This is a genomic window from uncultured Roseobacter sp. (assembly GCF_947495275.1).
GTDB lineage: Bacteria > Pseudomonadota > Alphaproteobacteria > Rhodobacterales > Rhodobacteraceae > Roseobacter.
The window spans coordinates 1-112,248 of the sequence record NZ_CANLYL010000014.1 but is presented as its reverse complement, the minus strand read 5'-3'; the positions used below and the strand labels follow the sequence as shown (position 1 = coordinate 112,248).

The window sequence follows — 112,248 nt, the reverse complement described above, 5'->3', positions numbered from 1 at the left end:
TTGCAAAGGTGGGGCTGACCACCTTGATGGCCGCGTTTTTGGTGTTGTTTTCAGGTCGCGTACCGGCGCAGGATTTTTTTACACTCAAAGGTCATGGCGGACCGATCAAAGGCATCGCCGCCACGCCGGACGGCGCCATTCTGACGGCAAGTTTTGACAATTCCGTAGGGTATTGGCGGGGTGGAAGGCCTGTTTGGCTGGAGGGACATAGGGCTGCTGTCAACGCCGTTGTGGGTGTCAATGGAGGAGCTATCGTATCTGCTGGCGATGATTTCACAGTGCGCCTTTGGGACCCTCAAAAGAGAACAGATCGCAATTTGGGTCAGCATCAGGCGAAAATCATCCAACTTGCAGCATCGCCTGACCGGCGGCGTGTCGCTTCGGCCAGTTGGGATCGAACCATTCGCGTCTGGTCGCTGGACGATGAAGCCCTGCCGGTAGAGATCAGGGGGCACGCCAACATCGTCACGGATGTTGCTTTTTCTCCGGACGGCAAACGCATTTATAGCGCGTCGGCAGATGGGACGATACGTGTCTGGGACGCGATGACCGGCGCACCGATCAGCCGGTTGGTCAACCATGGTTTTGGCATTAATACCATCAGCATCAGCGCTGATGACACTTGGATCGCCTATGGTGCGGTGGACGGCACAACGCGCGTTGCCAGCTTGCCCGATGGGGGCCCGCTGCGGGATTTCACCGCAGACCGGCGTCCGATCCTGGCCATGGATTTTCACGCAGGTGCAGGCCGTATCGCCGTGGGTGATGCGCAGGGCTACATCATGCTGATCGATACGGAGAACTGGCGTATCTCCAACGATTTCCGCGCGACCTTGTCGGGGCCGATCTGGGCGCTGGCTTTTTCGCCGGATGGTCAGAACATCCACGCAGGCGGGTTGGATGACGCCATGTATAGCTGGCCCGTTGAGACCCTGGGCTCAGAACCGCAGATGGCCAACACGGATCGGAGCTTTTTGAAATCACCCGAAGAGATGTCCAACGGAGAGCGTCAGTTTCAACGTAAATGCTCCATCTGCCATGCGCTTGGGCCGGATGGTCAGCGGCGTGCCGGGCCGACACTGCACGGTCTGTTCGGACGGGCGGCGGGCAGTGTTGAGGGGTATATCTATTCCAGCACGCTGCGAAGCTCAGACATCATCTGGTCCGAAGGCACCATTGATCTTTTGTTCGATCTGGGGCCGGATCACTATATTCCGGGATCAAAAATGCCGATGCAGCGCATTACCAGGCCGCAGGACAGAAACGACCTGATTGCCTTTCTGAAGCAGAATACAACCGAGCCGTAACGGCTTAGGTGCTGCGTCCGTCAAACTGGCGCACGTCGATACCGGCCGTTTCCAATGCACTGCGCACCGATGCGGCAATCTGAACGGCTGTGGGCGTGTCTCCGTGCAGACAAATCGTGTCGATATCCGTTTCGATGCGTTTGCCCGTGTCGGTGATGATGGCCCCTGCCTGCACCATTTCCACCATACGTTTCCCGGCGATCTCCGGGTCATGGATCACAGCGCCCGGCAGGCTGCGGTCTACCAGCGTGGCATCATCATTATACGCCCGGTCGGCAAAAATCTCTCCGGCATAGGCACAGCCCAGAGCACGCACTGCAGCTTCTTGCGCTGTGGCGCAAAGCACCATGACAATCAGGTCAGGTGCGACTGATAGCGCGGCCTCATAAAGATCACGTGCAAGCTGCTCATCCTCCGAGGCCATATTCGCCAATGCACCGTGCATTTTGAGATGACGCACGGTTGCACCTTGCGATCTTGCCACGCCAATCGCCGCCGCAACCTGATACCGGATCGAATTTTGCAATGTGCCGCGCGGAATGCTCATACGCCTGCGTCCAAACCCCTGCAAATCGGCAAAGCCCGGGTGCGCGCCGATCCCCACACCGTTTTCTGAGGCCATTCGCATCGTTGCCACCATGACATCCGGATCGCCGGCATGCGCTCCGCAGGCGATATTGGCCGAAGTGACCGTCTTCAGCAGGGCCGCATCGTCCCCCATGGTCCAGGGGCCAAAGCTTTCGCCCATATCGGCGTTCAGATCTACGCGGGTCATTGTTGGTCTCCTTCAGGTCTCAAACGGGTCTGCATTGGCGGAAATCGCGCCGCCCACAAGCTGATAGCTCAAAAGATCCGCAATATCGTGTGGGTCGCGGATGAGAGGCTGGACGCGAGATCCAAGCGCCTTGATCTCGGCGCGCGCGCGGGTTTCGATGTCGATGGCCTCTTCATGCGAGATGAAGGTGAAGCGCAAGGGCGCACCTGCTGCGGCTTGTGCGACTTTGGGCAAATCCGAGGGGATGACGGTCCCGATACGAGGATAGCCCCCGGTGGTTTGGCTTTCGCACATCAGCACATAGGGCGCGCCGTCGCCCGCGACCTGAATATCCCCCGTCGTGATCACTTCGGAAACGATGCTGAGCCCGCCCTCCGCATAAAAGCCTTCCCCTGTGGCTTCCATGCGCACGCCCTGCCGGTTGCCGCGCGGGTCACGGCGGAATTCGGTTTCGGAAAAACGTTTGCGGGTTTCGGTGGAAAAATGGCAGGTCTGAAAGGATCTCACAACACGCAGCGCGCCGCCCTGAAGGCGATTTTCAGGCGTCAGGAAATACCCAGGCCGACCGGGGGCATTACTGGCCAGCGGCAAGCTGTCACCCGATTGGAGCAAACGGCCGATGCCTGCGTTCAGATGGCTGGCCCGTGCGCCCATCTGCGGCTCGGTTGCAAAACCATCCGCCACATGCAGATAGCCGTAGGTTCCGGCCTGCGCCCCCCCGATCACCAGCTTCGCGCCAGCAGGCAACACATGGCTGGCGTTCCAGATCAGCGGGGCCCCGTCCAGTGTTGCCGCCATACGCGCACCGGTCAGCGCGATCACAGTGTCTGTTGTTGCCTCGAAGGTGCCGCCCATACCCACCATCTCAAGGGCCGCGCATTCTGCCGTTTGCCCCACAAGCGCTGCCCCTTCATGCAGGGCCAGCCGGTCCGCCGCACCGCCGCGGGTCAACCCCGAGACCAGATAACCTTCCCGCCCCATGTCCTGAAGGCTGAGCGCGGGACCGGCGGACAGTATTTTCAGAACGGCACTCATGCGATGGCTTCCCGTTCCGCCCCGCCGTGGGGTGTTTCGCTGGACAAAATCCTGTCGTATTCGGCGCGTTTTATGGATGGGAATGTCAATTCATCGCCTGGAGACAGAGCGAAAGGTTGTGCCGCGTTCAACTGAAAATTGCGAAAGGCGGTTTGACCCACGTGACGCCAGCCCGTTGGTGTGGGCGCGGTGAAGATGATCAATTGCCGGATTGCCGCAACCAACGCGCCGGAAGGCACACTTTTGGTCAGGTCCTGCTGGCGCGGGATGTTCCAGACTTCTGGCAACTCACCCAGATAGGGTTGGCCCGGCGCAAACCCGAGGGTCAGAACGCGGACACGCGCCGCAGACAGTTGGCGAATGGCCTCCTCCGGGTCAAGCCCGGCGACCTCGGCGGCTTCTTCAAGTTGCGGGGCAAGATCGGTGCCATAGACCGTCGGCACATGCCAGAGCGTGCGCCCCTTGGGCAATGGGGCCGCATACCAGTCCCGCGTGATCAGAAGCGCGCGCAATCGTTCTTCGATCGCCGCGGCAGGCGTTATCACGAGATCAACCGCCAGAAAGACCGAGACCAGCGACATCATCGTCTCGGACACCTCTGGCCAGTCTTCCGCCTCGACCGCAGCGCGAAAAGCCAGTGCGGCACGATTGGCGGGCTCACTCATCGCCTCGGCGAAGCTCACGATGATGCCGGACAGGCCCACAGTGTCGATGCGGGGTAAATCGGTCATCTCAGGGCACCGGTCTGTAGAGCCATCGCAACAGGATAGGCGTGAGATACATCGGCAATTGCCAGCATCCGACAAAGACCATCAGCGGGGCCAGAACCTCCTGCGGCAGGGCGACAAGGAAAAGCGCGATGTTTCGGTTGCCCGCACCAATGGCCAGTGGTCCTGCCACATGCGCCAGTCTTGAGGCGCGCAACCCTTTGTAGGTAATCCATTGGGCCAGATAGCTGATCGCAAAAGCCAGCAGCGCCCAGAGGCCAACAGCGCCGGGATCGTTGCGCAGAGCCGGGTTCAGCGCGGCCATCAACCCGATCACAATGGCGGAAAATGCCAGAACAGACAGCCCATCGAGCGTTTTGATTTGTCCCACAGTCGGGTGTAGGAAGAGTATTTCCCGCAGCGCGAACCCCACTCCGGTCGAGACGGTGATCACCCCAAGCAGTTTGAGAGCAGACGCCACAACGAGCACCGGATCGCCAAGTTCCGGCATCAGTGCCATGACCGGCAGAACCGTGAGCGGGAAGGCAGCTGTCCCAAGCACGAGTATTTGCATCATGCGCCCGGCGTCCTGCCCCAGCAGAAGCGCGAGATTGGGCGCGCCGGAAATGGCAGGTGCTGCCGTGGCAAGAACCATCGCCATGGCTGCAGGGGACCCGGCGATGCCGAACAGCCAGCTCAGGCCCAGCAAGGCCAGGGGCAGCGCCAATTGTAAGGCCACCACCGATCCCAGCCCCCAGCGCAGGTCTGCCAAAGCCCCTATTGCGGCGCGATGTCCGATGCGCAGCGCCGTGATTGTCAGGAGCCCAGCAACCATCTGTGGCAGCCACGGTTGCATGGTCGCGGAGAGGCGTGGTAGCGCGAGACCTGCCACAAGACCCGCGATCAGACAGGCGCGCGCGTTGTCGGATATGAACCATAGCAGTCGTACCACTCCGTCTAGCTCGGGGTTTGTCGCAGGTTATCCGGCAGCCATGTCGCGATCTCGGGGAACCAGATCAGGACAAATACCATCAGAACCATGATGAGAAACATCGGCAAGGCAGCTTTGGTGATGTAACCCATTTCGTGATCGGTCATGCCCTGCAGCACAAAGAGGTTGAACCCGATGGGCGGGGTAATCTGGGCCATTTCGACCACAACGACCACAAAGATACCAAACCAGATGAGGTCAATGCCCGCTTCGCGCACCATCGGTTCGACAATTGCCATTGTCAGGACCACGGACGATATCCCATCGAGGAACATGCCCAGGACGATGTAGAAAACCAGCAGGGCCATCAGCAGTTGGAAACGTCCCAACTCCATCGCCGCGATCCCATCCGCCAGCGCACGCGGCAGGCCGGTGAACCCCATGGAGAGCTTCAGAAAGGCAGCACCCGCCAAGATCAGCGCGATCATGGCGGAGGTGCGCATGGCCCCCATCAGGCTGTCGCGGAAAGATGTCGGCGTGAGGGACCCCTGAAAGAGCGCAAGTGTCAGCGCACCGATGACCCCGATGGCCGCCGCCTCGGTGGCGGTTGCGTATCCCAGATACATCGACCCGATCACAACCGTGATCAGCGCGAAGACCGGCGCCAGAAATCGTGAATTGCGGAGTTTTTCGGCAAAGCTCATGCCGGTCTCGACGTTCGGATTCCATTCCTTGGAAGAGAACGACACGATTGCCACGTAGGCCATGAACATTCCTGCGAGGATCAACCCGGGAAAGACGCCTGCAAAGAAGAGCTTGGTAATGGATTCGTTGACTGTCACACCGTAGACGATCAGCGCCAGCGACGGCGGGATCATCAGGCCCAGCGTTGCCGCCCCGGCAAGCGTGCCAATTACCATGTTTTCAGGATAATTACGCGCGCGCAGTTCCGGAATGGACATCTTCCCGACCGTGGTCAGCGTGGCGGCGGATGAGCCCGAAACCGCAGCAAAGACTGTGCAGGCGACGATATTGGTGTGCACCAACCCGCCCGGTAACCGCGCCAGCCATGGCGAGAGACCCTTGAACATGTCTTCAGACAATCGCGTGCGATAGAGGATTTCCCCCATCCAGATAAAGAGCGGCAGGGCGGTCAGTGTCCAACTGCTCGACGAGGCCCAGATTGTGGTGATCATCGTGTCGCCCACCGGGCGGGTTGTGAAAAGTTCCATGCCGACCCAGGCGACCCCCATCAAGGCAAGGCCGACCCAGACACCAGTGCCCAGCAACAAGAAGAGAACGACGAGGAAAAGGATGATTGCGTAAAGTTCGGTCATCTGCTTATACCTCGTAGCTATCGTCGACGGTATCGCGGGTGATCCGGTGATCGCCCTTGAAAATGACGTGCAGCAGATTGTCGGTCAGCGCGATGGCCATCAGTCCGCCCCCGATGACCATGACCGATTGCGGAATCCACAGATGTATGGCGTCCTGGCCTTGGCTGACCTCTTTGAATTTCCACGACCAGTAGACGAACCAATAGGCGTAATAGGTGAAATACCATGCGACTGCCGCACCCAGTGCAAAGCACCAGATTTCCAGCAGGCGTTTAGCGCCCTTGGGCACGGAATTCAGCAAAATGGAAACGCGGATGTGCGCGCCCTTGTTCAAGGCGTTGGCAAAGGCGAGGAAACTGGCGGCCGCCATGGCGTAGCCCGCGTAATTCGGGGCGCCGGGGAAAATCTCTCCGGTCCAACGGGCCACCATCTGCGCGACGATCAATGCCAGTATGGCGATCAGGCATAAAGCCGCAGCAATACCTGCCAGCAGATACAGAAAATCAAGCGTCTTGCGGATCGCAGTCACGTCACCATCCCCACCCAATTGAGAGAAAGAAAAAGAGCGGCCCCGAGATCAGGGCCGCCCTAGCGCATTTACTGCGCCGCCTTGAATGCGTCGACGAGAGCTGCACCTTCGTCACCGGCAGCCTCTAGCCATTCGGCGGTCATGGTCGCGCCGATTTCACGCAGTTCGCCCATCAGGGCGTCACCGGCTGGCTGCACGGTCATGCCGCCTGCGGCCAAGCCGTCCATGGTGAATTGTGTATAGGCTTTGGAGGCTTCCAGCCCCCGAGCGGCGGCTTCGTCCGCACAGGCGCGAATGGCGGATTTATTGGCGTCCGACACATCTGCCCATACGTCCTGGTTCACCATCACGTAGTTGCGCGGCAACCAGGCATCGACCTCGTAGAAATGCGTGAGGCTTTCCCAGACCTTGCGGTCATAGCCCGTTGCCCCCGAAGACACCATGGATTCCGCCACACCAGTGGCAAAGGCCTGGCTGATCTCGGCCGCTTCAACCGTCACCGGCAACATGCCGGTCAGTTCGGCCAAGCGGCTGGTTGTGTTATTGTACGACCGGAACTTGACGCCTGCCATATCGGCCACGCTGTTCACTTCCTTTTTGAAGTAGAGGCCCTGAGGTGGCCACGGAACAGCGTAGAGCAGCTCAAGGTTCTGCTCGTCCAGGAGGGCTTCGATCTTCGGCTTGGCGGCTTTATAGAGTTTCTCGCTGTCGTCAAAAGAAGGTGCCAGGAACGGGATGCTGTCGAATCCGAAGACGGCGCTTTCGTTCTGGTGACCGGACAGCAGACGCTCGCCAATCTGAACCTGCCCTGTTTGGATCGCGCGTTTGATGTCCGCGCCCGCGAAAAGCGAGCCGCCCGCGTGCACTTCGATGGTGATCTCACCATTGGTGCCTGCACCCACACATTCGGCAAAGGCCACGCCGTTCTCAGAATGGAAGTTGGAGGCGGAATAGGCCATCGGCATATCCCATTTTTCGGCGGCGAAGCCTGACCCTGCCGTCAGTGCCAGCGTGGCAACGCCAGCCATGAATTTCTGTGTGCGTTTCATTAATCTCTCCGTTGGTTGGTTCTTGGTGTCGTCTTCGGGTCTTGTGCCCGTTTTTAATCTGCGCTGCTTTGAGAAGCGGTCTCGGGCGCAACAGCCCGTCGCGAATATTCGTCAGAATGATTCCCCAAGGTCAATACTGCCGATCTTTTACAACACGTCAACAAAATGTTGACAAATTATCATTATCAGGCACTCTGATCTCATGTCTGATGGATTTCTTGGCCCTGTTGTTTCCTCTGCTCACCTCGCAAGCGGCTCGTTTGCGGAGATTTCAGAGTTGGAATTTGGTCTGACCCTGGCGAATAACGCTTTCCAGCGCTGGATGGTGCGCGCCATTGCCATGGCCGGGTATCCTGAGCTTGGCGCGCTTGACGTGCTTGTGTTGCATTCCGTCTATCATCGGGAACGGCCCAAGAAACTGGCGGATATCTGTCTGGTGCTCAACGTTGAAGACACGCACACCGTCAACTACGCGATCAAGAAACTGATCAAGGCCGGTCTGGTAAAAGACGGACGCCAGGGCAAGGAAAAGACGGTTGTTGCCACCGACAAGGGTGCTGAGACCTGCGAACGCTATCGCGAGATTCGCGAAGGTCTGTTGTTGCGCGCGGTGGGGGAGCTTGGGCTCGAACCTGAGCAGGTGAGCCGGGCGGCGTCTTTGCTGCGGCTGATGTCGGGCCAATACGATCAGGCTGCCCGTGCTGCGACCACCTATTGAGGATCCCGCAGCCAACCATCCTCAAAGGCAATATGACTGACGCCGGCCAGTCGGATGATACGCGATAGCTCGGTCTCAAAGGCTGCTTGCCGCCCTTTTCCCCAACGTGTCTTGCGTTCCGGCCAAAGTGCGCGCACGCGCAACGTATCCTGATCGCGAAAGGCTTTCATATCCACGCGCCCGACAAGTCGGTCGCCCTCCATGATCGGAAACACATAGTAGCCGTAGCGGCGTTTGGCTTCCGGCACAAAAACTTCGATCCGGTAGGTGAACCCGAACAAGCGCTCTGCGCGATCCCTGTCGCGCAGCGCAGGATCGAACGGGCTCAATATCCGCAATCTGGTCGTGGGCGGGATGTCCAGTGCGGGATCTTGGGCGATGTCAGGTCGGGCAAAACTCATCCGTTGCGCCCCGTCTGCGCAAGTCAGGCAGATCGCTTGCAACCGACCTTGCGCCTTTTCAGCCGCGCACCAGGATTTCGCCTCCGCAATCGAGATATGATCCCAGAAATTCGCAATTTCAGTCGGGGTCGCAAATCCGAGCCGCGCGAGGGCCTCGGAACAACACCAGTCAATGGTTGCTGCAATCTGGTCGTCACTTTGCAACGGCTGACAAAGAGCGTTGTCGATCACCCGTTCCGTCAGATCATAGCGTTTGCGAAATCCGTCCCGCCCGACCACACACAGCGCGCCGCTGCGCCATAGGTACTCCAACGCGGTTTTCGATGGGTGCCAGTCCCACCACCCGCCTGATCCGCGTTTCTCCCCCTGGCCCACATCGGATGAACACAGCGGCCCCTCGTCACGGATTTGGTTCAGAACAGTCTGAAACTGCGCCTCAAACCCCTCTCTGCGACCATCACTCCAATGTTTGCGCAGCTTTTCTGCATCCCTCTGTCGACGCAATTGCCACCATTGATAAAAACCCATCGGAATGACGGCGGCATCATGGGTCCAGTGTTCAAATAGCGCCCGATCCCGTTCGTAGAGGTTTTTCAGAGCTTTGGGCCGATACCGGGGACGGCGTGAGAAAAGGATCAGATCATGCGCGCGGGCGACGGTGTTGATGCTGTCAAGCTGAACAAATCCAAGTCGCGTGATCAATTCCAGCAAGTCCGCGCCCTTCGCAGCACCTTGCGGTGGCTCACTCAAGGCATGCCGATCCAGAAACACCCGCCGGGCCTGCGCGTTGGTAAGCGTGAAAGGGGTCATCCGCGTTGGTAGCGGCGTAGCGTTTCCCCGTAGGCGATCTTGGGCGTCAGAGTAATCCGCTCGGGCGCACCGGGTTCTGCATCTTCGGGCAAAGCGTTGCGATCCAGTATGATCTTTGCAGCTGCCGCACCAATTTCCGCGCGACAAGCATCCATGGTGGCAAGTTGGCGGGGCAGGCCTTGCAGCAGTTCGACACCATTGAACCCTGCAAGCCCTATCTGACCGGGCACATCTATTCCCTGATCGAGCAGGTAGAGCAATCCGCCCGCGCCGATCATATCGTTGGAATAATAAAGAAAATCCAGATCGGGTGCACGTTCCAGCATGGTTTGGGTCATCTCACGACCCTTGGCAAGCGCTGAACCTCCGGAATAAAAGTCACGCGCTTCGATCTCGATCCCGGCTTTTGCGAGACCTTCCGTGAGACCTTCAAAACGTTTGCGCGCCCGATGATCAAGCGGCATCTTCGTGCCCATGAAACCAATACGCGTATATCCGGCCTTCAGGATCGCTGCCGCCATTTCTCTCCCTGCACGCCGGTGTGAAATCCCCACCATCGCGTCGACAGGGTTGCCGTCCGTATCCATAATCTCAACGACTGGGATGCCTGCGTTTTCCAGCATGGCCCGTGTCGGTTCGGAGTGTTCCAACCCAGCAATGATGACACCAGAGGGTCGCCAGGACAGCATTTCATAGAGGACGCGCTCTTCTTTTTCCGGCAGGTAATCCGTGACACCGACAACCGGCTGCAGCGGTGTGTCCTCAAATGCCTGGTTGATGCCTGTGAGGACTTCGGGGAAAACCATGTTGGACAGCGAGGGGATAATCACAGCAACCAGATTGACCCGCTGAGATGCCAAAGATCCTGCGATTTGATTGGGCACATATCCAAGCGTTTTGGCTGCCTCCAGCACCCGTTCTCGCGTTGCTGCGGACACATCTCCCCGATTGCGCAAAACCCTGCTGACGGTCATCTCAGAGACCCCGCAGGCTTCAGATACATCGCGGAGGGTCAAGGGTCGCTGCTTGGGTCTTGTCACAATGGATTTCCTGTTTTGTTACACCTTCGTAACGCAGGTGAGCCCTCCCTATCAAGCATGTGTCGTGGTGCGGTCTTTAATGCGATGACAAGCTGAGAAAGTTGTTCTAAACCGATCCAACGTGACCCCGTGGCTCAACTGGATAGAGCAGCCCCCTCCTAAGGGGCAGGTTGCAGGTTCGAATCCTGCCGGGGTCGCCAAAACCGCCTGAAAAATATGGCTTATTTGCAAGGGGTTCTGTCCGAGCCTGCAGAAACGCCCGTTTCGTTTTCCGCCGAATTCTCCGAAAACGAGCGAAATCTCGTACAAAACCTGTACAAACTTCGCACGTCTGTGCGGCTTTTGGGGCCATCCAATGAGCTGGCGTGTGGCGAATGTGTGTGCCGAGCGGAAGTTCGGAAGTGCGACGCGCAAGCAGATCATCATGTTCCTGGCGGACAAGGCGTCGGATGATGGGTCTGGCATTTGGTGTTCGAAAGGAACCATCCAGCGGCACACGGAGCTTGGGGAGACCACCGTCAAGCGGACGATCCGGGATTTCCTGAAGGAAGGCATCCTGGTCGAGACCGGCGCGCGGGGATGCAAGAATGGTTTCACGGTCGTTTACCGGATCGATCTGGCGCGGATTGAGGCTCTGGAACTGACCGCCGAGCCCGATATGGAGACGGGGGCCACAGTGGACCCCGTCCAGACTGGACCCGGAACGGGGGCCACAGTGGCCGGGGTACCGGGGCCACCACGGCCCCCAAACCATCCTAAAACCATCCATAAACCTCCTACGCGCGAGCGCGTTGTGGCGGAGGATGAAGAGGCTGAGAAGATATTGGCCTGCTATCCGCCCGACCGTTTGCGCGGGAAGGCTGAGTGTCTCGGGCGGATTAGGGACATCCTGGACACCGGGATAGAGGCTGAAGACCTGTTGCAGGCTGTGAAGACTTACGCGACGGAGAGCGCGGGCTTCACCCGGTCGAAGGTCTGTTTCTCTGACAACTGGTTCAAGTCTGGGAGGTGGCGCGGCTATGTCGAGCACATCGCCAAAGGCCGAGAAGAGACAAAGGCGAAAGAAGCCGAGATGCTGGCGGGCTTGGCGAACTGGGTGACAGACAAGCACCCTCTTTGCCGCCACATAACGCCCGGCCAGATCGATGCAATGCTGGCCGCTGAACTCGTCACAAAAGCCCAAATCCAGGCGGCGGGCCTCAGATCATGAGCGTGACTAATCCCACCGAAGCGCAAACAGCAAGGCGACCCATGTCATACGGCTGCGCCGATGACACGGGAACTTGCGAGGGGTGGCAAGCCTCCCCTTCGAACCCCACCGGCGCGGGCAAAGCCCCCGCCAAAGAGCCGCTGACCGAGACCTTCGTCTTTCGCTGCACCGCGTCCGAGAAGGCCCAGCTGCGCGCCAAGGCCGAGGCCGCGGGCCTGCCCGCTTCGACCCTTCTCCGCGAGGCGCTCGGTCTTACGAAGGCCCGTCGTCGCAAGCCCGTGCCGCGCGTCGATCCAGCGCTCGTGCTGGCCGTCGGGCGCATCGGCGGCAACCTCAACCAGATCGCGCGTTGGCTGAACCACGCCATGAAGGTCGAGCGCACCGACCTCGACACGCTGACCGTCGCGCGCCGCCTTGTGGTGATCGAACGCCAGCTCGCCGCGCTCCTCGATGAGGCGCGGCGATGCTGATCAAGTTCTTTCCCAACGGCAAAGGCGCGGGCGCGGGGCCGGTCGGCTACCTTGTGGCCGAGCGCGTGCTGGCCTATGACGGCAACCGCGACCTGATCCGAGATGCCGATGACCAGCCCGTGACCGTCACCCGTGACCCGCTGCCCGAGGTCTTGCGTGGCAACCCTGAGCGCATCGAGGCCCTGATCGACGCCAGCCGCCACCAATGGACCTACCGGGCGGGCGTGGTCAGCTTTGCGGACAACGACGACCCGACCGAGGATCAGCAGGCCGAGGTCATGGACCAGTTCGAGCGGCTGGCCTTCGCGGGGCTGGACCCCGAGCAATATGAGGTGCTCTGGGTCCGCCATCGCCACGAAGGCCGGGTCGAGCTTCATTTCTGCACGCCGCGCCTTGAGCTGACGACGGGCAAGAGCCTGAACATCGCGCCACCGGGCTACCAGGACGCTTATGACAGCCTGCGGGATGTAATGAACCAGCGCCACGGCTGGGCCGATCCGATGGGCGTGGACCGCGCGCAAGAGGTCCGCGACACCATCGAGGCCCCAACTCGCGGGCAAGGCCGCGACGAGCTGCACGTCTGGATACAGGATCAGATCGACATGAGCCTCATCACCGACCGCGCCACCATGATCGAAGCCCTCACCGACGCAGGCTTCGACCTGCCGCGTACCGGCAAGGCCTACATCACCGCCCGCGACCCCCAAACCGACGAACGCTGGCGGTTGAAAGGAGAGATTTTCCATGAAGACTGGCAAGCCGACCCGGCTGAGCGAGAAACTGAACGCAGAGCTCGACGAGATCAGGCAGGAACACGTCGCCTCGATCTCGTCCCAGCTCAAGAGCTTCAGGATCGATTTGAAGAACATTGTGGGCGCCGCGCAGCATACCATCGCGAGCGATACACGCCGCTTTCAGACCGAGACCGCGAGCTTGTTCGAGACGCGGCTGAGATCGATCCGCCTCTGGCTGACGATCTCGCCTTGGCTGATCGCGGCGATGGTGTTGACGGGGGTCGCCTCGATGATGGCCGCGAGCTTTTTCTGGACGGTGCATCTGACGCGCTCGGAGCTGACGGAGATGGGCCTGACACGGATCGAGCGACCCGAGGGGACGTGGCTGATCCTGGACCCGTCGAAGACGCGGCTCAGGACCTGCACGGTGGGCGACCGACACGTCACCTGCATACGGATCGAGGAGGACTAGATGACCCAACTGACAGCCTTGGAACGCGACTTGCTCGCCTGCGTCGAGCGGTTGGTGAAGGCCTCAGAAGCCTCCGCGAAGGATTTGACCGCCTTGGAAACACGCTCGACCGGCAGGATCGAGAAGGAACTGGCTGGCTTGAAAGACTGCGTGACCTTGCTCATTCGTTCACAAGCCGCATCCATGAAGGCCTTGAGCGGATTGCTGAACGACGAGGCGAGCTACAAGACGCTGGACGAGAGCTTGCAGCAGAGCTTGATCTTAGCGAAAGCCGCCGCAGAGAGATTGAGGGACAGCTAGACAGCCAGGAGGCCGATGCGGAACGGGGGTTGCGGCACTAGGTTATTGGCTTCCGGAATGTAGGGTTGTTTCGACATCTGCGGCACTATCTCAATGCCTGCTCAGATATACGAACCGAGCGCCAATCAAAAACATGTAGCGAAGTTAGCTTTTCTGGAGTTAACTTGCGGAGGATAAACCATCATGGTGTCAACAAAACGACTGATGCTGGGACCTCTCAAGCCCTTGGCAACCGGCTGTGAACAAGACTGATTTTTACAAGTGTGGAAAGAGACCTAAGTTTGGCGATACCAGTACAATTAGCCTTTCAGGGTGGAGGAGCGAGGCTTGCCCTGTTTTTGGGGGCAATAAAGGCAATCAACGATCTAGAGAAAAGGTCACTCATTCGAGTGACTCGGGTTTCGGGTGCTTCCGCGGGAGCCATAGCCGCAGTCCTCTTGGCTGGTCGCGCAAACATTGATGCTTTGATTCAGCATCATAAAGCTCTGGGACAAAGCGGCGATATCCTAAAGGCGTTTCCTGACGTCAGCAATCCGGGCCTACTCGAAAAGCTGTTCAACTTCGGAAAAGTAGCAGGCGCAAATCAAACACTCGGGGATGAATCAGCTTTTGCTAGAATTGTAGAGAGCTCGCTCAAGGTCGCTGGAATAACAGCTAAGAATATGGGTGAGCTGGAAATACCTTGCTTGATCAATTGCACTGACATTGTTGAGCACAGGACACTCGTTGCGGAGGATGGTCAACCAATTGTCCAATCGATTGTCGACTCTGCTGCACTGCCATTTCTCTTCCGCAATGGAGGGCAAAAAATTGACGGAGGCATCCTGAATAATTTGCCTGTCGAGCTACTGGCCCCGGAAGATGCGATCATGTCTGAATACGGTCGAATAGTCGGCGTCTCGTTCCAGCCTGAAAAATACTCGGCGCAAACGACCAATGCCACGCAGCTGGCTAAGCGCTTGCTAGAAACCGTTATAAATGACCGCGTCAAACGTTCGAAAGAAATTTTAGGGAAAAACAGGTTCCTTGAAATTGAAACGCAGTATGATGGGGTTGAGTTTTCGACTTTCAGTGTGGACGCATACGTAAAAGCTGTAAGCAGTGATACCGTTCTCAAGTTAGTAGAGGAGCAAACTAGGCGTTGGTTCGAGGATTTCGCTGCGGCAATGACCGAAGAAGACACTCCGGTAGACACCTCTGCTAGTTCAATTGACCACGCAGCGGGTGTAGTTGAAGAGCTGTCGCGTTTCGCTGACGCACTTCATCAAAAGAACAGATGTGATCTCGTATCTACAGTGTTTGAGGTCACAGCAAGAAGTATGTCTAAGTCGGGTACTGACCTAGACGAAGTTGTTTTTGTAGATGAGTTCCGGGTGGTTGATGACCCTGTGTACTCGGTGGTTGCGCGCATCAGTTTGAATGAAGGATCTGCACCTGATAACTACAAAGTCTCAGTTTTTGACGCGCACGGAGTCGAAATTCCAGCGAGCAAATTTCTGATTCCAGATGAGGCGCATGTGCACTACTGGGTACTCATTCTTCTTGAAAATCCGATAATTCCTGATGCAAGTGGAGCAGTTTTCACGCTGCGCAGCCAACAAACCGGCAAAAGGTTAATGGGACCGTTGCTTGACAGCGGCGCGGACTACTTGTCGCTCGGAGTAAATAAGAGTTCTTCAGCAGAGGCTGCCGAAATCCGACTATTTGTTCCCGACGATAGCAGCGTATCTGTTACCAACGGGACCTCTGAACTGCTTTCTTCACTCGGTGTACATTGCTCTGATGCTGAAGATATGAAGTTAGTCCCTGGTTACTTGGAGCCGCAAAACGCTAGGAACAGCGACCGGTGTCCGACAGGTTATAAAGCACTTGTTTGGAAAAGCGAAAACCTCGCAAAGGGTCAGTTGATCAGAGCCCTTTACCATACTAAAAGGCATACGCTAGAATGATGTCCAACTGGTACTCGGAAAGGACTAAAATGGTACATGGCGGCTCAAAAATCGTCTGAATTGGTTATCTGGGCGGAAGCGTCGACTTCAACTCTGATTGGTGCACTCTGCAAGTCCGAGTGTGGATGCGCATCCACTGCAGTATACTGTCAGCCCCGACCCAAACCTCCTCATCATGTGGTGCGGATTCCCTGGAAAACTGTCGCATCAAACCAATGGCATGCCTAAGCGACAACTAGTGGCTGAATAGCTGAAACGTCGATCTTTTTCGCTACATGTGCTATGTCATAGTTCGTCTGCAAGTTTACCCAGTAGGCCGGGGTCGTATTGAACACACGAGCAAGTCGCAGAGCTGTGTCAGGCGTGATCCCGGTCGTGCCCTTGATCAACCGCTCGATCCGCGTCCGAGGCACGCCAAGACGCCGCGCAAACGCTATGGCCCCCATCTCCAGGGGGTCGAGGTAAAGCTCCTTCAGGACTTCACCGGGGTGCATCGGGTCTTCAAGCAAGCTCATCAGCGTATCCTTTCAATGGTAGTCCACAATCTCGACATCGGTGGGGCCGGTTGGCGTCCAGACAAAGCAGATGCGCCATTGTCCATTGATCCGCACGGAGTGTTGACCGGCCCGATCCCCTTTCAGTTCTTCCAGATGGTTGCCAGGCGGGAAACGCAAATCCTCGACAACAACTGCGGCATCCAGCGCCGAAAGCATCGCCCGCGTGCGCTTAACCAAGTCACCCGGGAAGCCTTTGCCATACTTGCCGTTGACAGCGAGTTTGCCCCTGGTACTTTGGATCATCCCAGATATGTATCAATTAATGATACATGTGTCAATGTATGGTACATACTTCAATAAATGAACGTCTAGCAAAGTGACGCCACACCTAAGACAATGTTTCGCAGCATGCTTTCCTGCAAGGTTGAGGGCCAACCGTGCAAGGCAATTTTTCTTAAATGCGAATGCCTTAGCTGACTATCATGTCCTAAGCAGAGAGAAGCTTACCTCGTGTATACTCTCTAGAAGCTTCTGACTGACGCTCAACCATTCGCTCGAACTCTGCTCGTTCTTTGTCCAGATCACGGGGCAGGGCATCCTCATTTGGTTCATGTTGAGGTTGTTGCTGCTTTTCTTGATCCATCACTTCTGCTCCCTGTTGTGATTCTATTGTGAATCACTTTCAGTGATGGATCAATGCTTGCCTTGACGTTGGTTAAGGATCGACCGACACTCGTGCTCCGGTTGTCGAAGGAGTGCTGAATGAGTAACCGCGTTGAACTTGTTTTTGGGTTGGTTGGTCCAATCGGATGTCCAATTCATCAAGCGCGCGAAATTCTGTCTTCGACGATCAAGAAATTGGACTACACTCCAGTGACTGTGTCGCTCAGCGCAGAGATGGACAGGCTCTTGCAAGCGAAGGGAAGCGTAGTCGAGGGGGGCTCCGAGTCAGTACTTGAGGAAAAGATCCTCAAAGGAAACAAGCTTCGAGAAGCGTTCAATAACAACGGTGTCCTTGCGGCTGAGGCTATCAGACAGATCGTTGATTTTCGAAAGGGTTTTGCAAGAAACCAAGGAGAAACGGATGAGGAGAAAATAGACGAGCAAGCGCTCATCCCCCTCGACGAACATGCATTCATCATTGACCAACTAAAGCGACCGGAAGAAGTCGAACTGCTCATCAAGGTTTTTGGAAAACGCTTTGTTCAAGTTTCTGTCGTTACTTCGCTAGAGCAACGCAAACAGTCTTTGGTAGCTCGGCTGCGTAGTGAGCAGCATGGTTGGGACAACGCCCGCTGCGAAACCCATGCAGACAAGCTGATTGCAACTGATCAAAACGAACGAAGCGACAAGCGTGGGCAGCGAATCTCTAAGATTTTTCATCTAGGTGACGTATTTTTTGATGGCGCGTCCGAGGATTCCCTCGAAAGGTCCAGCCAGCGTTTTTTGAAAGCCTTCTTTGGGCGCAACAATGTCGCACCAACCCGTGATGAATTTGGTAGCTACATGGCTAAAGCTGCGTCGTTGAGATCGGTCGATCTTTCAAGACAAGTCGGAGCCGCAATCATGACGCCTGAGGGCGATTTGATCGCTGTCGGTTGCAACGAAGTCCCAAAATACGGAGGGGGAAACTACTGGGACGAAGATACGAACAAGAAGCGTGACATTGATCTTGGTGGCGAGGCAAATAAGAATGAAATCAATAGGATAATCTTTGATTTTCTGGGTGTTTTGGAAAAGCAAGGGCTTATTGTTGATGGCCATAATGTCGATAGTATCTTGCAGAATGATGGCCACCGAAAAGCGATAAAGGGCTCCTTAGTATTTGGTGTGACTGAATATGGTAGAATGGTTCACGCCGAGATGAATGCTCTGTCTGATGCAGCGCGCCTGGGCCGTTCGCTTAAAGGTGCATCCATTTTTGTGACAACTTATCCATGTCACAACTGTGCGAAACACCTGATTGCGGCTGGCATCGAGCGGATCGTCTTTGTTGAACCCTATCCTAAAAGCAAAACTGAAAGTCTGTTCCAAGACATCGTAGGCCCTGACGCAGCCGAAAGTGAAAAGGTCAGCATCGAACACTTTTTTGGAATATCGCCACGACGTTACCGCGATATCTTCGAAAAGGGCTCCAGACAAACGACAGAAGGTGAAGTTGTCGATTGGTATAACGGTGAACGAGCACCAAGGCTGGGTAGTATTGAGGTTGGGGCCCCGGCTCGTGTCATCTATGCAGTGCTCGAAAATCTCTATGGCTCAGATGCAAGAAGTTCCGCAGAGTAAGCCTACGCCTAGAAGATCAAGTCGCGGTCTATTCTAAAGTAGAAGCAACCTACTTGCTTGGTTTCTTGCGGACAGTGACGTTTACTTCGCGTGTCATCTTTACGCTCAACAAATCATTGCGTGAGTTTGGATCGCGCCGCGCATCCAGGGCGCTCCAAGCCGACGCTTTAATCTCACGTCGCTTGTATGAGCATGGGTTGTTCTTGATCCGCTTCATCGACTACCCCTCGCTCTTTAGAACGCCGCGAATTTTTGTTAGGGTCATTGTCGCTTTACAGTGAGCAGTTTTGCGGCGCGATTTCCCATTCTTTTTCGTTAAAAATTCAGTTGAACCATCCCCTCTTACTGTAAAACTCTTCACCGTTCCATTCTCGTGCCGTTTCCAATGCTTTTCGTCTCCAACGGCCTCATACACCCAGTCAAAGCAGCTATCGACCTTCGCAAGTTCGTTTGCGACTGCCAAGGCAGAAAGAAATCTGTCGTTTGGATCTGGCTTTAAGCACTGAATGACAACACTTTTCAGCCGGTTGGGTATATGTTCTGGGAACAGTGATCGGCTTGGATAGGTCCCCTTTTCAAGTGCTCCTACAAAAGCCTTTCGGTCGCCTCCAAACGCATCGAACTGCTCTCTGACAGAAGCTTCACCACAGCACATCCTGTAAAGCGTTAGGCCAAACTGATAAATGTCGTGCTGCAAGTTGAAAGGTGGTCCAATCACTCTTTCTGGCGGGGCTATAGGCATATAGAACTGGTCCTGCCAAGCCTCTCCGGCGTACATCTGTTTAGCAAGACCAAAATCCGAGATCAAAGCCTCGCCGCGTTCTGACAGTAGAATGTTGTCAGGTTTGATGTCGAAGTGGATCAAGCCTTTCGAGTGGATATTGTGTAGACCAGACAAAAGTTGGCACGATATTCTAACAATCTCTCGCACCGTAAGATTGCGAGATGCCATCAGCGATCCCAACGAACCGCCTTCATAGAATGGTAGCGCGATGTAGACGTATTCGTCATCTTCGCAGGAGTAGAGAACTGGAACGACGTTTTGATGCGCAGTCGCATACAACGCCTTAGCTTCATCGAAATATTCAGCGGCAGAATCCAGTTTTGCCTTTGCGATTCTCTTCATAACGATTTCAGCGCCTAGCTGGACATCTTCAACAACATACGTGGTTGAATTCTTACCCTCTTGGCCAATCTTGCGGATTTCGTGCCACTCAACCTCGGCTTTTTTGTGTGGCTTAAGCATTTTGTTCAGCTCCAAGTGCACACAGAACGGCTTCTCTTTCTTCTTTGGACATATTTTCCCAGTCATCGACATCGAAGGCGATGTCGCCATCAATCATCGGCTTCAGGTCTGTTCGAGTTCGGCCCAAACGCGATGCAATTGATGAGATATGACCAACATAGTAGCCTTTGAGCGGGCTACTCGCGAAGGCCTCGATAATCACTCCTTCAATCTGAAGCCTCTGGATGTTCATACGTTGTGAATTTGGTTCAGTGGCTCGGATGCCAGCCTGCTGGACATCATATTCACGGATTATGTCCAGAAAGTTACTCCGGACATACTTGAGCGCATCGGGTGTATCAAATGCCAATGGCACAACTATCTCATCAAGGTTCACGATGTTTCCGTCAGCCGTATCAACTACAGCGTAGACTACGCTGGAGGGTCGGGCCCGGATGCCGATTGTCATCATTTTAATTCACCCTTGCGCAGAACATAAAGTGAACATATGCGCTACTGCTCCAATTGGCAACCTAACCGTGTTCGTACTGTAATACAGTGAACACTGGTCTCTAACTTCACCCGCCAATCAGGCGAGCCAACCTGCGATCTGCAAAACGCAGGGTCAACACTGATCCAATTAGAACAGGCACAAGTAGACCGGCAGCGGCTGCTAGAAGAACGAAGGCTCCGGAAGCCAACGAAAATTCGTCAGTTTGAGCGAACAGATTTAGGCGCAGAAATCCGGCCAAGTACAACGCGCTGACTCCCAGAAGAGCGAGGTGAACGACCTCCAAAGGTTCGATCATATTGCGGCGCGCGCGTTCCAGTGCTGCGCGGCGAAGTTTCTTCCATTGGTCGCTTGGTTTTTGCATTTGCCTACTCCCTTACGAGTTCGATCCATGTGTGAACGTCATCATCCGTTACTTCCCGCCCCTCAACTTGTGACTGGTACCAGCGCGCGACGATTGCCCCGCGTTTTTCACTTTTGATCTTGATACCGGCACCCTCCAGGTACTGATCAAGTGACGTCTCGATCCTCTTCAAAGCCTCAAAATCGTGACCGACGCGGATCGACTGTGTGCCTAGCAGCAACCAGGCAACGTCGACTTCGTATCGACCGTGCATCTTGATCAGCGCTTCGATTGGGATGCCGCGCTTACCCTTCTCATAACTGTGATAAGCCCGATGTGAGACACCGATCGCTTCTGCCATCGCAGCCTGCGAAACGCCTATTTCGCTGCGTGAGATGGCCAGGCGCGCACCTACTTCCACGAACATATCAGCATCTTCTTGCACCATGACGACTTCCCAATTGACGAAAGCGCAATTTTGTATCAACATCGCACAAAATGACGCATATTTTCGTTTGAATCCATCTGAGCACGTCAGAAGGTACCAAACAAGCGATTCCATGCGTACGCACGATTCAACTCAAGCGGAAAAGGATGACTAATATGGCAGAGACCGACAAATCCGACAGCTCGCAAATCCTCGGCCTTGGAAAAAAGCCATCCGAATGGGTCGAGCTGATGGCAGATATGGGCATCGACATTTCAGAACGTACTTTGCGCGAGAGGGCAAACGAGACAGGCGCTTTTTACCGCCTAGGGCGCACGATGCTGATCACGCCCGCGCAGATAGATACGATTTTTGAAGGAGGCCAGGCATGCCGCTCCAAATCTACAAGCGGGGTCGCTTCTACTGGGCTAAGGGCTGGGTCGAATACAACGGCAGGCCAATTGCAGGCCCATACCGGCGAAGCACTAAGGCATCTACAGAAGCGGGCGCACGGGACTGGATAAACCGCGAGACCGAGCTTCAGATACGTCGCCATGTTGTTGGCGATGAACCGAGTAAGACGTTCTCGGACGCGATTATGCTCTACAACGCCTCCCCCAAGACGGCGAAGCAGTTGATCCCGATTGTTGAAGAGATTGGTGACATGCCTCTGGGTGCGATCTCTGGCGCGCTTTTGAAAGGTCTGGGGCCGAAACTGAAACCGAAAGCCTCCACCGATACGTGGTGGCGCGAGATCGTGACGCCTGCAAGTGCGGTGATCAACAACGCGCACGAGCTGGAAGGTACCCCTCTGATCCGTGTGAAGCCCTATGACAAGTTTGAGCGGATCGCTCAGGATAAGCGGCGTGGGAAGATCAGCCGCGTAGAACGCAAGCCTGCCGATAAAGAGTGGATTGAAGCCTTCTGCCGCGCCGCTGATCCTTACAACGCTGCGCTGGTGCGCTTCATGTTCGAGACGGCGGCGCGGATCGATCAGGCTGTCTCGATTGAGCCTGACGATCTGCGCCCCGCCGAGAACACGGTCAGGGTGAAGGCGCAGAAAGGTCATCCGGAAAGCTGGATCACGGTATCGCCTCAGATGATGGGCGAGCTGCTGGCATTGCCGCCAAAGCGTCCCAAGAACCGCAAGACCGGCAGGTTCATGAAACCGCGCGTGTTCGGTTATGGCAGCTCGACCGGTTACAATACGCGCTGGAAAACGATCTGTAAGAGCGCTGGCATCCCATACCTCTCGGCACACCCCGCAGGACGCCATGGCTTCTTCACTGAATTAGTCGTCCGTCAGGGAGTTGATCCTGTCACCGCCGCCAAGGCCGGGCGCTGGTCCGACCCCAATTTGCCGATGCGCATCTATGCCCATGCCGAGACGGATGAGGCCGATGTCAGGGCCCGTTTTCGTACAAACCATGTACAGGAAGACCCTGTACAAACAACCAAACAACAGAAATCAAAGAAGGAATAGCGCTATGAACAGTTCCCTCCTAAGGGGCAGGTTGCAGGTTCGAATCCTGCCGGGGTCGCCATCGTTTGCGAAGCAATAACAGCATTGGCAAATTGGCGACCTACAAACTCAAACGCCGAATTCCCCCTCCGATGTTGTCGCGGACGCGTGAGCTTTGTTGAAAGCTGCCATCCTTTTCGTTTCGGATACTCTGCTTATGTCGGAAGTGCAGGGCCAACATACCTGCAGCGTTGTTAGGAAAGGACTTTGTCATGAACAGTTTCACCAAGAAAGTCGCCCTCGCGGCCATAACAGTCACGATGTTCAGTATCGGTGCATTGCAGGCGAAAGCTGGAGATCATTATTCGATTGGAAAATATGCTCACGGCGGCATTGTCGTGAAACAGTTAAGCAGCAAGGGCTACATTCAGGGCTACACGCCTAAGCACGTGGAGAAACCGAAGGCCAAACATCGCGCTCACCGATCGCGCAAGTTTCACCGGAAGCACGTAAAACGTTTCAACCGGCACCATCGTCGGAGTAAATTCGGTCACGCGCGTTCTTTCCGGTACAAGTATCGGCATTGACAGCCATGGGTTGTCAAACGACCAAGTGCAAGCACCTCGGCCAGTCGCTGCAAATGAAACAATCCTGGCAACTGGAAACAGAGAACGTGAGCAGTTTACGAACCCGGCGGCTCGTCGACCCGGGACGAGTCAGAAAGGGTTTGTCGCGAAAGGGAGAAGCACGTTTCGCTTCATATCTGGAAATCTGGTCGGGCTGAGAGGATTCGAACCTCCGACCCCCTGCTCCCGAAGCAGGTGCGCTACCAGGCTGCGCCACAGCCCGACCGGTTCATTGGGCTTAGCGCTCTCGCAAGAATTTGGCAAGGCGGCCTATTTAGGGCGTTTGTCGCGGCGTAAAAACGGTGAAACCCGCGGCGTGGTCCCGGTTTCTGGACGTGATCGGGTTCGTAGAACGGGCTGTTCGGAACCCGGAGCCTTGCTTTCACGCAACACGATGAACAGGCCGCTGGCGATGATGATCGCGGAGCCAACGATCGTAGCAGTATCCGGCACCTCGCCAAAAAACAAAACGCCGTAAAAGCTGGCCCAGATGATCTGGGAATATTGCATTGGTGCCACAATTACGGCTTCACCTGTGTTGTAGGCTGCGATCAGGAAACGCCCGGCCGTCCAGGCCAGGAGCGCGATGACGCCCAACTTGCCCAGGTCGACAAGCGGGAGCGGTTGATAAACCAGTGGCAGAAGCGATGCCATGACCACGAAATTTGCCATCATCGGGTATAACATGATCACAACCGCGCGTTCTTCACGTCCGATTTTGCGCACGATGATAGATGCGATTGACCCACAGATCGCGGAAATCAAAGCCGCCAAATGGCCAAGTTCCAGATCAGCACTACCGGGTCTGAGAACGACCAGAACCCCGGTGAGACCAACGGCCACGGCGATCCAGCGTCGCAGCTTTACTTTTTCACCCAGGATCGGAATGGCGAGGATCGTGATGAGCAATGGCGAGGCAAACAAGATCGCATAAACCTGTGCCAAGGGTAGCACCGAAAACGCGTAAAATGCGCAGAAGCCGGTGATGACGGCGGCGATTGTTCGACCTGCCATCCACCACGGATGCTTGGGGATCAAGGTCCCTGGTGTCGCGTCGCGCAGCAGGTAAAGCATGGCAAGCGGAAAGCTGAACAGGACGCTGAAAAACACGATTTGAACGGGCGAATATGAACCGCCCAGAACTTTGATGATGACGTCATGGCTTGCAAAAATGCCAAAGGCCAAGAGAGCGAACAACGCGCCTTTTGTATTGGGGGTCATGTCAACCTCGCTTGGAATTTTTTGGTCCGTTAATTGCGTGCGATCCGAGCCTGAAATGCGTCGAATTCGCTTTGCACTACGCGGTAGTTCTGTTTTGTCATCTTTGGTGCTGAAAGAGCAGCGTAAAAACTCTGGGCACGGTCGTTTGTGCCATCTGTTGCCCAATCAAGCCGGGTACAGCCTTCACTGCGCGCCACGTCAATCAGCGCGGACAACAACGCTCTGCCAACGCCTTTTGATTGCGCATCGGGGGTAACAAAAAGCTCCTTCATCACCAGTGATATGCCCGCGCCAGCCGGGAAACTGAACCCCCAGGTGGCAAACCCCACGGCGGTTTCGCCATCAAAGGCCAGGTGGCAGGCCATGTGTCTTTGAGCGATCAGTAACGAGATGACACGCGCTTCCTGGCTCAAGGTTGCGGGCGAGATGGCATAGTGCTCCAGACACGCCCGGTAAAGGGTCAGGAATGCCTCGGCATCCCGCGCCTCAAACGACCGGACGGAGACGCTCACAAGCTGGCGTCAAGCGCATTCAAAATGGCGTCGCCCATATCCGTTGTGCTGATCGGTGTGCCGCCTTCCTCACCCATCAAATCTGCGGTGCGCGCGCCATCTGCCAGAACCTGTTCAATGGCGGCTTCAAGACGTGCGGCTTCATCGCCCTGATCGAAGGAATAACGCAACGCCATGGCAAAACTCAGAAAGCAGGCGATCGGGTTGGCCTTGCCTTGTCCCGCAATATCGGGTGCAGAGCCGTGCACGGGTTCGTAAAGCGCGCGCGGGCGTCCGGCGTCCGTCGGGGCACCAAGGCTCGCCGATGGCAGCATACCCAGCGAACCGGTCAGCATGGCCGCGCAGTCCGACAGGATGTCACCAAAAAGATTGTCCGTCAGGATCACGTCGAATTGCTTGGGCGCGCGTACGAGCTGCATGGCCCCATTGTCCGCATACATGTGCGAAAGGTCGATATCCGGGTAGTCCGCGTCGCGTACCTTCTGCACCACTTCACGCCACAGAATTCCGCTTTCCATGACATTGGCTTTTTCCATCGAACAAACCTTTTTGTTCCTGCGGCGGGCCAGTTCAAAGGCGGAGCGTGCGACGCGGTCAATCTCGCCTTCTGTATAGCGCTGGGTGTTAATGCCAACCCGTTCATTGCCTTCTTCGAAGATGCCGCGCGGCTCGCCAAAATAGACGCCCGAAGTCAGTTCGCGCACGATCATGATGTCGAGGCCTGCAACGATATCCTTCTTGAGCGAAGAGAAATCTGCAAGTGCGTCAAAGCATTGGGCAGGGCGCAGGTTTGAAAAGAGGTCCATTTCCTTGCGCAGACGCAACAGACCGCGTTCGGGTTTCACGCTGAAATCAAGATCGTCGTATTTCGGCCCGCCCACAGCGCCGAGCAGAACGGCATCCGCGGCCAGCGCTTTGGCCATGGTGTCATCGTGCAGGGGCGTGCCATGGGCGTCATAGGCCGCACCGCCGACCAAATCTTCGCTGACGTCAAATGCCAACCCGCGTTTGTCACCAAACCAGCCAATGACCCGCTTGACCTGTCCCATGACTTCCGGGCCGATGCCGTCGCCTGCGAGGATAAGAAGGGTGGGATTGGCCATGGTCATGTCTCCTGCAACTAAGTGTCGCGAGCGGCCTACCGCGCAGCCCGGGCAGGGTCAAGAAGCCGGATCGGAGAATGCAGCCACAGTTGCTAGTTCACCTGGCTTACCCTTGCTTGCTTAGGGGTCATCCCGGTCCAATTCTGAAAGGCGCGGTAGAATGAGTTCGGATCGCGGTAGGCCAGCAAATAGGAGATTTCTTCCACGCTCATCTCGCCTTGCGCGAGATAGGCTCTCGCCAGATCGGCGCGTGTCTTGTCCAGAACGCGGCGGTAGCTTTTGCCCTCTTCATGCAGGCGTCGTTGAAGGCTGCGCCGGCTCATGTTCAGACGTGAACAAACATCATCAGCCGAGGCGCGCCCGGTCGGCAGCAGATCCCGCAGTACGCCTTCGACCCGTTCGGTCGTTGTGGCGGGCGTGATGGTGCGGGCCAGCAGCCTTTGCAAGGTGGGTTCAAAGTCTTCCCAAAGTGCGTCGCTGGCAGAAATCAGGGGTAGTCCCGCATCTGGCGGACGCAGCACCAACTCGGTGTTCTGAGATACTTCGGGGGCTCTTCCGAAATAGTCCACGAGCCGGTCATGCAGGCGACCGGCGTCAGGGCCCTTGACCGAAACGGGTATGATATTCTCGGACGTGTAGACACGGGCAATCTCAATAAAATAGATCAGTTCAAAAAGCCGGAAGCTTTCAGGCATGAACAGGCTTGAATCTGACGGCTCGAAACTGATCGAAAACCCTTCTGCCACATCCTTCAGCACAAGTTTGATCGGTGCCACGAGCGGTTTGAAGAGGGCCAGTCGTTCCAGTCCTTCACGCAGCACCGGGCTGCTTGTGAATGCGATCATCGGTGAATTGCAGGGTCTGCTGGCGGCAATCTGCGCTAGGTGCAGCGGCATGTCATCGCGATTTGTTTCTGCTGCTAAGGCTTCCCAAAGTGCGAGGAAAATGCGCCCGTCGACGCCCGTATCTTCACCTTCAAGGTAGTCGCGTCGCAGGCCGACCCGGCGCAGGATGTTTTCCTCCGAAACGTCCAGCAACCGACACATCAATCGGGTTTGCTGCGCAGCTGGAAAGAGAGGTTTACGGCTCATTGGGCTATTTCTGAAGAGGGCATCGGCAAGCTATATGGTAAGCGCTCCATGAATATGCCACGCTGACAAAGGGGATTGGCGCAATTCGTTACCCAAATGGCGCGAAATGCAAGCCAATTGGTGAAGTGCCGGAGTCGCAATGACGGCTGTGATCTGGGCTTTCGGAGCTAGAAAATCATGCCAGGTGACCGAAAACGTATCGCTGTAGAGAGTTTCGGAGGTGTGGTGTTGATCCTCCTGATGCTGCCTTTCATTCAATATGCCTTGCTTGCGGGCGCAGAGGGTATGGCCGGAAGCGATCAGGCGGATAACCGGTTTTTTAGCGCAGATCACCGCATGAGCAATCTCGCGATCTTTGGCCATATGGTTTTGGGCGCGCTGTTGGCCGCGTTCATTCCGTTGCAATTGTTCTCGCGAAAACGCTGGCCATTGATGCATCGGTGGTTGGGGCGGGTATTGTGTTTCGCGGCGCTGCTGACTTCTGTCGGCGGCCTCGCCTTCATTGTGATCAGAGGCACCATTGGCGGAGTAGCGATGGATGTGGGTTTTGGCGTTTACGGCCTATTGCTTGCCTTATGCGCCGTGCAGGCGTTGCGCCATGCGCGTGCCGGGCGATACGGGGCTCATCGGCATTGGGCCCTTCGATTGTTTGTGCTTAGCCTGGGATCCTGGCTTTACCGTGTTCACTACGGTGTCTGGTATGCTTTGACGGGAGGCGCCGCCTCCACAGCGGCATTCGATGGTCCTTTTGATCTGGTTCAGAATGTCGCTTTTTATCTTCCTTATCTTATGGCCCTGGAAATCTGGTTGCGACGCCGTGGCCATCGCCCTTAGCGGGTCAGATCAACCCAGACCAATCGATGGCGGCTGGCAAGGGCGACTGTTTGACCAAAGGGTGAATTCGGATCAGGCCAAAGCACGCCCGCATCAAGCACGCGCCAATCCCGAGAGGGTAGAACATAGTCGACCCGTAGATTGCCGGGAATGGGGTCATCCCAGTCTACCGTGTCAAAAGGGTCGCCCGATACGAGGGCGCTTCCGTCGCTTTGGGGCCGGGGGTCCTGCAACCGGGCGTCGTTCAAAATTCCGCGAATGGCCTCTTTGCGGCCCTCTCCGTCACGACGATCCTGGTTGAAATCGCCCAATAGAATGAACTGTTCCTCAGGGGCGGGGCCAAAAATACCATCAAGATATTGCTGCCAAAAAACGATCTCATCGTGATTGCGTCTGCCGTTTCGATCCTCCGGTCCGTCGAATACCGGCGGGCTGGCGTGGAATGTCATCAGCGAAAGACGACCCGCTTCAGGCAAATCAATGGGGACAACCCAATGCGCGGTTGTGGGAAGCCTCTGGATGGCCTGTGCCGCCTCCGAAGGAAAGGGTCCGTCTTCGGTTTCGGGCAGCAGAGCGCCGGGCATGTCGCGCCACAAAAGTGCCGAGAAATCTTGAACCTCTTCGATCACGATCGGATGGCGAGAGAGGATCGCAATACCACCCTGGCCGGAGAATTGCCCGTAACCCTGCGCATCACGCGGCTCGCCGAGCCTGCCATTGCCGTCCATGTCCAGGCCAGTGGGCATGCCGGTGTTGGGGCGCTCTGCGAACCGATGAGGGTAGTCGATACCGCGCGCCGAAAGAGCTTCGACATAAGCCCCTAAGGCTGCACCCGTCAGATCATAGTCAAATCCTTGCAGAACCAGAATGTCGGCGTTTGCTTTCGCGATCACTTCAAGTGTTGCGTTGATCTGCGCGTCTTCGCCTCTCACGATGTCCCGCAGCAGCAGGCCGGGGCCTTTTCGCTGAAGCTCAGTGTTGTACGTCGCGACCCGCAGATTTTCAGCAAAGGCTGACGTGCCAAGCAGCGCAAGTGTTGCCGCGATCAGGCCGTCTGAAATTCGATATCTTCGGCAGCACTTTGATAGGCGCGTCGGCGCTTTTCCTGGATCATGCTGGCGATCCGGCTCAATGCAATGCCACGCATGATCATGCTGGCGGGAAGGAAAGCCCATGCGGTCATCGTCCAGATAAGCGTTTGCGGATCCTGTAGTGAAATCGGGTCTACCAGATCGGACGTGGCCTTGACCACTGCGGGAATGACAAAGGGAAGCAGAAATCCGAAGGCGATGTTGAACCGCGCGTCACGTTGCAATCGCTCCAGCACATCGCCACCCGTTGTCGGGTCAAACCGTGGAAGATTTACCCATACGTTGAAGGCGCCCTTTCGCACCGGCCATCCCCAAATCCGAACCGAGGCAACAAATGCTATCATTGCAATGAGGGAAATCAGATAGGATATGCCGGCGGCCGAACGGACCCGTCCGATAACCTCCGTGGAGGCGTCATAGGGGAGCATCAACACGATCAGCCGTACTGGCGAATAGGGAAAATCAATGGCGTTCCCGATGATTGTACCGACGGCCATGATGCCCTGACTGAGCGTTGTCGGTTCCGCCTTGCCTTGCGCGATTGCCGTGAGAAGGAAAACCGTGACGAACAGAGCCACGAAACGCATTCTGTTGAATGGCGCGGCGTCTCGGAATTCAACAATGCTTGGCGCATTGGAATTGTATTCAACGAAGGTAAGAAAAGCGGCCAGAAGCGCTATGAGCACCACAATCTGGGATTGGTCGGAGGCAACATCCGGTAATAGCAATGCCGGCATTGCGATCAGCAATGCGACCAGCAGTCCGCGCATAACCGCGCCTGACATTCGTACGATCATTCGTTTCTTCCCTTCAAACTGGCCAGGAGCGATACAGTGCCGCTGCCTTGTTCCAACTTGATGCCACGGGGGCGCGGCTGTGCCTCAATCCTGCCCCATTCGTGACATCATTCGTCATAGTCTCGCAAGTGTCGTGGTTAACAAAAGCGAATGCATTGGGCGTTTTGAGGGAACAGGTGGTGCCATCTTGCATCAATACTGTGGCAAAAAACTGGCACCACACAACATATAGTGGGCGCTGCTGAGGCGCCCACTACAAAGAAGTTATTTGTTTGTCATTGTCGCTGAAACGGCAACCTGCGGTTTCGAAGTATCAGACCCAAGGACGGGCCTGGGACGCCGATCTCTCGTAGGTATCGATCGCTGCTGCTTTCTCCATCGTCAGGCCGATGTCGTCCAAGCCATTCATAAGGCAGTGCTTTTTGAACGGGTCCACATCGAAACTGAAAACCTCTCCGTCCGATGTCGTGATCGTCTGGGCATCCAGGTCAACACTCATGCGCGCATTGGATCCCTTCTCGGCATCCTTCATCAGAATGTCCACCTGTTCCTGAGGCAGGGCGATCGGCAGAATGCCGTTCTTGAAGCAGTTGTTGAAGAAGATATCCGCGAATGACGGCGCAACCACACATCGGATGCCAAAGTCCTTGATAGCCCAAGGCGCATGTTCCCGGCTTGAACCGCAACCGAAGTTGTCGCCAGCCACGAGGATTTCCGCGTCCCGGTAGGCGTCTTTGTTGAGGATGAAATCGGGGATCTCCTTGCCGTCGTCATCATAACGCATCTCGTCAAAGAGGTTCACGCCAAGCCCTGACCGTTTGATCGTTTTCAGGAACTGCTTGGGGATGATCATATCGGTGTCGATATTGATCATGGGCATCGGTGCCGCGATCCCGGTGAGCGTCGTGAATTTATCCATTGGTCAAACCTCCGTTTTCGGCGGGCGACTTGCGTGCACACCCTGTACACCGCCCGTACACCAACCGGTGTACATCCGCAGTGTCGATGGCCGTCTGATGCATTATTTGGGGGGAAGTTGCAACGCCTGCCGCCGGATCAGAACATGTCGCTGAAAAAAAATTCGGCGGCACCAAAGCGCCGCCGAACAGAGTTTTAGAAGTGCAAAACCTTAGGCTGCTTTCTTGCGGCGGCGCATAACGCCGAAGCCCGCAAGAGCTGTGCCCATCAGCAACATGCCCGCTGGCAGCGGTACTTGTGAAACAGCTGTGAACGTAGCATAGAGCTGCGCTGGGTTGTTCGAGTTCTCCTGTGTCAGGAAGTCGGTCACGATTGTGGACCCACCATCTGTCGAGAAACCCAGAACCTGGAACACATAGTCCACGCCGCCGAGGCTGAACGCTTCCGCGCCTGCAGCTGAAGACACACTTACGATGTCGTCACAGATAGAGACGCTGCCTGGGCCACAAGGTGCAGAGTTGGTCGTTTCATCATGCGAAAAGGAAAATACGCTGCTGATGAGTGGACCGCCGCCGCCGATTTGAATGTCGACGTTCAGGTTGGCCGTATCAAGGGTCGTTCCTGTGATCGGAAAGTTCAGGTGGTTGAAGTTACCAACGACGAACTGCGTGTCCGCAGCAAGACCCAGGATAGGTGTCGGTGCGTCGGTGAAATCATACCCACTCTGGCTAGCTCCGGTGCCCCAACGCATGGATGATGTCGGATCACCGTTATTCACGGTAACACCACCAGGAACCACGTCGTTCCAAGATGAGTCGATTCCGGTGATATCGAGAGTTGCAGCTGTTGCACCAACTGCTGACATCGCGAGCGTGATTGCCGTTGCTGTCGTTATTGTTAGTTTTTTCATAAATTGTACCCCCTAGAAAGGTATGCGCCAAAAGCGCGACTTGAAAATAGAAGAGTTATAATAGCACTTTAAAAACTACACGCACTGAAATAACTCTCCAACGCGTTATGTGCCCGTTAACAAGCACACGAGAATGTTATTAACCAATTATTCACAATTTTGCAATTTTAAATCCGAGAAAAGTGAATTTGAGTTCGGATTCACATTGATAGGCTGCAAGGTCAATCCGGCATTCAATTTAAAGGCGAAACCCGTCCAGAGTTCCGCCTTTTATGAGTCGAATCGACGCCTATGACATCACGTCGCGCACGTCCGTGAGCTTGCCGGTAATTGCCGCTGCTGCCGCCATTGCGGGAGACATCAGGTGCGTGCGTCCGCCACGACCCTGACGCCCCTCGAAGTTGCGGTTCGACGTGGCCGCACAACGTTCGCCGGGCTGCAATTGATCGGGGTTCATGGCCAGGCACATGGAGCACCCCGCCAGACGCCATTCAAATCCGGCTTCCTTGAAGATGTCCGCCAGGCCCTCTTCTTCGGCCTGGGCGCGTACCAGGCCTGAACCGGGCACGACCATGGCGCGCAGCCCGTCTTTCTTTTTCTTGCCTTTCAGGATTTCAGCGGCAGCGCGCAAGTCTTCGATCCGACCATTGGTGCAGGAGCCAATGAAGACGGTATCGATTTCGACCTCGTTCAGGGGGGTGCCGGGCGTCAGGCCCATGTAATCGAGCGAGCGTTGGGCAGCCCCCACCTTGCCGCCTTCGAAATCCTCGGCCGCGGGCACGGTGGCGGTGATCGGCAGAACATCTTCGGGGGAGGTGCCCCAAGTCACAACCGGCGCGATGTCTTCGCCCTTGAGGGTGATCACCTTGTCCCAGGTGGCATCGTCATCAGAATAAAGTGTTTTCCACCAATCCATTGCGGCTTCCCACTGGGCACCTTTCGGCGCGTGGGGCCGGCCCTTGCAATATTCAAAGGTCTTTTCATCCGGCGCGATCAGACCGGCGCGCGCTCCGCCCTCAATCGCCATGTTGCAGACGGTCATGCGACCTTCCATCGACAGATCGCGGATCGCCTCGCCGCAATATTCGATCACATAGCCGGTGCCACCTGCAGTACCGGTGGCACCGATGACGGAAAGGGTGATGTCCTTGGCGGTGACGCCGGGGCGCAACTTGCCAGTGATCTCCACCTTCATGTTCTTGGATTTCTTCTGGATCAGCGTCTGGGTGGCCAGCACGTGTTCAACTTCGGATGTGCCGATCCCGTGGGCTAACGCGCCAAACGCGCCGTGGGTCGCGGTGTGGCTGTCGCCGCAGACGACGGTCATACCGGGCAGGGTCCAGCCCTGTTCGGGACCGACAATATGCACGATGCCCTGACGGACGTCAGAGACCGGATAATAGTGGATGCCGAAATCTTTGGCATTGGTATCGAGGGCGGCCACCTGGATCGCTGAATCTTCGGTCATGTTGGAGGGATCTTCGCGCCCCGGCGTTGTCGGCACGTTATGATCCGGCACAGCAATGGTTTTTTCGGGTGCGCGCACCTTGCGGCCTGTCATCCGCAGACCCTCGAAGGCCTGCGGGCTTGTCACCTCATGCACGAGGTGGCGGTCGATATAGAGCAGGCAGGTGCCATCGTCGGCTTCGTGGGCGACATGGGCATCCCAGATTTTGTCATAAAGCGTTTTGGGGGACATCGGTCCTCTCCCGTAATTTGGAATTGATCAGGTGGGCTGCTGTGCGTGGCTATAGTCGCGCAAGCACAGCACGCGTTGCCCCGAAGAAGCGTTCGCGCAGACGCGCGCGGTCATCCATATCAAAGACACGGTTCATGGCGTGGAGATACAATGCCATCGGCACTGCCGCAAGGGTTGTCGGTTAGGACGGTCTGTGCCAATTTCGACCAAAAGGAGCAGAAATGGAGGTAGAAGACGAAGCCTTTGCCGCGGCGATGATGTCCGTCGACGAAATCTGGTTCCTTTTCATCAGTTTTATTCAAAGCGTTCTGACCCCGGGATGGCGGCAGAATCAGGTTCTGATCGTGATCGGTCTAGCCGTGGCTTGTTACTGTCTGCATATCGTTTCCGGCAGAATGATCGAAAACCGGGTGCGCGCGCGGGAAGGCTGGTCCAAGTTACAGCTGCGGATGATCGTGCAGGTCAAACGCCGCATGGGGCTGATCTGGTTTGCCGTGCTTGCGGGCGGGCTGTATATGATCATGCAGCAGATCACCTGGCCGTCGCGCTCTTATTTCATTGGGCTTGCAGCGACATTGGCGGCGGCATGGACGGGGATCGGATACGCCACCCGGCTGGTCCGCAACCGCACAATGCGACGGTTGGTGACCTGGGCGTTATGGATCTACGTAACGCTCTATTTCGTTGGTGTGTCCGATGAAGTTAGCACATTCCTTGATGACCTGGCGCTGGAAGTAGGTGAATTCCGCTTCTCCGTCCTGATGCTGATCACTGCGGCTGTGGTCATTGGGGCGCTTTTCACCATGGCGCGTGTGGTCAGCGGGGTCACGGCGTCGCGCATTCGCAGCAACGAAGATATCAGCCCGTCGATGCAGGTGCTGACGGTCAAGGCGGTGCAGACAATCCTCTACGGCTGCGCCTTCTTTATCGGGATCAAGGCGGTTGGCATTGATCTCACCGGGCTTGCCGTTCTCTCCGGTGCGATTGGTGTCGGCCTTGGTTTCGGGCTTCAGAAGGTTGTCTCGAACCTGGTCTCCGGCGTGATCATCCTGCTCGACAAATCCATCAAGCCCGGCGACGTGATTTCACTGGGCGAGACCTTCGGATGGATCAACGCCTTGGGTGCGCGATACGTCAGCGTCGTTACCAGAGATGGGCGTGAGTATCTGATTCCAAACGAAGATCTGATCACCGGACAGGTGGTGAACTGGTCGCATTCAAACGATTTTGTGCGCCTCGACATCTTTTTCGGCACCTCCTACGGCTGTGATCCGCATCTTGTGCGGAAACTCGCGATCGAGGCGGCCACGGATGTGGACCGGGTTCTGTCACACCCCAAGCTGCCGGTTTGCCATATCGTCGGCTTTGGGGACAGTTCGGTTGATTACATCCTGCGGTTCTGGATCAAGGATCCGACCGGCGGGCTGACGAATATTCGTGGCAACGTTTATCTGGCTTTGTGGGACATTTTCAAAGAGCACGATATCTCCATTCCGTTCCCCCAGCGGGAAGTGCGGATGCTGGAAGATGCGGCAGACAGCGGTTTTCACGGGACGTCACGTTAACATATCCGCAACCGTCTTATTGAAAAGTCAAATGGGTATTGTTACCCTTAAACCACCCCAGCGCCGGGGGTCGGTCGGCGCGTTCAAAGGAGGACGATGTCCTGTCTATCCACGCTGACGCAGCGGATGCTGCTCAAATCGGGTCTGCGGTAATGCCTGCCGCATCCAACATTGCCACAAGCGAAAAGCTCCTGGCGACCATCCTTTCAACACTTCAAGACCTCAAAGCCGAAGATATCGTGCAACTTGATCTGCGCGGCAAAACGGAGATCGGCGACTATATGGTGATCTGTTCGGGGCGTTCTACCCGGCAGGTGGCTTCGATCTCTGAAAAGCTGGCGCAACAGGTCAAGGACGATTTCGGGCTTTCCGCGAAGATGGAAGGCAAGGACACCGGAGACTGGGTTCTGATCGATACAGGCGATGTGATCGTGCATGTGTTCCGCCCGGAAGTGCGCGAGTTCTATCAGCTTGAGAAGATGTGGCAGCCCATGGACGGACCGGAGTCTGCGGCCAACTGATCAATTTCCGTTGGTGGTAAGCTCATGCGTGTTCACATCGTTGCGGTTGGACGGCTGCGTGCCGGGCCGCAAAAACAGCTCATTGATGACTATCTGACGCGCCTCAATCGGACGGGCCGCAATCTTGGCCTTGGGCCCGCGCGGGTTGTGGAGGTTGATGACCGCAAAGCGTCGGGGATGGCTGCGGAGGCTGACCTTCTGCGTCGTGCCGTCCCTCAGGGTGCGGTGATGGTCGCACTAGATGAGCGTGGCCGCGTTGAATCTTCGCGAGAGTTTGCAGATCGTCTGGCAGGGTGGCGCGATGCAGGACGGGCGGATTTGGCGCTGATCATTGGTGGGGCCGACGGGATTGCCCCGGAATTGCGGGCCGAGACAGCGTTTCAGCTGTCATTTGGGAAAATGGTCTGGCCGCATATGCTGGTGCGGGTCATGCTGGCCGAACAGCTTTACCGCGCAGCCTCAATCCTGTCTGGTGCGCCTTATCATCGCGACTGAACGGGTTTGATTTCGGTCAAGGAGCGCCCGTTTTTGGTGCCCGCGATCCCGGTTCCGTTTCAGGTCTAGCGCAAAGTGACGATTGACGCCTTCTGGTTCCAGCCGCCCGGCAGTTCACGGGCCTGAACCTGCACTTGCGTCGTGCCCTCCGGAATCTTGATGCCTGACAGGGAGCGGGTGAAGGGTTGCTCTTCCACATGAGGATGCGCCAGTTCACGGATCGCCAGTTGATTGCCTTGCATATCGAGAACACGCCAGGCATCGGCGTAGTGGTCCCACCCGGTATCCGGATGAGAAATTGTCACGTCAAAGCGCCAACTGTCTCCTGTACGCTTTGCTTTGACATTTTCGATGCGTGGAGGTTCTGCCCAGGCCGGCAGGGCGAGGGCCACAAAAAGCAAAGTTAAAAATCTCATATCACAATACCATTCACACGATTTCGGCGAGTTTCCGCGTAACTTAATGGTTCAGGAGGATTTTGCGAGAGTGAGATGCAAATTCTCTGCGCCAAATGACCGTAACTGTGGTCAGGGATGCGAGTATGAGTGGAATTGACCCTGCAAGCCACGCGGCAGAGGCGAGTGCAAAGTAGATCGAGCGCAGCCCGCGATTAACACCTTTTGCAGCTGTAATATTGATATGAGCGGCCTGATCTGCGCGAATCTTGGCTTTGGGATGATCCGGATCGTTTGGCACCGCAGCCATCAGAACGGAGCAGTAGCCAAAGAGCCTGTTGGCCCAGACAAATTTCAAAAACGCATTTGTCAGGAAGACCGTCATGACGATGAGTTTGAGCTCCCAGACGATATCGGGGTGATCCATCAAGGTGATGTCCGCCGCCACGCCGGCCAACCGGTCGGCATTCCCGATCAACGCCAGCGCTCCGCCTATGGCAATGACGCAGGTCGAGGCAAAAAACGCCGTTCCCTGTCGAAGGTTTCCCAATATCTGGGCGTCAAAAATACGCGGATCCCGAGTAATCATCTCGCACATCCATTCCCGCCGATACTGCGCCATGATCATGGCGGTGGACAGGTGCTTCTTGGAGGGGTTTTCCACCCAGAAGCCAATGCCCGCCCAAAGGCCGAAGAGCAGCGCCACGGCAAAGAAATCCAGAGGTTCAAACAGGGAGATACGGTCGAGGAAGGTCATGTTCAGACGCATGGCAGGTCCGATAAGGCTTGCCAATGGTTGAAATTGGTAATATTATTTTACCAAATGGAGGGTTCCCTATGGAAATGCCGATTCCTGACGCTGATGTGCTGGCGCGCAAGGGGCGCGTTGTGTCCCGCTTGCAGGCTGTATTGCCGGACGGGGCGGTGATCCATGATCAGTCGGAAACCCGCGCCTATGAGTGCGATGCGCTGACCGCTTACAAATGCCCGCCGATGGTGGCCGTGCTGCCGTCGAGCACGCAGGAGGTCTCGGATGTGCTGCGGATTTGCCATGAAGAAGGCGTGCCCGTGGTGCCACGCGGTTCCGGCACATCGCTGGCGGGCGGTGCGCTGCCCACGGCGGATTGTGTGATCCTGGGCGTTGCGCGCATGAATGAAGTGCTGGATACCGATTACGAGAACCGCACGATCCGGGTACAGACGGGCCGCACAAACCTGAGCGTGACCGGGGCGGTCGAGGAAAACGGCTTTTTCTATGCGCCGGACCCCTCCAGCCAGTTGGCCTGTGCCATTGCGGGCAATATCGCCATGAATTCCGGCGGCGCGCATTGTCTGAAATACGGGGTGACCACCAACAACCTGATGGGCGTGACCATGGTCATGATGGATGGCGAAATCGTCGAGATTGGCGGGGCGTATATGGACAGTGCGGGCCTTGATCTGCTTGGTCTGATCTGCGGCTCGGAAGGGCAATTGGGTGTGGTGACAGAAGCGACGCTGCGCATTCTGCCGAAACCGGAAGGTGCGCGCCCGGTGCTGATGGGATTTGACGACAATGAAGTTGCCGGTGCCTGCGTCAGCGACATCATCAAGGCGGGCGTTTTGCCGGTGGCCATCGAATTCATGGACCGGCCCTGCATCGAAGCGACGGAGGCTTTTGCCAAGGCGGGCTATCCGATGTGCGAAGCGCTGCTGATCGTCGAGGTTGAAGGGTCGGATGCGGAGATTGACCACCAGCTTTCCCTGATCATGGAGATTGCGCGGCGGCATAATCCGGTCGAGTTGCGCGAGAGCAAATCGGCGGAGGAAAGTGCCGCCATCTGGCTGGGCCGGAAATCCGCGTTCGGCGCGATGGGACAGATCAACGACTATATGTGTCTGGACGGCACCATCCCGGTCAGTTCGCTGCCCTTTGTTCTGCGCCGGATCGGCGAGATGTCGGAGGAATTCGGCCTGAAGGTCGGCAATGTGTTCCACGCGGGCGACGGCAATATGCATCCGCTGATCCTCTTTGATGCCAACAAACCCGGCGATCTGGAACTCTGCGAGGCATTCGGCGCGGAAATCCTGAAGCTCTGCGTCGAGGCCGGGGGATGCCTGACCGGCGAGCATGGCGTGGGGATCGAAAAGCGGGATCTCATGAGCTACCAATATGCGCCGGACGATCTGGAAGCGCAGATGGCGGTGAAGGACGTTTTTGACCCGCAGTGGCTGCTGAACCCGGCCAAGGTTTTTCCGCTGTCGGCTTCCGAAACACGCCGCGCCGTTGCCATGGCCGCTGAATAGTGGCGGAACGCTGACGCCGCCCAGATTGACCAAGGGAACCCCATGACACCTGATACAGAAGCCGCGCTTGCCGAAGCGATCAAATCCGCCAGCGGACCTTTGGCCATTGAAGGCGGCGGAACGCGCGGTTTGCAGCCGAGGGGCGAGCGCTTGTCGGTTGCTGGCCTGACGGGCATATCGCTTTACGAGCCGGGCGCTTTGACCATCGTTGCGCAGGCGGGCACGCCGGTTACCGCGATCAATCAGGCGTTGGCGGCGGAAAACCAGCGTCTGGCCTTCGAGCCTATGGACCATCGCAAGCTGCTGAATACATCGGGGGAACCGACAATTGGCGGCATCGTTGCGGCGAATGTCAGTGGTCCGCGCCGCATTCAGGGCGGTGCTGCGCGCGACTATGCCTTGGGCGTTCGTTTCGTGGATGGCACCGGCGCTATCGTCAAAAACGGTGGGCGCGTCATGAAAAACGTGACCGGTTATGATCTTGTGAAACTGATGAGCGGGGCGCATGGCACGTTGGGAGTGTTGACAGAAGTGTCGCTGAAGGTTCTGCCGCGGCCTGAAACCCAGGCCACATTGATGATCCGCGGGCTCGATGATGCGCAGGCGGTCCGGGCGATGGCGGCAGCCATGGGCTCCCCTTTTGAAATCACCGGTGCCGCGCATTGCGCCAACATCATGGAAGGCGGCCCAGTGACCGTTCTGCGTGTGGAAGGTTTCGAGGCGTCTGTTTCTTACCGCATTGACAGGTTGAAGGACCTTCTGGCCGATTTTGATGCCGAAATGACCGTCGGCGATGCCAAAATGTCCGACTGGCTGTGGCAAAGCGTCCGGGATGTGGAGCTTTGGGCGGATGTGCCCGAAGACATCTGGCGCATTTCCTGCAAGCCAACGGACGCGCCTGCGCTGATGCGCCGGTCAGGGGCCGTGGCGTGGTATTTCGATTGGGGCGGCGGGCGTATCTGGATGCGCATGACGCAAGGCGCGGATTTGCGCGCGGCGCTGGGGGTTTTTGACGGTCATGCGACGCTGGTGCGGGCCGCGGCAGCTACGCGCGCGGCTTTGCCGGTTTTTCATCCGGAAGCCCCCGGTGTTGCAAGGCTCAGTGAAGGGTTGCGGGCGCGGTTTGATCCGCGCGGTATCCTGAACGCGGGACTTATGGGCCCTGTGGCCAGAGAGGTTGCCTGATGCAGACGACATTCAGCGAGGCGCAGCTCAAAGACCCGGGCATTCAGCGCAGCAATGAGATTCTGCGCTCCTGCGTGCATTGCGGGTTTTGCACCGCGACCTGCCCCACCTATCAGGTGTTGGGCGACGAGTTGGACAGCCCCCGGGGACGCATTTACCTGATCAAGGACATGCTGGAGAACGACCGCGACCCGGACGAAAAGACGGTCAAACACATCGACCGTTGCCTCAGTTGTCTGGCCTGCATGACGACCTGCCCGTCGGGCGTGCACTACATGCATCTGGTCGATCACGCGCGGGAGTATATCGAGCAGCGATACAAACGCCCCCTGACCGACCGGGCGCTGCGCTGGATACTGGCGCGCATTCTACCCTACCCGATGCGGTTCCGGCTGGCGCTGGCAGGGGCAAAACTCGGGCGACCCTTTGCCCGCTGGATGCCGGATGCGCGCCTGCGGGCGATGCTGGAGATGGCCCCCAAAACCATCCCGCCGGTCAGCCCCAACGATGATCCGCAAAGCTTTGCACCGCAAGGTGCCCGCAAAAAGCGGGTGGCGCTGATGACCGGATGCGCCCAGAAAGCGCTGAACACCGATATCAACGATGCCACGATCCGCCTGCTGACCCGTCTGGGCTGCGAAGTGGTTGTGGCCGAGGGCGCGGGCTGTTGTGGCGCGCTGACCCACCATATGGGCAAGACCTCCGAAAGCCATGCAACGGCGGCCCGGAACATTCGCGCCTGGGCGGCGGAAATGGACGGGGACGGGCTGGACGCCATCGTCATCAATACCAGCGGCTGTGGCACGACCGTCAAGGACTACGGCCATATGTTTCGCAATGAGGCGCTGGCAGAGGATGCCGCGCGCGTCTCCGCCATCGCGGTGGATGTCTCTGAAATCCTGATGACGCTTGATCTGCCGCCGAGTGAAGACCGCGAGGTGGTCGTGGCTTATCATGCCGCCTGTTCCCTGCAACATGGCCAGCAGATCAAAACCTTTCCAAAAGATCTTCTCAGGAAAGCGGGCTACACCGTTGTTGAACCCTCCGATCCGCATCTGTGTTGCGGATCAGCGGGAACATACAATCTGATGCAGCCGGAGATTTCCCAAAAACTGAAAGACCGCAAGGTGCGCAGCTTGCAGGACAAAAATCCTGATATCATCGCTGCTGGCAACATCGGATGCATGATGCAGATTGGCTCTGCGTCGAAAGTGCCGATCGTGCATACGGTTGAATTGCTGGACTGGGCAACCGGCGGGCCCAAACCGCCAGCGCTTGGCGAGAGGCCCCAGAGTCCTGCGCCCGTGCCCATGCTCCGTTAACGAATTGGCGACGGTCCGTTAACCAAAAAGTCGCCAATCGGGCGGGTTGCGCCCTATTTCTGCCGTATCTGATGCGTATTTCTGTTCGCATCAGATCGAAGGAATTTTTGAGTGCAAAAGTGGTTGGTATGGATTGGATTGGCGGTGCTGACGACGACCGGCGCCATTGCAGAGGATGCGCGTCTGAAATCGTTGGAAGACGGTATTGATGCGAGCCCCTGGGAGGCCGTGGGCCGTTTGGACATTGGCGGCAACGGATTTTGCACCGGTGCCCTTATCAGTCACGACCTTGTCCTGACCGCCGCGCATTGCCTTTTTGACAAGGCTTCCGGCCAGAGGATCAACCATGAAACCGTCGAATTTCTGGCAGGCTGGCGCAACGGGCGTGCCTCTGCCTACCGCCAGGTGCGCCGCGCCGTATTGCATCCGGAATACACCTACGACGAAGACGTGTCTTCATCGCGGGTCCGCAACGACATTGCACTGCTCGAATTGGCGCGGCCCATTCGGAACACAACGATTGAACCTTTTGATACCGCGTCAAGACCCCGCAAAGGGGACCGCGTCGGGGTAGTCAGCTATGCGCGGGACCGCTCTGAGGCACCATCCTTGCAGGAGGTCTGCACCGTGCTCGCGCGCCAGCAAGGTGTGCTTGTGACATCCTGCTCAGTTGATTTTGGATCGTCCGGCGCGCCAATTTTCACCTTCGACGATGGCAAGGCGCAGATCGTCTCGGTCGTTTCCGCAAAGGCGGAAATGAATGGTCAGAATGTATCGCTGGGGACGGCCCTGGGCGCGCCACTGGATTTTCTGCGCGCCGAATTGCTTGCCGGTAAGGGCGTTTACCAGGAAAGCGCACCCATTGCTGCGCGCATCGGCGTCGGAGAGGGGCGGTCCTCCTCCGGTGCCAAATTCGTAAAGCCGATGAACTGACCGATGTTTCGTTTCATTCTTGTTTTTCTCCTGCTGCTTCCTGCCGTTGCCGCCGCGCAGGCCCGAAACACCGCCCTTGATGGCCTGGAAGGCGAAAACGAAGCGCTGGTCTGGCAGGCTGTGGGGCGGCTTGACGCCGATAATGTGGGGTTTTGCACCGCCACGCTGATTGCGCCGGAGCTGGTGCTGACGGCAGCGCATTGTGTCTACTCTTCGCGAACTGGTGAGCTGCTCAAAGCGGAGGACCTGACTTTTCGGGCGGGTCTGCGCAATGGGGCCACGGCAGCGGAACGCAAGATCGCACAGATCGAAGCCCACCCCGGCTACAGCCCAAGGGGCGGCGTAAACCAGGACAACATTCGCCATGACGTGGCATTGCTGCGACTGGCGACACCGATCCCAACCCATGAACTCAACCCCTTCGTGCTTTATCAGGGGCGTTTCACCAAAGGTCCTGTCAGCGTGGTGTCCTACGGGCGTGGTCGGGCCGAATTGCCCTCGCGCCAGGCCGTTTGCCGGATGTTTGAACAATACCAGGGCGTTGTGCTGATGGATTGCGACGTCACTTTCGGGTCATCCGGCGCACCGGTCTTCAGTCATAAAAACGGGCGCGGGCAAATCATCTCCGTCATTTCAAGCGTTGGTCACTATGATGGCAAGAAAACCTCGTTCGGTATGGTTTTGCCGAAGCTTGTGGCTGATCTGAAACAGCAGATGCGGGCCAATGCGCAGAACCCGTTGGCAGGTGCCCGCCGGATCAGGATCAATAACGGAAGCTCCCGCAATACATCATCGGGCGGTGCGAAATTTGTTCGACCCGGAGGGTCTTGAAAGCAAAATTCGAACGCCCACATTAGCAGCGTCGGGGTGCCTATGAAGGGCCTTGGCAAAAGCAATGGCCGGATGCGTCCTTTGGGAGCAACCGGTGTTTAATCGCTCAAAAGAGGATGAAACTATGCGTACTTATGATTTTGCACCACTTTATCGCGCCACCGTCGGTTTTGATCAGATCGCTGATCTCATGGACCGCGTGCTGACAAGCGAAGGCGCCCAACCTTCCTACCCCCCTTACAACATCGAAAAGCTCGAAGATGACGCCTACCGGATTTCGATTGCGGTGGCTGGTTTTTCAGATGCCGACCTGTCTGTAGAGGTGCGTGAAAACGCGCTGATTGTCTCTGCCAAGAAAGCGGATGAAGATCAGGCGCGCAGCTACCTGCACCGCGGCATCGCGACCCGCGCGTTCGAGCGACGCTTCCATCTGGCGGACCACGTTGTTGTCACCGGGGCCACACATGTCGATGGCATGTTGAACATCGACCTGGTGCGCGAAGTGCCCGAAGCGCTCAAGCCCCGCCAGATTTCGATCTCTTCGACAAAACAGATCGAAAAGGATGTTGTTGACGCCAAATCGGTCAACTGATCCGCGCGTTTTCAAGTGATCCTGACGGGTTCGGACATGTTGTTCGGGCCCGTTTTTTCATCTGGAGCGTCGGGTTTTTTGTCGACAGTTGGCGCTATTGCAAGGCGTTTGGCAGGAAGAGTGCAATGCTCGGAAAGGCGATCAGCAGAAATGCCATGGCGAGCATGGTCAGGCAGTAGGGCAAAGCGCCCAGCATGACCTCATTCAGACTGCCCGAGCGCCGCGCGCCTTGCACCACATAGAGGTTCAGGCCAACCGGCGGCGTGATCAGCGCCATTTCGATCAGCACAATCATCAGGATGCCGAACCATATCACATCATAGCCCTGCGCCACCACCAGCGGCACGATGATTGGTATGGTGACAACCATCAGCGAGAGCGTTTCGATGAAAAACCCCAGAACGATGTAGAGCACCACAACCACCAGAATGGTTTTGAGTGGAGTCAGTCCGAGGCCGGTCATGAAGGCTGTCAGCTCGCGGCCCAACCCTGCCGAGGCCAGCGTGAAGTTCAGGAAGGAGGCGCCGATGACGATCAGCATGATCATGGAGGTGATTTTCACCGTGCCCGTCAGGCTTTGTGTAAGCATCGACCACGACACGCCGCCAAAGGCCAATGCGATCAGGAACGCGCCCGCGACACCAACCGCGGCAGCCTCTGTCGGCGTGGCCCAGCCCAGATAGATAGAGCCGACGATCAGCCCGAAAAGGATGAGGATCGGGATGAGATCAATGAGGGCGCGCAGCATCTTGGGGAAAGGGAAGGTGCGGCGGACCCCACCAAGATCAGGGCGGATTAGACAGATGATTGCGGTCACAGCCATGAAGGCAAATGCCAGGGCCACGCCGGGTATCAAACCGGCCAGAAAGAGCTGCGGGATCGAGGATTGCGTGAGAAATCCATAGACGATGAGGTTGATGGACGGGGGGATCATGATCCCCAGCGTTCCACCCGCCGCGATTGCCCCGGAAAAGAGTTTGGGGTCGTACCCCAGTTTTTCAGCCTGCGGCATGGCGACGGTCGCAACCGTAGCTGCTGTTGCCACCGAAGAACCGGAAGTGGCAGAAAACATGGTGGCGGTGGCGACGTTGGCGTGCACCAACCCGCCGGGCAGCCAGGAAACCCAACGGTCGAGGGCGGCATAGGTGCGTGTGGCCACTCCGCTGCGCACCAGGATTTCTCCCAGCAGGACAAAGAAGGGGATCGCGATCAGCGTTGCCGAATTGGACGACGACCAGACCATGTTGCCCAACCCCCGGGTCAGTGGAAAGCTGGAGAAGAACGTATCAATGCCAAAACCCAGCAGAAACAGGACAATGCCCACGGGAATGGAAAGCGCCAGCAGCCCAAGCAGGCCAACGGAGACATAGGCGATCATTGCAATGTCTCCTGCTCGGCAAAGGCACCGACAAACTGCTCGGTCTCGGCGTGGCGTTTCTTGAGCACCAGACTGATGGCGGCAAGGGTGGTCAGCGTCGACATCAGTGCAAACCAGACCCAGCCCGCAAACCACGGCAACTGAACCCAGGCGAGCGGTGTTTCAAGCGGCGTATTGGCGCGCGACCCGTTGGTCAGGGACCGTTCCACAACCGGCCAGGCCTTGACCGCGATGGTGACGATGACGCCGGACATGACGATCATTGAAAAGACGTCAAAGAGCGCGCGCGCGAAGCTGCCGGCGCGGCTGCGCATCAGATCGATGCGGACATGTCCGAGTTCCAGCAGCGTGTAGGACATGCCCCAGGATGTGGCGAGGGCCATGGCGTAGCCAGCGATCTCTTCGGTGCCGCCAAAGGACGTGCCGACCCGGCGCATGATGATGTCTGCCAGCACGAAAGCCGCACACAGCAGCAAGCCCAGACCCACGCCAAGGGCGACGCCTCGGTTGATGCGGCGCAGGCTGTTGATCATCGTCAGTTCCATGATGGGCACGTCCCTTTGGCTAAGGCGTCAATTGATCGTGACGCCGACAACCTTGCCAACACTGTCGTTCCAGCGGGCCGCCCAGTCGCCACCAGCGCGGGAGGCCCAGTCGGGCAGCACCTCGCTTGTCAGAATCTCGCGGGCCCGGTCAAAATCGGCATCGCTGACCTCCACCAGTTTCATTGAGCGCGCCTCGCCTGCGGGGCAGTCACCGTTTCCGGTCAGACAGGCGATGTCGTTGACCAGCGCATCCTGCGCACTGGCCCATGCGGGGTCTTCAAAGCCTTTGGTTACCTGCGTTGCAATCAACGCCTGGGTATCGGCGTCCAGGCTGTTCCATTTGTCCATATTGATGGCCGTCACGACGGAATCCCATCCGCCCAGTGGGATCGGCAGCAGGTGGGTGGACACTTCCCACCAACCCGCGCTGTAGCCGGAACCAGCCCCGGTCACGGCGCAATCAACAACGCCGTTCTGCAAGGCACCGGGCACTTCGGAGAAGGACACGTTCACCCCTTCCGCCCCCAAAGCTTCAAGCAGCTTTGCGGTCATCCGACCGGATGCCCGAACTTTCAATCCTTCCAGATCTGCCAGATTGGTGATCTCGTGATTGCAGAAAACAACCTGAGGCGGGTAGGGCGCGATGGCCAGAACATGTGAATTGAACCGGTCGCGGTAGATATCGGCCACCATCGGGCGGGCCGCATCCACCATGGCGCGGGCCTCATCGGCGGAAAGCGCCAGCAGCGGCACATCGAGACCTTCAAGCTCGGGAGCATCCGAGACCGCGTAGTCGGCCACCGTCATGGCGACATCATAAACGCCTTGCCCCAGAAGCGGATAGATGTCGCCCAATCCTAGGCTCATCTGGTTGTGCGTGGTCAGTTCGACGTTGATTTTGCCCTCTGACGCTTCGGGCAGTGCGGTGCTCCAGAACGGGGCTTCATATTGTTTGTGCAGGGGCAGGCTGGACCAGCTGCCCACGACGGACAGGTCTTCGGCCAGTGCTGGAGTGGACAGGGCCGCGCCTGCGACGATGAGAGGTAGGACGTTTTTCATGTTTGGGTCTCCTTGTTGGAAAGGGTCAATGTGTTTGCAGGATTGTTGTTTCAGCGTCTTCAGCGACATCAGCGATCAGCATGTGCCCCGGCGAATGGGTGACGCAAATGGGAAGCTCGGCCTCCAGCAGCACGTTTTGGGGGGTCACACCGCAGGCCCAGTAGACGGGCACTTCACCGGGGTTGATCTCTACCGCGTCACCCCAATCCGGTTGTGCCAAATCGGAAATGCCAATGCCGGAAGGATCGCCAACGGCAATGGGCGCGCCGTGCGCCTGTGGAAACCGGCTGCTGATCTCCCGGGCCTTGGCAATCTGGTGTTCGGGGATCGGGCGCATGGTCACGACCATCTGACCGCCAAACCTGCCCGCGGGAATGAGGTCGATATTGGACCGGAACATGGGAACGTTTCTGCCGGTCTCAATATGGCGCACCGGTATCCCGTGCCGCATCAGCGCGTTTTCAAACGTAAATGAGCATCCCAGAGCGACGGTGACCAGATCGTCTGCCCAGGTGTCGGTGATGTCGGTGATCTCTTCGTTCAACTGACCGTGACGAAAGACCCGGTACTTCGAGACATCCGTTCGGATATCGATGTCGTAGCCGAGGGTCGGCAGGGCGGGATTGCCGCTATCGCTGATCCCGACGATCGGGCAGGGTTTGGGGTTGCGCTGGCAAAACCTGAGGAAATCCAGCGCGTGCTGCTCTGGCAGGATGGCGATATTGCATTGCAGCTTTCCCGCCGCCAGCCCGGCCGTGTGACCGCGATAGGAGCCGTCGCGAATGGCAGTTCTGACCTGAGCGACCGATGCGGTCTGAAGATCGGTGTGGGAAACGAATGTAAGTGTCATGATGGCAGCCCTCGCGACGCCATCAGATCATCACACGCGGCTACAGTTTCACACAAGTAATCATATTATATCATTAGCGATAGATATTTTGAATTAGCTTGGATGCGTTTCATCCCAGGTCACAGCGACGTGCCGGGCGATTTCAGCGCTGTTTTCAGCAAGAAAGCTGCGTGGCTCTGACAAATAGGATGCTGTGAATGCCAATGGCTGCGGATGAAATCCAGGATCAAACTCGACGATCTGTCCAGAGGTGAGAAAGTCATTGGCCAATGCTTGCGGGTAAGGGCCAACGGCGATTCCCGCCGCAATCATCTTGAGGCTGGCCGACAAGGACGCGGAGGCATAGACCCGCGTTTTAGGGCCGATCCGGCGTGACAGCTCGGACATCAATTCGCGATAGGGGCGCGTTTTGCTGGAGTAGGATATGACTGGGATTTTGCTCAGGTCGGTCTGGTCGTTGGCGGCTGAACGATACCAATGCAGATCGAAGGTCGGCAGCGTCACGTTTTCCACGGTGAATTCCGACACGGGCCCCATCAGAAAGGCGAGGTCCAGTCGGCGCTCAAGGAGGGCGCTGCGAAGGTTGAGCGATATATCAACCGTCAGGTCGACATTCACGCGCGGATATCGCGCGCTGAAAGCGGTCAGAAATTCTGGCAGCCAGGCCTGTGCAATGGTTTCCGACGCACCCACACGAAACAAGCCTTCGGCCTCGGAGGGGTTCGCGACGCGTTGCTTGATTTCTTCCTCAACGAAAAGCATTTGCTCGGCGTAAGACAGCAATAGGGTCCCGTGTTTTGTCAGAACAAGCTCACCGGGGCCGCGTTCCAGCAGGGGGACGCGCAATTCCTGCTCCAGATTTGCGATGCGTGTCGAGACGGCGGGTTGCGACAGGTGCAGACGCTCTGCCGCTTTGCGGAACCCGCCCAGGCGGGCGACCCAGAGGAAGGTGCGGATTTGATCGAATGTCATGCAGCATTCATAGGATGGATCAATTGTGCTGCATATCCATAAAGACGACGCTGAGGTCGTGGCCGTATTGCCGGGATAGATGATCAATCCATCGGCGAAAGAAAAAGGGCCGCAAAAGCAGCCCTTTCGTCGTAGTTTTTGGATTCAGACCGACATGCAGATGTACTTCATCTCCAGATAGTCTTCGATCCCGTGGTGTGACCCCTCGCGCCCCAGACCGGACTGTTTGACCCCGCCAAAGGGCCCGACTTCGGTGGAGATGATACCGGTATTGACGCCCACGATCCCGTATTCCAGCGCCTCGGCCACTTTGTAAACGCGGCTGAGATCCTTGGCATAGAAATAAGAGGCCAGCCCGAAGATCGTATCATTGGCCATGGCGATCACCTCATCCTCGTCTTCGAATTTGAAGAGCGGGGCGAGGGGGCCAAAGGTTTCTTCGGTCGCGACCTTCATGTCCTGCGTCACACCGGTGACCACAGTAGGTTCAAAGAAGGTGCCGCCCAGCTCATGCGCCTTGCCGCCGGTCAGGATCGCACCGCCGTTGGAGACGACATCTTCCATGTGTTCCTTGACCTTCTCGACCGCTTCGGCGTTGATCAGCGGGCCGGTTGTGACGCCCTCCTGGAGACCATCGCCCACCTTGAGATTTTCCACGGCCACTTTCAGCTTGGCAGCGAAGGCATCATAGACCCCGGCCTGCACATAGATGCGGTTGGCGCACACGCAGGTCTGGCCGTTGTTGCGGAACTTGCACATCATCGCGCCTTCGACGGCTGCGTCGAGGTCAGCGTCATCAAAGACGATGAAAGGCGCGTTGCCGCCAAGCTCCATGGAGCATTTCATCACGCTGTCAGCGGCTTGTTTGAGCAGGATGCGGCCAACTTCGGTGGAGCCGGTGAAGGTGAGTTTGCGCACAGCCGGGTTTTCGCAAAACTCCTTGCCGATGGCAGAAGAAGAAGAGGAGGTGACCACGTTGAAGACGCCGGCCGGGATACCGGCGCGTTCCGCCAGCACGCCCATTACAATTGCGGAAAGCGGTGTTTCCTTGGCCGGGCGTGCGACAAAAGAGCAGCCCACCGCCAGGGCGGGCGCGGCCTTGCGGGTGATCATCGCGTTGGGGAAGTTCCACGGCGTGATTGACGCGGCGACCCCGATGGGTTGTTTCAGCACGGTGATGCGCTTGTCGCGCTGATGACCGGGAATGGTTTCGCCGTAAACGCGCTTGGCCTGCTCGCCCATGAACTCGATGAAGCTGGCACCATAGGCGATCTCGCCCTTGGCTTCGGCGTGGGGCTTGCCCTGTTCGGCGGTCAGGATTGTGCCCAGATCATCGGCGTTTTCCATCATCAGGTCGAACCACTTGCGCATGACCGCAGCGCGTTCCTTACCTGTCCATGCCGCCCATTCCTTTTGCGCCTTTTCGGCCTGCGCAATGGCACCTGCGACCTGAGCGCGGCTCAGATCGGCAACCTCGGCGATCACGTCTCCGCGCGCGGGATTGGTCACCTCAAAAGTGCCGTCCTCTCCGTCCACCCACGCGCCACCGATATAGGCGCGGGTCTCCAAGAGACTTGGGTCTTTGAGCAGGGATTTGAGGTCAGTGTTTAGAATATCTTTCATTTCGGGTCCTCCGCGAAAATGGCTATCGCTCTCAAATCAAGTCTGACTATGATTGTCCAGTTCCGAAAAAGAGGGTGTAACAAATGAAGCCTTTGGATGATGCCTATGCGAATGCTGCCTACATAGAAGGAGCTGAGGCCTATCCGCCAAGATGGGCGCAAGCGGCTGCCCGTTTCCGCGATGATCTGGGCGCGCGTGCGGAAGTGGGCCTTTCCTACGGCCTCGGTGAGCGGCAGGTGTTTGATTTCTTTAACGCTTCGGGTGTTTCGCGCGGAACATTGATCTTCGTTCATGGCGGCTACTGGAAAGCTTTCGATCGCAGTTCGTGGTCGCATCTGGCGGCCGGCGCGTTGAAGGCCGGCTGGTCGGTCGCGATGCCAAGTTACGATCTTTGCCCTGATGCGCGGATCGCTGAAATCACAACGCAGATCGCCGCTGCGGTGACCCGGATCGCCGACCGGACCTTTGAGCCCATCGCTTTGGCCGGGCATTCAGCGGGCGGGCACCTGGTGTCGCGGATGATGGACCCGTTGATTTTGCCGGAACCCGTGCGACGGCGCATTGCCAGGATTGCGCCGATCTCACCGGTTGCCGATCTGTTGCCTTTGCTGGAGACTTCGATGAATGACATGCTGCGGCTGGATGCGCAGGAGGCCGAAGCCGAGAGCCCGACAAATATGTCCCGCCCGCAGGAGGCGGAGGTGAAAATCTGGGTCGGGGAAGATGAACGCCCAGCGTTTCTGGAGCAGGCTGACGCCCTGGCCCGCGCCTGGGGCGTGCGGCAGGTCATCGTTCCGGGCAAACACCATTTTGACGTGATTGATGCCCTGGAAAATGCGGATAGCGATCTGGTAACCTTTCTGACCGGTCAATAAAGCTTGATCGCTTGCGTAGAATCGGCGATGGGAAGGATCAGGCTGCGGACGATGGCGTCGTCCGATGCGTGGTCCTGATCTGTCCTGAACGCCGGGACCTTTCTGCATAAGGAGGGTCTGACATGACCGCCCAAAATTTTTCTGACCGCCCGGAAATGTACCGTTATCACAATGGCGAAAAATCGCCCCTGCCGTTCGAAGCGGCGGAATATGAGGCGCGGCTCGTCGAGTTGCGCGAGCGGATGGAGGCCGCCGGCGTTTCGGCTGCGGTCTTCACATCAATGCATAATATTGCCTACTATTCGGGGTTTCTTTACTGCGCCTTTGGCCGTCCCTACGGGATGGTTGTAACCGGCAAGGATGCGGTGACGATCAGCGCGGGCATTGATGCAGGTCAGCCATGGCGGCGCAGTTTTGCCGACAACATCACCTATACGGACTGGCAGCGGGATAATTTCTGGCGCGCGGTGGCTTCGGTGACCGGCAAGAACGCCATCATCGGCTATGAGGGCGACCACCTGACCCTGATGCAGCGTGACAAGCTGGAGGATTTCCTGAGCCCTCTCACGATGGTTGATCTTTTTGAGACGACGATGCGTCAGCGGATGCATAAATCCCAGGCCGAGATCGCCCTGATCCGTCATGGTGCACAGGTTGCGGACGTTGGCGGTTTTGCGGTGCGCGACGCGATCAAGGCGGGCGTTCGTGAAATCGACGTGGCCATGGCCGGGCGCGACGCAATGGAACTGGAAATCGCCAAACGTTTTCCGGATGCGGAATATCGGGACACCTGGGTCTGGTTCCAGTCGGGCCTGAACACCGATGGCGCGCACAACCCCGTCACTGGCCGCGTGCTGAAGCGCGGCGATATCCTGTCACTGAATACCTTTCCGATGATTTCCGGTTACTACACGGCGCTGGAACGCACGCTTTTTGTCGAGGAGGCGGATGCGGCGAGCCTGAAGATCTGGGAAGCGAATGTCGCTGCGCATGAATACGGGATGAGCCTGCTGAAGCCGGGGGCGTCCTGCGCCGAGATCACGCATAAGATCAATGACTTCTTTGCCGAACGGGATGTATTGCAATACCGCACATTCGGCTACGGGCATTCCTTTGGCGTGCTTAGCCACTACTATGGTCGCGAAGCCGGTCTTGAATTGCGCGAGGACATCGACACGGTGCTGGAGCCGGGGATGGTGATTTCGATGGAACCCATGCTGACCATCGCCGCTGGAAAACCCGGTGCGGGCGGGTACCGCGAGCATGATATTCTGGTGATCACCGAAGAGGGCAACGAGAATATCACCGGGTTCCCCTACGGTCCCGAACACAATATCGTAGGCTGAAGCCTGTGCCACGGCCCCGCTCGGGCGCCGTGGCATTTTCCGTCAGACCAGTTCCGGTGTAATCGTCAGGCTGCCTTTTGTGGCGTGGCTGTAAGGGCAAACCTTGTGGCCGCCTGCGATCAAATCTTCGGCCACGGCCTTGTCGACCCCGGGCAGCGACACTTTGATTTTCACGTCAAGGCCAAAACCCAGGTCTTCGCGCGGCCCAATGCCAACTGTTGTCGAAACTGTTGCGTCATCCGGAACCGCGATCTTGTGCTGTGCGGCGTAAAAGCGCAGGGCCCCGAGGAAACAGGCGGCATACCCTGTTGCAAACAGCTGTTCAGGGTTCACTCCGTCGCCACCCGACCCACCCAGTTCTTTGGGCGTGACCAAATTTGCAGTGAAGCTACCGTCATTAAGGCCGGATGTGCCTTCGCGGCCGCCACCCGTCGCTGTAGCACTTGTGCTGTAGAGGATTTTTGTCGGCATGGGGGGCTTCCTTTTAATCGTGAGCGTTAATATCGTGTACGATGTAAATAAGCAACTGTGACCTGTCAACCTTGCGGCGATTTCGCCCGCGATATAAGGGAAAGAGCATGACAGACCCAAAAGATAAATCACCTCAGTCAGACCCAATGGAGCAGATGCTCTGCTTTGATCTTTATGCCGCGTCACAGGCATTTACGCGGGTCTACTCGCCGCTTTTGGCACCGCTGGGCCTGACCTATCCGCAATATCTGGTGATGCTGAACCTGTGGTCGGAAAGCCCCCTCAGCGTGGGCGAAATCGGCCAGCGGGTCAGTCTGGAAAGCAACACGCTGACGCCGCTGATCAAGCGATTGCAGGACGCAGGGCTGGTCACGCGTAACCGTGATCCCAAGGATGAGCGACGTGTTGTTGTCGCTCTGACAGACAAGGCCCGCGCGTTGGAAGCGCAAGCACGCCACGTGCCAACATGCATATCCGAAGCGACCGGCATGAGCCTCAATGAATTGACAAGACTACAGAAAGAATTGCGCGGGCTGACCAAGGCGATGCTCAGCTCAAGCGTGAAACCATGAGCCTCACCGCTCAACCTGCCTGTGCAACAGCTGCTTTGATGTTTATGATATCGGTAGATGTAAAGCGAGTTCACATTCCCTATATTGGGTACGCGGGTTCATAAAAAGGGATCACCGGAATGGTCGCACTGGCACGGTTGTTGCTGATTGGTTTCGTTGTCTTGACGATAGTCTACTTCTGTCTGTCCTTCTATTCGCGTGCGGTCCGTCGGGGTAAGTTGGAGGCGGAATGGGATGCCACCGGAGGCCCGGGCGACCGCGAGACATTTGTGCAGTCGGGCCTGGAGGAGTATGATGGCTCACTGCGCCGCAAGCTTATTCTGGGGGTCTATGTCGTTCCCGCGATCGCCATGGGGCTGCTCATCTATTTCACGAATTTCGCCTGAGAAAGGGCCGGTTATGTTCTACGTCAAATGGGGCTTCATTGTTGTTTTCTGGACTCTGGTTGCATCCGCTTTTCACTACACGTTGCCGCAGGTTGATATCGTCCGGGTGACGGACACCTATGAAAAACGCATTGATCCGGGCGAGAACCGGCTCTTCTGGGCCCAGGCGGATGCGGGCTCCGATCCGAACGCTACCAGCCGGGATGTTTTCTTTATCCAGACGCGTCGCGTTGACAACAGCGTGATGGTCTACCGCAATGAGGACACCGGTTGGGGCTGGCCCCCCTATTTCAAGTTTGACACGTCGAACCTGCAGGCGGAGGCGGCAGACGCCAAATCGACCGCCGCCGAACCGCAATATGTTGCAATACGCCACTACGGTTGGCGCAACGAGTTCTTTTCCATATTTCCAAATGCCATTGCCGTATGGCCTGTGGCGGGCCCCGAGGCCAGCAAGCCGCTTCCATGGTTGAATACGCTGATCCTGGCGTTCTTTGCGGCGGTCATCTACGCAATTTGGGTGCGCTGGCGGCGTTTCCGGCAAAAGCGGATTGATCCGAAGCTGGAAGAAATTCAGGACAGCTGGGAAGCGGCAGAAGACAACATGGCCGAAAAGCGCAGCCGGTTCCGTAAGTGGTGGGCGGCTAAAAGGCGCGGTTACTAACAGGCTAATCCGCCTTCGCGACCATGCGCCCCATCGGACGCCCGCCTAGGATATGAACGTGCAGATGCGGAACTTCCTGCACGCCATCCGCGCCCGCGTTGGAGATCATGCGGAACCCGTCACCTGCTGTAAGTGACACGCCTTCCATCCGGCAAACTTCGGCAATGGCGCGAGTGTAATCGACGATCTCCGCCTCGGATGCTTCGGAAGCAAAGTGATCAAAGCTGACGTAAGACCCTTTGGGGATGACCAGCACATGGGTCGGTGCCTGCGGATAAAGATCCCGAAAGGCAAGAGTGTGATCCGTTTCCAGAACGGTGTTGTTTGGAATTTCGCCCCGCAGGATTTTCGCAAAAATGTTCTGATCATCGTAGGCGTAGCTCATGGCGGGTCCTTAGTCGGCAAAAAGATGGGGGCTGCTGGCGATATCGCGCGCAGCATCGGTGGAGATTGACAAGAACTGGGCCAGCGCCTGTGTGTTGTCTTCCAGATCGCCGGTTTCTCGTATCCTGCTATAGTTTTTGAATTCGGCGTCCCGAATGCGATCACTTTCGAATATCATATCGTTCCGAATGGTCGGTAGCAGACGTTCGAGCGTTTCAGGGGAGGTCTGTTCCCCCGCCAGGCCAACCCGCATCGCGTGACCAATCAGGTAATCATCGGTAAAACTGCATTCAATTTCCAAAAGACGGGTTACCGATCTGTCGGCGGCAAAATCCTGCAGCAATTCGATGTTGGTCGGGTCCATACAAACGATCATCTTGTCCGTCTCAAAATAATCGAAAAGCATTCGCATCAGTGCGCGCCGGTGACGGGTCCGTTTTTCAAGAGACGTCTGTATGCCCCCCAGATCGGGCAGATATGTGTCCTCTTCATTGAAGAGATATTCGACCGCGGGGACATTGGTCGTTTGCCGGATGCGTTCCAGGACGCGTTTGGCAACGTGCCATTTCTTGCACACCACGACCAGCAATTCGCGTTCGCGCCCCAACGTCGATTCCGTTTCCCAAAACCGGGTGGCAAACCGCCGTCCGACACGACCGCGCCCGGTGAGGAACTTAAAAAGGCTCGGCCCCTCGCCGGAGATCTGGAAATTGACACCGGTGGCGGCATAAAGCAGGCCCAGTCTGCGTTTGAGATCCTGCGCCTCGGGGCTGATCTTGCGGGTAAAGAGATAATCCTGACTGATCAGCATGTCGTAGTGATCGTTGTAAAAGGTCACCGGCATCCCGTAATCGGTGAACATCAGGAAAGTCAGGGTGCGGCTGCGAATCTCGGGCTCTGGCACTAGGTGCGGGACGATGGTCTGAAAAAACGTCTCGTCCGGAATCCAGGTGGTCGAAAAAAACCGCATCACATCGCGCCGGTCGCGCGCGAATTCGAGCACTTTCTCAATGGTTTCGCGACGCAGGCACCACCACTGGCTGCCAATCCGCAGCTGGATATCTTCAGGTAACTTGCGGGCAAGCTTGAGACGTCGCTGAATTTCCATCGACGCGTAAAAGGCGCGTTTGTGCTTTCGTTCGTTGAAAAAGTGGCGGTAAATCAACCGCTCTTCTTTCATACCGGTCTTGATCCAGTCGCTTTCGAAATAGTCAAAATTCTCGATGAAATCCGCGTCGTTTTCATCAAGGAAATGATGGGTGTACTCGGCGGATTTGATGGCCATGCAATCGCCAGACAACATGTAGAAATGCGTAGCACGCGGATAGGCATCCACGGCGGCCTGCACCGCGTTCAATGTCGCCTGAACAAGAGACCATTCACCCCAGCCACACTTCACACGGCGTTTGGCGAAAGTGACGTTGGCGTTACCGTTCAGAGCTTTTCGAATTTTTTCATAGTGATCTGGATCGGCACGGGCATCGAAATGAATGGCCATGTAATCGCCGGCCGCAGTCAGACGTTCCGCTTGCCGAATGATAGCATCGGGGTCTTTATGGCACAAAAGGATGAAGGCGATCTTTGCCACGGGTTGTCGGATCTGCTCTTATTTCTGCCACTCTATACGTTGATAAGCATGAAGGCACATTGAATAAACCGCAATTATTTGCTTTTTTCAAAACAGGCAGGATTCATGACCGCGATGCAGCGCGGCGCGCAGGAGTTGGCTGGTATGGGTTTCCCCGGAACCTGGATGACGACAAGTGAAAGCATGGTTTACCGTGTGGTGCCGAAATGTGCCTGCTCAACGATCGGGCAGATCATGTTTTATTCCGATCACGGAGCCTACTTCGACGGTGACATCCATGACGCTAAAGAGGGACTGCATAAATGGGCGCTGGACGACAGTCAGGAACCGATAACTCATAATGTCCAGCAGCACCGTTCTTATGCGTTTACCTGTGTGCGCAACCCCTACACGCGTATCCTGAGTTCCTTTTTTGACAAAATCTGCGGCATTCAGCGCAATGGGAAACGGTATCGCGGCAACCTGGTTCCGCAGCTTGCGCAAAGATATGGGATCGACGTCGGTGGCGAGGATGGTCAGGGTGATTTTGATCAGATTGCCGCCTTCCGCCGGTTTTTGCTTTTTGCGCGCGACACAATCCGTTTTCGCAAACCCATGGATCCGGATATCCATTGGTCCGCCATGTCCGGCCACGTCAGCACCTTCATTGTGAATGGGGGAACCTATGACAAGATTGTCTGGACTGAAGCTTTCAACGACGGGATGCAGGATGTTCTGAACGCGATCGAGACCCCGCACCCGATTTCCCTCAAGGACGTGCCCCGGTTCAATGAAAGCGAAGGGCATGGGCCCAAGCGTGCGCATGCCGTCGAGGATTACTTCGATGATTTATCCATGCATCTGGTTTATGAAATTTACAAACGTGATTTTCAGCTCTTCAAATACGATTTTGAAAATCCCGGGAACAAGATGCCGGTGGGCGAAATTGATCTGGATGAAGTGCATGCGAAACTGGGGGATTGACCCCGCCTAGGCGCCGTTGAACGGACCCAGCATGCTGGTGCGATGATCGACCTGGAAAATATGGTTATATAGCTGCGCCACCCATTGTTTGCCTTCCATGGTCTGTTCCAGATGGCTCAGCGCCGGGCCGATCAGTGGCTGCACCCTAGACCAGAAGAAATCCGGGAATTTTTCCATCAGATCGACCGCGCTGTGATAACCAAGCTGCTCGGCCATCCCGGTTTCTTCAAACTCCAGATAAAGCGCGCCGATTTTCCGGTGATAGAAGGGATCGGCCATTTGGCCGATCAGATCCGCGGCGCGCACCAAGGCAGGCTCGCTGGCGATCGAATGATAATGGTCGTCCTGGGGCACCGGAAAGCGTGTGTAGTCAATGGCTTGCGCAATGCGTTCTTCGTCGATGAAGTCTGAATCGCCAAACCGCCGACGCGCGTACATCATGCCGCGTTCCACATGATAGGGGGCCAGAAAAGCATCAGAGGCTCCGCGCGGGGGCGTGATTGTCTTGCCCGAAGGATCAATAACGATCTCGTTGTCATGATCCCCTTCGCAGATGTCCCGCAGATAGCCGATATCATGAACCAGCAACGAAATGATGTAGTGCAGCCAGTCGCGCGGCTGTATCGCCTCGGTGACCAGCCGCCCCCGCATGATCTGCTGACCTACAAGCGTCACCATCATGGTGTGTTCGGCATTGTGATAGAGCGCGTCTGAATTGGCGAGACGTTCCAGAACCATCTTGGCACAGCCATTGATATAGGCGGCATATTCCGGGTCACGACCGGAGAAATACTGCAGGAAAGTTTCCGACAGATGGTCACCGAAGGACGAGGCCAGCGTGGCGGTAGGGTTGAACATGGGGCCTCCGGATCGGGTGCAGCAAAGCTGTTTATACACCAAATTTCGCTTCGAGCCTATTCCGGCAAGGAATTTGCAACCGGTCTGTGTCCCAAGTCGTCTTGCGCCGGGTGCCGACTGGCCCTACATCTGCGCCCATGGCTCAGGTTAAATCAGCATCAAAGTCCGATCCCAATTATAAGGTCGTCGCCGAAAACCGGCGGGCGCGTTTTGATTATGCGATTGAAGAGGATATTGAGTGCGGGATCATTCTGGAAGGGTCGGAGGTCAAATCCCTGCGGATAGGCGGCGCCAACATCGCCGAAAGCTATGCGGCGGTCGAAGAAGGTGAACTGTGGCTCGTGAACAGCTACATCGCGCCTTACAAACAGGCGAAAACCTTTCAGCATGATGAACGCCGCCGCCGAAAGCTTCTGGTGTCTCGCAAGCAGCTTTCAGACCTGTGGAACGCGACACAGCGCAAGGGTATGACGCTGGTGCCGTTGGTGCTGTATTTCAACCATCGTGGTATGGCGAAGATCAAAATTGGTGTGGCCAAGGGCAAAAAACTGCATGACAAGCGCGAAACGGCGGCAAAGCGTGACTGGTCGCGCCAGAAATCGCGCCTGATGAAGGATCACGGCTAAGCTTGGGAGGCCAGGCATTGAAGGTGCAGGCAACGCACCCTTCGGAGCTTCAACACGCCAAGCAGACTTGCCACCGCACCCCGTGAGCGTTACCCAGAGGCGATTTTTGATCGCAGGGGGAATCTCATGTCCGATGATCCGAAAACACTGGTCTCGACCGACTGGCTGGCGCAACATCTCAAGGATCCCGATCTGCGTATTCTTGATGCCTCATGGTATCTGCCCGAGATGGGACGCGATGCCAAAGCGGAGTATGACGCGGCGCATATCCCCGGGGCTCGTTTTTTCGACATAGACGAGATATCGGATCACAGATCTGATCTGCCCCATATGGCGCCACCGGTCGAAAAATTCATGTCCCGCATGCGCGCAATGGGTGTGGGCGACGGTCATCAGGTTGTTGTCTACGATGGTGCGGGTCTGCTGTCGGCCGCCCGCGTGTGGTGGCTGTTTCGCCTGATGGGGCAGGAAAATGTGGCTGTGCTGGACGGTGGTTTGCCGAAGTGGCAGGCGGCGGGGCACGCGTTGGAAGACATGCCGCCGATCATTCGGGACCGCCATATGACCGTACGGGTGCAGAACCATCTGGTGCGTGATGTCACGCAGGTGTCAGCGGCCTCCAAACTCGAAGATCATGAGATCGTTGACGCGCGCGCGGCAGTGCGTTTCCGGGGGGAGGCGCCGGAACCCCGTGAAGGGCTGCGCGCAGGCCACATTCCCGGAGCACGCAATGTGCCTTTCACTGAACTGCTCAACGCCGACAAGACGATGAAATCGCCCGAAGCCTGCCGTGCAATCTTTGAAGCCGCGGGCGTCGATTTGTCCAAACCGATTATCACCTCCTGCGGATCAGGTATCACAGCTGCCATTCTGGCGCTGGCACTTGAGCGCATGGGGCATTCGCATTGGTCCCTTTACGACGGCTCCTGGGCCGAATGGGGGATGTTCCCAACCGTACCTGTCGCCACTGGAGACGCCTGATGTTCGAGACCCTCAAAACCCGCCCCGCCGACAGCATTCTTGCACTAATGCAGATGTACAAGGACGACCCACGCGTCGCCAAGATTGATCTTGGGGTTGGCGTCTATAAGGATGCCACAGGGCTGACGCCGGTCATGCGGGCGATTAAATCTGCCGAGCACAAGCTGTGGGAAGAACAGGATACAAAGGTCTACACCGGCCTCGCGGGGGACCCCGCGTTTGCCGATGCGATGATGAGGCTGGTGCTGGCGGATGCCGTTGCGCGCGATACCGTTGCCGCCGTGGCGACACCCGGTGGTACCGGTGCGGTACGGCAGGCGTTTGAGCTGATCAAGATGGCGCGTCCCGATGCGCGGGTGTTTGTGTCCAATCCGACGTGGCCGAACCATATTTCCATCCTGAACTATGTGGGCATCGAAATGGTGCCCTATCGCTACTTCGACGACGAGACGCGCGGTGTCGATTTTGACGGCATGATTGCCGACATCCGTCAGGCAAAGGCGGGCGATGTGGTGCTGCTGCACGGCTGTTGCCACAACCCGACGGGGGCCAACCTCAACATGACCGAATGGCAGGCTGTGGTGGAGGTGCTGGTGGAAACGGGTGCCGTGCCGATGATCGACATCGCCTATCAGGGTTTCGGGGACGGTCTGGAGGAGGACGCGCAGGCAACCCGTCTTGTGGTCTCTTCGGTGCCCGAAGCGCTGGTCGCCGCCAGTTGTTCCAAGAACTTCGGCATCTACCGGGAACGGACGGGTCTTTTGATGGCCATCAGCCAGAATGCCGACGCACGTAAATTGCATCAGGACACATTGGCGTTTCTGAACCGTCAGAATTTCTCCTTCCCGCCGGATCATGGCGCGCGTCTGGTCACCATGATCCTGAACGATGACGCCCTGCGCGCCGATTGGATGGCGGAACTGGAAGAGGTCCGTAACAGCATGCTGGGACTGCGCAGTCAGTTGGCCGGTGAATTGCAACGGCTTTCCGGGTCGGATCGTTTTGGGTTTCTGGCGCAGCACCGCGGGATGTTTTCGCGCCTTGGCACGACAGCTGAAAAGGTTGAGGAAATGCGGGCGAAGCACGGGATCTATATGGTCTCTGACAGCCGGATGAATATCGCGGGTCTGAATGCGGAAACCGTTCCAATCCTCGCGGAAGCGATCATCGCATCGGGCATCTGAAGGGTTTTCTCAAACCCATGTGACAGCAAAAAACCCGGGCGTTTCCGCCCGGGTTTGTTTTTGTTCAAATCTGTCAGCCTCTTGAGAACTCAGGGTAAGCTTCCATCCCAAGCTCGGTGGTGTCGAGGCCGCTGATCTCGGCCTCTTCGCTGACGCGGATACCCATGGTCGATTTGAGGATCACCCAGACCACGGCGGAGGCGACAAAGGTGAACACCCCGACGACCACGATCGAGTAAAGTTGCACGCCCAAAGTTGCAGCATCGTTGGAGAAGACTACGGCGATCGTGCCCCAGATACCGGCAAAGAGGTGTACAGGGATCGCGCCGACGACATCGTCGATCTTGAACTTGTCGAGCATTGGGACTGCAAAGACCACAATTGCTCCGCCAACAGCACCGATCAGCGTTGAGCCGACCAGCGAGGGTGCAAGCGGCTCGGCAGTGATGGAGACCAGACCAGCCAGCGCGCCGTTCAGGATCATCGTCAGGTCAGGCTTTTTGTAAAGCAACTGGGTCAGGATCAGCGCGGTCACAGCACCGGCGGCAGCGGCCGTATTGGTGTTGGCAAAGATGCGGCTGATGTCGGCCACGTTGCCAGCGGTATCCATATAAAGCTGCGAACCGCCGTTGAAACCGAACCAGCCCAGCCACAGGATGAATGTCCCCAGTGTCGCAAGCGCGAGGTTGGAACCCGGCATCGGGTGCACACGACCATCCTTGTATTTGCCGATACGCGGGCCAAGGATTAGCGCGCCTGCGAGAGCTGCCCAGCCGCCAACGGAGTGGACCACTGTGGACCCGGCAAAATCCTGAAAGCCCATGCCGTCAAGGAAACCACCACCCCATTTCCAGCTTGCCTGAACCGGGTAGATGACGGCTGTCAGGATGATCACAAAGACCAGAAACGGCCAGAGCTTGATCCGCTCGGCCAGCGCGCCCGACACGATGGAGGCGGTCGCCGCACAGAACATCAACTGGAAGAAGAAATCAGAGCCGACGGAGGCATAGGTGAGGTCCGGCTCGGCGCCTTCCAGACCAACAGGCTCCAGCCCGGTCACGGCAAAGGCACCCAGAATGCCGTCGATGGACCAGCCATCGCCGGGGTACATCAGATTGTACCCCAGAATGTAATAGAAGATCGAAGCCAGGCCAAAAAGCGCCATGTTCTTGGTCAATTGCATGGTGACGTTCTTGCCCCGTACAAGCCCCGCTTCGAGCATGGCGAACCCGGCGGCCATGAAGAACACCAGAAAGCCTGCCACAAGGAACATGAAGGTTGTGAAGATGAACCCGATGTCTTCCATGGTCGGCGTGGTATCCGCGTCCTGAGCCAGCCCCAGAGAAGGCAAAGCGATCAGCAGCGCGGCAGGTGAGATTTTTTTCAGATAGGTCATAGAGAGTATCCCCGTTGTGCGCAGCTTCAGAGCGCGTCTTCGTTGGTTTCGCCGGTGCGGACGCGGACGGCCTGATCGACGCTGAGCACGAATATCTTGCCGTCGCCGATCTTGCCGGTATGTGCGGTTTTGGTGATTGTTTCGACGACCTCCTCCACGGCGGTGTCGGAAACCACAATTTCGATTTTGACTTTGGGTACGAAATTCACCGCGTATTCCGCGCCGCGGTAGATTTCCGTGTGTCCGGATTGAGAGCCGAAGCCTTTGATCTCGGTCACCATCATGCCGCGCACCCCGGCATCGGTCAGAGCCTCGCGGACCTCCTCCAACTTGAATGGCTTGATTGTTGCAATGATGAGTTTCACCTCGTGTCCCCTTGGTTTGGCAGAAACATCTGCTGTGTTTGCAGGTGCAGAAAACTTCAGCAAATGACGTAGAGGGAAGGTTTCGAGGAGAATCCGGTAATGATTTTGGATGTTTTTGCCTAATTTTTGATCGGACAGCCTATTTTGCTGAATCTTTATGCAGAAATTTCATCTCATTTGGGGTGCGGACCGCCTCAACAATCCCGCGCGTTCGGGTTAAGCTGGGCAAAACAACAATGGGCCGGGCAGGTTCTTCATGAGTGATTCACGTAAGCGGAAGCGTCCCCTGGTCGCGGACAAACGCTATGGGGCAACAAAACCCAAAGCGCGCAAAGCGACGCCCAAAACCAAAGCAAAACCGCGCAGGACCACCAGGCGCAAGGCCACCCGCGCAAAACGGCGGGGCGGCATCGTCGGTTTTGTCCAACGGTTGGTTGGATGGGTCTTGCGGCTGATTTGGCGCGTTGTCTGGCGGGTTGGCGCGGTTGCATGCTTGGCGCTCGCGCTGATGGTTGGATATTACTATACCACTTTGCCGGACGTCTCTGAGTTGCTGGACGGCCGCGCTCGCGGATCGGTGACACTGCTGGATAATGAAGGCAAAGTCTTTGCCTGGCGCGGGGATCAGTTTGGCGGCGTGGTCACCACCAAGACGGTCTCGCCGCATCTGCGCCACGCCATTATCGCGACCGAGGACAAACGTTTCTATCGTCACTTTGGGGTCAGCCCGCGCGGCATCGCAAGTGCCGTCCGCATCAACCTCAGCGAGGGGCGCGGCCCCTTGTCCGGTCATGGCGGCTCCACCATCACGCAGCAGGTGGCGAAACTGTTGTGTCTGGGGGTGCCTTTCGATCCCGAAACGCAGTCCGAGGCGGAATATGAAACGGAGTGTCGGCGCGGCACGATCAAGCGCAAAGCCTCTGAGGCGATCTACGCGCTGGCGATGGAGGCGAAGTACTCCAAGGATGAAATTCTTACCATCTACATGAACCGCGCTTTCCTGGGCGCGGGTGCGCGTGGTTTTGAGGCGGCGAGCCAACGGTATTTCGGCAAATCCGCCGCCAATATCACCCCGGCAGAGGCGGCCATGCTGGCGGGGCTTCTGGTGGCACCGACGCGGTTTGCGCCCACAAATGACCTGACCCGTTCGCAGAACAGGGCCGCCACGATTGTGCGGTTGATGGAAGAGCAGGGATATCTCACGCAAACCGAGGCGCGTGCCGCGCAAAACAACCCCGCTCAGCTTTCGGCGGCGGCGGAGGCGCGTGCGGGCGGTTATTTCGCGGATTGGGTGATGTCCTCGGGGCCGGAGTTCTTTACCCGCAAGACCACCGAAGATGTTGTCATTAAAACGACTATGGACCAACGCATTCAACGCGCGGCGGATGATGCGATGCAATGGGTTTTCGAAAACAAGGTGCGCGCGGGCAGTAAGGCACAGGCTGCCATCGTGGTGATGTCCGCTGATGGGGCGGTGCGGGCCATGGTGGGCGGGCGCAAGACCAAAGTGGCCGGGGCGTTCAATCGCGCGGTTCAGGCGAAACGGCAAACCGGCTCGGCTTTCAAGCCGTTTGTCTATGCCGCGGCTTTGGATCTGGGCTATTCACCCAACGATACGGTTGTTGATGAGCCTTATTGCCAGAACATTCCGGGATCCGGTCAGTGGTGCCCGGAAAACTATACCAGACGAAACTATGGCAAGGTCTCTCTGACGCAGGCCTTGCAGGACAGTCTGAACATTCCGGCAGTGAAAGTATCAGAATTTGTTGGGCGCGACCTTGTACGGCAAGTGGCCAGTGATTTTGGGTTGCAAAGTGATCTGGCTGCGGGTCCTGCCCTGGCCTTGGGGGCTTCCGAGAGCACCTTGATCGAAATGACGGGGGCTTATGCGGGCATTCTCAACGGTGGCTCTTCGGTCATTCCTTACGGTCTTGTGGAGTTGAGGCTCATGGGGGATTCCGAACCGCTGATGGGCACCGGTGGCGGTATCGGGGAACGTGTCGTTCAGGAAGAGGCAGCGCGGCAACTCATCTACATGATGGAGAAAGTTGTCTCACAAGGAACCGGCCAGCGCGCGCAGTTTGGCGGTCGTCAGCTTGCAGGCAAGACGGGCACAACACAGGCGGCGCGTGACGCCTGGTTCGTGGGTTTCTCCGCGGATTATGTCGCGGGTGTCTGGATGGGATATGACGATAACACCCCCCTTACCGGGGTGACCGGCGCAGGCCTGCCCGCCGAGATATGGCGCGAGACCATGGCGCGTGTGCATGAGGGTGTTCCGGCCCGACCCTTGCCAATGATGTCGCCATCTCAGACCGGCGAAACGCGTGATCGATCGCCGGGTCGTCAGAATGGCGGCAGTGGTGTGGGCGGCTTCCTGGATAATCTGCTGCGGGATATCCTTGGCGATGGCGGCAACACCAACGCCAGAAAACCCCGCGAGACCGTGAGTGGAAGCGACCGGTAAACCCCGGTCACTCATTCACGGTTAGCCGGCTTTTTTCAGATCGGCAATCATCGCGTTGATATCGCCGCCGCGTTTGTCCAACATCGCGCCAATCTCGGTGCGTTCCGTGAGCAACAGGTTCACGCCTTCGATATAGATGTTGAAAAACTTGTCCCGTCCGGATTTGTCGGAAACGTGAAAGGTCACATCAAAAGGCCCATCGCCTTTGAGATAAGCCAGTGTCTTGACTTCAAACCCGGCCTTGATCTGACGTGTGCCCTGAACTTCGACACGGCCTCCGATAAAATCGCGGAACTGTTTGCCGTATTTGCGGGCGATATAGCCCGTGAAGGCGTCAGAAAATGCCCGTTTCTGTGAGGCGGAGGCCGAGCGTCCGTCTGCACCGAGCGCATATTGGGCCATGATATTGACGTCAGCATAGCGCACAAACAGCGATTCCAGTTCGCGCAGGACGGCGGTATCAGATTTACCGGACGATACGACACGCTCCACGTCGGATACAACGGTATCTACCAGCTGTCTGGCTGCCGCCTCCGTTAACGCGGCTGCGGGGTGGGACAGCATCACTGATGCCGCGATCGTTCCAACAAAAAACGCACGTCTGCTTAGTTTATTGGGCATAGGGGTCCTCATAAGGGTCTGCTGAGTAGGGATCGACGCCTTCGCCTGCGTTCTCATCCAGTTCGAAGCGACGATTCTGAAGGTAGGTCTGGCGCGCCTGGGCATAGCTGTCCGCGCTCTCGTAGAGCAGCGCATCAATGCTGTCGCCAAAGCGTTCGCGGTCGTTAAGTGCCGCAGCCCCTCTGGCTGTGGGGGGGATGATCCGGTCATCGCCGTCAATTGTGCTGTAGGTAAGCGGGTTGGTGAAGAAATCAACCACCAGACCAGCAGTTGCGCGTTGCGTCGAGGGGCCGAACAGCGGCAATTCGATATAGGCACCTTCCTGCACGCCCCAAACCGCAAGCGTTTCGCCAAAGTCGGTATCATGGTCGGGGATATTCAGTTCCGAGGCCGGATCGAAAAAGCCGCCCAAACCGAGCGTCGTATTCATCGCAAACCGCAAGGTCGCTAATCCTGTGCCTTTCAAATCCCCCTGCAAGAGGCTGTTGACCGCGACGCCGGGCATCGAGAGATTTTCGGAGAAGTTATTGACGGTATTGCGGATTTCGACAGGTACGACGCCATACCCTTCCGCAACCGGGCGGATCAGGTTCTTGTCCAGCCCCTTGTTGAACGCGTGCACCTTGCGGTTCTGCCTCTCATAGGGGTCGTTGATGCCATCCGACCTGGATGCGACATCCTGCGTCGTCGCGCAGGCACCCAGCAACAACGTTGCTGACAGAGCGATTATGGGCAACTTGAAAGCGCTGATCTTCGGGAAACGGGGCAAGAGAAGCATCCTGTAAATTGACTGGCTCGTACGTAAGGTTTTTTTCTGCGAAGCCCATAGGGTCCGGATATGGAATTATCGTGATGTGGCAGTTGAGCGACAGCGCAACAATAACGGGAAATCACTAACAACGTCCACCAAGCAATCTTCTTACACATACTTGTATGCGCGGAAAAGCGTAGAAGTGATGAACAATTGGAATATCCTGCGCATAAATGCGCTGGCGATCTGGTAAAGCTTTCATCCATTTGTCACGTGATGGTCAACAAAGACCCTGTTTACATTGCACGCCCATTCCGCAAAAGCTGGCGCTGAGCCTGGCTGTGTCCAGCCATTGAAGAGAGGATCCCGAAATGAGTATTGCTTCCCGTCTCGCAGAACTAGGCGTTGTCTTGCCGGATGCGCCCGCGCCTGCCGCCAACTATGTTCCCTTTGTGAAATCCGGATCGACGCTTTACGTATCAGGGCAAATTTCCAGCGATGCCAATGGGTTGGTGACGGGCAAATTGGGCGCGGATATGGAGATCGCCGACGGCGCGGCAGCGGCGCGTCTGTGCGCGATCAGTCTGTTGGCACAGGTCAAGGCCGCGTGTGACGGTGATATCGAACGCCTGTCGCGTGTCGTGAAGCTCACGGGCTTTGTGAATTCCACCGCAGACTTCACGGAACAGCCCAAGGTGATCAATGGTGCATCTGACTTCCTCGTCGAGGCGCTGGGACCGGCAGGGCGCCATTCCCGGTCGGCCGTGTCTGCCGCGTCTTTGCCGATGGGCGTTGCCGTTGAAATCGAGGGGATATTCGAGATCAAATGAGGGTGTCGCTGCCCGAAGAATTCCTGACCCGGCCGCTGGCGCATCGCGCGCTGCATGACGTGACCGCCGGAAGACCTGAAAACAGCCGCGCCGCGATTCGAGCTGCGATTGTCGCCGGTTACGGCATCGAGATTGATGTTCAGATGAGCGCAGACGAAAGCGCGATGGTTTTTCATGATGACAATCTGGATCGCCTGGCGATGGCCACGGGTCCGGTTAGAGTGCAAACCGCCTGTGCTCTTGAGAAAATCGAACTCAGAGGGGGGAGTGAAGCCATTCCCCGCTTGGCCGAGGTTCTGGAACTGGTCGCGGGCCAGGTCCCCCTGCTGATCGAAATCAAGGATCAGGATGGTGAAATGGGCGCAAATGTCGGCGCATTGGAACGTGCGGTGACGGCTGATCTTGCGGGCTATGACGGACCGATCGCGGTGATGTCGTTCAATCCCAATTCCGTGCGGCACATGGCTGATCTCTGCCCGGAAATCCCGCGGGGTTTGGTAACAGATGCCTATCAGGTGCAAGATTGGCCGTTGCCCGAGGAAACCTGCGCTTTTCTGCGCGGAATCCCGGATTATGATGCGGCGGGATGCAGTTTCATAAGCCACAATCACAAGGATCTTCGGCGGCCACGTGTGATGGAGCTGAAAGCGGCAGGTGCTGCCATTCTCTGCTGGACCGTGAAATCTCCGCAGGAAGAAGAACGCGCACGTCAGATCGCACAGAATGTCACTTTTGAGCAGTACCTCGCCCCATTTCCCGCTTGATCCGGGCAAGCGCGGCCACAGGTAAGGCAGGGCGAGACGAGTACAGGTGATGCAGCAACAGGAAATCGAGATCAATCTACTGAGGTCGCTGCGTGAAATAGACGCCAGTGACTGGGATGCCTGTGCCTGTCCCGAAGCCCGGGGTGGCGCGCGCCCAAACGACCCCTTCACGACGCACCGGTTTCTGTCTGCTCTGGAGGAGAGCGGTTCGGTCGGGCGCGGCACCGGCTGGCAGCCGCAATACCTCACCGCTTATGCCCAAGGGCATTTGATCGGCGTGGCACCGATGTACGTGAAATCCCATAGTCAGGGCGAATATATCTTCGATCACAATTGGGCGCATGCTTATGAGCGGGCGGGCGGACGCTATTATCCCAAATTGCAGATCGCCGTGCCGCATACACCAGCCACGGGCAGACGTCTGCTGGTGCGTCCGGGGTTTGAAGACACGGGAACTGCGGCTCTTGTCCAAGGGGGGGTGCAGCTTGCGGCAAACAACCAGTTGTCTTCACTGCATTTGACTTTTTGCACCGAAGAGGAAGCGCTGCGCGGCGAGGATCTGGGCCTGATGGTGCGCAAGACCCAGCAATTTCACTGGCACAACCATGGCTATCGTGATTTCGACGCGTTTTTGACCTCCTTGAGTTCGCGCAAACGCAAAAACCTGCGAAAAGAACGCGCGACGGCGCAGAGCTTTGGCGGGTCCATTCAGACTTTCACCGGCAGCGCGCTTGAACCAGAGCATTGGGAAGCCTTCTGGCAGTTTTATCAGGATACCGGGGCGCGAAAATGGGGAACACCCTACCTGACGCGGCAGTTCTTCGACATTGCGCATGACAGTTTGCGGGACGATATCGCGTTGGTTCTGGCGGAACGAAATGGCCGTTGGATTGCCGGTGCGTTGAACTTTATCGGCGCTCAAACGTTGTACGGCAGATATTGGGGGTGTTCAGAGCATCATCCCTGCCTGCATTTTGAGCTTTGTTACTATCAGGCCATCGACATCGCGATCGCCCATGGATTGGCGCGGGTCGAAGCCGGTGCGCAAGGCGAGCACAAACTGGCGCGCGGATATCTGCCCACGCCTACCTGGTCGCTGCATTGGGTCAATGATCCGGGGTTTGCCAATGCTATTGGGGAGTACTTGAAAGCCGAGCGCGATGCGATAGACGAAGAGATTGAGGTGCTGACTGAATACGGACCGTTCAAACGGGCAACGATCGAGGAACAGGAATGACAGAAAAATTGAGTGATGAGACAAGGGGCCCGCTTCTGGAGCCGCTTTTTGCGACCGGATGGGAAATGGTTGATGGGCGGGACGCCATCGCCAAGACCTTTTCTTTCAGGAATTTCATCGAAGCCTTCGGCTGGATGACCCGCGTCGCCATGTGGGCGGAGAAATGGGACCATCATCCAGAATGGCACAATGTCTACAAAACTGTCGATGTGGTGTTGACCACGCATGATGTTAACGGCATCAGCGCGCTCGACGCCAAACTGGCGCGGAAAATGGACAGCCTCGCGGAGTAGATGATGGAGAAGTTACTGCAAACTGAAATCTGGCAGGGTAAAACCGTGGCGGATTTCCTGACGGTGGATTTCCTGCTGAGCACTGTGGGCTCAATCCTGGCGGCCATTGCGATCCTGATTGTCGGCTGGATGCTCTCTGCCTGGCTACAGCGGCGCATCAGAGCGATGGGTCTGAAGCACGCCCATCTTGATGACATGCTCTTTGACTTTCTGTCCTCGATTGTGCGCTACGTGGTTCTGGGTTTCACGCTGCTTTTTGTGCTCAACACTTTCGGTGTTCAGACGACCTCTGTTGTGGCCATCATCGGTGCTGCCGGTCTGGCCATTGGTCTGGCGTTGCAGGGCACGCTTTCCAACATTGCCGCCGGTGTGATGCTGATCCTGTTCCGTCCGATCCGGCTAGGTGATTTCGTGGACGTGGGCGGCACCATGGGGACGGTCAAGGCGATCACGTTGAATTTCACGGAACTGGCGGATGTCAGCAATGTCCAGGTGATCATTCCCAACTCCCAGGTCTGGGGAAATGTGATCACCAATTACTCCAGCAACCCGACGCGGCGTGCGGAATGGACATTCGGTGTGGGCTACGGTGTCAATCTGGCCGATGCGGAGCGGATCATTCGGGACACGATCATGGCCGATCCGCGTTCCAAATCCGATCCGGAACCCTTTATTCAAGTAAACAACCTTGGTGCGAGCTCGGTCGATTTTCTTGTGCGGGTCTGGGTCGATGCTGCAGAGTTCTTTGCCTATCAGGCCGATATGAAACGGGCTGTCAAAGAGGCGTTGGACGCAGGCGATATCGATATACCGTTCCCGACAACAACAATCGTTCAGGCTTCCTGAATTGCCCGCCAGCGGATGAAAATGGCCCGAAACCCGTGTTTCGGGCCATTCTTGTTTCACATGTTGTCGAGCAGCGCTTCACCGCCGGAAACTTCGCAGACGCCTGGGTTTTCCTCTGGCTGAAATAGAGTGACTTTGCCGTTCTCAACCAGCATCGCATAGCGCTTGGAACGCGCCAACAGGCCCGCGGGTGGGGCATCAAACTCCATGCCGAGCGCCTTGGTGAAAGAGCTATCTGCATCGCCGAGCATGGTGATGCCTGCCGCAGTGGCCCCGGTGGCTTCGCCCCATGACTTCATGACAAAGGGGTCGTTGACCGACACACAGATGATTTCGTCAACACCCTTGGCATCAAATTGTTCCTTGGTGCGCACAAAACTTGGCACATGTGCCGAATGGCAGGTGGGTGTATAAGCGCCGGGCACCGCAAAAATAACAACCTTGCGACCGTTGGTCTTGTCGGCAATGGACACAGGCGCTGGCCCATCTGCGCCCATTTCGACCAGGGTTGCGTCGGGAATTTGATCGCCTTGCGAAATCGTCATGTGATAGGCCTTTCTGGTGATTGCGTTCATCCTTGCCGAGAATATAGGTTGCGGCCTCGGGTAGGACCAGTTGAAACGTTTGGATTCCAATGGCAAGGGGGTGACGGCATGCGTCATGTGATCGTGATCGGTGCGGGGCAGGCAGGATCATCCTGCGTTGCCAAATTGCGCAACGGCGGCTTTGACGGAGAGGTGACCCTGATCGGGGCTGAACCCGTTCCCCCCTATCAGCGACCACCTTTGTCAAAAGCCTACCTGATGGGAGAGATGGCGCTGGAACGTCTCTATTTGCGGCCAGAGGCTTTTTACCAGGACAACCAAATAACCTTGCGGACGGATGCGGAGGTTACGGCCATTGACCTATCTAGCAAATCCCTACGTTTGGGCACGGAAACGCTGCACTATGATGATCTGGTACTGACCACCGGGTCCGTACCGCGCAAGCTGCCTGCAAGTATCGGCGGCGGGCTCGATGGCGTTTTTGTGGTGCGTGATCTGGCAGATGTGGACGCGATGGCGCCACGCTTTCAGGCGCGCAAAAAAATTCTGATCGTTGGCGGCGGGTATATCGGGCTGGAGGCGGCTTCGGTCGCCGCGAAACTGGGGCTGGAGGTGACGCTGGTTGAAATGGCTGATCGTATTCTCCAGCGTGTTGCGGCTCCTCAAACCAGTGATTACTTTCGAGCACTCCACAGATCGCATGGTGTGAACATCCTCGAAGGGGTAGGTCTTGACCGGCTGATCGGGGAAGGCACCGTGCGCGGTGCCCGGTTGAGTGACGGCACAGAACTGGAGGTGGATTTCGTGATTGCTGGCGTCGGGATCATGCCTGCGACCGCATTGGCCGACGCCGCCGGTCTGGACATCGAAAACGGCATCAAAGTGGATGCAATGGGCCGCACATCCGCTCCTCATGTCTGGGCTGCGGGCGATTGCACCTCCTTTCCTTATCACGACGGACGCATTCGTCTTGAAAGCGTTCCCAATGCGATTGATCAGGCCGAGGTTGTTGCGGAAAACATCATGGGGGCAGGCAAGGCTTACATCTCCAAACCCTGGTTCTGGTCGGATCAATACGATGTGAAACTCCAGATCGCCGGTCTGAACACGGGCTACACTGAAGTGGTCAGCCGTATCGGCGACGGGCAAACCGCCTCCTTCTGGTACTACCGTGACGGCGGTTTGCTGGCGGTTGATGCCATGAACGATCCGCGCGCCTATATGATCGGCAAGCGATTGATTGAGGCGGGAAAATCGGCTGACCCGGCAATTGTTGCAGATGCCACCGCCGATCTGAAGCCTCTTTTGCAAGCGTGAGGATCATCGCCGGGACCTATCGCGGTACCGCCCTGGCCAGCGTTGGCAAAGGGGACAGGTCCGCGCATCTGAGACCAACATCGGACCGCGTGCGCGAGAGCCTGTTTAGCATGCTGACCCATCATGATGTGATCTCAGGTGCTACCGTATTGGACCTTTTCGCGGGCACCGGCGCCTTGGGATTAGAGGCGTTGTCCCGGGGCGCGTCCCACGTCACATTTGTCGATGACGGACGTGCGGCGCAAAAACTCATCCGGGAAAATATCGTGAAGCTCCGGGCCGCATCCGCAACGCATTTGCTCGCGCGCGATGCGCGACGTTTGCCAATATGTGACGCCCGGCCCTGTGATCTGGTGTTTCTGGACCCGCCTTATGGTAAGAACCTTGGGCTTGGCGCGCTGGAGGCTGCCTTGGCCAATGGGTGGCTGGACGATGACGCGTTTATCGTCTGGGAGGAGTCCCAACCCATGGCGCCACCGGATGGGTTCGCGCTTGTGGACCAGCGCAGATATGGTGACACTCATATCACCCTGTTGTCGAAATCTTCGCTTTGATGTGATAATGCGTATCCCATGATTGCAGCTCAATTCGCCTCATTTTGGCAATATCGCGCCTCGGATCAAACGGGCCACACGCCGCCCAAACCAAAAAGCACGCCGGTGTTTATTGGCGATGCGGTTCAGCCTTGGGGTCGTGAGACGTTGCTTTTGGATATCCTGCGCCGTGACGCCGAATGTGCGGGTCAACCTTCGGAATAGGTGGGGTGGAACAAACCGCCCGGTGACAGGGTAAAGATCTCTGCACCATCGGAGGTCACACCAATCGAATGTTCAAACTGCGCTGACAGGGATTTGTCGCGCGTCACCGCCGTCCAGTCGTCGGAGAGCGTTTTAGTCTCGGGTCGACCCAGATTGACCATGGGTTCGATGGTGAAGAACATCCCCTCTTCCAGCACGGCACCGGTGCCGGGCCGACCGTAGTGCAGAACATTTGGCGGCGCATGGAAGACGCGCCCCAACCCATGCCCACAGAAATCGCGGACAACCGACATGCGGTGGCTTTCGGCGTAGGACTGGATCGCGTGGCCAATGTCGCCGAAGGTATTGCCCGGTTTGACCGCTTCGATCCCCAGCATCAGGGCATCATGGGTTACCTGAATGAGCCGTTCCGCCTTGCGGGGCAGTTTGCCTGCGACATACATCCGGCTGGTATCGCCAAACCAGCCATCGACGATCACGGTCACATCGACGTTCAGAATGTCGCCGTCTTTGAGCGTCTTGTCACCGGGAATGCCGTGGCACACCACGTGATTGACGGAAATGCAACTGGCGTGCTGATACCCTTTGTAGCCGATCGTGGCGGAGGTCGCGCCTGCGGATTCGACCATTTCGGTGATGGCCCGGTCGATGGCGCCGGTGGTCTGGCCGACATGCACAAGGGCCGCCACATCATCGAGGATGCGCGCAGCCAGCGCACCGGCGGCATGCATGCCGGCAAAATCCGCCTCTTCGTAAATGCGTATGCCGTCCTTGGTGTGACGGCCCCGAAGGTCTTCGTTCACGCAAATGCTCCATCGTCATTGTTCGGCGCGCTTGTAACGTGCAACTCATCCGAGTGCCAGAGGGCGCTCAGATCGAAATTTCCAAGGCATCTGCCAAATGGGCGCCTTTGGGAGAGATATTGGCACTATAGCAGAAAGTTTCAACGCCCGCTGCTCGGGCGTCGCCGTAGGCGCTTGCGTAGGTCGGATCGAGGTCTTCGGCGAGTGCAAACCGCGTGCAATCGCTGCGTTGCACAAGATAAAGCATTGCGGCCCGGTGACCCTGTTCGACCATCTGGGAAAGCTCTTCTAGATGTTTGGCCCCCCGTGCCGTGACGCTATCGGGAAATTCCGCAAGCCCCGCGCTGCGCGACAGGGTGACGCTTTTCACTTCCAGATAAAGATCGGGCAGGCCGTCTTTGGACAACAGAAAATCTATGCGGCTCTTTTGTCCGTATTTCACTTCTGGCCGGACCACATCATAGGTGGAAAACGGGGGCAGCGCCTTTGCGGTCAGGGCGGCTTTGAGGGCTCTGTTGGGCAGCGACGTATCGACGCCGGTGAAATGCCCGTTTTCGTGATCGACAAGCCGCCAACCGTATTTCAGCTTTTTCTTCGGATCATCATTGGGTTCCAACCAGACGCGGGTTCCGGGTTCGGCCAAGCCCATCATCGAGCCGGGGTTGGCGCAATGTGCAGTGATTTCCGCGCCCGACCCTTCCAGTACGCAGTCGGCCAGAAAACGTTTGTATCGACGGGTCAGTCGGGCGGGCACAAGATCGGTTTGAAAGCGCATGATGGCAGGTCTATACCTCGCATGAGGTTAGACGCAAGGAGAGCCGCAACATGCCCAACCCGACAGCCGCGATGCTCGTGATCGGCGATGAAATTCTGTCCGGCCGGACCCGTGATGCCAATATGTATCATCTGGCTGGCGTGCTGACCGAGGCGGGGATTGATCTGCGCGAAGTGCGGGTGGTGAGTGATGACAGGGGGGCAATCATTGCCGCCGTCCAGGCGCTTGCGGCTGCCTTTGACAATGTCTTTACCAGCGGTGGTATCGGCCCCACACATGATGACATCACGGCTGATTGCATCGCGGCGGCTTTTAACAAGAAGATCGACGTGCGTGATGATGCGCGGGCCATCCTCGAAAAGCACTATGCAACAACCGGGACCGAACTGAATGCGGCACGCCTGCGGATGGCGCGTATCCCCGATGATGCGGTTCTGATCGAAAACCCTGTGTCCTCCGCGCCCGGCTTCACGCTGGAAAATGTGCATGTCATGGCCGGGGTGCCGTCGGTTTTCAAGGCGATGGTGGAAAGCCTGTTGCCAACCCTTTCGGGTGGTGCGCCGCTTGTTTCCGAAACCTTGCGGATTGATCGCGGGGAAGGTGATATTGCTGGGCCTCTGGGTGCATTGGCCGCCGAATACCCGATGTTGAGCATGGGATCCTATCCGTTCCAGAAGAAAAATGGCAAATACGGATCGAACGTGGTCATCCGTGGGACAGATGGCGCATTGGTTCACAAGGTGATTGAACAGCTTTCCACAAGCTTCCCGAAATGACGGCGCAACGCCTTTTTGAGGCCGTCGACGCCACGTGGCCTGCCGCGGCATCTACGCAGCTCGGTCCGTTTGTGCTGCGTGACGGGCAGGGCGGCGGCAAACGTGTTTCAGCAGCGACCGCGACCGGCCCGGTGCAGAGCGGGGACGTAGCACTTGCTGAAGGTGCCATGCTGGATGCCGGTCGAACCGCTTTGTTCATGATCCGTCCGGAAGATCAGGAACTGGATGCGATGTTGCAGGATAGCGGGTACAATCTCGTAGATCCGGTGAATGTGTTTCAATCCCGGTTGAACCGTTTGACGGATATCCCCTTGCCACGTGTGACGGCGTTTTGCATCTGGGAACCGCTGGCGATCATGGAGGAAATCTGGGCCAAAGGCGGCATCGGTCCGGCGCGGCTGGCTGTGATGGCGCGGGCAAAGACAAAAACCGGCATTCTGGCACGCTGGAATGAAAAACCCGCAGGGGCTGCATTTGCTGCGGTTCATGACAATATCTGCATGGTGCATGCGGTTGAGATTCTGCCCGAGCAAAGGCGCCAGGGTGTCGCGCAATGGGTCATGCGTGCGGCCGCCTTCTGGGGGCAAAAGCAGGGGGCAGCAGAAATGGTCGTGCTCTGCACCAAGTCGAACACCGCCGCCAATCAGCTCTATTCCTCTCTGGGCTTTGAGGTGGTGTCCGATTACCATTACCGACAGAAAGACGCGCAAGGAGCTTAATCCCATGGCTGAACCCACGCTTCCAACGGCTCTGAACCTGCCCATGGTCGATCCATTGCCTGAGGCCACGCAGACATATTTCGATATCTGTCAGGAAAAGCTTGGCATGATCCCCAACGTGCTGCGCGCCTATGCTTTTGACATCGAAAAGCTGGACGCCTTTACAGGCATTTACAACAACCTGATGCTGGCACCCTCTGGTCTCAGCAAACTGGAACGAGAAATGATCGCCGTTGTGGTCTCTTCAATCAACAAGTGCTTTTACTGCCTCGTCGCACACGGGGCCGCGGTTCGGGCAATGTCGGGGGATCCGAAACTTGGCGAAGCACTTGTGATGAATTACCGAGTTGCCAGTCTTGACGCGCGGCAACGCGCAATGCTGGATTTCGCAGCCCTTATGACAACCGCCAGCGCCACCATCGAGGAAAGCCACCGGGATGGCTTGCGGCAGGTCGGATTTACGGATCATGACATTTGGGACATTGCCAATGTCGCGGGGTTTTTCAATATGACCAACCGCGTCGCGAGTGCCACGGCAATGATGCCGAACGAAGATTATCACGCGCAGGCCAGATGACCGGGCTCAGGGCGGCCCTTGCAATCATCTTGCTTTTCAACGCGAACGTGGTTTTCGCGTTGGAAGTGGTGATGCCGGCTGGCGCACGCCAGACGGTGGAGCGGGCAACACGTCTTGACAGCTTTGATGCACCAATCGGCGCTTTTGCTGATGGGATCGTGCCGTCTCGGGTGCTGGAAGGATCGGTAACCCGTCGGGCATGGCGCATTGGCACGGCAGGGCTCACCGTATTGCAGGTGCTGGCACCACTGCGCGCTCAGCTTGAGAACCAAGGATATTCGGTTGCATTTGAATGTGCCGCGAACAGCTGCGGTGGCTTTGACTTTCGCTTCAATATTGAGGTGCTGCCGGGGCCTAACATGTACGTCAACATCGGCTCTTACCGCTACCTGACCGCCTTCAAGGGGCCGAGTGACAATCCGACCGAGGCCGTGGCCATACTGGCAAGCGTCACGTCCGATTCAGCTTATCTGCAGGTGATCGAGGCCATCGCCGGTGGAAACATCGTCGTACCAGAACAACGAGAGCCCCCCAGAGACGCGCTCACGACGACGCAACCCGCGACCGCGGATCAGCCCTTCGGTTTGCTGGAGACCGGTTATGTGATCCTGCGTGATCTGGACTTTACGTCTGGCACGTCAAATCTTGGTCCGGGGCCCTTTGCGTCCCTGGACCGTCTCGCAGAGATCCTGTCTGACAATGCCGAATTGCGGATTGCTCTGGTGGGGCACACGGACACGGTTGGTGGGCTGGAGCCCAACATCACCCTGTCACGTCAGCGCGCCCGTGCCGTTCGAGCCCACCTGATTGAGAAATACGGGATCGCGCCCAATCGCTTGGACGCCGAAGGGATGGGGTATCTCTCTCCGGTTGCATCGAACCGGACGGCGGAAGGTCGTAACGAGAACCGGCGGGTCGAAGCGATCTTGCTAAATACGGAATAATCCTCTGATCAGAAATAAAAAACCCCCGGCATGGATACATACCGAGGGCAAGGTCACCGAGGGGGTGTTCATGGGGTTACCAGTCCGAGGGGCCCTTTTCTGCAAAGGCGTGGACAAGAAAGTCGATAAAGGCGCGGACCTTGGGTTGCGTAAAGCGACCAGGGGGATAGACCGCATAGATACCCTGCGTTTCCATTGGAAGGTCGGGGATCGCGTCCTCGATCAGACCCTTTTCCATGGCTTCCGCATATAGGAAACTCGGCAGGTAAGCGATGCCAAGGCCGGAGATCGCGGCATTCAGAAGTGATTGGCCGTCATTCACGCTCAGCCAGCCGGCGGTCCGAACCTGACGTTTTTCCCCTGAGGGCGCAGTGAGTTTCCACACATTCCCGGAAGACTGGTTGGAATAGTGCAACAACTTGTGATTGTTCAGATCGTCGATTTTTTCGGGCCGGCCATATTTTTCAAAATAGGCTGGGCTGGCGATCATGCGTTTCGTGGTCTCCGTCAGTTTCCGAGCACGCAACGAGCTGTCTTCCAACTCTCCGATACGTACCGCCATGTCGAAACCTTCCGAGATCAGTTCAACGTAGCGGTTGTTCAAAACCATGTTGACCGTGATGTCCGGGAAGTCTGACAAAAATTCACTGAGGACAGGAGACAAGTGGTTGACGCCAAAATCCGTGGCAACAGAGATGCGCAAAAGCCCCGAAGGCGCGCTTTGCATGGATGTGACCAAGGCATCGGCTTCGCCCGCGTCATTCAACACACGCCGCGCACGGTCATAATAGGCGAGCCCAATTTCCGTTGGGCTGACCCGGCGGGTCGTCCGGTTGAGAAGCCGCGCTCCAAGGCGCGCTTCGAGAGAGGAGACATGTTTCGAGACAGCGGATTTGGAAATCCCCATCTTTTTGGCCGCATCGGTGAAGCCGCCTTGGTCTACAACCGTGGCGAATGCTTCCATTTCTGTGAGGCGGTCCATTGCCTTCCCCTTATGTTCTGTCAGTTCCGACGATCTTTATGCAGATCAAATCGGGCAGGAACGCGGCATAGGTGAGACAGTATCGCGGTTTTTGCATGGATCGTTCTGGGCATGGAAACGCTCCGCGTGGTCCGATCCATCCCGCGAGGAGAGCTGGAACTGCCTATCAGGATGCCTGAGAACGTCGAATTTCTGCGCATTCCAATCCGATCGCCCGTGTCAATCCGCCAGGTGCCGGGCATGTCACGGGCGCTGGTGATCCGGTTTCGGGGGAACCTTAGAGCTCTGCGGCAAGGCGTGTGCCCTGGTTGATCGCGCGTTTGGCATCCAGTTCCGTTGCGACGTCTGCACCCCCGATGACATGGCATTTGGCGCCCCGGGTTTCCAGAGCATCGGCGAGGCTCCGATCCGAGAGTTGCCCCGCACAAAGCACAATGGTGTCCGCATCAATCAGGGTGGGATTCTCGCGCGCTTCGCCGTGCGACACCACAATGCCACCCGCCTCGATCCGCTCGTAATTCACACCACCGATCATCTTGACGTCTTTCATGGCAAGCGCGGCGCGGTGGATCCAGCCGGTTGTCTTACCCAATCGCCTTCCTGGTTTCTCAGCCTTGCGCTGCAGCAAGGTGACCTGTCTGGCGGGCGGTTCAGGCTGCGGGCCTTCGGGCGCAAGGCCCGAGCGATGCGCTGCCGGGTCCGCGACACCCCATTCGCGCATCCAGTCCGGCAGGCTTTCAGTGGGGCTGATCCCTTCATGCACCAGAAACTCGGCAACATCGAAACCAATCCCCCCGGCGCCGATAATGGCTACGCGCGGACCAACGGTGACCTTACCCCGCAGGACATCGATGTAATTGACCACATGCGCCGCATCCTGTCCGGGGATTTCAGGGTCGCGCGGCACCACACCTGTCGCGATAATCACCTCGTCAAAGCCCTGCAGATCATCGGCGCTGACCTCGCGCCCAAGCTCTACGGTAATTCCCAGTTCCGCAATCATGGCGCGATACCAGTCCACAAGCCCCCAGAACTCTTCTTTGCCCGGAACCTGTTTGGCCATGTTCAACTGGCCGCCAATCTCGGACGCGCGATCAAAAAGCGTGACCTGATGCCCGCGCCCAGCGGCTGTCATTGCCGTGGACAGCCCCGCCGGACCGGCCCCGACGATGGCGATGGATTTTTGGGTCTGCGCGGGCGTGATCAGCAACTCCGTCTCATAGCAGGCTTGCGGGTTGACCAGACAGCTGGAGATTTTGCCGCTGAAGGTGTGATCCAGACAGGCTTGATTGCAGGCGATGCAGGGCGCGATCTGGGACGATTTGCCGGTCATCGCCTTGGTGACGAAATCCGCATCCGCCAACATGGGTCGCGCCATGGAAACCATATCCGCACAGCCCGTCGCCAGCACATCCTCGGCGACCTCGGGTGTGTTGATCCGGTTCGAGGTGATCACAGGAATGCTCACCTTGCCCATCAATTTCTTGGTCACCCAGGCAAAGGCGGCGCGGGGAACGGATGTGGCAATGGTCGGAATGCGCGCTTCATGCCAGCCGATGCCGGTGTTGATGATCGTGGCGCCCGCTTTCTCAATCTCCTGCGCCAGTTGCACAACCTCTTCGTGGGTAGACCCGTTGGGCACCAGATCAATCATCGACAGCCGGTAGATGATGATGAAATCAGTGCCCACGGCTTCGCGCGCGCGGCGCACAACCTCAATGGGCAGGCGCATGCGGTTCTCGTAAGACCCGCCCCAGTCGTCGTCGCGTTTGTTGGTATGGGTGACCAGAAACTGATTTAGGAAATATCCCTCCGATCCCATGATTTCGACACCATCATACCCAGCCTGTTGAGCCCGTTGGGCGCAGGCAACGATGTCGCCGATTTGCTTTTCGATGCCTTCATCGTCCAAAGCTGCTGGCGGGAACGGGGAAATCGGCGATTTCACGGCCGAAGGGGCCACGCATTTCGGTCCATAGGCATAGCGGCCTGCGTGCAAAATCTGCATGGCGATCTTGCCGCCCGCGTCGTGGACCCTCTTGGTGATCACACTGTGGTTGTCCACATCTTCCTGGCCGACCATCATGGCGGCTCCCGGCAGCACCGAACCTTCGAGGTTGGGGCCAATGCCGCCTGTGACCATCAGGCCCACTTCGCCGCGCGCACGTGCTGCATAGAATTCCGCCACCCGATTCCAATCTTTGGTTTCTTCCAGCCCGGTGTGCATCGATCCCATCAGGACGCGGTTTTTCAAGGTGGTGAAGCCCAGATCGAGCGGCGCCAGAAGATGCGGATAGTCGGTCATGTGGAACCCTTCCCGGTTTTGGTTGCCCCGAGATCACATTTTCACATATCTGATGTCACGTCGAACGCCGCGTCACATCGCGCGCCATGAAGAGGACAGCGAGAATGTTGAGGTGGGCAAAACCCTCCGATGCTGCGGAGCTGGCACAGGTTTTCTTTGCCGCCGTGCGCGAAGGTCCGAGCCTCTATTCGGAGGCGCAACGTGCGGCTTGGTTGCCCGAACCACCTGCCGGGCAGGCATGGCGGGATCAACTATCTGCAATGAACGTCGCTGTCGTGGAACGGGGTGGCCGCCCCGGTGGCTTTATGTCGGTTCAAGAGGGGGGATATATCAATCTCGCCTTTGTTCACCCAGACCATCAAGGCAGCGGTATTTTCCGCCAGCTCTACACCCGGGTTGAAGGGTGGGCCAGAGATCACAGCGAACCAATACTCTGGACCCACGCCAGTCTTATGGCAGAACCCGCTTTTCAGGCCATGGGGTTTTTGGTTATCCATCACGAAACGGTTGTGCGTGATGGACAGATGTTGACGCGGGCCAAGATGGAAAAGAGGCTTACATGACACCCGAAGAAATCTCGAAGCTGCCCTATCGCCCCTGTGTGGGCATCATGCTGACCAACAGCCGCGGAGAGGTTTTTGTTGGCCAACGTCGCGACAGCAGCGTTGCCGCCTGGCAAATGCCGCAAGGCGGGATCGACAAGGGTGAGGCGGCACAGACAGCCGCCTTTCGGGAGCTTTGGGAAGAAACCGGCGTAACCTCTGATCTGGTACAGGTGGTGGCCGAAAGCCAACAGTGGCTACCCTATGAATTGCCGTATGATCTGGTGGAAAAGCTCTGGAAGGGCAAGTATCGCGGACAGGAGCAAAAGTGGTTTCTGATGCGTTTCAATGGCAGCGATGACCAGATCAATATCGCGACAGAACACCCGGAATTCTCGGAATGGCGGTGGCTCCCGGCGCGCGATCTGGTGGATAACATCGTGCCTTTCAAGCGGGATGTCTACGCCGCCGTCATGGCTGAGTTCGACGATTTGATCTAGCTCCGCAGCACCGGCACATTAGGGGCGGCGCTTTCCGGAAGCAGGCCGAGGATGCGCGGATCATCGTCGATCTCGACCGCCTGCCTGATGGGCTTGAAACCGCTGCGCCGGTAAAACCCCAAGGCCTGGGGGCTGTCGATGGTGCAGGTGTGGACATGCATGCGCTCTATCGGTTTCTCCCATGCCCGCGAAATGGCTTGGTTCATAAGATACCGCCCCGAGCCTGTTCTGATCAGCCGCGAGGTCAGGCCGAAATATGCCAATTCGCAAGAACCGTCCTCGCGGAAATCCAGCTCCAACAAGGCCTCATCCTGCCCGTCTAGGCTCAGCGTGAAGATTTCAACTTTCGAATTGCCGAGAATCTTCTGCAGCGCGGCATCGTTCAGTCGCAGACGCCCATACCACAGCCAATCCAATGCGCCGACCCGGGTAAAGATATCGCGATACCAGGCGGCATCCGCCTGAACCCTTCGAAAGGACACGCCCTGTGGCAGGGGTACATCCTTCGTCACCGGTTTGGTGATCATTTCCAGATAGGTCACGATCATTGCGATCTTGCCCGGAGGAATATCGTGCAACCCGTTTTCAAGCACGATCAAACCAGACCTTGCTCGCGGAAGACCTCCATCATGTCGATCTGTGGCCGGGGTCCAACGTGGCTGATGACTTCCGCAGCACAAAGGTTGCCCATGCGCGCACAGGTTTCCATATCACGACCCGTTGCAAGGCCGTAAAGGAATCCGGCTGCGAACTGATCGCCCGCGCCGGTGGCATCGACAGGGGTGACTTCCTGAACCGGAACATCGACACGTGTCCCATTTGACAGAACCGTCACACCGTCCCCGGAACGGGTGCAGACGACCAAAGGACAGATTTCAGCGGTTTTCTCAAGCGCGGTTTCGAGATCCGTCTCAAAGAGCGATTTGATCTCATGTTCATTGCCGATCACGTAATCCAGATCATGTTTGATCAGCGACAGGAAATCGTCCCGGTGGCGTTCCACGCAGAAAGGGTCAGAGATGGCGATGCCTGCGATCCCGTTGCCGGCCTTGGTGGCGCGTGCAGCCTCACGGAAAGCAGTTTTACCAGCGTCATGGTCAAAGAGATACCCTTCGAGAAACATGATTTTGGCATTGCCTGACACGGTCTGCGGCACATCATCGGATGTCAGCCCCGTCGAGATACCAAGGTAGGTATTGAGCGAGCGTTCCCCATCCGGGGTGACAAAGATCATGCAGCGCGAGGTAGGCGTTTCGCCGTTCGTGACGGGCGGGTTTACAAAATCAATGCCATTGTCGGTCATGGCGCTGGCATAGAACTGCCCCAAGGCGTCATCGCGCACCCGTCCGATGAAGGCGGTTTGCAGGCCCAGCGAGCCTACACCCGCCACCGTGTTCGCCACAGCGCCGCCGGGTGTTTGCAGGCGATCATTCATAGACGCAAAAAGCACTTCGGAGCGCTCCTGATCCACGAGTTGCATGATGCCTTTCTCGATTCCCATGTGACCCAGAAAACTGTCATCTGCATGGGTGATCACATCGACAACAGCGTTCCCGATGCCAACGACTTCGTAGGTTTTCATATGGTTTTGTCCTCAAATGGGCAGAGATCCCGGATGATGCAGGTCGGGCACATCGGTTTGCGCGCCTTGCAGTGATACCGACCGTGCAGAATCATCCAGTGATGGGCGTGGAGTTGAAAATCCGCGGGGATATTGTCTTCGATGGCGCGTTCGACCGCTTCAACGGTTTTGCCGGGCGCGATACCCGTGCGGTTGCCGAGCCGGAAGATATGGGTATCAACGGCCTGAGTTGGCTGTTGCCACCACATGTTCAAAACGACATTTGCCGTCTTGCGCCCCACGCCGGGCAAGCCCTGAAGGGCCGCGCGACTGTTGGGCACTTCGCCGCCATAGTCACGCACCAGAATTTCGCTGAGCTTGATGACGTTTTTCGCTTTCTGGCGAAACAGACCAATCGTCTTGATGTGCTCTGTCAGCGCCACAATCCCGAGATCCAGCATCTTTTGCGGCGTGTCGGCGATCTGGAAAAGCGTGCGGGTTGCCTTATTCACGCCAGCATCCGTCGCTTGCGCGCTCAGGGCAACCGCCACGACCAGAGTGTAGACATTCACATGTTCCAACTCACCCTTCGGCTCGGGGTCCGCTTCCTGAAAACGCGTAAAAATCTCGCGGATCGTATGATATCCAAGTTGTTTTGCCATTGCGCCGGTATGAGAGGAATCGTCGCAAGGGGCAAGACCAACCGCGCCCGATCCGTAAAATCCATGAAAAATATTGAAGGAATTTGCAGCGGAATCTTTACCAACTTCTGTCACCCTCTGCCGTATCCTTCGATGGAGCAGATCGCCATGTCACCAAGTTCGTTTTCCGGCACTACGTCAGATGCCCCGGCATCCAACCCGAACGCGCGCGCATTCACATCTGAGGTCACCTGTGATCAAGCGGTCGATCAGGAGCGGTTTGAAGCCGAAGAGGGTGATATTCGATCTTCAAGCACCCAAAAGTCGGTTGTAAATGTCCCCGGTTTTGGGCCTGGCACCATGGTCCAGACGGAAAACGGGGAATTGCCCGTGGAATGGTTGGACACATCTGACAAGGTTTTGACACGTGACCACGGCTATCAACCTATTTCATGGGTTTGCCGTTCACGTCTGCCGGTCGGTTATTTCGTCGAATACCCGGATGATCGCCCAATCTGCATTCCAGCGGGATCGCTCGGTTCAAATCAGCCAACCCATGATCTCTTTGTTCACCGCGATCATCGCCTATTGGTTGCGTCGGTAGCGGCGGACGCGTTGTTTTTCGCCAATGAAGTTTTGGTTCCTGCGAATGCGTGGCTTGATTCAGGTCATGCGCATTACGTCGAAACGAGCCAGGACTATAAGGTGACCCATCTCGCCTGTGCCCGTCATCAGGTCATCCTTGCGCAGGGTGTGTGGAGTGAAACGGTCTTGCCGGGGTGCGAAAGTCTGACGGCGTTGCCGACGCGCGATCAGTTTGCCCTGCGAAAAGCTGTGGGGGCGTCGTCTTTCAACCAAAACACCGCGCGCCCATGTGTGACGCGCGAGGAAGCCAAGCTGCTTATCGAGCCCCAACAAATTCGCCGACCGATGTTTCGATTTGTCAGGCAGAAGCGAAGCGCTTAATCCGCAGCTTTCGGGTCGCGTGCCCTGCGAAGTTTTACTAGAAATGATGCATGACACAGCATCAAATCATCCCCGACGATTCCGAGGCGACCTATCATTATCACGTGGTGCGCCGCGCAATCGACCTCATTGATCAGTCCGAGGATCCCCTATCGCTTGATGAAATTGCCGCAAAAATGGGGATGAGCGCGGCTCATTTCCAAAGGCTCTTTTCGAGGTGGGTAGGGGTGTCGCCGAAACGGTATCAACAGTATCTGACACTCGGGCATGCCAAGACCCTTTTGCGGGATCGGTTCACCACCCTCGACGCTTCGCATGCTTTGGGGCTATCGGGCAGTGGGCGGCTGCACGATCTGTTTGTTCGCTGGGAAGCCATGAGCCCGGGTGAATTTGCCCGCGGCGGTCAGGGGCTAGTGATTTTTTGGGGCTGGTTTGAAAGCCCATTTGGTCCGGCAATTGTCATGGGCACGCAAAAAGGCATTTGCGGCATGGGGTTTGCCGCGGAAATGGGTGAGGCTGCGGCTTTGCAAGACTTGTTGAGCCGCTGGCCCAAAGCCGAATTTGTCGAAGACCCCATGACGCTGCGCCCCTGGGTTCTGCAAGCCTTTGGGGCCGGTGATGGCGCTTTGGACACCGCGCCGTTGTTCCTGATCGGTGCGCCCTTTCAGATCAAGGTCTGGGAGGCGCTTCTCAGCATTCCGTCTGGCCAGGTCACAACCTATTCGGAAATTGCACAATCCATAGGGCACCCCCGTGCCGTGCGTGCAGTTGGTACCGCTGTCGGACGAAATCCGATCAGCTGGCTGATCCCCTGTCACCGCGCGCTTCGTAAATCAGGTGGCCTGGGTGGCTATCATTGGGGCTTGCCAATGAAACGCGCCATGCTCGCGTATGAGGCGGTGCACGCGGAAAGTTGATCGGTTTTGGCGGTGGCGGGTTGTTGCCGACCGATAATTCCCCTTGGTTTGTTGTGGAACGCTCGCCATATATACTGCGTTCACACCAAGACGCCCTGCCCGAACGGGGCCGTAACAATCGAAGGCAGTACATTATGACATTCGTAAAATCCCCAATTATCCTTGCGCTTTCGGGCGCGCTGGTTCTGACCGCTTGCACCGATCCCAACCAATTTGGCAATAACTCGAGCAACCCTAAGGCCCAAAAGGGGGCCTTGATCGGCGCGGGCGCCGGGGCAGTGCTTGGCGCGTTGTCCAAAGGCGACGGTAATCGCGGTGACGGCGCTGTCGTCGGCGCTCTCGTCGGCAGCGCGATCGGCGCGGGTATCGGCTATTCTCTCGACAGACAGGAAGCAGACCTGCGCAATCAGCTTGGCAATGATGACGTGACAATCACGAATACCGGCGACAGGCTCATTGTCAGCCTGCCTCAGGATATTCTCTTTGCCACGGACAGCTTTGCGGTGCGCCCCGATCTGCAAAATGATCTTTACAAAGTGGCGGCAAATTTACAGCAGTATCCGGATTCCACGATCCAGGTTATTGGTCACACTGACAGCGACGGCGATGCCGCCTACAACCAGCAACTCTCTGAACGTCGGGCAAATGCCGTAGGCAGCGTGTTGTTGAATGCGGGTGTCTCCGGGGGGCGGATCCAAACCTTTGGGCGAGGTGAGAACCAGCCCATCGCCAGTAACCTCAGTCCACAGGGCAAAGCCCAAAACCGACGCGTTGAGATCGTGATCCTGCCCAACGCCTGATCGGCAGTACCGAATTGACATAAAGAGCCTCGGAGATTTTCCGGGGCTCTTGTTTTTTTGGGCCACTGCATCAGGATGTGACATCGAACGTTAGCAGGGGAAGAACGAAAAAATGGCAATTTACAAGATACTTGGACTATCGGGTTCATTGCGGAAGGGATCGACAAACACGCTGCTGTTGCGCGAGGCTGCGCGACTGTTTGGAAATTGCGACTTTGAACTCGGGAACTTGCGCCTGCCACTTTATGATGGAGATGACGAAGCCGCGACCGGTGTGCCCGAAGCCGTCCAAGTTTTGGCCAAAAAGATCGCGGCCGCGGATGCCGTTCTGATCGCAACGCCTGAATACAACAAGGGGCCCTCCGGTGTTCTGAAAAACGCGTTGGATTGGATAAGCCGCGTTACCGAGAAACCCTGGACCGCAAAGCCGGTTGCGATCATGTCAGCCTCTGCGGGCCGCGCGGGTGGTGAGCGTGCGCAAATGGTCTTGCGAGCGTTTATGGTTCCGTTCCGTCCCCGGATTCTGCAAGGCCCCGAAATTCATCTGGCAAATTGCAGCAACCAGTTTGATGAGAATGGAACTTTGACCGGAGAGGTTCATGTGCGCGAGTTAACGGCCCTGATGCAAGCCCTGCGCGCCGAAATTGATCGTCAATAGCAGGGTACGGAAACTTCGATCAGGTTCTGGTCCGGATCCCGCAGATACAGCGATGTGATTGGCCCCTTGGCACCGGACCTGCGCACCGGGCCATCTTCAAGTTCGATCTGATGTGTTGTCAGATGTCGTGTCCACGCTTCTATTGGTGCGTCCGTCAAAAAGCAGACGTCAACGGTTCCCGGCTGGGCATGCGCTGCTTTTGGTTCGAATTCGTGGCCCTTCTGGTGCAGGTTTATTTTGCTTTGACCAAAGAGCAACGCCCAACGGAGCGTCCCATCGGCAGCTTCGAATTGCTCGCCCCGCATGCCGAGAACCTGGGTGTAGAACCTCACGGTTTCGGGGATACTTTTCACGGTCAGAACAAGGTGATCCAAGGCACGGACACGGCATTGAATTTCGGATTGCTGCACGGCTACATTCCTTGCTAAGGCTGTCACCGATGAAGGATGCAATGGCCACTCCCGTTAGTCAAAGCGATCTGCTGGATCCTGCCCGAGCGCGGGCGCTACAGGTTGCGCTGCGCTTGGCGCCTTGTTTGGTCACAGGGGATGACTTACCAGTTTTCTTCCACCATCTCTATTTTTGGGAACCGCAGCCCGCCGAAAGATTGGGCCGCGACGGGCACCCGAAAACGGGTGGGCTGATCCCCGATCTGGGGTTGCCGCGGCGTATGTGGGCGGGTGGCAAAATCACTTTTCATCACGCGTTGAAGGTTGGTCGCAGTGCAGAACGCAGGTCCATTTGTGAAGCTAGCGATGTCAAGTCAGGACGCACTGGACCGTTAGGTCTGGTCACGCTGCGCCATGATTTCTACCAGGATGGTGCCTTGTGCGTGACAGAACGTCAGAGCTTGATCTATCGCGAAGACCCGCGTCCAGATGCACCAAAGCCCGAGACAACACCTGCAAGACACGATGAAGAACATATCGAGCGCTTCAATTTCGATACGACGTTGCTGTTTCGTTACTCTGCGCTCACGTTTAACGGTCACCGCATCCATTATGATCTGGATTATGCGCGGGACGTCGAGGGATATGCTGGATTAGTCGTGCATGGGCCGTTGCTGGCCCAGCTTTTGATGCTGATGGCCGAGCGTCGTCTGGGCAAACTTACTGCTTTTGAGTTTCGGGCCACGTCTGCGCTGATGCATTGGGAAACAGCGGAGCTCTGCCAGCAAGGGCCGACGTTCTGGGTGAGAGGACCCGATGGTCGGCAATGCATGACCGCAACAGCCCATATCTGCTAAAACGAGGCGCTGACTTCAAACCCCTTGGGTATCTCATTGCGGTTATCGAGCATCAAATTGGCCATTACCTGGGCGATCTTTGGTGCCATGCCAAATCCGATTTTGAAACCTCCGTTGGCAATAAAGTGACCCGGCTTTCCGGGCCAATGCCCGAGCATTGGCGCTCGGCTGCGCGCTCGGGGACGCACGCCTGCCCATCTTTGTACGACCGTTGCGCCTTGCAACGCTGGAACTGCAGCACAGGCCGTCGCGACGACGTTATCCAATTGTTGATCTGTTGTAGCCCCCTCCAGATATTCGCGTTCCGATGTTGAACCAATGGCTACTGTTCCGTCCTGATGCGGAACGATGTGAACGGACTCTGCAAAGATCTGAGGTGAGAAACGCGCATCAAATTGCAACAACGCGGCCTGACCTTTGACACCATTGCCAACCGCGCGCGAGTGTTCCGCGCTGAGGCGCTTGAGCCCATCAACCCCGGTGGCCCAAAGAACCTGACCCTGTTCGGCACCATCCGGATCGATCGGCACACCCTTCGATGCGAGTGCTGATACCAACGCCAGACAGGCCTTGCGCGGGTGCAGGTGCGCGCTGAGAGTATCGCGGATTGCCCAACCCGTTGGCGTCAGAGGGGCCCAAATGTCATTGGGACATCTTTCAACCGTCCAATCGGCTTTCCCCTGCCAGAGTTCTCTGGCGGTTTCGCTGCGTCTAAAAGCCAGATCAAGGGCAGCATCGTCCATGACGGGTTGGATTCTTCCAGCGCGCGAATAGCCTGACGTAGTACCGCCAGTTGCCTCGACTTCGCGCCAAAAGGTTTCGGCCATTAGCAAGCTTTCCAACTGGAAGGCCTTTTTGGAATTCCAATTCTCCGGCACATGCGGCGCAAGCGCACCCACAATGCCTCCGCTGCTTCCGGACGCTGCGCCATTTGGGTCGATGATCTTTACGCGCGCACCTTTTTTCACGCACGCCCAGGCCGCAGAAAGGCCCAGGATGCCGGCTCCGTGCACGGTTACGTCAGCCATTGCCAAAACCGATCCTCTCCACCAGTGTCGCGATCAATTCGTGCCATGAAACCGGGGCTGATCCATGTCGCAACAGATCGCAGAAATAACATGGAGCAAGGACGGTGTACCGGTATCGGACCGTTATGACGATCCTTATTTCAGCCTTCAAAACGGGATGGAAGAAACGCGCCATGTTTTTTTGAGAGGGAACCAGTTGCCCAACCGCTTCCGTGATGGTTTTCACATTGCGGAGCTTGGTTTTGGAACGGGCCTGAATTTCTTGACGACGTTGTTGGAGTGGCGCAATTCCGGTGCCAGCGGTCGGTTCAGGTTCACCAGCTTCGAGGCTTTCCCGCTGTCTGGGAAGGATATAGCCAAGGCGTTAGATTTGTTCCCGGTGCTCCATGAGTCGGCGTCTGACCTTTGCAATGTCTGGAATACGGCAGGGGGCGTTTTCGAGGTGGCAGGCGACGTCACTTTGAATGTCGTCGTCGGCGATGCCCGCGATAGGTTGAAGAATTGGGGCGGTCGTGCGGACGCCTGGTTTTTAGATGGGTTTTCACCCGCTAAAAACCCGGAGCTTTGGTCAGAAAGCTTGTTGCATCAAGTTGCAAATTGCACCGCAGAAGAAGGGACATTCGCGACGTACACGGCCGCAGGCTTTGTGCGTCGGGCTTTGTCCGAAGCCGGTTTTGATGTTCAGCGTGTCGAAGGATTTGGCCGCAAAAGGCATATGACCGTCGGCAGACTCAAATCATGATGCAGACAAACAACGTCCGTCTGGGCGTGATTTTGATGCTGCTCACAACCATTGTGTTTGCACTGCAGGACGGAATCTCCCGACATTTGGCGGCTGAGTACAACGTGTATCTTGTCGTCATGGTTCGATATTGGTTCTTTGCGGCGTTCGTCGTGACGATTGCAAGCCGCGGTCGCGGTGGCGTGATCGCGACGGCAAAGACCAGACAACCGCTCTTGCAGATGTTTCGCGGTATTTTGCTGGCTTTGGAGGTTTGCGTGATGGTTTCGGGTTTCACGCTCTTGGGTCTGGTGGAGAGTCATGCGGTTTTTGCATGTTACCCCCTCCTGGTCGCAGCACTTTCCGGGCCTGTGTTGGGGGAACGGGTTGGATGGCGCCGTTGGGCTGCAATCGGCGTCGGATTTGTGGGTGTCACCATCATTCTGCAACCTGGAATGTCCGTCTTTGATCCGCTTGCCGTTGTGCCATTGTTAGCGGCGATAATGTTCGCCCTCTATGCACTGCTGACCCGTTTTGCTGCTCGGCAGGACAGTACGGCGACAAGTTTTTTCTGGACTGGTACGGTCGGGGCGGTCACCATGACTCTGCTTGGCGTTTGGTTCTGGGAGACGATGAGCGCGGGGGATTGGGTCTGGATGGCCACACTTTGCATGACCGGAGTGATCGGCCATTGGCTTTTGATCCGCTGCTACGAAGTTGCCGAAGCGAGTGCGGTGCAGCCATTTGCTTACTTTCAGCTCGTTTTTGCTGCGTCAGTTGGCGTAGTTGTTTTTGGCGAAACAATCCGCCTGAGTGTTGCACTGGGCACCATCGTCATCGTGTCCGCCGGGTTATTCACCCTTTGGCGCGAACGCCAGCAAGGTTGATCCGGCCAGTTCTTCGCTGAAAGGTACTGGTAGGGCCGGTTTACCCAACCTGGCACGATAGATCGGAAGGCTTTCTGTAACCCTCATCACGTAGTTTCGGGTCTCGCGGAACGGAATATGTTCGATCCAGTCGACCATATCAATTTCGCCTTTACGCGGATCACCATATTTGAGCATCCAGCGATCAGGGCGGCTGGGTCCGGCGTTGTAACCTGCCGACATCATCACAACATTACCACGAAACCGCGCTGCCAATCTGGACAGATAGGCAGCACCCAACTCCGCGTTGTACCGAGGATCTGATATAAGCCTTTCCGTGCTGTGCCCCTTTTGCCGGCCAAGCAATGAAGCCACTTCGCGACCGGTCGCCGGCATGATTTGCATCAATCCGCGCGCGCCCACACCACTTTGCACTCCGGGATCAAACTCACTTTCACGCCGCGCAATCGCGAGAACCATTTCAGGGGCCATTGGTAAGGTCTGCTGTGCCACGGGGTGCAGCGCGTAATATCCACGGGGGACTACAACGGCACGCCGAGCCGTTCGCTTTCCAATCATGACTGCCAGATGAGGTTGATCCATGTCCAGGGCGGCTTCCGCCAGCAAGACAGCCTCATCATACTGCAGACTCTCGGCAAGATGGGTCCAGAATCTTTCTGCCAGATTGAGTTCTCCGGACGCTTGAAGCAACAGACCGGCGACAAAAACCGGTGACTTGGAGAGGGGTGCATCGCGCCAATCCAGGTTTTCTGCTGCAGCTAAGGACGCTTCATCAAAGGGCAGATCTGCGCGCTCTGCTGCCAAAAGACCGTAGAAAGAGGTCTGATACTGCGCCGCGGTGGCATAAGCCTGATCCGCTGCTGCAACGTCGCCCATCGCTTCGAGTGCACGCCCCTGCCAATAACCCGTACGGCCTTTCGAGATAGGGGACTGTACCGCAGCGCCATGATTTCTGAAGTGTTGCAGCGCCGTCTCGGGTTCGTTCAGTTTGCGAAGTGCAATGTAGCCGGACAACCATTCCAGATCGGCGTAGTTCGATCCGGTGGTCAAAAAGTGACGAGAGGCGATTTCATAAGCGCGTTCCGCATTGCCCTCTCTCATCTCCTGGCGTGCCATTGACCGGCGACGATTGGACCAGGCTTCCGGATTGCCCAAAGCGGCGGCGCTGGTGGAGGTCGCAATCAAAAGGGCTTCCGCATCATCGGTTCTGCCTTTTCGCGCCCGCCAGACAAATCGTTCGTACTGCAAGCCGGGATTTGAAGCGTGGCTCTTTGGAACGCGCGCGATCAGCGTGTCCACACCTTTCGCGCGGCTGCGAAGGGCAATGCGCGCCTTGGCGACGGCGACGTCTGCGGCGGGGACAAGATCATAAAGGCGGCGTGCATTCTCGAAGGCTCCGGCCCAGAGCATCGCATCCAAACGTTCGGCGTGGTGATCTTTCAGCAGCGTTTCATGACTTGCCAAAAACAACGCTTGTGCGGTTCCGCCCATCGGCATTGAAGTCCAGGCGTCAATGACAAGTGTTTTTGCCCTTTCGTCGGCATCGGTACGTGACAGCGCAACCGCATGACGCAGCACACCTTCGGGTGTCTGGGCGGGAACGTCATCAAAGAAAGCAAGTACGGCAGAATCGTTTTGCGATATCACCACGCGTTCTGACTGTTTGCGCAAATATGGCTCGCCTGGCCAATCGGGGCGTCGATCAAGGAAGGCTATTACCTCCTCGTAGGTCCCTTTTCCGGCGCGCAGTCGGGACCATTCGATGACATCAGCGGCGACCTCACCATCGCGGGCTGCTATTCTGGCAGCGTTTTGCCAATCGCCATCGCGCAGGGCATCCATCGCCCAGGCAAGTGGTCTGGGCCGTTCCGCCAAAGCGGGAACAGCGGTCACAAAAATAACAATCAGTGTCGTCAGCCAGCGTCTGATCACTTGCATTTCCCAGCGTTTGAGGGCTAGAGCCTCTGATACATACAGCGTCATGGTCACGTATCAAATCACGATGATGCTGAAATGTGGTTAATCTCAGGCCATTTGCCGGCCAAAACAGAAAAAGGAGCGTGAACATGTTCAAAGGCTCAATGCCTGCCCTCGTCACGCCGTTCAGGAACGGCGAGCTGGATCTTGAGACTCTTAAGAAATTGGTCGAGTGGCACATCGGTGAAGGCAGCAACGGTCTGGTGCCGGTCGGGACCACAGGTGAAAGCCCGACATTGACCCACCGCGAACACGAAATCGTTGTCGAAGAGGTGGTTAAGGCTGCGGCCGGGCGCATTCCGGTCATTGCTGGCGCCGGTTCAAATAACACGGTAGAAGCCATGCGCCTGGCACGTCATGCAGAGAAGGTCGGCGCGGATGCCGTGCTGGTTGTCACGCCCTATTACAACAAACCGACGCAGTCCGGTCTGATCGCGCATTTCACGGCTTTGCACGATTGCTGTGAGCTTCCGATCATTATTTACAATATTCCCGGTCGATCCGTTGTGGACATGTCACCGGAAACCATGGGTGAATTGGCGAAACTGCCGCGCATTGTCGGCGTAAAAGACGCCACAGGTGATCTGGCGCGTGTCAGCGATCAGCGGATAACCTGCGGTGCAGACTTCATTCAACTCTCCGGCGAAGACGCCACAGCGCATGGGTTTAACGCGCAGGGCGGGGTGGGATGCATTTCCGTTACCGCCAATGTCGCCCCCAAGATGTTGAGCGAGATGCAGGCTGCCTGCCTTGCGGGCGATTATGCCACGGCTTTGGGTATTCAGGACCGTTTGATGCCCTTGCACAAGGCGATCTTTACCGAGCCCGGCTTGGTTGGGGTCAAATACGCCATGTCGCGCCTTGATCTATGCTCTGACGAGGTGCGCCTGCCGCTGACCGGGCTGTCTGACGCGACGCGCGGTCTCGTGGATGACGGTCTGCGCCATGCGGGCCTGACAAACTAGAGGCTTTGGGGCGAGGTCGGACCTCGCCCCCTTTTCATTGCGCAAAAAGACGCCATGATGGGTGCGTATCACCGATCATGGGGGCGCTATGAACATTCTGCCAATCATCTCGCAGAGCACCAAAGAGCTTGAAAGCATTTTCCGGGATCTTCACGCACATCCTGAAATCGGCTTTCTCGAAAAGCGCACCAGCGGGATCGTGGCGGATTTGCTGGCCGAATACGGTGTCGATGAAATCCACACCGGTATCGCTGAAACAGGCGTCGTCGCCCTGATCCACGGCAAAAGACAGGGCAACAGGCGCGTGGGTCTGCGGGCGGATATGGATGCCCTACCGATTGTGGAGGCCAGCGGTCTGGAGCATGCCTCGCGCAATGCGGGCGTCATGCATGCTTGCGGTCACGACGGTCATACCACGATGCTGCTTGGGGCCGCCAAACATCTGGCCAACACACGGGATTTCGATGGCACGGCGGTCTTGATTTTCCAGCCAGCCGAGGAAGGTCTGGGCGGTGCGCGGAGTATGATTGCCGAGGGTCTCTTTGAGAAATTCCCCTGTGACGAAGTTTACGGGATGCACAATTATCCGACGGGCAACCCCGGCGCGGTGGGCATCTGCAAAGGCCCCGCGCTGGCCGGTGCCGCCTTTTTCGATATCCACATCACCGGCGTGGGTAGCCATGCGGCCATGCCGCATGAAGGGCGAGACGCTCTGATGGTCGCGACAACGCTGGCCGGGCACCTGAATACAATTCTCAGCCGCAACATAGACGCGCTGGAAACCTGCGTGCTGTCAGTGACGCAAATCCATGCCGGTGACGCTTACAACGTTGTGCCGGAAAAGGCGCATCTGGCGGGCACGATCCGCTATTTCAAAGATGACGTCTATGCAGTTGCGGCTGATCGGATGCGCAAGATATGCGACGGATTTGCCGTGGCGAATGATGTGGAAATCAACCTTGATCTGCGCAATGTCTTTGATGTCCTTGTCAACGATGCGGAGCTGTCAGACGCTTATATGGAAGCGGCGGCGGATATCGTGGGCGCGCAAAACACCTCGACCCGGAACAGGCCCGTCACCGGGTCCGAGGATTTTGCCGACATGCTGAAGATCGTGCCGGGGGCCTATTGTGATGTGGGGCACAGCGGCACAGTGCCGCTGCACAATCCGGGCTTTGTTCTGGGCGAGGAGATCCTGCCTGTCGGGGCCTCGATCATGGCCCGTATCGTCGAACGCCGCTTGCCGCTTTAACGCTTGCCGTAATAGAGGCCGACCACATGTTCGGCTTCCGCAAAAAAGAGCCAGCGCGCTGTCAGAACACCTGCGATGTGGCTGATCACTGCGAGCAGGGCGAAGAAATGTGAAAACGGCAGCACCAGCAGCACAAAGGGCAGGGCGACCATCAGAAGAAGGGAAATGGCCCGCAGCTTCTGGCTGTGTTTGCGCCCGATCTCGTGTACGAATTCCCGCAGCAGATAATTGGTACCGGTATGCGGTGGCTCAAATGCCCGCACACCACCAATGTCGCCAAGGCCTGTGGCGGAGGCCATGTTCGAACCTGAAGCGGCAAGCGCCTTGTCGCCTTCCAACCAGGTGAAAATCTGCACAAGACCTGCGATCACGAGAAGGACAAGTGCTGCAGACACCTGACCGGCCAGCAATGCCCCACCTGCAAGAGAGAGGGAAATGAACTTCACTGGTGTGATCGCCATATTCCAACGCGGAATTGTCTTGAGCTGCGTGTAGATCATCGAGGTTGTGAAAACCGTCGCAAGAGACAAGACAGCGCCAGATATGCCAAATGTCATGATACGGGTGTCAAAGAACACAAGCCCCATTGCGTAAAGACCCATCAGAACCAAAGCCCCTACTGCACACCAAGCCTCGCGGCTGAGCCAGCTGGAGCGCCATTGAGTGAAGGCCTTGATGGCGCGTTCCGGACGGCCAAGGTGAAACGTGGAGGCCATGAGACCGCCTACAGCCATGGCGTATGCGATGACAAAGAATGCAAAGGCCGTCCAGCCGGTCACGGCTGGAAACCCAAGGCCCAGGAAAAACAGCAACCCGAACCCGAGGCCGCTGAATGTGGTGAAGAAAATGACGGAAGGTGCCGGATGCATCAGAGTTTCTCCAATGTGCGGTCAAGCCAGCCGAGAAAGCCCTTCGGCTCTTCTGCAACAGGCTCAAGGAAGGGGGCCAGAACATCGAATTCGGGCATGGCGTCTTTGGGACGGGGTGGCAGGTATTTGTTGACCGGTTTGGTGCCCTGTTCGGGCATCAGGTCCATGCCACCGCGTTCCGCGACGAGTTTGCTGACATCGCTGTTCTCATCGCCCAGATCGCCGAAATGCCGCGCGCCTGCCGGACAGGTACGCACACAGGCGGGCTGGCGGTCTTCCTCGGGCAGGTTCTCGTTGTAGATTCGGTCGACGCAGAGGGTGCATTTCTTCATCACACCTTCGGCCTGATCCAATTCGCGCGCGCCGTAAGGACAGGCCCAGGCGCACAATCCACAGCCGATGCAGTTGCTCTCGTTGACCAGAACGATGCCGTCTTCGACACGCTTGTAGCTGGCCCCCGTCGGGCAGACCGTCACGCAAGGCGCATCTTCGCAATGCAGGCAGGATTTGGGGAAGTGGATCAGCTGCGCCGCCCCTTCATCGGGTTGCACTTCAAAACTGTGCACGCGGTTGAGGAAGGTGCCGTTATTATCTGCGCCATAAGCATTCTGATCCGAAAGCGGCGCGCCGTAGTTTTCCGTATTCCAGCCTTTGCATGAGATCACGCAGGCATGGCAGCCAACGCAGGTATCCAGATCAATGACCAGACCCAGTTTCTTGTCGGTATGTGTCGGGAGCGTTGTCATTTGCCAACCTTCCATTTCAGATCTTTGGGGCCGCGACCGACAGGTGATTTGATCGCGTCGAACCCGGGCTGCGATTCTGCGGGTGGTACGGCTTTTTCGATGCGGACCTTGAGGTCAAACCACGCCGCCTGCCCGGTAATCGGATCGGAATTGGCCCACCGCAAACCGTCGCCTTTGGGGGGCAGGAGTTCGTGGATCAGGTGGTTCAGCAAAAAGCCCCGCGTGGCTTCGGGCGCATTTTCCTCCAAGGCCCAGGCACCCTTGCGTTTGCCGATCGCGTTCCATGTCCAGACCGTATTCTCATTGAGCGCTGCCATTTCCAGCACGGGCACGGTGATTTCGCCATGTGGAGAGGTCACGCGGGCCCAGTCACCATCTGCGAGACCATTTTCGCGCATCAACCTTGTCGGCAGATAGAGCGGGTTGTGCCCGTGCAATTGACGCAGCCATGCGTTTTGCGACCCCCAGGAGTGATACATGGCCATGGGGCGCTGGGTCAGTGCCGTGATCGGAAACGCGTCTGCCTTGTTGTCGTCTTCAGACGAATACCAGATGGGCAGCGGGGACATCTTCTCCTTGATCCGCGCGCGCAGGTGGTCGGGGGGTTGCCGGTCACCGTGGCCTTCTGCGGCCAATTGGAATTTCCGCATCGGTTCAACGTAAAGCGAAAAGAGATAGGGCGTGGGTTTGTCGTAAAGCCCCATGCCCACGGCCCAATCCTGATAGGCCATGTTCCAGGGCTTGTAGTAATTGGACCCAGCAGGGATATGTTCGACAAAAAAGCCGCCGTTTTCGATGTATTTTTCAAGCTGGTTGGGGTTGACCTCGCCGCGTCCCGAGGACGCGCCGTCGCCCCCCCGCCAACCCGCAAGCGGCCCGATGCCGGGACGGCGCTCGTGATTGACGATGTAATCGCCGTAGTCCGCATATTTCTGGCTGCCGTCTTCATTCACAAAGCCCGGCAAGTTGAGTTTGGCCCCAAGATCGCAGAGCGCCGACTGGAAACCTTTGACGTCACGATCGGGTTCGATGACAGGCCAGCGGATTGCGTCTGCGGCGGCATCCGCCTCGCAGATCGGACGGTCCAGCAGCGAGATACAGTCGTGGCGTTCCAGATAGGTGGTGTCTGGCAGGATCAGGTCGGCATAGGCGACCATTTCGGAACTATAGGCGTCGGAATAGATGATCTTGGGGATCACATACTCGCCATCATCGTTCTTGTCGGTCAGCATGTCGATCACGCCGCGCGTGTTCATCGAGGAATTCCACGACATATTCGCCATATACATGAAGAGCACGTCGATCTTGTAGGGATCACCCGCATAGGCGTTTGAGATCACCATATGCATCAGCCCGTGGCTGGACATGGGGTTTTCCCAGGTGAAGGCCTTGTCGATCCGCGCAGGCGTGCCGTCTTCTTTCAAGGCCAGATCTTCCGGTCCGTGAACGAACCCAAGGTGTGGGCCGTTGAGCGCCGATCCAGGTGTTACACCTACATGCGGTTTGGGGTGTGCCGTGGCGGGTTTGGGGTAGGGTGGTTTGAAGCGGAACCCGCCCGGAACCTCGACCGTGCCCAAAATGATCTGCAATGTGTGCAGCGCCCGGCAGGTCTGAAACCCGTTGGCGTGGGCTGAAATCCCGCGCATCGAGTGGAAAGACACTGGCCGACCGGTCATGGTCGTGTGTTTTTCGCCCCGGAAATCGGTCCATTCGTGATCAAGCTCAAAAGCTTCGTCAAAGGCCACGCGGGCCAGTTCAGCGGCAATGGCGCGAATGCGTTTCGCCGGTATACCACAGCGATCCGCAACCGCCTCGGGTGCGTAGTCTTCGCTGAGATACATATCCGCCATCTGGTGGAACACCGGGCGATGGGTCTGGCCGCCCTTTTCAAAGGTGGCCGCCAGATCAGGTTGCACACCGGGTTTGTCAAAGGCGGTCAGTTTGCCGGTTTTGCGGTCGATGACCACTTCCTTGCCGTCCTTGTCGTGCATCAGCAGGCCGTGGTCGGACTGGCCAGGGTTGTTGATCACCAGAACCGGCGCATTGGTGTATTTGGCGAGGTATTCCAGATCAATCTTGCCCGCTTTCATCAGGCAGTGGACCATCGACAGGATAAAGAGCCCATCGGTACCCGGTGTGATGCCAACCCAATCATCGGCGACAGCGTTGTAGCCGGTGCGGATCGGATTGACGCCAATGACACGCGCGCCGCGCTTCTTGATCTTGCCCAGCCCCATCTTGATCGGGTTGCTGTCGTGATCTTCGGCGACACCAAAGAGCATGAAAAGCTTGGTATGATCCCAGTCGGGCTGCCCGAACTCCCAAAAGGCGCCGCCCATCGTGTAGATACCCGCTGCCGCCATATTGACCGAGCAGAAACCGCCATGTGCGGCGTAATTGGGTGTCCCAAAGCCCTGAGCCCAGAAGCTGGTGAAGCTCTGCGACTGATCGCGACCGGTGAAAAACGCCAGCTTCTCCGGATTGTCCTTGCGCACGGGTTCGAGCCAGTCTGTCGCGATCTGCAACGCTTCGTCCCAGCTGATTTCCTCGAACTCGCCTGACCCTCGTTCGCCCACACGTTTGAGCGGCGCGCGCAGACGCGAAGGCGCATTGACCTGCATGATGCCCGCGGAACCCTTGGCACAAAGCACGCCTTGATTGACCGGGTGATCCTTGTTGCCTTCGATATAGGCGACCTTGCCGTCTTTCATGTGAACGTTGATGCCGCAGCGGCAGGCACACATGTAGCAGGTGGTCTTGCGGACCTCATCCGAGACATGGGGTGAGGTATCGATCTTAGGTTGCTGGAATGTCATCTGGCCTCCCGTTTGCCTGGTTGTTCAGGCTAAGTAATAAATCCCCGCAAGTATCAGTCCCGCGATGAAAATTGTTTCAGTTACAAGCAGGGCAATGGCCGGCCCTCCGACAGCCAGCACGCGCTTGAGGTTAGTCTTCATGCCAACGGCAGCGATGGCAACCAATAGCATCCAACGGGATGCCTGGCTCATGAGGTCGGCAATGGCGTCAGGGATTAATCCCAGCGAGTTCAGGGTTGCCAAAACCAGAAATCCGACCACAAAAAACGGAAGAAGAGGGGGCCGCTTGCCGTCTTCTGGCGAGTCCGCAAAGGACCTGATCAGGATCGCCGCAACAAGCACAACCGGGGCCAGCATCGACACACGCATCAGTTTCACCAAGGTTGCGGTGTCCCCCGCATTCTCTGAGACCGAGAATCCTGCGCCGACCACTTGGGCCACATCATGGATTGTAGCGCCGAGGAAAATACCGCCTGCCGTTTCATCCAAACCCAGGCGGGTCACGAGGATCGGATAGGCAATCATGGCCACGGTTGAGAGAACGGTCACGCCGAGCACGGTGAAAATCAGCCGCTGTTCGGATTTGTCATCCTTGGGAAGGATTGCGCTGATGGCCATTGCCGCAGAGGCGCCGCAAATCGCAACGGAACCCGCAGTCAGGAAGGCAAATCGCCAACCATGCCCAAAAAGCCTGGAAATCATCAGGCCAAACCCGATAGTGGCCAGCACGCCCGCAATGACCAGCAGAACAACCCCCAGCCCGAGCCCCGCCATTAGATCAAAGGAAATCCGGACCCCGAGAAAGGCAATGCCGATGCGCAGGACGGTGCGGGCCGCAAAGGATATGCCGTCCACGGTTTTGCCCTCATCCCCCAGAAACGCGACGGCGATCCCAAGCAGCAGCGCCATCAACATCGCCGGTGCCTCATAGTGGTCAGCGAGGAACTGCGCAGTCATGGCGACAATTACCGCCATGATCACCCCTGGAAACAATTCAGTGGTCCGCTTGGGGACGGTGCCGAAGAATTCTGAAATAGTAATTGCCGGGTTCATCGCGCTGCCATGCTCCATGTTTGGTCATGGGTGGCTTGACACGCAATGAGGTGTGCAGAGCTGCCGGTCATCCGTTTGCCTGTGCCTGCAAGGCGGTCACGGCAATCATATTGGTTACGTCTTCGGCCACACATCCACGAGACAGGTCATTGGCTGGTTTTGCAAGGCCCTGCAAGACCGGTCCGATGGCCTCCGCACCGCCGATACGCTGTGCGATCTTGTAGCCGATATTGCCCGCGTCGAGGTTAGGGAAGATCATGACGTTGGCATGGCCCGCGACAGAAGATCCCTTAGCCTTCGACGCCGCGACGGCTGGCACGAAGGCTGCGTCGAATTGCAATTCGCCGTCTGCCTTGAGGTCGGGATGGTCCGCTTTCAGCAGCGCCGCGGCTTCGCTGACTTTGGTCACGGCTGCGTGGCGGGCCGAACCCATGGTAGAAAAAGAAAGAAGCGCCACTTGCGGCTCGACCCCCAGCAATTGCTGGCAGGAGCTTGCGGAAGCGACTGCAATTGCGGCCAGTTCTTCAGAAGAAGGCTCGATTACTAATCCGCAATCCCCGAAAATCATCGCATCACGCCCGGAGGGATGGTTTTCCGGTAGCGCCATTAGGAAAAAGCTGGAAACGAGCGGGGCGTCCTTGGCTTTGCCGATCACTTGCAACGCGGCTCTCACGGTGTCGCCGGTGGTCGCCACCGCGCCACCAACCGTACCGTCCGCATGCCCAAGCCGCACCATCAGAGCAGCAAAAATCAATGGGTTGGTAACCTGTGTCTCTGCGACCTCGGGCGTCATACCCTTGTGTTTGCGCAATTCGTAAAACGCATCCGCGAAATCGGCGGTGAGCGGCGAGGTGATTGGGTCCTCGATTTGAATATTCGGGTGATTTGGCATGCCCGCCGCGACAAGCTGTGCCGATACGTCATCCTGAGTGCCGATCAACGTGATACGTGCCGTCCCGGCGTTGACGGCTGCGATGGCGCCAGCGACGATCCGGGGATCGTCGCCTTCGCTCATCACGATATGAGCAGGCCGGGCGCTGGCGCGTTTGGTTAGGTCGCGCAGTACGCTCATGGCCTGATCCTTTGTTTTATGAAGATGCTTTGGCGCACCTTTGTTTAAACGGTTTGCTCACGCATGTCGTCTTTGCTGATGCCAGCAACTTCAACAGGCTTTTTCATCGCATCGCGACGGAACGGATCGCCAAGCTCCTGGTTGATCATGGCTTCGATCAATGTGGTGACACCGTTTTCCATTTGGTCCTTGATCGCCTGATCCAGCGCTGCTGTCAGCTCTTCCTGAGTGCGGGCAATCACGCCTTTGAGGCCACAGGCGTTTGCGATACCAGCGTAGGATACACCCTCATCCAGCTCAGTGCCGACGAAGTTGTCATCGAACCACAGTGTCGAGTTCCGCTTTTCAGCACCCCATTGGTAGTTGCGGAAAACAATCTGCGTGATGGCGGGCCAGTCGCCACGGCCAATCGCTGTCAGTTCGTTGACCGAGATGCCGAAAGCACCGTCGCCCGCGAAGCCGACAACCGGTGTTTTTGGCTGGCCGATTTTCGCACCAACGATCGACGGCAGGCCATATCCGCAGGGGCCAAACAGACCCGGTGCCAGATATTTGCGGCTTTCGTTGAACGACGGATAAGCGTTACCGATGGCACAGTTGTTGCCGATGTCGGAGGAGATGATCGCCTCAACGGGCAGCGCGGCTTGAATTGCGCGCCATGCCATGCGGGGGGACATCCAGTCGGGCTTGGCCGCCCGTGCGCGCACGTTCCAGTCGGTGCCTGGATCGTCCTGCTCTTCGTTCATGGAGGTCAGTTCCTGGGCCCATGCGGATTTGGTTGTCGCAATGGCGTTCTTGCGGTCGGCACGGTTTGTGTCGCCTGCGTCGTCGGAAAGTTGTGCCGTGATGCCTTGCGCCACTTTGGCCGCATCACCCACGATGCCCACCGTGACCTTCTTGGTCAGGCCGATACGGTCGGGGTTGATGTCCACCTGAATGATCTTGGCATCGGTTGGCCAGTAGTCAATGCCGTAGCCGGGCAGAGTGGAGAAGGGGTTGAGACGTGTGCCAAGACACAGAACCACATCAGCCTGAGAGATCAGCTGCATGCCCGCCTTGGAGCCATTGTAGCCCAGTGGGCCTGCAAACAGCGGGTGGTTGCCCGGGAACGCATCATTGTGCTGGTAGCCCACGCACACCGGCGCGTCGAGACGTTCGGCGAGCGCTTTAGAAGCTTCGATACCACCCTTGGAGAGCACCGCACCGGCACCATTCAGGATGACCGGGAATTTTGCATTGCTCAGCAATTCCGCCGCGTTCGCAACAGCTGTATCGCCGCCCTGTGGCAGTTCGAATTCAACAATGGCGGGCAATTCGATGTCGACAACCTGCGTCCAGAAATCACGCGGGATGTTGATCTGCGCTGGTGCAGAGGCACGTTTGGCCTGCATGATCACACGGTTCAGAGTTTCTGCGATCCGTGTAGGGTCGCGCACTTCTTCCTGATAAGCCACGCAATCTGCGAAGAGGTTCATCTGCTCCATTTCCTGGAAGCCGCCCTGACCGATCGTTTTGTTTGCGGCCTGTGGTGTAACCAAAAGTACGGGAGTGTGATTCCAATATGCGGTTTTCACAGCTGTGACGAAGTTGGTGATACCGGGGCCGTTCTGCGCGATCATCATGCACATCTTGCCGGTGGCGCGGGTATAACCGTCTGCCATCATGCCGCCGGATGTTTCATGGGCGCAGTCCCAGAATTTGATGCCGGCATTTGGAAAGATGTCGGAAATGGGCATCATGGCCGAGCCAATGATCCCAAATGCATTGTCGATACCGTGCATTTGGAGCGTTTTTACAAAGGCTTCTTCGGTGGTCATTTTCATGGCGGGTGTCCTTGGATGATGAGTTTCGAATCTCGATTGCGCGGAAAATAGAGGGTTGGGTTGTTCGGGGTTAGGGCCAGTTCTTCTCTGCGCTTAGACCCAGATCACTGAGTGCGCGCATTTCATCGGCGATTATGGCGACGCCTTTTGCGATCCTGCTGGCCGGAATTGAGGAATACGCAAGCCTGTAATAATTTTTGGGCCGGTCCGAGCCGGAAAAGAACGCGTGTCCGGGTTCGACCAGAACGCCTTTTGACTGAAGCCGCCGCGCAAGCTCCTGAGTGTCGACGCCATCTGCGGCACGCATCCAGAAGGAGGAGCCGCCATAAGCGCCCTGACCTGCGATCTGCAACCCGTGCGCGGCAATGGCTGCACTCATGACTTCGCGTCTTTCGTGCAAAGCGCTGCCCATGCGCCGGATCAACGCATCATGATGGCCAAGCGAAAGAAAATATGCCGCGGTCCGCTGGACATGACCGGGGGCGTGCCGCAGCACGGAGGCGCGCAGAGCGCGGGCTTCCCGAATGAAGGGCTCGGAGCCCACCAGATAGCCCAGACGCAGGCCCGGAAACAGCGACTTGGAGAAGCTGCCGACATAGATCACCCTGCCGTCGGTATCGAGGCTTTTGAGCGCTGGGGAAGGGCTCTTGAGAAACGACATTTCGAATTCGTAGTCATCCTCCACAATCAGCGCATCCATATCCGATGCCCGTTCCAGCAGTTCGTGGCGGCGATGCATGGGCATGGTGTTGGTCGTCGGGCACTGATGGCTGGGCGTGGTAAAGATCACATCCGTGTCGGGCGGGATCGCATCTGGTGGCATGCCATCGGCGTCAACGCGCACCGGCGTCACATGGCAGCGCGACTGCGTCAGAATATCCCGCAACGCATGATAACACGGGTCCTCTAGGGCGGCTCTGCGCCTTTGCGTCAACAGAACCTGCGTTGTCAGCCAAAGCGCATTCTGCGCGCCCAGAGTAATCAGAATCTGCTCCGGCCGGGCGGTGATCCCGCGCCGGGAGAGCGTATGACGTGCGATGAATTCAATCAGCTGCGGGTCATCCTGATCATAGTAATCCGTGGTCAGCGCGGTGAAATCCTTTTGCCCCAGGGCCTTCAGCGCACAAAGCCGCCAGTTTGCGTGGTCAAAAAGCTCCGGATCGGCCTGCCCGTAGATGAAGGGATAGCGGTAGCCTCCCCAATCGGCAGGTTTGCGGGGCATGTCTCCACCTGAAAAGCGCTGACCGATTGCCCGGTTCCAGTCCACGGCATCCGGACCGATCTGGCTGGGGGTGAAGGCCGGCGGAACCGGCGCATTGTCCGACACATAGTAACCGGAGCGCCCTTTCGAAGTCAGATAGTCATTTGCCAACAGTTCGGTATAGGCAATGGTCACGGTGATGCGGCTGATGCCCAGATGCATGGCCAGCTTGCGCGTCGAGGGCAGCTTTTCCCCACGCTGAAACCGACCCGACAGGATGCCCTGAGCGATCATCTGCTGAATCTGAGATTGCAGGGTCCCCTGAGCGTCAGGGTGCAGAAAAAACGTCTCGACCGGTAGCGCCATGCCAGCAACCTATATTGGATATAGGCTGCGTTCAATCTGGTATTAACGTGGCGCCAAAATGCCAGTTAATTCCCCCCAAGCGCGCAGCCTTGATCGGCTAAATTGCGTATTAATGAAACTGCAAGTATCATTAATCATATCATTTGGCAAGAAAATCCCCAAGTTTCCCAGTCACAGGCCGTACACCATGTGTGCACAGCCTGTGCACCGCGCGGAACACTCAGCTCATATTTACGCGCCGAGCGGCAGAATGACCTGCTGATCATGCCTGAGGGAGATGGAGAATGAGCACCAAAGGTCAACGGGATGCGCAGACGCAGATGCTCTATGAGTTGGAACGGCTGCAACAGGATCTGAGCGCCAACTGGCTGGATCAGAGCCTGCCGCAGGACTGGGCGGGTCTGGAATGGGATGCCCCGGTGGGACGCCCGACAACCCGCGTGACCCTGCGCATGGACAGCGACATGCTGCGCTGGTTCCGCAAATTGGGACCGGGCTACCAGGCGCGGATCAACCGGGTGCTGCGCATTTACTGGATGGCGCTGCTGGCCGGGCACATCAAGGGCTATCCTGAGGATAACACCGTGCCGCGCCTTCTGGCTGAGGCGCGCCGCGTGCAGGAAGAGATCGCCGAGCGCCGCCGCGACTAGGCAGCACCCCCGGCTGCGCGCGCACCCGAACCCGGTTTTGGGCAATCGCGAAAAACGAGCCGCAACGCTTCAAGAATATTTCGAAACACCCTAACGTGACAGGGCAGCGCCGCCCCGGCGCGTTTTGGGATACACTATGACTGAAGAGACCACTTTGCCAAAGGGACTGACCCCTGACCAGTCCCGCGCGCTCGATCTCGCCGCGACCGCGGCGCAAACCTACCGGGAAACGCTGCCGCAGACCGGAGCGCGCCCGCAGGTCGACCTTGATACCGCCGTGGGCCGGTTCAGAACACCGCTTGCCGAGGAGGGCATTCCCGAGGCGGAGGTCATCGAGGGCATTCTCAACGGGGCAGAGGGGGCCTTGCACAATATGTCCGGGCCTACGTTTTTCGGCTATGTTCTGGGCGGGTCGCACCCCGTTGGTGTCGCGGCGGATTTTCTGGTCTCCGCCTGGGGGCAGAATGCGGGCTCAGCCTTTGAGACGCCGGCGATCACCGGTATGGAACGCGCGGTCTGTGATTGGGTGATCGACCTTCTGGGTCTACCTGCGCAGAGCGGTGCCGGTCTGGTCACGGGCGGTAGCGTGGCCAATATGGTGGGCATCATGGCCGGGCGACACGCCTTGCTTGCCGATCAGGGATGGGACGTCGAAGAGGACGGGCTTTTCGGCGCGCCGGAGATCCCTGTGCTGATCGGGGCCGATGCGCATTCCGCGCCTTTTGCCGGGCTGCGTTATGCCGGGTTCGGCGCGGCGCGCGCCACAAGAGTTGCGACGGATGATCAGGGCCGCATTGACGTCGCGGCTTTTGAAGCGGCGCTGGAAGGTTGTGCTGCACCGCCTTTGGTGATCCTGCAGGCCGGCCAGATCAACACCGGTGCGTTTGATCCCTTCGCGCAGATCATTCCGCTGGTGCGCGCGCGGGGCGGCTGGGTCCATGTGGATGGCGCCTTTGGTCTGTGGGTGGCGGCGGTGCCGGAGCTTGCGGATCGGCTGGCCGGGGTTGAAGGTGCCGACAGTTGGGCGGTGGATTTGCACAAATGGCTGAACGCGCCGTTCGATGCGGGAATGGTTATCGTGCGGGACCGCGCGCCACTGGTCGCCTCGATGTCGGCGCGGGGGTCCTATCTGCCGGACTTGACCGCGCATTGGGAGCCGTCGGATTCCACGCCTGAACTGTCACGGCGCGGGCGTGGGGTGCCATCTTATGCCATTTTGCGCAATCTGGGCCGTGCGGGTCTGCGCGAGATGGTGAAACGCCATTGCGATCTGGCCGTGTATATTGCGGGCGTTTTGGCGGCGGAGCCGGGATTGCGGGTGATGAACGAGGTGCACAGCAATCAGGTCATTGTCAGCTGTGATCAGGATGCCCAGACCATGGCCGTGCTGGAGCGGGTGCAGCAGCGCGGGCGGGTCTATCCAACCCATGGCGAATGGGCAGGGCAGAAGGTCATCCGGATTTCGGTGATCGGCTACGCGATGCAGCGCGCGCATGCGGATTTGGTCGCCTCGGAGATCACCGGTGCCTGGCGCTGGTACCAGGAGGGCGCTCCCTGAACCGGGTCTTTGCTGGCAATCAAACGGGCCCTCAACACTCCGTGACATAGGCTGACTTGCGGGGCGGATGCCTCTATCTTTGCGCAGATGCGAAGGAGGTCCGCCAGATGATCAGGATGAACAGACGTGCGACGATGCTTGGGGCAGGTGCCGTCCTGCTTGCGGGGGGCTATGGGGTTGTGCGGGCGACCAATGGATTTGGGTTGTTGCCGGCAGAATATGCCGCAAGCCCGGTTTTCGTTGAGGACGGTTTTGCCATGCGGGGGTATGATCCGGTGGCCTATTTCACCGTTGGTGAGCCCACGGTTGGTGACCCCGTTTTCAGCCATACATGGAATGGTGCCACGTGGGTTTTTGCCTCGGCCCCGAACCGCGATGCCTTTGCCGCCGACCCGAACGCCTTTGCACCGCAATACGGCGGGTTCTGTGCCTGGGCGATCGCCGCCAAGGGCAAGCTCTATTCCACTCAGCCATCAAATTGGCGGATCGTGGAGAAGAAGCTCTACCTGAACTACAACGATTCCATTCAGGAAAAATGGGAGCAGGACATCCCGGGCTTCATCTCTGAGGGAGACAAACGCTGGCCGCAAATCGTGAAGACGGCATAACCGCAGGTCTAGTGGCGCACGGTGTCACTCCCCGCGTGGCTCGTAGCTGACAAAGACGAGCGTACGATTTTCGCCGCCCTTGTCTTTGACCGAAACGCGGAAGGTTTCGCGATCTGAAGACCATTCTCTCAAGTCATAACTGTCGGGGTGATTGACCTGTTGATCCGGGCTCAACGCCTTGCCGTCCCGGCAGGTTTGTATCTCGGTCCAGACGGTGTTTGAAAACCGGGTCGCTGCATCGTCACGAAACGGAAAGGCCCAGTGACAGGAGACGCCGGTTCCACCCTGCTGATCCAGATAAGTTGTGCAGATGGCCCCCTCGGGTGCGGCGGCGGTCTGTGCATATCGCTCCAGATAACCGGGTATTTTGCATGCATCCGCCAACGCAGGATATGTCCACAGGATCAAAGCGGCCAAGAGGGGTCGGAGAATCCGGCGTTGTGAGGGCTGTTGGCTCATCCCTGCCACGCTAGGGGACGTGATGCGTGAAGGAAAGGGGTGGTGGCAGATCAGCAAACCCGACACGGGGTGCAGAAGACAGCAAGACTGCGCGAGGGGGCCCGACGTCCTTTCGCCTTTGCCCTGGCCCCGACATCCCTTACAAAAAAGGCCCCGCGCTGGGCGGAGCCTTTTTGAGGTGTTGCTGCGGTTGTGGTCAGCCAAAGGTGCGGGTCAGCGCACCGTCCACTGCGTCGCAGATGTGATCAATATCGTCAGAGGTCGCGATCAGCGCGGGCGAGAAACACAGCGTGTTGTTCTTGCCAGGCAGGGAGCGATTGGTGGCCCCGATGATCACGCCCTGAGCCATGCAATCGCCGACAACGGCCTGAACCATTTTCTCGGCCACCGGCGCGCGGGTCTCGCGGTCCTCGACCAGTTCAGCTCCGACAAAAAGACCCTTGCCGCGCACCTGACCAATCACTTTGTGCTTGTCGGCCAGCTCGCCCAGCTTGCCGAGCATATGCTCACCCTGTGCCAGCGTGTTGTCGAGTAGGCCTTCATCTTCAATGATCGCCATGTTCTCAATGCCTGCGGTCGGACCTGCCGTGCAGCCCCCGAAGGTAGAGATGTCGCGGAAGTAGTCCATCGGGTCAGAGGCATCTTCCTTGAACATGTCAAAGACTTTTTCATTGGTCACAAGGCAGGCAATGGCCGCATAGCCGGAGGCCACACCTTTGGCCATGGTCACCATATCGGGCTCGATCCCGTAGTGCTGATAGCCGAACCATTTCCCGGTGCGACCGACGCCGCAGACCACTTCGTCGATATGCAGCAGGATGTCGTACTTGCGGCAAATCTCCTGCACGCGCGGCCAGTAGCCATCGGGCGGGGTGATCACGCCACCACCAGCGGTGACAGGCTCAAGGCAGAGGCCACCCACGGTATCCGGTCCTTCGGCAAGGATCACTTTTTCGATCTGATCGGCGGCCCAGACACCATAGTTTTCGACCGGCGCGCCATCCTGTTCATGGGCGCGGTACTCCAGACAATGCGGGACGCGGATGAACCCGGGCGTGAAGGGGCCATATTGCGCGTTGCGCTCGTCCTGACCGCCTGCCGACAGCGCGGAAATGGTGGTGCCATGATAATCACGCTCGCGGTAAAGCACCTTGTGCTTTTTGCCGCCGTAGCGCTTGTGCGCGATCTGGCGCACCATCTTGAAGGCTTTCTCATTCGCTTCCGAGCCGGAGTTGCAATAGTAGACGCGGCTGAGGCCCGGCATCTTTTCGATCAGTTTCTCGGCGAAGATCGACCCGGGGATCGACCCTGCGGAACCGGCGAAATAGTTCAGCTTGATCAACTGGTCCCGCACCGCATTGGCAATGCGCTCGCGCCCATAGCCGACATTGACCGTCCAGACGCCGCCGGAAACCGCATCGAGGTGCTCTTTGCCCTTCTGGTCCCAGACTTTCATGCCCCGGCCTTCGACAATGATGCGCGGGTCGGTTGTCTCGTAAGGTTTGTGCTGGCTCAGGTGATGCCAGATATGCGCGCGATCGGCTTCGACAACGCGACTCAGGTCGTTTTCACTGAAATTGCCGTCCATGGGTCAAACCTTTCATGAGGTTGGAAGAATCAGATTCAATCGGAGGGCCGGGCGCTCCGATTTTTGTCGAGCAGATCGTTTTTGACGCATTGGAAGTAGCGCCAGATACCCGACATTGGTAGTGCCAGAATGTGGCTGACCTCAAGTAAATTCTGCGCTATTGCGCGGAAAACTCCGGGAAATCGACCCGCTTCCAGCAGGGTTTCAACGGGTCTTCTAAGTGTGAGGGCGTATTGACCCGCTCCATGCCTTCAAGGTCAATGACCCCATGCAAATTCCCAATGCCCTCTGGCGGGTCACCGCCCCCGACCCGGCACCTGCCATTCGGCTGGAAGGCGATCTGCGCTGCGATGTGGCGGTGATCGGTGGCGGTTTCACGGGATTGCGCGCCGCGCTTGATCTGGCTGAGGCCGGGGCGTCGGTCGCGGTGTTCGAGGCGGGTGACGTGGGGTTTGGGGCGTCGGGCCGTAGTGGTGGCCAGGTCAACCCAATGTTGCCGGTGGCGGTGCCGGATGATCTGCACAGGGCTGTGGGCCCGAAGTATTTCGAGCGGATGGCAGAGACCTCGCTGAAATCGGCGGATGACCTGTTCGATCTCATCCGGGCCTACCAGATACAATGTGACGCGCGGCAAAAGGGGTGGATACGGGTCGATCACAACCGGGCCGCTCGGGATGTTTCACGTCGCAACGCCCGATTGTGGAACGCGCACGGCGCGGATTTTGACTTTCTGGAATGGGAAGACGTTGAAAAGCTGACGGGTGCGAAAGGATATGCGACCGGCACGCTTTCGGCGCGTGGCGGGGCGGTGCAGCCCATGGCGCTGGTGCGGGGGTTGGACCGTGCGGCCCGAGCCGCAGGGGCGCAGATATTCAGCTTCTCGCCGGTCAGGGCAATGGCGCGCAAGGATGCCTTGTGGTGCCTCAGCGTTTCAGATCACACCGTGGTTGCGTCAACGGTTATCGTGACAACCAACGGGTATTCTGATGGGCTGGTCAAAGGCTTGAAAGGCTCGGTCCTGCCGCTTTTCTCGACCCAGATGGCGACCGATCCTTTGGAAGAAAGCGAGATCGACCCCATTCTGCCGCAAGGTCATACGATATCCGATACGCGCCGTCTGATCATGTATGCGCGGCGTGAACCGGGCGGCCAGATGTGTTTCGGCGGCATCGGATTTCGCAAGCCTCTGGTGGATGCGGGAGGGTTCGGCTGGATATTGAAAGATGCCCCGGAAACCTTTCCCAGCCTGAAGCGCGTAAAATGGCGTTATCTGTGGAGTGGTCAAATAGCGCTGACCGAAGACCGCGTGCCGCATTTGCATGAACCGGCACCGGGGCTGATCGCTGGTCTTGGCTACAACGGGCGCGGTGTGGCCATGAGCCATGTCATGGGGCGCGAGCTGGCCCGGCGGGCGCTGGGCACGCCAGCAGAAGATTTGCCATTCCCGGTCGCAAAGATTTTACCTTACAAGTTTCGCCTGCCGCAGGTGCTGGGAGCAGGTCTGGCCATGGCATTTTTGCGCATGCGCGACCGGTTGGAGTGGAAAAGCGACATCTAGTGCCAAACTGGACTCATGCAGGGCGCAAAATTGGACGTTTGCAGCAGCTTCGCGGGACCGTCACTATGGCGCACTAAATTTGGCAAGACAGGCGCACGCACGGCATCTTCAAGGCTCGAATACCGTTGCAGTTCACATCTTTACTTTGTGATTGCGCACAGGCCCAGAACGGGCCACGGTACTACAGCAAACGACAGAAAGATGGCCGGGCGAACACCGTGCCTGACGTCTTGCCAAGAAATACCAGGGCGGGATGACCCCGCGCAGACGAAACCAAACCCGAACCACCAATGGGACGGGATGTGATCAACGGGAGAATGAGATGATCAAGAAGACAACATGCGCCTTTGTTGCGGGTGCGGTAATGGCGCT

General features: G+C 57.4%; 115 protein-coding genes and 2 tRNA genes (1 of these 117 only partly in view). 56 read left to right on the top strand and 61 right to left on the bottom strand.

The features are described from left to right. On the top strand, positions 1–1,307 hold the 3' portion of the coding sequence (locus Q0802_RS20770) for a c-type cytochrome (protein ID WP_366523344.1). The gene continues 43 nt to the left of window position 1, outside the view; 1,307 of the gene's 1,350 nt are visible here — the last part of the coding sequence; its start codon lies beyond the left edge, outside the window; its stop codon occupies positions 1,305–1,307. Between the two features lie 4 nt (positions 1,308–1,311). On the opposite strand, the gene Q0802_RS20765 is transcribed toward Q0802_RS20770, so the two are convergent. The 7 genes from Q0802_RS20765 to Q0802_RS20735 all read right to left on the bottom strand — a co-directional run bounded on the left by Q0802_RS20765 (position 1,312) and on the right by Q0802_RS20735 (position 7,670). Continuing rightward, positions 1,312–2,082, bottom strand: a complete 771-nt coding sequence (locus Q0802_RS20765) for a 5-oxoprolinase subunit PxpA (RefSeq protein ID WP_298921753.1) — start codon at positions 2,080–2,082, stop codon at positions 1,312–1,314. Between the two features lie 12 nt (positions 2,083–2,094). Beyond that, entirely contained in the window at positions 2,095–3,117 is a 1,023-nt protein-coding gene (locus tag Q0802_RS20760; RefSeq protein ID WP_298921752.1) for a biotin-dependent carboxyltransferase family protein, read from the bottom strand. Further along, a complete protein-coding gene (locus tag Q0802_RS20755; RefSeq protein WP_298921751.1) occupies positions 3,114–3,848 on the bottom strand; it encodes a carboxyltransferase domain-containing protein in 735 nt (244 codons plus the stop codon). Before Q0802_RS20755 ends, Q0802_RS20760 begins: the two co-directional genes overlap by 4 nt. A 1-nt stretch (position 3,849) precedes the next feature. After that, positions 3,850–4,776, bottom strand: a complete 927-nt coding sequence (locus Q0802_RS20750; protein ID WP_298921750.1) for a hypothetical protein — start codon at positions 4,774–4,776, stop codon at positions 3,850–3,852. 5 nt (positions 4,777–4,781) lie between these two features. Then, a complete protein-coding gene (locus Q0802_RS20745) occupies positions 4,782–6,092 on the bottom strand; it encodes a TRAP transporter large permease subunit (protein WP_298921749.1) in 1,311 nt (436 codons plus the stop codon). A gap of 4 nt (positions 6,093–6,096) precedes the next feature. Then, on the bottom strand, positions 6,097–6,621 hold the full coding sequence (locus tag Q0802_RS20740; protein ID WP_298921748.1) for a TRAP transporter small permease: 525 nt from the start codon (positions 6,619–6,621) through the stop codon (positions 6,097–6,099). Between the two features lie 68 nt (positions 6,622–6,689). Further along, a complete protein-coding gene (locus Q0802_RS20735) occupies positions 6,690–7,670 on the bottom strand; it encodes a TRAP transporter substrate-binding protein (protein ID WP_298921747.1) in 981 nt (326 codons plus the stop codon). Between the two features lie 202 nt (positions 7,671–7,872). Here Q0802_RS20735 and Q0802_RS20730 point away from each other — a divergent pair, with 202 nt between their 5' ends. Next, positions 7,873–8,388 carry a winged helix DNA-binding protein gene (locus Q0802_RS20730; RefSeq protein ID WP_298921746.1) on the top strand — a complete coding sequence of 172 codons (516 nt, stop codon included), beginning with the start codon at positions 7,873–7,875 and terminating at the stop codon, positions 8,386–8,388. Here Q0802_RS20730 and Q0802_RS20725 read toward each other — a convergent pair. Both Q0802_RS20725 and Q0802_RS20720 read right to left on the bottom strand, forming a co-directional pair. Then, entirely contained in the window at positions 8,382–9,599 is a 1,218-nt protein-coding gene (locus Q0802_RS20725; RefSeq protein ID WP_298921745.1) for a crosslink repair DNA glycosylase YcaQ family protein, read from the bottom strand. The two genes, Q0802_RS20730 and Q0802_RS20725, sit on opposite strands and share 7 nt — an antisense overlap. Continuing rightward, a complete protein-coding gene (locus Q0802_RS20720; RefSeq protein WP_298921744.1) occupies positions 9,596–10,639 on the bottom strand; it encodes a LacI family DNA-binding transcriptional regulator in 1,044 nt (347 codons plus the stop codon). The genes Q0802_RS20725 and Q0802_RS20720 overlap by 4 nt, the downstream gene beginning before the upstream one ends. 123 nt (positions 10,640–10,762) lie before the next feature. Between Q0802_RS20720 and Q0802_RS20715 the strand changes: the two genes are divergently transcribed. The 5 genes from Q0802_RS20715 (at position 10,763) to Q0802_RS20695 (ending at position 15,774) form a co-directional block, all read left to right on the top strand. Then, positions 10,763–10,839: transfer RNA gene (locus Q0802_RS20715), tRNA-Arg, on the top strand. Between the two features lie 155 nt (positions 10,840–10,994). After that, entirely contained in the window at positions 10,995–11,849 is an 855-nt protein-coding gene (locus tag Q0802_RS20710; RefSeq protein WP_298921743.1) for a hypothetical protein, read from the top strand. Positions 11,850–11,890: 41 nt separating this feature from the next. After that, entirely contained in the window at positions 11,891–12,319 is a 429-nt protein-coding gene (gene mobC / locus Q0802_RS20705; RefSeq protein WP_298921742.1) for a plasmid mobilization relaxosome protein MobC, read from the top strand. Then, positions 12,313–13,866, top strand: a complete 1,554-nt coding sequence (locus Q0802_RS20700; RefSeq protein ID WP_298921741.1) for a relaxase/mobilization nuclease domain-containing protein — start codon at positions 12,313–12,315, stop codon at positions 13,864–13,866. The genes mobC and Q0802_RS20700 overlap by 7 nt, the downstream gene beginning before the upstream one ends. 240 nt (positions 13,867–14,106) lie before the next feature. After that, complete coding sequence (locus tag Q0802_RS20695) at positions 14,107–15,774, top strand: patatin-like phospholipase family protein (protein ID WP_298921740.1); 1,668 nt, start codon at positions 14,107–14,109, stop codon at positions 15,772–15,774. A 224-nt stretch (positions 15,775–15,998) separates the two neighbouring features. On the opposite strand, the gene Q0802_RS20690 is transcribed toward Q0802_RS20695, so the two are convergent. Continuing rightward, entirely contained in the window at positions 15,999–16,289 is a 291-nt protein-coding gene (locus Q0802_RS20690) for a HigA family addiction module antitoxin (RefSeq protein WP_298921739.1), read from the bottom strand. A gap of 12 nt (positions 16,290–16,301) precedes the next feature. Next, positions 16,302–16,574, bottom strand: coding sequence for a type II toxin-antitoxin system RelE/ParE family toxin (locus tag Q0802_RS20685; protein ID WP_298921738.1), 273 nt, complete (start codon positions 16,572–16,574; stop codon positions 16,302–16,304). Positions 16,575–17,033: 459 nt separating this feature from the next. Here Q0802_RS20685 and Q0802_RS20680 point away from each other — a divergent pair, with 459 nt between their 5' ends. Continuing rightward, on the top strand, positions 17,034–18,557 hold the full coding sequence (locus Q0802_RS20680) for an anti-phage dCTP deaminase (protein ID WP_298921737.1): 1,524 nt from the start codon (positions 17,034–17,036) through the stop codon (positions 18,555–18,557). Positions 18,558–18,777: 220 nt separating this feature from the next. Here the strand turns inward: Q0802_RS20680 and Q0802_RS20675 are convergent, their stop codons facing one another. The 3 genes from Q0802_RS20675 to Q0802_RS20665 form a co-directional block, all read right to left on the bottom strand. After that, entirely contained in the window at positions 18,778–19,803 is a 1,026-nt protein-coding gene (locus tag Q0802_RS20675; protein ID WP_298921736.1) for a serine/threonine-protein kinase, read from the bottom strand. Then, on the bottom strand, positions 19,796–20,254 hold the full coding sequence (locus tag Q0802_RS20670) for a hypothetical protein (RefSeq protein ID WP_298921735.1): 459 nt from the start codon (positions 20,252–20,254) through the stop codon (positions 19,796–19,798). The genes Q0802_RS20675 and Q0802_RS20670 overlap by 8 nt, the downstream gene beginning before the upstream one ends. Positions 20,255–20,661: 407 nt before the next feature. Further along, complete coding sequence (locus Q0802_RS20665) at positions 20,662–21,084, bottom strand: helix-turn-helix transcriptional regulator (protein WP_298921734.1); 423 nt, start codon at positions 21,082–21,084, stop codon at positions 20,662–20,664. A gap of 367 nt (positions 21,085–21,451) precedes the next feature. On the opposite strand from Q0802_RS20665, the gene Q0802_RS20660 reads away from it, so the two are divergent. Beyond that, positions 21,452–22,546, top strand: coding sequence for a tyrosine-type recombinase/integrase (locus Q0802_RS20660; RefSeq protein WP_298921733.1), 1,095 nt, complete (start codon positions 21,452–21,454; stop codon positions 22,544–22,546). Positions 22,547–22,797: 251 nt separating this feature from the next. Beyond that, a complete protein-coding gene (locus tag Q0802_RS20655; protein ID WP_298921732.1) occupies positions 22,798–23,112 on the top strand; it encodes a hypothetical protein in 315 nt (104 codons plus the stop codon). 185 nt (positions 23,113–23,297) lie between these two features. Here the strand turns inward: Q0802_RS20655 and Q0802_RS20650 are convergent. From Q0802_RS20650 to Q0802_RS20630, 5 genes are all read right to left on the bottom strand, one after another. Next, positions 23,298–23,374, bottom strand: a tRNA-Pro gene (locus tag Q0802_RS20650). 47 nt (positions 23,375–23,421) lie between these two features. Further along, positions 23,422–24,372: a DMT family transporter gene (locus Q0802_RS20645; RefSeq protein ID WP_298921731.1), complete on the bottom strand. Its 951-nt coding sequence runs from the start codon at positions 24,370–24,372 to the stop codon at positions 23,422–23,424. A 29-nt stretch (positions 24,373–24,401) separates the two neighbouring features. Further along, entirely contained in the window at positions 24,402–24,884 is a 483-nt protein-coding gene (locus Q0802_RS20640; protein WP_298921730.1) for a GNAT family N-acetyltransferase, read from the bottom strand. Continuing rightward, on the bottom strand, positions 24,881–25,987 hold the full coding sequence (gene leuB, locus Q0802_RS20635; protein ID WP_298921729.1) for a 3-isopropylmalate dehydrogenase: 1,107 nt from the start codon (positions 25,985–25,987) through the stop codon (positions 24,881–24,883). Before leuB ends, Q0802_RS20640 begins: the two co-directional genes overlap by 4 nt. Before the next feature lie 92 nt (positions 25,988–26,079). Next, on the bottom strand, positions 26,080–27,078 hold the full coding sequence (locus Q0802_RS20630) for an AraC family transcriptional regulator (protein ID WP_298921728.1): 999 nt from the start codon (positions 27,076–27,078) through the stop codon (positions 26,080–26,082). A 177-nt stretch (positions 27,079–27,255) separates the two neighbouring features. On the opposite strand from Q0802_RS20630, the gene Q0802_RS20625 reads away from it, so the two are divergent. Further along, positions 27,256–27,912 carry a DUF2306 domain-containing protein gene (locus Q0802_RS20625; protein ID WP_298921727.1) on the top strand — a complete coding sequence of 219 codons (657 nt, stop codon included), beginning with the start codon at positions 27,256–27,258 and terminating at the stop codon, positions 27,910–27,912. On the opposite strand, the gene Q0802_RS20620 is transcribed toward Q0802_RS20625, so the two are convergent. The 6 genes from Q0802_RS20620 to Q0802_RS20595 all read right to left on the bottom strand — a co-directional run bounded on the left by Q0802_RS20620 (position 27,909) and on the right by Q0802_RS20595 (position 33,484). Further along, positions 27,909–28,910 carry an endonuclease/exonuclease/phosphatase family protein gene (locus Q0802_RS20620; RefSeq protein ID WP_366523345.1) on the bottom strand — a complete coding sequence of 334 codons (1,002 nt, stop codon included), beginning with the start codon at positions 28,908–28,910 and terminating at the stop codon, positions 27,909–27,911. The two genes, Q0802_RS20625 and Q0802_RS20620, sit on opposite strands and share 4 nt — an antisense overlap. Before the next feature lie 47 nt (positions 28,911–28,957). After that, on the bottom strand, positions 28,958–29,800 hold the full coding sequence (locus tag Q0802_RS20615; RefSeq protein ID WP_298921726.1) for a hypothetical protein: 843 nt from the start codon (positions 29,798–29,800) through the stop codon (positions 28,958–28,960). A 313-nt stretch (positions 29,801–30,113) separates the two neighbouring features. Further along, positions 30,114–30,719: a 3-isopropylmalate dehydratase small subunit gene (gene leuD / locus Q0802_RS20610; RefSeq protein WP_298921725.1), complete on the bottom strand. Its 606-nt coding sequence runs from the start codon at positions 30,717–30,719 to the stop codon at positions 30,114–30,116. 210 nt (positions 30,720–30,929) lie between these two features. Then, positions 30,930–31,628, bottom strand: coding sequence for a THxN family PEP-CTERM protein (locus Q0802_RS20605; RefSeq protein WP_298921724.1), 699 nt, complete (start codon positions 31,626–31,628; stop codon positions 30,930–30,932). 289 nt (positions 31,629–31,917) lie between these two features. Next, positions 31,918–33,327, bottom strand: a complete 1,410-nt coding sequence (gene leuC, locus Q0802_RS20600) for a 3-isopropylmalate dehydratase large subunit (protein ID WP_298921723.1) — start codon at positions 33,325–33,327, stop codon at positions 31,918–31,920. 49 nt (positions 33,328–33,376) lie between these two features. Beyond that, complete coding sequence (locus tag Q0802_RS20595; RefSeq protein WP_298921721.1) at positions 33,377–33,484, bottom strand: isopropylmalate isomerase; 108 nt, start codon at positions 33,482–33,484, stop codon at positions 33,377–33,379. 97 nt (positions 33,485–33,581) lie between these two features. Between Q0802_RS20595 and Q0802_RS20590 the strand changes: the two genes are divergently transcribed. The 3 genes from Q0802_RS20590 to rlmH all read left to right on the top strand — a co-directional run bounded on the left by Q0802_RS20590 (position 33,582) and on the right by rlmH (position 35,908). After that, positions 33,582–34,892, top strand: coding sequence for a mechanosensitive ion channel domain-containing protein (locus Q0802_RS20590; RefSeq protein WP_298921759.1), 1,311 nt, complete (start codon positions 33,582–33,584; stop codon positions 34,890–34,892). Positions 34,893–35,044: 152 nt separating this feature from the next. Beyond that, on the top strand, positions 35,045–35,413 hold the full coding sequence (gene rsfS, locus Q0802_RS20585; RefSeq protein ID WP_298921720.1) for a ribosome silencing factor: 369 nt from the start codon (positions 35,045–35,047) through the stop codon (positions 35,411–35,413). 24 nt (positions 35,414–35,437) lie between these two features. Continuing rightward, positions 35,438–35,908 (top strand): 23S rRNA (pseudouridine(1915)-N(3))-methyltransferase RlmH, encoded by a 471-nt coding sequence (rlmH, locus tag Q0802_RS20580; protein ID WP_298921718.1) that lies wholly within the window; start codon positions 35,438–35,440, stop codon positions 35,906–35,908. A 65-nt stretch (positions 35,909–35,973) separates the two neighbouring features. Here the strand turns inward: rlmH and Q0802_RS20575 are convergent, their stop codons facing one another. After that, on the bottom strand, positions 35,974–36,324 hold the full coding sequence (locus Q0802_RS20575; protein WP_298921717.1) for a hypothetical protein: 351 nt from the start codon (positions 36,322–36,324) through the stop codon (positions 35,974–35,976). A 43-nt stretch (positions 36,325–36,367) separates the two neighbouring features. Then, positions 36,368–37,072 carry a DUF599 domain-containing protein gene (locus tag Q0802_RS20570; protein WP_298921716.1) on the bottom strand — a complete coding sequence of 235 codons (705 nt, stop codon included), beginning with the start codon at positions 37,070–37,072 and terminating at the stop codon, positions 36,368–36,370. Positions 37,073–37,140: 68 nt separating this feature from the next. Between Q0802_RS20570 and Q0802_RS20565 the strand changes: the two genes are divergently transcribed. The 6 genes from Q0802_RS20565 to Q0802_RS20540 all read left to right on the top strand — a co-directional run bounded on the left by Q0802_RS20565 (position 37,141) and on the right by Q0802_RS20540 (position 43,452). Further along, on the top strand, positions 37,141–38,589 hold the full coding sequence (locus Q0802_RS20565; protein WP_298921715.1) for an FAD-linked oxidase C-terminal domain-containing protein: 1,449 nt from the start codon (positions 37,141–37,143) through the stop codon (positions 38,587–38,589). 42 nt (positions 38,590–38,631) lie between these two features. Next, entirely contained in the window at positions 38,632–39,774 is a 1,143-nt protein-coding gene (locus tag Q0802_RS20560; RefSeq protein ID WP_298921714.1) for an FAD-binding protein, read from the top strand. Then, complete coding sequence (glcF, locus tag Q0802_RS20555) at positions 39,774–41,096, top strand: glycolate oxidase subunit GlcF (RefSeq protein WP_298921713.1); 1,323 nt, start codon at positions 39,774–39,776, stop codon at positions 41,094–41,096. Before Q0802_RS20560 ends, glcF begins: the two co-directional genes overlap by 1 nt. A 111-nt stretch (positions 41,097–41,207) precedes the next feature. Beyond that, entirely contained in the window at positions 41,208–42,029 is an 822-nt protein-coding gene (locus Q0802_RS20550) for a trypsin-like serine protease (protein ID WP_298921712.1), read from the top strand. A 3-nt stretch (positions 42,030–42,032) separates the two neighbouring features. Next, positions 42,033–42,860 carry a trypsin-like serine protease gene (locus tag Q0802_RS20545; protein WP_298921711.1) on the top strand — a complete coding sequence of 276 codons (828 nt, stop codon included), beginning with the start codon at positions 42,033–42,035 and terminating at the stop codon, positions 42,858–42,860. Between the two features lie 124 nt (positions 42,861–42,984). Then, positions 42,985–43,452, top strand: coding sequence for an Hsp20 family protein (locus tag Q0802_RS20540; protein WP_298921710.1), 468 nt, complete (start codon positions 42,985–42,987; stop codon positions 43,450–43,452). A 94-nt stretch (positions 43,453–43,546) separates the two neighbouring features. Here the strand turns inward: Q0802_RS20540 and Q0802_RS20535 are convergent, their stop codons facing one another. The 6 genes from Q0802_RS20535 to Q0802_RS20510 form a co-directional block, all read right to left on the bottom strand. Beyond that, a complete protein-coding gene (locus Q0802_RS20535) occupies positions 43,547–44,830 on the bottom strand; it encodes a TRAP transporter large permease (RefSeq protein ID WP_298921709.1) in 1,284 nt (427 codons plus the stop codon). Next, positions 44,827–45,375, bottom strand: a complete 549-nt coding sequence (locus tag Q0802_RS20530) for a TRAP transporter small permease (protein ID WP_298921708.1) — start codon at positions 45,373–45,375, stop codon at positions 44,827–44,829. Before Q0802_RS20530 ends, Q0802_RS20535 begins: the two co-directional genes overlap by 4 nt. Before the next feature lie 27 nt (positions 45,376–45,402). Continuing rightward, positions 45,403–46,434, bottom strand: a complete 1,032-nt coding sequence (locus Q0802_RS20525) for a TRAP transporter substrate-binding protein (RefSeq protein ID WP_298921707.1) — start codon at positions 46,432–46,434, stop codon at positions 45,403–45,405. Between the two features lie 25 nt (positions 46,435–46,459). After that, positions 46,460–47,284 (bottom strand): putative hydro-lyase, encoded by an 825-nt coding sequence (locus Q0802_RS20520; protein ID WP_298921706.1) that lies wholly within the window; start codon positions 47,282–47,284, stop codon positions 46,460–46,462. 93 nt (positions 47,285–47,377) lie between these two features. Beyond that, the gene (locus tag Q0802_RS20515) at positions 47,378–48,256 is read right to left on the bottom strand and encodes a LysR family transcriptional regulator (protein ID WP_298921705.1); all 879 of its coding nucleotides are present in this window, start codon (positions 48,254–48,256) and stop codon (positions 47,378–47,380) included. A gap of 144 nt (positions 48,257–48,400) precedes the next feature. Then, entirely contained in the window at positions 48,401–49,879 is a 1,479-nt protein-coding gene (locus Q0802_RS20510) for an NAD-dependent succinate-semialdehyde dehydrogenase (RefSeq protein WP_298921703.1), read from the bottom strand. 83 nt (positions 49,880–49,962) lie between these two features. Between Q0802_RS20510 and Q0802_RS20505 the strand changes: the two genes are divergently transcribed. Both Q0802_RS20505 and Q0802_RS20500 read left to right on the top strand, forming a co-directional pair. Further along, entirely contained in the window at positions 49,963–50,754 is a 792-nt protein-coding gene (locus tag Q0802_RS20505; RefSeq protein WP_298921702.1) for an alpha/beta hydrolase, read from the top strand. A 122-nt stretch (positions 50,755–50,876) separates the two neighbouring features. Continuing rightward, positions 50,877–52,100, top strand: coding sequence for an aminopeptidase P family protein (locus Q0802_RS20500; RefSeq protein ID WP_298921701.1), 1,224 nt, complete (start codon positions 50,877–50,879; stop codon positions 52,098–52,100). A 42-nt stretch (positions 52,101–52,142) separates the two neighbouring features. Here Q0802_RS20500 and Q0802_RS20495 read toward each other — a convergent pair whose 3' ends face one another. Beyond that, the gene (locus Q0802_RS20495) at positions 52,143–52,571 is read right to left on the bottom strand and encodes an organic hydroperoxide resistance protein (RefSeq protein ID WP_298921700.1); all 429 of its coding nucleotides are present in this window, start codon (positions 52,569–52,571) and stop codon (positions 52,143–52,145) included. Positions 52,572–52,678: 107 nt separating this feature from the next. Between Q0802_RS20495 and Q0802_RS20490 the strand changes: the two genes are divergently transcribed. From Q0802_RS20490 to Q0802_RS20480, 3 genes are all read left to right on the top strand, one after another. Continuing rightward, positions 52,679–53,143: a MarR family transcriptional regulator gene (locus Q0802_RS20490; protein ID WP_298921699.1), complete on the top strand. Its 465-nt coding sequence runs from the start codon at positions 52,679–52,681 to the stop codon at positions 53,141–53,143. A 119-nt stretch (positions 53,144–53,262) separates the two neighbouring features. Continuing rightward, positions 53,263–53,529: a hypothetical protein gene (locus Q0802_RS20485; protein ID WP_298921697.1), complete on the top strand. Its 267-nt coding sequence runs from the start codon at positions 53,263–53,265 to the stop codon at positions 53,527–53,529. 13 nt (positions 53,530–53,542) lie between these two features. Continuing rightward, on the top strand, positions 53,543–54,193 hold the full coding sequence (locus tag Q0802_RS20480) for a DUF1523 family protein (RefSeq protein ID WP_298921696.1): 651 nt from the start codon (positions 53,543–53,545) through the stop codon (positions 54,191–54,193). Positions 54,194–54,197: 4 nt separating this feature from the next. Here the strand turns inward: Q0802_RS20480 and Q0802_RS20475 are convergent, their stop codons facing one another. Further along, positions 54,198–54,578, bottom strand: a complete 381-nt coding sequence (locus Q0802_RS20475; protein WP_298921695.1) for a histidine triad nucleotide-binding protein — start codon at positions 54,576–54,578, stop codon at positions 54,198–54,200. Between the two features lie 9 nt (positions 54,579–54,587). Beyond that, a complete protein-coding gene (locus tag Q0802_RS20470) occupies positions 54,588–56,165 on the bottom strand; it encodes a DUF5928 domain-containing protein (RefSeq protein ID WP_298921694.1) in 1,578 nt (525 codons plus the stop codon). Between the two features lie 144 nt (positions 56,166–56,309). Here Q0802_RS20470 and Q0802_RS20465 point away from each other — a divergent pair, with 144 nt between their 5' ends. After that, a complete protein-coding gene (locus Q0802_RS20465; RefSeq protein WP_298921758.1) occupies positions 56,310–57,128 on the top strand; it encodes a sulfotransferase family protein in 819 nt (272 codons plus the stop codon). A 6-nt stretch (positions 57,129–57,134) separates the two neighbouring features. On the opposite strand, the gene Q0802_RS20460 is transcribed toward Q0802_RS20465, so the two are convergent. Then, the gene (locus Q0802_RS20460) at positions 57,135–57,986 is read right to left on the bottom strand and encodes a hypothetical protein (RefSeq protein WP_298921693.1); all 852 of its coding nucleotides are present in this window, start codon (positions 57,984–57,986) and stop codon (positions 57,135–57,137) included. Positions 57,987–58,123: 137 nt separating this feature from the next. Here Q0802_RS20460 and smpB point away from each other — a divergent pair, with 137 nt between their 5' ends. The 3 genes from smpB to Q0802_RS20445 all read left to right on the top strand — a co-directional run bounded on the left by smpB (position 58,124) and on the right by Q0802_RS20445 (position 60,777). Further along, a complete protein-coding gene (gene smpB, locus Q0802_RS20455; RefSeq protein WP_298921757.1) occupies positions 58,124–58,612 on the top strand; it encodes an SsrA-binding protein SmpB in 489 nt (162 codons plus the stop codon). 126 nt (positions 58,613–58,738) lie between these two features. Next, complete coding sequence (gene sseA, locus Q0802_RS20450) at positions 58,739–59,593, top strand: 3-mercaptopyruvate sulfurtransferase (protein WP_298921692.1); 855 nt, start codon at positions 58,739–58,741, stop codon at positions 59,591–59,593. Continuing rightward, the gene (locus tag Q0802_RS20445) at positions 59,593–60,777 is read left to right on the top strand and encodes an amino acid aminotransferase (protein WP_298921691.1); all 1,185 of its coding nucleotides are present in this window, start codon (positions 59,593–59,595) and stop codon (positions 60,775–60,777) included. The genes sseA and Q0802_RS20445 overlap by 1 nt, the downstream gene beginning before the upstream one ends. Positions 60,778–60,850: 73 nt before the next feature. Here the strand turns inward: Q0802_RS20445 and Q0802_RS20440 are convergent, their stop codons facing one another. After that, a complete protein-coding gene (locus Q0802_RS20440; protein WP_298921689.1) occupies positions 60,851–62,173 on the bottom strand; it encodes an ammonium transporter in 1,323 nt (440 codons plus the stop codon). 26 nt (positions 62,174–62,199) lie between these two features. Beyond that, on the bottom strand, positions 62,200–62,538 hold the full coding sequence (locus tag Q0802_RS20435; RefSeq protein WP_298921688.1) for a P-II family nitrogen regulator: 339 nt from the start codon (positions 62,536–62,538) through the stop codon (positions 62,200–62,202). 256 nt (positions 62,539–62,794) lie between these two features. Here Q0802_RS20435 and Q0802_RS20430 point away from each other — a divergent pair, with 256 nt between their 5' ends. Beyond that, positions 62,795–65,005: a PBP1A family penicillin-binding protein gene (locus tag Q0802_RS20430; protein ID WP_298921687.1), complete on the top strand. Its 2,211-nt coding sequence runs from the start codon at positions 62,795–62,797 to the stop codon at positions 65,003–65,005. A gap of 21 nt (positions 65,006–65,026) precedes the next feature. On the opposite strand, the gene Q0802_RS20425 is transcribed toward Q0802_RS20430, so the two are convergent. Both Q0802_RS20425 and Q0802_RS20420 read right to left on the bottom strand, forming a co-directional pair. Next, positions 65,027–65,626: a phospholipid-binding protein MlaC gene (locus tag Q0802_RS20425; RefSeq protein ID WP_298921686.1), complete on the bottom strand. Its 600-nt coding sequence runs from the start codon at positions 65,624–65,626 to the stop codon at positions 65,027–65,029. After that, complete coding sequence (locus Q0802_RS20420) at positions 65,616–66,395, bottom strand: VacJ family lipoprotein (RefSeq protein ID WP_298921685.1); 780 nt, start codon at positions 66,393–66,395, stop codon at positions 65,616–65,618. The genes Q0802_RS20425 and Q0802_RS20420 overlap by 11 nt, the downstream gene beginning before the upstream one ends. 353 nt (positions 66,396–66,748) lie before the next feature. Between Q0802_RS20420 and Q0802_RS20415 the strand changes: the two genes are divergently transcribed. From Q0802_RS20415 to Q0802_RS20395, 5 genes are read left to right on the top strand one after another with little or no spacing between them, the layout of a single operon-like run. Then, the gene (locus tag Q0802_RS20415) at positions 66,749–67,207 is read left to right on the top strand and encodes a RidA family protein (RefSeq protein ID WP_298921684.1); all 459 of its coding nucleotides are present in this window, start codon (positions 66,749–66,751) and stop codon (positions 67,205–67,207) included. Continuing rightward, positions 67,204–67,971, top strand: coding sequence for a glycerophosphodiester phosphodiesterase family protein (locus Q0802_RS20410; RefSeq protein ID WP_298921683.1), 768 nt, complete (start codon positions 67,204–67,206; stop codon positions 67,969–67,971). The genes Q0802_RS20415 and Q0802_RS20410 overlap by 4 nt, the downstream gene beginning before the upstream one ends. A gap of 49 nt (positions 67,972–68,020) precedes the next feature. Continuing rightward, positions 68,021–69,208 (top strand): GNAT family N-acetyltransferase, encoded by a 1,188-nt coding sequence (locus Q0802_RS20405; protein WP_298921682.1) that lies wholly within the window; start codon positions 68,021–68,023, stop codon positions 69,206–69,208. After that, complete coding sequence (locus Q0802_RS20400) at positions 69,205–69,501, top strand: 4a-hydroxytetrahydrobiopterin dehydratase (RefSeq protein WP_298921681.1); 297 nt, start codon at positions 69,205–69,207, stop codon at positions 69,499–69,501. The genes Q0802_RS20405 and Q0802_RS20400 overlap by 4 nt, the downstream gene beginning before the upstream one ends. Positions 69,502–69,504: 3 nt before the next feature. Further along, positions 69,505–70,347 carry a mechanosensitive ion channel domain-containing protein gene (locus Q0802_RS20395; RefSeq protein WP_298921680.1) on the top strand — a complete coding sequence of 281 codons (843 nt, stop codon included), beginning with the start codon at positions 69,505–69,507 and terminating at the stop codon, positions 70,345–70,347. A 56-nt stretch (positions 70,348–70,403) separates the two neighbouring features. On the opposite strand, the gene Q0802_RS20390 is transcribed toward Q0802_RS20395, so the two are convergent. Next, complete coding sequence (locus tag Q0802_RS20390; RefSeq protein WP_298921679.1) at positions 70,404–70,892, bottom strand: peroxiredoxin; 489 nt, start codon at positions 70,890–70,892, stop codon at positions 70,404–70,406. Positions 70,893–71,000: 108 nt separating this feature from the next. Here Q0802_RS20390 and Q0802_RS20385 point away from each other — a divergent pair, with 108 nt between their 5' ends. Continuing rightward, positions 71,001–72,209, top strand: a complete 1,209-nt coding sequence (locus Q0802_RS20385) for an FAD/NAD(P)-binding oxidoreductase (RefSeq protein WP_298921678.1) — start codon at positions 71,001–71,003, stop codon at positions 72,207–72,209. Further along, entirely contained in the window at positions 72,206–72,763 is a 558-nt protein-coding gene (rsmD, locus tag Q0802_RS20380; protein WP_298921677.1) for a 16S rRNA (guanine(966)-N(2))-methyltransferase RsmD, read from the top strand. The genes Q0802_RS20385 and rsmD overlap by 4 nt, the downstream gene beginning before the upstream one ends. Before the next feature lie 188 nt (positions 72,764–72,951). Here the strand turns inward: rsmD and map are convergent, their stop codons facing one another. Both map and sfsA read right to left on the bottom strand, forming a co-directional pair. Next, entirely contained in the window at positions 72,952–73,770 is an 819-nt protein-coding gene (gene map, locus Q0802_RS20375) for a type I methionyl aminopeptidase (protein WP_298921676.1), read from the bottom strand. Between the two features lie 67 nt (positions 73,771–73,837). Further along, complete coding sequence (sfsA, locus tag Q0802_RS20370; protein WP_298921675.1) at positions 73,838–74,545, bottom strand: DNA/RNA nuclease SfsA; 708 nt, start codon at positions 74,543–74,545, stop codon at positions 73,838–73,840. A 50-nt stretch (positions 74,546–74,595) separates the two neighbouring features. On the opposite strand from sfsA, the gene Q0802_RS20365 reads away from it, so the two are divergent. Genes Q0802_RS20365 through Q0802_RS20350 form a run of 4 tightly spaced genes read left to right on the top strand, consistent with a single transcriptional unit; the run spans position 74,596 to position 77,561 of the window. Beyond that, a complete protein-coding gene (locus Q0802_RS20365) occupies positions 74,596–75,321 on the top strand; it encodes a molybdopterin-binding protein (RefSeq protein ID WP_298921674.1) in 726 nt (241 codons plus the stop codon). After that, on the top strand, positions 75,318–76,040 hold the full coding sequence (locus tag Q0802_RS20360) for a GNAT family N-acetyltransferase (protein WP_298921673.1): 723 nt from the start codon (positions 75,318–75,320) through the stop codon (positions 76,038–76,040). Before Q0802_RS20365 ends, Q0802_RS20360 begins: the two co-directional genes overlap by 4 nt. A gap of 4 nt (positions 76,041–76,044) precedes the next feature. Continuing rightward, positions 76,045–76,617, top strand: a complete 573-nt coding sequence (locus Q0802_RS20355; RefSeq protein ID WP_298921672.1) for a peroxidase-related enzyme — start codon at positions 76,045–76,047, stop codon at positions 76,615–76,617. Next, complete coding sequence (locus tag Q0802_RS20350) at positions 76,614–77,561, top strand: OmpA family protein (RefSeq protein WP_298921671.1); 948 nt, start codon at positions 76,614–76,616, stop codon at positions 77,559–77,561. Before Q0802_RS20355 ends, Q0802_RS20350 begins: the two co-directional genes overlap by 4 nt. A 76-nt stretch (positions 77,562–77,637) precedes the next feature. Here Q0802_RS20350 and Q0802_RS20345 read toward each other — a convergent pair whose 3' ends face one another. Then, complete coding sequence (locus Q0802_RS20345) at positions 77,638–78,543, bottom strand: LysR family transcriptional regulator (RefSeq protein WP_298921670.1); 906 nt, start codon at positions 78,541–78,543, stop codon at positions 77,638–77,640. Between the two features lie 277 nt (positions 78,544–78,820). Beyond that, a complete protein-coding gene (locus tag Q0802_RS20340) occupies positions 78,821–80,848 on the bottom strand; it encodes an NADPH-dependent 2,4-dienoyl-CoA reductase (RefSeq protein WP_298921669.1) in 2,028 nt (675 codons plus the stop codon). Between the two features lie 104 nt (positions 80,849–80,952). On the opposite strand from Q0802_RS20340, the gene Q0802_RS20335 reads away from it, so the two are divergent. Together Q0802_RS20335 and Q0802_RS20330 are read left to right on the top strand one after the other, a co-directional pair. Continuing rightward, on the top strand, positions 80,953–81,411 hold the full coding sequence (locus Q0802_RS20335; RefSeq protein ID WP_298921668.1) for a GNAT family N-acetyltransferase: 459 nt from the start codon (positions 80,953–80,955) through the stop codon (positions 81,409–81,411). Next, positions 81,408–81,890: an RNA pyrophosphohydrolase gene (locus Q0802_RS20330; RefSeq protein ID WP_298921666.1), complete on the top strand. Its 483-nt coding sequence runs from the start codon at positions 81,408–81,410 to the stop codon at positions 81,888–81,890. Before Q0802_RS20335 ends, Q0802_RS20330 begins: the two co-directional genes overlap by 4 nt. On the opposite strand, the gene Q0802_RS20325 is transcribed toward Q0802_RS20330, so the two are convergent. From Q0802_RS20325 to nth, 3 genes are read right to left on the bottom strand one after another with little or no spacing between them, the layout of a single operon-like run. After that, positions 81,887–82,483 carry a GNAT family N-acetyltransferase gene (locus Q0802_RS20325; protein ID WP_298921756.1) on the bottom strand — a complete coding sequence of 199 codons (597 nt, stop codon included), beginning with the start codon at positions 82,481–82,483 and terminating at the stop codon, positions 81,887–81,889. The two genes, Q0802_RS20330 and Q0802_RS20325, sit on opposite strands and share 4 nt — an antisense overlap. Positions 82,484–82,485: 2 nt before the next feature. After that, positions 82,486–83,472: an adenosine kinase gene (locus Q0802_RS20320; protein WP_298921665.1), complete on the bottom strand. Its 987-nt coding sequence runs from the start codon at positions 83,470–83,472 to the stop codon at positions 82,486–82,488. Continuing rightward, entirely contained in the window at positions 83,469–84,113 is a 645-nt protein-coding gene (nth, locus tag Q0802_RS20315; RefSeq protein WP_298921755.1) for an endonuclease III, read from the bottom strand. The genes Q0802_RS20320 and nth overlap by 4 nt, the downstream gene beginning before the upstream one ends. A 147-nt stretch (positions 84,114–84,260) precedes the next feature. Between nth and Q0802_RS20310 the strand changes: the two genes are divergently transcribed. The 4 genes from Q0802_RS20310 (at position 84,261) to Q0802_RS20295 (ending at position 87,433) form a co-directional block, all read left to right on the top strand. After that, complete coding sequence (locus Q0802_RS20310) at positions 84,261–85,058, top strand: Hint domain-containing protein (protein WP_298921664.1); 798 nt, start codon at positions 84,261–84,263, stop codon at positions 85,056–85,058. A 50-nt stretch (positions 85,059–85,108) separates the two neighbouring features. Beyond that, positions 85,109–85,975, top strand: a complete 867-nt coding sequence (locus Q0802_RS20305; protein WP_298921662.1) for a bifunctional helix-turn-helix domain-containing protein/methylated-DNA--[protein]-cysteine S-methyltransferase — start codon at positions 85,109–85,111, stop codon at positions 85,973–85,975. A 134-nt stretch (positions 85,976–86,109) separates the two neighbouring features. Further along, the gene (locus Q0802_RS20300; protein WP_298921660.1) at positions 86,110–86,775 is read left to right on the top strand and encodes an OmpA family protein; all 666 of its coding nucleotides are present in this window, start codon (positions 86,110–86,112) and stop codon (positions 86,773–86,775) included. 112 nt (positions 86,776–86,887) lie between these two features. Next, entirely contained in the window at positions 86,888–87,433 is a 546-nt protein-coding gene (locus tag Q0802_RS20295) for an NAD(P)H-dependent oxidoreductase (RefSeq protein ID WP_298921659.1), read from the top strand. Here Q0802_RS20295 and Q0802_RS20290 read toward each other — a convergent pair. Beyond that, positions 87,427–87,843, bottom strand: a complete 417-nt coding sequence (locus Q0802_RS20290; RefSeq protein ID WP_298921657.1) for a VOC family protein — start codon at positions 87,841–87,843, stop codon at positions 87,427–87,429. The genes Q0802_RS20295 and Q0802_RS20290 overlap by 7 nt on opposite strands. Positions 87,844–87,884: 41 nt before the next feature. On the opposite strand from Q0802_RS20290, the gene Q0802_RS20285 reads away from it, so the two are divergent. After that, positions 87,885–88,679, top strand: a complete 795-nt coding sequence (locus tag Q0802_RS20285; protein WP_298921656.1) for an acyl dehydratase — start codon at positions 87,885–87,887, stop codon at positions 88,677–88,679. Here Q0802_RS20285 and Q0802_RS20280 read toward each other — a convergent pair. Continuing rightward, positions 88,676–89,707 (bottom strand): FAD-binding oxidoreductase, encoded by a 1,032-nt coding sequence (locus tag Q0802_RS20280; protein ID WP_298921655.1) that lies wholly within the window; start codon positions 89,705–89,707, stop codon positions 88,676–88,678. The two genes, Q0802_RS20285 and Q0802_RS20280, sit on opposite strands and share 4 nt — an antisense overlap. A 64-nt stretch (positions 89,708–89,771) precedes the next feature. Between Q0802_RS20280 and mnmD the strand changes: the two genes are divergently transcribed. Both mnmD and Q0802_RS20270 read left to right on the top strand, forming a co-directional pair. Continuing rightward, positions 89,772–90,449 carry a tRNA (5-methylaminomethyl-2-thiouridine)(34)-methyltransferase MnmD gene (gene mnmD, locus Q0802_RS20275; RefSeq protein ID WP_298921654.1) on the top strand — a complete coding sequence of 226 codons (678 nt, stop codon included), beginning with the start codon at positions 89,772–89,774 and terminating at the stop codon, positions 90,447–90,449. Further along, positions 90,446–91,315, top strand: coding sequence for a DMT family transporter (locus Q0802_RS20270; RefSeq protein WP_298921652.1), 870 nt, complete (start codon positions 90,446–90,448; stop codon positions 91,313–91,315). The genes mnmD and Q0802_RS20270 overlap by 4 nt, the downstream gene beginning before the upstream one ends. On the opposite strand, the gene Q0802_RS20265 is transcribed toward Q0802_RS20270, so the two are convergent. Beyond that, a complete protein-coding gene (locus tag Q0802_RS20265) occupies positions 91,280–93,298 on the bottom strand; it encodes a lytic transglycosylase domain-containing protein (protein ID WP_298921651.1) in 2,019 nt (672 codons plus the stop codon). The genes Q0802_RS20270 and Q0802_RS20265 overlap by 36 nt on opposite strands. Before the next feature lie 83 nt (positions 93,299–93,381). Between Q0802_RS20265 and dapA the strand changes: the two genes are divergently transcribed. Continuing rightward, positions 93,382–94,257 (top strand): 4-hydroxy-tetrahydrodipicolinate synthase, encoded by an 876-nt coding sequence (gene dapA / locus Q0802_RS20260; protein ID WP_298921650.1) that lies wholly within the window; start codon positions 93,382–93,384, stop codon positions 94,255–94,257. Positions 94,258–94,345: 88 nt separating this feature from the next. Beyond that, on the top strand, positions 94,346–95,509 hold the full coding sequence (locus tag Q0802_RS20255) for a M20 aminoacylase family protein (protein ID WP_298921649.1): 1,164 nt from the start codon (positions 94,346–94,348) through the stop codon (positions 95,507–95,509). Here the strand turns inward: Q0802_RS20255 and Q0802_RS20250 are convergent. The 7 genes from Q0802_RS20250 to Q0802_RS20220 all read right to left on the bottom strand — a co-directional run bounded on the left by Q0802_RS20250 (position 95,506) and on the right by Q0802_RS20220 (position 105,455). Continuing rightward, entirely contained in the window at positions 95,506–96,378 is an 873-nt protein-coding gene (locus tag Q0802_RS20250) for a DmsC/YnfH family molybdoenzyme membrane anchor subunit (protein WP_298921648.1), read from the bottom strand. The two genes, Q0802_RS20255 and Q0802_RS20250, sit on opposite strands and share 4 nt — an antisense overlap. After that, positions 96,378–97,124, bottom strand: a complete 747-nt coding sequence (locus Q0802_RS20245) for a 4Fe-4S dicluster domain-containing protein (RefSeq protein WP_298921646.1) — start codon at positions 97,122–97,124, stop codon at positions 96,378–96,380. Before Q0802_RS20245 ends, Q0802_RS20250 begins: the two co-directional genes overlap by 1 nt. Then, positions 97,121–99,940 (bottom strand): molybdopterin oxidoreductase family protein, encoded by a 2,820-nt coding sequence (locus Q0802_RS20240; RefSeq protein WP_298921645.1) that lies wholly within the window; start codon positions 99,938–99,940, stop codon positions 97,121–97,123. Before Q0802_RS20240 ends, Q0802_RS20245 begins: the two co-directional genes overlap by 4 nt. 24 nt (positions 99,941–99,964) lie before the next feature. Then, positions 99,965–100,993: a putative sulfate exporter family transporter gene (locus Q0802_RS20235; protein WP_298921754.1), complete on the bottom strand. Its 1,029-nt coding sequence runs from the start codon at positions 100,991–100,993 to the stop codon at positions 99,965–99,967. 67 nt (positions 100,994–101,060) lie between these two features. After that, complete coding sequence (gene pta / locus Q0802_RS20230) at positions 101,061–102,065, bottom strand: phosphate acetyltransferase (RefSeq protein ID WP_298921644.1); 1,005 nt, start codon at positions 102,063–102,065, stop codon at positions 101,061–101,063. Between the two features lie 44 nt (positions 102,066–102,109). Continuing rightward, the gene (gene xsc / locus Q0802_RS20225; RefSeq protein ID WP_298921643.1) at positions 102,110–103,888 is read right to left on the bottom strand and encodes a sulfoacetaldehyde acetyltransferase; all 1,779 of its coding nucleotides are present in this window, start codon (positions 103,886–103,888) and stop codon (positions 102,110–102,112) included. 70 nt (positions 103,889–103,958) lie between these two features. Then, entirely contained in the window at positions 103,959–105,455 is a 1,497-nt protein-coding gene (locus Q0802_RS20220) for a PLP-dependent aminotransferase family protein (RefSeq protein WP_298921642.1), read from the bottom strand. A gap of 284 nt (positions 105,456–105,739) precedes the next feature. On the opposite strand from Q0802_RS20220, the gene Q0802_RS20215 reads away from it, so the two are divergent. The 3 genes from Q0802_RS20215 to Q0802_RS20205 all read left to right on the top strand — a co-directional run bounded on the left by Q0802_RS20215 (position 105,740) and on the right by Q0802_RS20205 (position 108,271). Further along, positions 105,740–106,105 (top strand): BrnA antitoxin family protein, encoded by a 366-nt coding sequence (locus Q0802_RS20215; protein ID WP_298921641.1) that lies wholly within the window; start codon positions 105,740–105,742, stop codon positions 106,103–106,105. A gap of 136 nt (positions 106,106–106,241) precedes the next feature. Further along, positions 106,242–107,663: an aminotransferase class V-fold PLP-dependent enzyme gene (locus Q0802_RS20210; RefSeq protein WP_298921640.1), complete on the top strand. Its 1,422-nt coding sequence runs from the start codon at positions 106,242–106,244 to the stop codon at positions 107,661–107,663. Positions 107,664–107,770: 107 nt separating this feature from the next. Then, on the top strand, positions 107,771–108,271 hold the full coding sequence (locus Q0802_RS20205; protein ID WP_298921639.1) for a YHS domain-containing (seleno)protein: 501 nt from the start codon (positions 107,771–107,773) through the stop codon (positions 108,269–108,271). 24 nt (positions 108,272–108,295) lie between these two features. On the opposite strand, the gene Q0802_RS20200 is transcribed toward Q0802_RS20205, so the two are convergent. Further along, positions 108,296–108,730: a hypothetical protein gene (locus Q0802_RS20200; protein WP_298921638.1), complete on the bottom strand. Its 435-nt coding sequence runs from the start codon at positions 108,728–108,730 to the stop codon at positions 108,296–108,298. A gap of 196 nt (positions 108,731–108,926) precedes the next feature. Further along, complete coding sequence (locus Q0802_RS20195) at positions 108,927–110,318, bottom strand: aminotransferase class III-fold pyridoxal phosphate-dependent enzyme (protein ID WP_298921637.1); 1,392 nt, start codon at positions 110,316–110,318, stop codon at positions 108,927–108,929. Positions 110,319–110,586: 268 nt separating this feature from the next. Here Q0802_RS20195 and Q0802_RS20190 point away from each other — a divergent pair, with 268 nt between their 5' ends. Further along, positions 110,587–111,876: an FAD-binding oxidoreductase gene (locus tag Q0802_RS20190; protein ID WP_298921636.1), complete on the top strand. Its 1,290-nt coding sequence runs from the start codon at positions 110,587–110,589 to the stop codon at positions 111,874–111,876. Positions 111,877–112,248 lie beyond the last annotated feature (372 nt).

Excerpts from the sequence above, each read along its gene's own strand:
- Q0802_RS20765 (WP_298921753.1), bottom strand. The coding sequence starts at position 2,082 with ATGACCCGCGTAGATCTGAACGCCGATATGGGCGAAAGCTTTGGCCCC.
- Q0802_RS20760 (WP_298921752.1), bottom strand. The coding sequence starts at position 3,117 with ATGAGTGCCGTTCTGAAAATACTGTCCGCCGGTCCCGCGCTCAGCCTT.
- Q0802_RS20755 (WP_298921751.1), bottom strand. The coding sequence starts at position 3,848 with ATGACCGATTTACCCCGCATCGACACTGTGGGCCTGTCCGGCATCATC.
- Q0802_RS20745 (WP_298921749.1), bottom strand. The coding sequence starts at position 6,092 with ATGACCGAACTTTACGCAATCATCCTTTTCCTCGTCGTTCTCTTCTTG.
- Q0802_RS20735 (WP_298921747.1), bottom strand. The coding sequence starts at position 7,670 with ATGAAACGCACACAGAAATTCATGGCTGGCGTTGCCACGCTGGCACTG.
- Q0802_RS20730 (WP_298921746.1), top strand. The coding sequence starts at position 7,873 with ATGTCTGATGGATTTCTTGGCCCTGTTGTTTCCTCTGCTCACCTCGCA.
- Q0802_RS20725 (WP_298921745.1), bottom strand. The coding sequence starts at position 9,599 with ATGACCCCTTTCACGCTTACCAACGCGCAGGCCCGGCGGGTGTTTCTG.
- Q0802_RS20710 (WP_298921743.1), top strand. The coding sequence starts at position 10,995 with ATGAGCTGGCGTGTGGCGAATGTGTGTGCCGAGCGGAAGTTCGGAAGT.
- mobC (WP_298921742.1), top strand. The coding sequence starts at position 11,891 with ATGTCATACGGCTGCGCCGATGACACGGGAACTTGCGAGGGGTGGCAA.
- Q0802_RS20700 (WP_298921741.1), top strand. The coding sequence starts at position 12,313 with ATGCTGATCAAGTTCTTTCCCAACGGCAAAGGCGCGGGCGCGGGGCCG.
- Q0802_RS20690 (WP_298921739.1), bottom strand. The coding sequence starts at position 16,289 with ATGAGCTTGCTTGAAGACCCGATGCACCCCGGTGAAGTCCTGAAGGAG.
- Q0802_RS20685 (WP_298921738.1), bottom strand. The coding sequence starts at position 16,574 with ATGATCCAAAGTACCAGGGGCAAACTCGCTGTCAACGGCAAGTATGGC.
- Q0802_RS20680 (WP_298921737.1), top strand. The coding sequence starts at position 17,034 with ATGAGTAACCGCGTTGAACTTGTTTTTGGGTTGGTTGGTCCAATCGGA.
- Q0802_RS20675 (WP_298921736.1), bottom strand. The coding sequence starts at position 19,803 with ATGCTTAAGCCACACAAAAAAGCCGAGGTTGAGTGGCACGAAATCCGC.
- Q0802_RS20670 (WP_298921735.1), bottom strand. The coding sequence starts at position 20,254 with ATGATGACAATCGGCATCCGGGCCCGACCCTCCAGCGTAGTCTACGCT.
- Q0802_RS20665 (WP_298921734.1), bottom strand. The coding sequence starts at position 21,084 with ATGGTGCAAGAAGATGCTGATATGTTCGTGGAAGTAGGTGCGCGCCTG.
- Q0802_RS20660 (WP_298921733.1), top strand. The coding sequence starts at position 21,452 with ATGCCGCTCCAAATCTACAAGCGGGGTCGCTTCTACTGGGCTAAGGGC.
- Q0802_RS20655 (WP_298921732.1), top strand. The coding sequence starts at position 22,798 with ATGAACAGTTTCACCAAGAAAGTCGCCCTCGCGGCCATAACAGTCACG.
- Q0802_RS20645 (WP_298921731.1), bottom strand. The coding sequence starts at position 24,372 with ATGACCCCCAATACAAAAGGCGCGTTGTTCGCTCTCTTGGCCTTTGGC.
- leuB (WP_298921729.1), bottom strand. The coding sequence starts at position 25,987 with ATGGCCAATCCCACCCTTCTTATCCTCGCAGGCGACGGCATCGGCCCG.
- Q0802_RS20630 (WP_298921728.1), bottom strand. The coding sequence starts at position 27,078 with ATGAGCCGTAAACCTCTCTTTCCAGCTGCGCAGCAAACCCGATTGATG.
- Q0802_RS20625 (WP_298921727.1), top strand. The coding sequence starts at position 27,256 with ATGCCAGGTGACCGAAAACGTATCGCTGTAGAGAGTTTCGGAGGTGTG.
- Q0802_RS20615 (WP_298921726.1), bottom strand. The coding sequence starts at position 29,800 with ATGATCGTACGAATGTCAGGCGCGGTTATGCGCGGACTGCTGGTCGCA.
- leuD (WP_298921725.1), bottom strand. The coding sequence starts at position 30,719 with ATGGATAAATTCACGACGCTCACCGGGATCGCGGCACCGATGCCCATG.
- Q0802_RS20605 (WP_298921724.1), bottom strand. The coding sequence starts at position 31,628 with ATGAAAAAACTAACAATAACGACAGCAACGGCAATCACGCTCGCGATG.
- leuC (WP_298921723.1), bottom strand. The coding sequence starts at position 33,327 with ATGTCCCCCAAAACGCTTTATGACAAAATCTGGGATGCCCATGTCGCC.
- Q0802_RS20595 (WP_298921721.1), bottom strand. The coding sequence starts at position 33,484 with ATGGCATTGTATCTCCACGCCATGAACCGTGTCTTTGATATGGATGAC.
- Q0802_RS20590 (WP_298921759.1), top strand. The coding sequence starts at position 33,582 with ATGATGTCCGTCGACGAAATCTGGTTCCTTTTCATCAGTTTTATTCAA.
- rsfS (WP_298921720.1), top strand. The coding sequence starts at position 35,045 with ATGCCTGCCGCATCCAACATTGCCACAAGCGAAAAGCTCCTGGCGACC.
- rlmH (WP_298921718.1), top strand. The coding sequence starts at position 35,438 with ATGCGTGTTCACATCGTTGCGGTTGGACGGCTGCGTGCCGGGCCGCAA.
- Q0802_RS20575 (WP_298921717.1), bottom strand. The coding sequence starts at position 36,324 with ATGAGATTTTTAACTTTGCTTTTTGTGGCCCTCGCCCTGCCGGCCTGG.
- Q0802_RS20570 (WP_298921716.1), bottom strand. The coding sequence starts at position 37,072 with ATGCGTCTGAACATGACCTTCCTCGACCGTATCTCCCTGTTTGAACCT.
- Q0802_RS20565 (WP_298921715.1), top strand. The coding sequence starts at position 37,141 with ATGGAAATGCCGATTCCTGACGCTGATGTGCTGGCGCGCAAGGGGCGC.
- Q0802_RS20560 (WP_298921714.1), top strand. The coding sequence starts at position 38,632 with ATGACACCTGATACAGAAGCCGCGCTTGCCGAAGCGATCAAATCCGCC.
- glcF (WP_298921713.1), top strand. The coding sequence starts at position 39,774 with ATGCAGACGACATTCAGCGAGGCGCAGCTCAAAGACCCGGGCATTCAG.
- Q0802_RS20545 (WP_298921711.1), top strand. The coding sequence starts at position 42,033 with ATGTTTCGTTTCATTCTTGTTTTTCTCCTGCTGCTTCCTGCCGTTGCC.
- Q0802_RS20540 (WP_298921710.1), top strand. The coding sequence starts at position 42,985 with ATGCGTACTTATGATTTTGCACCACTTTATCGCGCCACCGTCGGTTTT.
- Q0802_RS20535 (WP_298921709.1), bottom strand. The coding sequence starts at position 44,830 with ATGATCGCCTATGTCTCCGTTGGCCTGCTTGGGCTGCTGGCGCTTTCC.
- Q0802_RS20530 (WP_298921708.1), bottom strand. The coding sequence starts at position 45,375 with ATGGAACTGACGATGATCAACAGCCTGCGCCGCATCAACCGAGGCGTC.
- Q0802_RS20525 (WP_298921707.1), bottom strand. The coding sequence starts at position 46,434 with ATGAAAAACGTCCTACCTCTCATCGTCGCAGGCGCGGCCCTGTCCACT.
- Q0802_RS20520 (WP_298921706.1), bottom strand. The coding sequence starts at position 47,284 with ATGACACTTACATTCGTTTCCCACACCGATCTTCAGACCGCATCGGTC.
- Q0802_RS20515 (WP_298921705.1), bottom strand. The coding sequence starts at position 48,256 with ATGACATTCGATCAAATCCGCACCTTCCTCTGGGTCGCCCGCCTGGGC.
- Q0802_RS20510 (WP_298921703.1), bottom strand. The coding sequence starts at position 49,879 with ATGAAAGATATTCTAAACACTGACCTCAAATCCCTGCTCAAAGACCCA.
- Q0802_RS20505 (WP_298921702.1), top strand. The coding sequence starts at position 49,963 with ATGAAGCCTTTGGATGATGCCTATGCGAATGCTGCCTACATAGAAGGA.
- Q0802_RS20500 (WP_298921701.1), top strand. The coding sequence starts at position 50,877 with ATGACCGCCCAAAATTTTTCTGACCGCCCGGAAATGTACCGTTATCAC.
- Q0802_RS20495 (WP_298921700.1), bottom strand. The coding sequence starts at position 52,571 with ATGCCGACAAAAATCCTCTACAGCACAAGTGCTACAGCGACGGGTGGC.
- Q0802_RS20490 (WP_298921699.1), top strand. The coding sequence starts at position 52,679 with ATGACAGACCCAAAAGATAAATCACCTCAGTCAGACCCAATGGAGCAG.
- Q0802_RS20485 (WP_298921697.1), top strand. The coding sequence starts at position 53,263 with ATGGTCGCACTGGCACGGTTGTTGCTGATTGGTTTCGTTGTCTTGACG.
- Q0802_RS20480 (WP_298921696.1), top strand. The coding sequence starts at position 53,543 with ATGTTCTACGTCAAATGGGGCTTCATTGTTGTTTTCTGGACTCTGGTT.
- Q0802_RS20475 (WP_298921695.1), bottom strand. The coding sequence starts at position 54,578 with ATGAGCTACGCCTACGATGATCAGAACATTTTTGCGAAAATCCTGCGG.
- Q0802_RS20465 (WP_298921758.1), top strand. The coding sequence starts at position 56,310 with ATGGGTTTCCCCGGAACCTGGATGACGACAAGTGAAAGCATGGTTTAC.
- Q0802_RS20460 (WP_298921693.1), bottom strand. The coding sequence starts at position 57,986 with ATGTTCAACCCTACCGCCACGCTGGCCTCGTCCTTCGGTGACCATCTG.
- smpB (WP_298921757.1), top strand. The coding sequence starts at position 58,124 with ATGGCTCAGGTTAAATCAGCATCAAAGTCCGATCCCAATTATAAGGTC.
- sseA (WP_298921692.1), top strand. The coding sequence starts at position 58,739 with ATGTCCGATGATCCGAAAACACTGGTCTCGACCGACTGGCTGGCGCAA.
- Q0802_RS20445 (WP_298921691.1), top strand. The coding sequence starts at position 59,593 with ATGTTCGAGACCCTCAAAACCCGCCCCGCCGACAGCATTCTTGCACTA.
- Q0802_RS20440 (WP_298921689.1), bottom strand. The coding sequence starts at position 62,173 with ATGACCTATCTGAAAAAAATCTCACCTGCCGCGCTGCTGATCGCTTTG.
- Q0802_RS20430 (WP_298921687.1), top strand. The coding sequence starts at position 62,795 with ATGAGTGATTCACGTAAGCGGAAGCGTCCCCTGGTCGCGGACAAACGC.
- Q0802_RS20425 (WP_298921686.1), bottom strand. The coding sequence starts at position 65,626 with ATGCCCAATAAACTAAGCAGACGTGCGTTTTTTGTTGGAACGATCGCG.
- Q0802_RS20415 (WP_298921684.1), top strand. The coding sequence starts at position 66,749 with ATGAGTATTGCTTCCCGTCTCGCAGAACTAGGCGTTGTCTTGCCGGAT.
- Q0802_RS20410 (WP_298921683.1), top strand. The coding sequence starts at position 67,204 with ATGAGGGTGTCGCTGCCCGAAGAATTCCTGACCCGGCCGCTGGCGCAT.
- Q0802_RS20405 (WP_298921682.1), top strand. The coding sequence starts at position 68,021 with ATGCAGCAACAGGAAATCGAGATCAATCTACTGAGGTCGCTGCGTGAA.
- Q0802_RS20400 (WP_298921681.1), top strand. The coding sequence starts at position 69,205 with ATGACAGAAAAATTGAGTGATGAGACAAGGGGCCCGCTTCTGGAGCCG.
- Q0802_RS20395 (WP_298921680.1), top strand. The coding sequence starts at position 69,505 with ATGGAGAAGTTACTGCAAACTGAAATCTGGCAGGGTAAAACCGTGGCG.
- Q0802_RS20390 (WP_298921679.1), bottom strand. The coding sequence starts at position 70,892 with ATGACGATTTCGCAAGGCGATCAAATTCCCGACGCAACCCTGGTCGAA.
- Q0802_RS20385 (WP_298921678.1), top strand. The coding sequence starts at position 71,001 with ATGCGTCATGTGATCGTGATCGGTGCGGGGCAGGCAGGATCATCCTGC.
- sfsA (WP_298921675.1), bottom strand. The coding sequence starts at position 74,545 with ATGCGCTTTCAAACCGATCTTGTGCCCGCCCGACTGACCCGTCGATAC.
- Q0802_RS20365 (WP_298921674.1), top strand. The coding sequence starts at position 74,596 with ATGCCCAACCCGACAGCCGCGATGCTCGTGATCGGCGATGAAATTCTG.
- Q0802_RS20360 (WP_298921673.1), top strand. The coding sequence starts at position 75,318 with ATGACGGCGCAACGCCTTTTTGAGGCCGTCGACGCCACGTGGCCTGCC.
- Q0802_RS20355 (WP_298921672.1), top strand. The coding sequence starts at position 76,045 with ATGGCTGAACCCACGCTTCCAACGGCTCTGAACCTGCCCATGGTCGAT.
- Q0802_RS20350 (WP_298921671.1), top strand. The coding sequence starts at position 76,614 with ATGACCGGGCTCAGGGCGGCCCTTGCAATCATCTTGCTTTTCAACGCG.
- Q0802_RS20345 (WP_298921670.1), bottom strand. The coding sequence starts at position 78,543 with ATGGACCGCCTCACAGAAATGGAAGCATTCGCCACGGTTGTAGACCAA.
- Q0802_RS20340 (WP_298921669.1), bottom strand. The coding sequence starts at position 80,848 with ATGACCGACTATCCGCATCTTCTGGCGCCGCTCGATCTGGGCTTCACC.
- Q0802_RS20335 (WP_298921668.1), top strand. The coding sequence starts at position 80,953 with ATGTTGAGGTGGGCAAAACCCTCCGATGCTGCGGAGCTGGCACAGGTT.
- Q0802_RS20330 (WP_298921666.1), top strand. The coding sequence starts at position 81,408 with ATGACACCCGAAGAAATCTCGAAGCTGCCCTATCGCCCCTGTGTGGGC.
- Q0802_RS20320 (WP_298921665.1), bottom strand. The coding sequence starts at position 83,472 with ATGAAAACCTACGAAGTCGTTGGCATCGGGAACGCTGTTGTCGATGTG.
- nth (WP_298921755.1), bottom strand. The coding sequence starts at position 84,113 with ATGGCAAAACAACTTGGATATCATACGATCCGCGAGATTTTTACGCGT.
- Q0802_RS20310 (WP_298921664.1), top strand. The coding sequence starts at position 84,261 with ATGTCACCAAGTTCGTTTTCCGGCACTACGTCAGATGCCCCGGCATCC.
- Q0802_RS20305 (WP_298921662.1), top strand. The coding sequence starts at position 85,109 with ATGACACAGCATCAAATCATCCCCGACGATTCCGAGGCGACCTATCAT.
- Q0802_RS20300 (WP_298921660.1), top strand. The coding sequence starts at position 86,110 with ATGACATTCGTAAAATCCCCAATTATCCTTGCGCTTTCGGGCGCGCTG.
- Q0802_RS20295 (WP_298921659.1), top strand. The coding sequence starts at position 86,888 with ATGGCAATTTACAAGATACTTGGACTATCGGGTTCATTGCGGAAGGGA.
- Q0802_RS20285 (WP_298921656.1), top strand. The coding sequence starts at position 87,885 with ATGGCCACTCCCGTTAGTCAAAGCGATCTGCTGGATCCTGCCCGAGCG.
- Q0802_RS20280 (WP_298921655.1), bottom strand. The coding sequence starts at position 89,707 with ATGGCTGACGTAACCGTGCACGGAGCCGGCATCCTGGGCCTTTCTGCG.
- mnmD (WP_298921654.1), top strand. The coding sequence starts at position 89,772 with ATGTCGCAACAGATCGCAGAAATAACATGGAGCAAGGACGGTGTACCG.
- Q0802_RS20270 (WP_298921652.1), top strand. The coding sequence starts at position 90,446 with ATGATGCAGACAAACAACGTCCGTCTGGGCGTGATTTTGATGCTGCTC.
- Q0802_RS20265 (WP_298921651.1), bottom strand. The coding sequence starts at position 93,298 with ATGACGCTGTATGTATCAGAGGCTCTAGCCCTCAAACGCTGGGAAATG.
- dapA (WP_298921650.1), top strand. The coding sequence starts at position 93,382 with ATGTTCAAAGGCTCAATGCCTGCCCTCGTCACGCCGTTCAGGAACGGC.
- Q0802_RS20255 (WP_298921649.1), top strand. The coding sequence starts at position 94,346 with ATGAACATTCTGCCAATCATCTCGCAGAGCACCAAAGAGCTTGAAAGC.
- Q0802_RS20250 (WP_298921648.1), bottom strand. The coding sequence starts at position 96,378 with ATGCATCCGGCACCTTCCGTCATTTTCTTCACCACATTCAGCGGCCTC.
- Q0802_RS20245 (WP_298921646.1), bottom strand. The coding sequence starts at position 97,124 with ATGACAACGCTCCCGACACATACCGACAAGAAACTGGGTCTGGTCATT.
- Q0802_RS20240 (WP_298921645.1), bottom strand. The coding sequence starts at position 99,940 with ATGACATTCCAGCAACCTAAGATCGATACCTCACCCCATGTCTCGGAT.
- Q0802_RS20235 (WP_298921754.1), bottom strand. The coding sequence starts at position 100,993 with ATGAACCCGGCAATTACTATTTCAGAATTCTTCGGCACCGTCCCCAAG.
- pta (WP_298921644.1), bottom strand. The coding sequence starts at position 102,065 with ATGAGCGTACTGCGCGACCTAACCAAACGCGCCAGCGCCCGGCCTGCT.
- xsc (WP_298921643.1), bottom strand. The coding sequence starts at position 103,888 with ATGAAAATGACCACCGAAGAAGCCTTTGTAAAAACGCTCCAAATGCAC.
- Q0802_RS20220 (WP_298921642.1), bottom strand. The coding sequence starts at position 105,455 with ATGGCGCTACCGGTCGAGACGTTTTTTCTGCACCCTGACGCTCAGGGG.
- Q0802_RS20215 (WP_298921641.1), top strand. The coding sequence starts at position 105,740 with ATGAGCACCAAAGGTCAACGGGATGCGCAGACGCAGATGCTCTATGAG.
- Q0802_RS20210 (WP_298921640.1), top strand. The coding sequence starts at position 106,242 with ATGACTGAAGAGACCACTTTGCCAAAGGGACTGACCCCTGACCAGTCC.
- Q0802_RS20205 (WP_298921639.1), top strand. The coding sequence starts at position 107,771 with ATGATCAGGATGAACAGACGTGCGACGATGCTTGGGGCAGGTGCCGTC.
- Q0802_RS20200 (WP_298921638.1), bottom strand. The coding sequence starts at position 108,730 with ATGAGCCAACAGCCCTCACAACGCCGGATTCTCCGACCCCTCTTGGCC.
- Q0802_RS20195 (WP_298921637.1), bottom strand. The coding sequence starts at position 110,318 with ATGGACGGCAATTTCAGTGAAAACGACCTGAGTCGCGTTGTCGAAGCC.
- Q0802_RS20190 (WP_298921636.1), top strand. The coding sequence starts at position 110,587 with ATGCAAATTCCCAATGCCCTCTGGCGGGTCACCGCCCCCGACCCGGCA.